Annotated in this window: 99 protein-coding genes (1 of these 99 running past the window's edge); 28 read left to right on the forward strand and 71 right to left on the reverse strand. The window is 65.9% G+C overall.

What is annotated here, in order from left to right:
- Positions 1-17: 17 nt before the first annotated feature.
- Positions 18-1118, reverse strand: a complete 1101-nt coding sequence (locus AB3347_RS04940) for a glycosyltransferase family 4 protein (RefSeq protein WP_369090670.1) — start codon at positions 1116-1118, stop codon at positions 18-20.
- 311 nt (positions 1119-1429) lie between these two features.
- Here AB3347_RS04940 and AB3347_RS04945 point away from each other — a divergent pair, with 311 nt between their 5' ends.
- Positions 1430-2287, forward strand: a complete 858-nt coding sequence (locus AB3347_RS04945) for a symmetrical bis(5'-nucleosyl)-tetraphosphatase (RefSeq protein ID WP_369090671.1) — start codon at positions 1430-1432, stop codon at positions 2285-2287.
- A gap of 149 nt (positions 2288-2436) precedes the next feature.
- On the opposite strand, the gene ilvD is transcribed toward AB3347_RS04945, so the two are convergent.
- The 7 genes from ilvD to AB3347_RS04980 form a co-directional block, all read right to left on the reverse strand.
- Positions 2437-4299, reverse strand: coding sequence for a dihydroxy-acid dehydratase (ilvD, locus tag AB3347_RS04950; RefSeq protein WP_369090672.1), 1863 nt, complete (start codon positions 4297-4299; stop codon positions 2437-2439).
- 94 nt (positions 4300-4393) lie between these two features.
- Positions 4394-5122 (reverse strand): lysophospholipid acyltransferase family protein, encoded by a 729-nt coding sequence (locus AB3347_RS04955; protein WP_369090673.1) that lies wholly within the window; start codon positions 5120-5122, stop codon positions 4394-4396.
- 64 nt (positions 5123-5186) lie between these two features.
- On the reverse strand, positions 5187-6467 hold the full coding sequence (locus AB3347_RS04960) for a dihydroorotase (RefSeq protein ID WP_369090674.1): 1281 nt from the start codon (positions 6465-6467) through the stop codon (positions 5187-5189).
- 11 nt (positions 6468-6478) lie between these two features.
- A complete protein-coding gene (locus AB3347_RS04965) occupies positions 6479-7456 on the reverse strand; it encodes an aspartate carbamoyltransferase catalytic subunit (protein WP_369090675.1) in 978 nt (325 codons plus the stop codon).
- Positions 7457-7458: 2 nt separating this feature from the next.
- Complete coding sequence (gene pyrR, locus AB3347_RS04970) at positions 7459-7995, reverse strand: bifunctional pyr operon transcriptional regulator/uracil phosphoribosyltransferase PyrR (protein WP_369090676.1); 537 nt, start codon at positions 7993-7995, stop codon at positions 7459-7461.
- A 5-nt stretch (positions 7996-8000) separates the two neighbouring features.
- Positions 8001-8384 carry a Holliday junction resolvase RuvX gene (ruvX, locus tag AB3347_RS04975; protein WP_369090677.1) on the reverse strand — a complete coding sequence of 128 codons (384 nt, stop codon included), beginning with the start codon at positions 8382-8384 and terminating at the stop codon, positions 8001-8003.
- Positions 8385-8402: 18 nt separating this feature from the next.
- Positions 8403-9017, reverse strand: a complete 615-nt coding sequence (locus AB3347_RS04980) for a YqgE/AlgH family protein (protein WP_369090678.1) — start codon at positions 9015-9017, stop codon at positions 8403-8405.
- A 286-nt stretch (positions 9018-9303) separates the two neighbouring features.
- Here AB3347_RS04980 and AB3347_RS04985 point away from each other — a divergent pair, with 286 nt between their 5' ends.
- A complete protein-coding gene (locus AB3347_RS04985; RefSeq protein WP_369090679.1) occupies positions 9304-10755 on the forward strand; it encodes a deoxyribodipyrimidine photo-lyase in 1452 nt (483 codons plus the stop codon).
- A 52-nt stretch (positions 10756-10807) separates the two neighbouring features.
- Here the strand turns inward: AB3347_RS04985 and AB3347_RS04990 are convergent, their stop codons facing one another.
- The 6 genes from AB3347_RS04990 to AB3347_RS05015 form a co-directional block, all read right to left on the reverse strand.
- On the reverse strand, positions 10808-16144 hold the full coding sequence (locus AB3347_RS04990; RefSeq protein ID WP_369090680.1) for an Hpt domain-containing protein: 5337 nt from the start codon (positions 16142-16144) through the stop codon (positions 10808-10810).
- A 19-nt stretch (positions 16145-16163) separates the two neighbouring features.
- Positions 16164-18401: a methyl-accepting chemotaxis protein gene (locus tag AB3347_RS04995; protein ID WP_369090681.1), complete on the reverse strand. Its 2238-nt coding sequence runs from the start codon at positions 18399-18401 to the stop codon at positions 16164-16166.
- A gap of 46 nt (positions 18402-18447) precedes the next feature.
- The gene (locus tag AB3347_RS05000) at positions 18448-18990 is read right to left on the reverse strand and encodes a chemotaxis protein CheW (protein WP_369090682.1); all 543 of its coding nucleotides are present in this window, start codon (positions 18988-18990) and stop codon (positions 18448-18450) included.
- Entirely contained in the window at positions 18987-19376 is a 390-nt protein-coding gene (locus AB3347_RS05005) for a PleD family two-component system response regulator (RefSeq protein WP_369090683.1), read from the reverse strand. Before AB3347_RS05005 ends, AB3347_RS05000 begins: the two co-directional genes overlap by 4 nt.
- A 28-nt stretch (positions 19377-19404) precedes the next feature.
- Positions 19405-19806: a PleD family two-component system response regulator gene (locus tag AB3347_RS05010; protein WP_369090684.1), complete on the reverse strand. Its 402-nt coding sequence runs from the start codon at positions 19804-19806 to the stop codon at positions 19405-19407.
- Positions 19807-19941: 135 nt separating this feature from the next.
- The gene (locus tag AB3347_RS05015; RefSeq protein ID WP_343026424.1) at positions 19942-20094 is read right to left on the reverse strand and encodes a rubredoxin; all 153 of its coding nucleotides are present in this window, start codon (positions 20092-20094) and stop codon (positions 19942-19944) included.
- Between the two features lie 164 nt (positions 20095-20258).
- On the opposite strand from AB3347_RS05015, the gene AB3347_RS05020 reads away from it, so the two are divergent.
- Both AB3347_RS05020 and hemL read left to right on the forward strand, forming a co-directional pair.
- Positions 20259-21077 (forward strand): hydroxymethylpyrimidine/phosphomethylpyrimidine kinase, encoded by an 819-nt coding sequence (locus tag AB3347_RS05020; RefSeq protein ID WP_369090685.1) that lies wholly within the window; start codon positions 20259-20261, stop codon positions 21075-21077.
- 12 nt (positions 21078-21089) lie between these two features.
- A complete protein-coding gene (hemL, locus tag AB3347_RS05025; protein ID WP_369090686.1) occupies positions 21090-22382 on the forward strand; it encodes a glutamate-1-semialdehyde 2,1-aminomutase in 1293 nt (430 codons plus the stop codon).
- Positions 22383-22455: 73 nt separating this feature from the next.
- Here the strand turns inward: hemL and corA are convergent, their stop codons facing one another.
- The 8 genes from corA to mpl form a co-directional block, all read right to left on the reverse strand.
- Positions 22456-23421 (reverse strand): magnesium/cobalt transporter CorA, encoded by a 966-nt coding sequence (gene corA / locus AB3347_RS05030; protein WP_369090687.1) that lies wholly within the window; start codon positions 23419-23421, stop codon positions 22456-22458.
- A gap of 107 nt (positions 23422-23528) precedes the next feature.
- The gene (gene mtgA / locus AB3347_RS05035; RefSeq protein ID WP_369091069.1) at positions 23529-24248 is read right to left on the reverse strand and encodes a monofunctional biosynthetic peptidoglycan transglycosylase; all 720 of its coding nucleotides are present in this window, start codon (positions 24246-24248) and stop codon (positions 23529-23531) included.
- A gap of 17 nt (positions 24249-24265) precedes the next feature.
- Positions 24266-25075: a shikimate dehydrogenase gene (aroE, locus tag AB3347_RS05040; protein WP_369090688.1), complete on the reverse strand. Its 810-nt coding sequence runs from the start codon at positions 25073-25075 to the stop codon at positions 24266-24268.
- 3 nt (positions 25076-25078) lie between these two features.
- Entirely contained in the window at positions 25079-25933 is an 855-nt protein-coding gene (locus AB3347_RS05045) for a TonB family protein (protein ID WP_369091070.1), read from the reverse strand.
- Positions 25934-26073: 140 nt separating this feature from the next.
- Positions 26074-28125: an RNB domain-containing ribonuclease gene (locus AB3347_RS05050; RefSeq protein WP_369090689.1), complete on the reverse strand. Its 2052-nt coding sequence runs from the start codon at positions 28123-28125 to the stop codon at positions 26074-26076.
- A gap of 1 nt (position 28126) precedes the next feature.
- Positions 28127-28702, reverse strand: a complete 576-nt coding sequence (locus tag AB3347_RS05055) for a chorismate lyase (RefSeq protein WP_369091071.1) — start codon at positions 28700-28702, stop codon at positions 28127-28129.
- A gap of 35 nt (positions 28703-28737) precedes the next feature.
- The gene (locus AB3347_RS05060) at positions 28738-29322 is read right to left on the reverse strand and encodes a YqiA/YcfP family alpha/beta fold hydrolase (RefSeq protein WP_369090690.1); all 585 of its coding nucleotides are present in this window, start codon (positions 29320-29322) and stop codon (positions 28738-28740) included.
- The gene (mpl, locus tag AB3347_RS05065; RefSeq protein ID WP_369090691.1) at positions 29319-30689 is read right to left on the reverse strand and encodes a UDP-N-acetylmuramate:L-alanyl-gamma-D-glutamyl-meso-diaminopimelate ligase; all 1371 of its coding nucleotides are present in this window, start codon (positions 30687-30689) and stop codon (positions 29319-29321) included. Before mpl ends, AB3347_RS05060 begins: the two co-directional genes overlap by 4 nt.
- A 92-nt stretch (positions 30690-30781) precedes the next feature.
- Between mpl and AB3347_RS05070 the strand changes: the two genes are divergently transcribed.
- From AB3347_RS05070 to AB3347_RS05105, 8 genes are all read left to right on the forward strand, one after another.
- The gene (locus AB3347_RS05070) at positions 30782-31411 is read left to right on the forward strand and encodes a hypothetical protein (RefSeq protein WP_369090692.1); all 630 of its coding nucleotides are present in this window, start codon (positions 30782-30784) and stop codon (positions 31409-31411) included.
- Between the two features lie 118 nt (positions 31412-31529).
- Positions 31530-32084, forward strand: a complete 555-nt coding sequence (locus AB3347_RS05075) for a TlpA family protein disulfide reductase (RefSeq protein WP_369090693.1) — start codon at positions 31530-31532, stop codon at positions 32082-32084.
- Between the two features lie 184 nt (positions 32085-32268).
- Positions 32269-32706 carry a type II 3-dehydroquinate dehydratase gene (aroQ, locus tag AB3347_RS05080; RefSeq protein WP_369091072.1) on the forward strand — a complete coding sequence of 146 codons (438 nt, stop codon included), beginning with the start codon at positions 32269-32271 and terminating at the stop codon, positions 32704-32706.
- A gap of 95 nt (positions 32707-32801) precedes the next feature.
- Complete coding sequence (gene accB / locus AB3347_RS05085; protein ID WP_369090694.1) at positions 32802-33269, forward strand: acetyl-CoA carboxylase biotin carboxyl carrier protein; 468 nt, start codon at positions 32802-32804, stop codon at positions 33267-33269.
- 165 nt (positions 33270-33434) lie between these two features.
- Positions 33435-34850: an acetyl-CoA carboxylase biotin carboxylase subunit gene (gene accC / locus AB3347_RS05090; RefSeq protein WP_369090695.1), complete on the forward strand. Its 1416-nt coding sequence runs from the start codon at positions 33435-33437 to the stop codon at positions 34848-34850.
- Complete coding sequence (gene prmA / locus AB3347_RS05095) at positions 34847-35803, forward strand: 50S ribosomal protein L11 methyltransferase (RefSeq protein WP_369090696.1); 957 nt, start codon at positions 34847-34849, stop codon at positions 35801-35803. Before accC ends, prmA begins: the two co-directional genes overlap by 4 nt.
- A gap of 13 nt (positions 35804-35816) precedes the next feature.
- Positions 35817-37241 carry a zinc-ribbon and DUF3426 domain-containing protein gene (locus AB3347_RS05100; RefSeq protein WP_369090697.1) on the forward strand — a complete coding sequence of 475 codons (1425 nt, stop codon included), beginning with the start codon at positions 35817-35819 and terminating at the stop codon, positions 37239-37241.
- A gap of 18 nt (positions 37242-37259) precedes the next feature.
- Positions 37260-38201: a carbohydrate kinase family protein gene (locus tag AB3347_RS05105; RefSeq protein ID WP_369090698.1), complete on the forward strand. Its 942-nt coding sequence runs from the start codon at positions 37260-37262 to the stop codon at positions 38199-38201.
- Positions 38202-38283: 82 nt separating this feature from the next.
- Here AB3347_RS05105 and AB3347_RS05110 read toward each other — a convergent pair whose 3' ends face one another.
- From AB3347_RS05110 to AB3347_RS05125, 4 genes are all read right to left on the reverse strand, one after another.
- A complete protein-coding gene (locus AB3347_RS05110) occupies positions 38284-38811 on the reverse strand; it encodes a YggT family protein (RefSeq protein WP_369090699.1) in 528 nt (175 codons plus the stop codon).
- A gap of 87 nt (positions 38812-38898) precedes the next feature.
- Positions 38899-40380 (reverse strand): hypothetical protein, encoded by a 1482-nt coding sequence (locus AB3347_RS05115; RefSeq protein ID WP_369090700.1) that lies wholly within the window; start codon positions 40378-40380, stop codon positions 38899-38901.
- 699 nt (positions 40381-41079) lie between these two features.
- A complete protein-coding gene (locus AB3347_RS05120) occupies positions 41080-41292 on the reverse strand; it encodes a hypothetical protein (RefSeq protein WP_369090701.1) in 213 nt (70 codons plus the stop codon).
- A gap of 3 nt (positions 41293-41295) precedes the next feature.
- Positions 41296-42942 (reverse strand): glycosyltransferase family 4 protein, encoded by a 1647-nt coding sequence (locus tag AB3347_RS05125; protein WP_369090702.1) that lies wholly within the window; start codon positions 42940-42942, stop codon positions 41296-41298.
- A gap of 216 nt (positions 42943-43158) precedes the next feature.
- Here AB3347_RS05125 and AB3347_RS05130 point away from each other — a divergent pair, with 216 nt between their 5' ends.
- Positions 43159-43560, forward strand: a complete 402-nt coding sequence (locus AB3347_RS05130; protein WP_369090703.1) for a response regulator — start codon at positions 43159-43161, stop codon at positions 43558-43560.
- On the opposite strand, the gene AB3347_RS05135 is transcribed toward AB3347_RS05130, so the two are convergent.
- The 12 genes from AB3347_RS05135 to AB3347_RS05190 form a co-directional block, all read right to left on the reverse strand.
- Positions 43557-44363 (reverse strand): hypothetical protein, encoded by an 807-nt coding sequence (locus tag AB3347_RS05135; RefSeq protein WP_369090704.1) that lies wholly within the window; start codon positions 44361-44363, stop codon positions 43557-43559. The genes AB3347_RS05130 and AB3347_RS05135 overlap by 4 nt on opposite strands.
- 109 nt (positions 44364-44472) lie before the next feature.
- Entirely contained in the window at positions 44473-46164 is a 1692-nt protein-coding gene (locus AB3347_RS05140; protein ID WP_369090705.1) for a PQQ-dependent sugar dehydrogenase, read from the reverse strand.
- Positions 46165-46457: 293 nt separating this feature from the next.
- The gene (locus tag AB3347_RS05145) at positions 46458-49529 is read right to left on the reverse strand and encodes a DEAD/DEAH box helicase (protein ID WP_369090706.1); all 3072 of its coding nucleotides are present in this window, start codon (positions 49527-49529) and stop codon (positions 46458-46460) included.
- Between the two features lie 206 nt (positions 49530-49735).
- Positions 49736-50845, reverse strand: coding sequence for a ribonucleotide-diphosphate reductase subunit beta (locus tag AB3347_RS05150; RefSeq protein WP_369090707.1), 1110 nt, complete (start codon positions 50843-50845; stop codon positions 49736-49738).
- Positions 50846-51033: 188 nt separating this feature from the next.
- Positions 51034-53958 carry a ribonucleoside-diphosphate reductase subunit alpha gene (locus AB3347_RS05155; RefSeq protein WP_369090708.1) on the reverse strand — a complete coding sequence of 975 codons (2925 nt, stop codon included), beginning with the start codon at positions 53956-53958 and terminating at the stop codon, positions 51034-51036.
- Positions 53959-54472: 514 nt separating this feature from the next.
- Positions 54473-55939, reverse strand: a complete 1467-nt coding sequence (locus tag AB3347_RS05160) for a sigma-54-dependent transcriptional regulator (protein ID WP_369090709.1) — start codon at positions 55937-55939, stop codon at positions 54473-54475.
- A gap of 15 nt (positions 55940-55954) precedes the next feature.
- Positions 55955-57634: a PAS domain-containing sensor histidine kinase gene (locus AB3347_RS05165; protein WP_369090710.1), complete on the reverse strand. Its 1680-nt coding sequence runs from the start codon at positions 57632-57634 to the stop codon at positions 55955-55957.
- 8 nt (positions 57635-57642) lie between these two features.
- Positions 57643-57906, reverse strand: a complete 264-nt coding sequence (locus AB3347_RS05170) for a PP0621 family protein (RefSeq protein WP_369090711.1) — start codon at positions 57904-57906, stop codon at positions 57643-57645.
- Positions 57903-58706, reverse strand: coding sequence for an inner membrane protein YpjD (locus AB3347_RS05175; RefSeq protein ID WP_369090712.1), 804 nt, complete (start codon positions 58704-58706; stop codon positions 57903-57905). The genes AB3347_RS05170 and AB3347_RS05175 overlap by 4 nt, the downstream gene beginning before the upstream one ends.
- Before the next feature lie 79 nt (positions 58707-58785).
- A complete protein-coding gene (locus AB3347_RS05180; protein ID WP_369090713.1) occupies positions 58786-59613 on the reverse strand; it encodes an ABC transporter ATP-binding protein in 828 nt (275 codons plus the stop codon).
- 1 nt (position 59614) lies between these two features.
- A complete protein-coding gene (locus tag AB3347_RS05185) occupies positions 59615-60415 on the reverse strand; it encodes an ABC transporter permease (protein ID WP_369091073.1) in 801 nt (266 codons plus the stop codon).
- A gap of 71 nt (positions 60416-60486) precedes the next feature.
- Positions 60487-61458, reverse strand: a complete 972-nt coding sequence (locus AB3347_RS05190) for an ABC transporter substrate-binding protein (protein WP_369090714.1) — start codon at positions 61456-61458, stop codon at positions 60487-60489.
- A gap of 276 nt (positions 61459-61734) precedes the next feature.
- Between AB3347_RS05190 and ffh the strand changes: the two genes are divergently transcribed.
- Positions 61735-63102: a signal recognition particle protein gene (gene ffh / locus AB3347_RS05195; RefSeq protein WP_369090715.1), complete on the forward strand. Its 1368-nt coding sequence runs from the start codon at positions 61735-61737 to the stop codon at positions 63100-63102.
- A 231-nt stretch (positions 63103-63333) separates the two neighbouring features.
- On the forward strand, positions 63334-63711 hold the full coding sequence (locus tag AB3347_RS05200) for an SWIB/MDM2 domain-containing protein (RefSeq protein WP_369090716.1): 378 nt from the start codon (positions 63334-63336) through the stop codon (positions 63709-63711).
- Positions 63712-63838: 127 nt separating this feature from the next.
- Here the strand turns inward: AB3347_RS05200 and AB3347_RS05205 are convergent, their stop codons facing one another.
- From AB3347_RS05205 to AB3347_RS05220, 4 genes are all read right to left on the reverse strand, one after another.
- Complete coding sequence (locus tag AB3347_RS05205) at positions 63839-65218, reverse strand: alkaline phosphatase (protein ID WP_369090717.1); 1380 nt, start codon at positions 65216-65218, stop codon at positions 63839-63841.
- Positions 65219-65228: 10 nt separating this feature from the next.
- The gene (locus tag AB3347_RS05210; RefSeq protein WP_369090718.1) at positions 65229-66704 is read right to left on the reverse strand and encodes an alkaline phosphatase; all 1476 of its coding nucleotides are present in this window, start codon (positions 66702-66704) and stop codon (positions 65229-65231) included.
- 88 nt (positions 66705-66792) lie between these two features.
- On the reverse strand, positions 66793-67416 hold the full coding sequence (locus AB3347_RS05215) for a lytic transglycosylase domain-containing protein (RefSeq protein ID WP_369091074.1): 624 nt from the start codon (positions 67414-67416) through the stop codon (positions 66793-66795).
- An 11-nt stretch (positions 67417-67427) separates the two neighbouring features.
- Positions 67428-69146, reverse strand: a complete 1719-nt coding sequence (locus tag AB3347_RS05220) for a proline--tRNA ligase (RefSeq protein ID WP_369090719.1) — start codon at positions 69144-69146, stop codon at positions 67428-67430.
- A 309-nt stretch (positions 69147-69455) separates the two neighbouring features.
- Here AB3347_RS05220 and AB3347_RS05225 point away from each other — a divergent pair, with 309 nt between their 5' ends.
- From AB3347_RS05225 to AB3347_RS05235, 3 genes are all read left to right on the forward strand, one after another.
- On the forward strand, positions 69456-70106 hold the full coding sequence (locus AB3347_RS05225) for an RNA pyrophosphohydrolase (protein ID WP_369090720.1): 651 nt from the start codon (positions 69456-69458) through the stop codon (positions 70104-70106).
- A 154-nt stretch (positions 70107-70260) separates the two neighbouring features.
- Complete coding sequence (locus AB3347_RS05230; RefSeq protein ID WP_369090721.1) at positions 70261-70689, forward strand: DUF1841 family protein; 429 nt, start codon at positions 70261-70263, stop codon at positions 70687-70689.
- Positions 70690-70825: 136 nt separating this feature from the next.
- The gene (locus AB3347_RS05235; RefSeq protein WP_369090722.1) at positions 70826-72364 is read left to right on the forward strand and encodes an aspartyl protease family protein; all 1539 of its coding nucleotides are present in this window, start codon (positions 70826-70828) and stop codon (positions 72362-72364) included.
- 240 nt (positions 72365-72604) lie between these two features.
- Here AB3347_RS05235 and AB3347_RS05240 read toward each other — a convergent pair whose 3' ends face one another.
- The 3 genes from AB3347_RS05240 to AB3347_RS05250 form a co-directional block, all read right to left on the reverse strand.
- Positions 72605-74125, reverse strand: coding sequence for a SulP family inorganic anion transporter (locus AB3347_RS05240; protein ID WP_369090723.1), 1521 nt, complete (start codon positions 74123-74125; stop codon positions 72605-72607).
- Between the two features lie 101 nt (positions 74126-74226).
- A complete protein-coding gene (locus tag AB3347_RS05245) occupies positions 74227-74565 on the reverse strand; it encodes a cytochrome c (RefSeq protein WP_369090724.1) in 339 nt (112 codons plus the stop codon).
- Between the two features lie 10 nt (positions 74566-74575).
- Positions 74576-74932, reverse strand: a complete 357-nt coding sequence (locus AB3347_RS05250; RefSeq protein ID WP_369090725.1) for a cytochrome c — start codon at positions 74930-74932, stop codon at positions 74576-74578.
- A 179-nt stretch (positions 74933-75111) separates the two neighbouring features.
- Between AB3347_RS05250 and AB3347_RS05255 the strand changes: the two genes are divergently transcribed.
- From AB3347_RS05255 to AB3347_RS05275, 5 genes are all read left to right on the forward strand, one after another.
- Positions 75112-75966, forward strand: a complete 855-nt coding sequence (locus AB3347_RS05255; protein ID WP_369090726.1) for an AAA family ATPase — start codon at positions 75112-75114, stop codon at positions 75964-75966.
- Positions 75963-76562: a GNAT family N-acetyltransferase gene (locus AB3347_RS05260; RefSeq protein WP_369090727.1), complete on the forward strand. Its 600-nt coding sequence runs from the start codon at positions 75963-75965 to the stop codon at positions 76560-76562. Before AB3347_RS05255 ends, AB3347_RS05260 begins: the two co-directional genes overlap by 4 nt.
- Position 76563: 1 nt before the next feature.
- A complete protein-coding gene (locus AB3347_RS05265) occupies positions 76564-77733 on the forward strand; it encodes a VWA domain-containing protein (RefSeq protein ID WP_369090728.1) in 1170 nt (389 codons plus the stop codon).
- 181 nt (positions 77734-77914) lie between these two features.
- On the forward strand, positions 77915-79117 hold the full coding sequence (locus tag AB3347_RS05270; protein ID WP_369090729.1) for a cation:proton antiporter: 1203 nt from the start codon (positions 77915-77917) through the stop codon (positions 79115-79117).
- Positions 79107-80246 (forward strand): YbdK family carboxylate-amine ligase, encoded by a 1140-nt coding sequence (locus AB3347_RS05275; RefSeq protein ID WP_369090730.1) that lies wholly within the window; start codon positions 79107-79109, stop codon positions 80244-80246. The genes AB3347_RS05270 and AB3347_RS05275 overlap by 11 nt, the downstream gene beginning before the upstream one ends.
- A 64-nt stretch (positions 80247-80310) precedes the next feature.
- On the opposite strand, the gene AB3347_RS05280 is transcribed toward AB3347_RS05275, so the two are convergent.
- Positions 80311-81312, reverse strand: coding sequence for a gamma-glutamyl-gamma-aminobutyrate hydrolase family protein (locus tag AB3347_RS05280; protein WP_369090731.1), 1002 nt, complete (start codon positions 81310-81312; stop codon positions 80311-80313).
- Between the two features lie 156 nt (positions 81313-81468).
- Positions 81469-82377, reverse strand: a complete 909-nt coding sequence (locus AB3347_RS05285) for a two-component system response regulator (RefSeq protein ID WP_369090732.1) — start codon at positions 82375-82377, stop codon at positions 81469-81471.
- 221 nt (positions 82378-82598) lie between these two features.
- On the opposite strand from AB3347_RS05285, the gene AB3347_RS05290 reads away from it, so the two are divergent.
- Positions 82599-84596 carry a DNA topoisomerase IV subunit B gene (locus AB3347_RS05290; RefSeq protein ID WP_369090733.1) on the forward strand — a complete coding sequence of 666 codons (1998 nt, stop codon included), beginning with the start codon at positions 82599-82601 and terminating at the stop codon, positions 84594-84596.
- Between the two features lie 31 nt (positions 84597-84627).
- On the forward strand, positions 84628-86952 hold the full coding sequence (gene parC / locus AB3347_RS05295; protein ID WP_369090734.1) for a DNA topoisomerase IV subunit A: 2325 nt from the start codon (positions 84628-84630) through the stop codon (positions 86950-86952).
- A 201-nt stretch (positions 86953-87153) separates the two neighbouring features.
- On the opposite strand, the gene AB3347_RS05300 is transcribed toward parC, so the two are convergent.
- The 11 genes from AB3347_RS05300 to AB3347_RS05350 form a co-directional block, all read right to left on the reverse strand.
- Positions 87154-87642, reverse strand: coding sequence for a hypothetical protein (locus AB3347_RS05300; RefSeq protein ID WP_369090735.1), 489 nt, complete (start codon positions 87640-87642; stop codon positions 87154-87156).
- Positions 87643-87786: 144 nt separating this feature from the next.
- The gene (locus AB3347_RS05305) at positions 87787-89208 is read right to left on the reverse strand and encodes a M64 family metallopeptidase (RefSeq protein WP_369090736.1); all 1422 of its coding nucleotides are present in this window, start codon (positions 89206-89208) and stop codon (positions 87787-87789) included.
- 106 nt (positions 89209-89314) lie between these two features.
- Positions 89315-89932 (reverse strand): hypothetical protein, encoded by a 618-nt coding sequence (locus AB3347_RS05310; protein WP_369090737.1) that lies wholly within the window; start codon positions 89930-89932, stop codon positions 89315-89317.
- 37 nt (positions 89933-89969) lie between these two features.
- On the reverse strand, positions 89970-90698 hold the full coding sequence (locus AB3347_RS05315) for a hypothetical protein (RefSeq protein ID WP_369090738.1): 729 nt from the start codon (positions 90696-90698) through the stop codon (positions 89970-89972).
- Positions 90699-90777: 79 nt separating this feature from the next.
- Positions 90778-93765 carry a tubulin-like doman-containing protein gene (locus AB3347_RS05320; RefSeq protein WP_369090739.1) on the reverse strand — a complete coding sequence of 996 codons (2988 nt, stop codon included), beginning with the start codon at positions 93763-93765 and terminating at the stop codon, positions 90778-90780.
- 45 nt (positions 93766-93810) lie between these two features.
- The gene (locus AB3347_RS05325) at positions 93811-94650 is read right to left on the reverse strand and encodes a DUF4384 domain-containing protein (RefSeq protein WP_369090740.1); all 840 of its coding nucleotides are present in this window, start codon (positions 94648-94650) and stop codon (positions 93811-93813) included.
- Between the two features lie 28 nt (positions 94651-94678).
- Positions 94679-95953 (reverse strand): caspase family protein, encoded by a 1275-nt coding sequence (locus tag AB3347_RS05330; RefSeq protein ID WP_369090741.1) that lies wholly within the window; start codon positions 95951-95953, stop codon positions 94679-94681.
- 89 nt (positions 95954-96042) lie between these two features.
- The gene (locus AB3347_RS05335) at positions 96043-96780 is read right to left on the reverse strand and encodes a hypothetical protein (protein ID WP_369090742.1); all 738 of its coding nucleotides are present in this window, start codon (positions 96778-96780) and stop codon (positions 96043-96045) included.
- A gap of 249 nt (positions 96781-97029) precedes the next feature.
- Positions 97030-98265 carry a cyanophycinase gene (locus tag AB3347_RS05340; protein ID WP_369090743.1) on the reverse strand — a complete coding sequence of 412 codons (1236 nt, stop codon included), beginning with the start codon at positions 98263-98265 and terminating at the stop codon, positions 97030-97032.
- 67 nt (positions 98266-98332) lie between these two features.
- The gene (locus tag AB3347_RS05345) at positions 98333-98770 is read right to left on the reverse strand and encodes a GNAT family N-acetyltransferase (protein WP_369090744.1); all 438 of its coding nucleotides are present in this window, start codon (positions 98768-98770) and stop codon (positions 98333-98335) included.
- 85 nt (positions 98771-98855) lie between these two features.
- Complete coding sequence (locus AB3347_RS05350) at positions 98856-99443, reverse strand: hypothetical protein (protein WP_369090745.1); 588 nt, start codon at positions 99441-99443, stop codon at positions 98856-98858.
- A 132-nt stretch (positions 99444-99575) separates the two neighbouring features.
- Between AB3347_RS05350 and argH the strand changes: the two genes are divergently transcribed.
- Positions 99576-100973 carry an argininosuccinate lyase gene (gene argH, locus AB3347_RS05355; RefSeq protein ID WP_369090746.1) on the forward strand — a complete coding sequence of 466 codons (1398 nt, stop codon included), beginning with the start codon at positions 99576-99578 and terminating at the stop codon, positions 100971-100973.
- A 119-nt stretch (positions 100974-101092) separates the two neighbouring features.
- On the opposite strand, the gene rsgA is transcribed toward argH, so the two are convergent.
- On the reverse strand, positions 101093-102127 hold the full coding sequence (rsgA, locus tag AB3347_RS05360; RefSeq protein ID WP_369090747.1) for a ribosome small subunit-dependent GTPase A: 1035 nt from the start codon (positions 102125-102127) through the stop codon (positions 101093-101095).
- A gap of 299 nt (positions 102128-102426) precedes the next feature.
- Between rsgA and AB3347_RS05365 the strand changes: the two genes are divergently transcribed.
- Both AB3347_RS05365 and AB3347_RS05370 read left to right on the forward strand, forming a co-directional pair.
- Complete coding sequence (locus AB3347_RS05365) at positions 102427-103110, forward strand: HAD-IA family hydrolase (protein ID WP_369090748.1); 684 nt, start codon at positions 102427-102429, stop codon at positions 103108-103110.
- 70 nt (positions 103111-103180) lie between these two features.
- A complete protein-coding gene (locus AB3347_RS05370; protein WP_369090749.1) occupies positions 103181-103435 on the forward strand; it encodes a hypothetical protein in 255 nt (84 codons plus the stop codon).
- A 1-nt stretch (position 103436) separates the two neighbouring features.
- Here the strand turns inward: AB3347_RS05370 and AB3347_RS05375 are convergent, their stop codons facing one another.
- The 12 genes from AB3347_RS05375 to paaB all read right to left on the reverse strand — a co-directional run.
- Positions 103437-103901 carry a cupin domain-containing protein gene (locus AB3347_RS05375; protein WP_369090750.1) on the reverse strand — a complete coding sequence of 155 codons (465 nt, stop codon included), beginning with the start codon at positions 103899-103901 and terminating at the stop codon, positions 103437-103439.
- A gap of 54 nt (positions 103902-103955) precedes the next feature.
- A complete protein-coding gene (gene paaZ / locus AB3347_RS05380) occupies positions 103956-106007 on the reverse strand; it encodes a phenylacetic acid degradation bifunctional protein PaaZ (RefSeq protein ID WP_369090751.1) in 2052 nt (683 codons plus the stop codon).
- A gap of 24 nt (positions 106008-106031) precedes the next feature.
- A complete protein-coding gene (gene paaY, locus AB3347_RS05385) occupies positions 106032-106631 on the reverse strand; it encodes a phenylacetic acid degradation protein PaaY (RefSeq protein WP_369091075.1) in 600 nt (199 codons plus the stop codon).
- Positions 106632-106633: 2 nt separating this feature from the next.
- Positions 106634-107836, reverse strand: a complete 1203-nt coding sequence (pcaF, locus tag AB3347_RS05390; RefSeq protein WP_369090752.1) for a 3-oxoadipyl-CoA thiolase — start codon at positions 107834-107836, stop codon at positions 106634-106636.
- Positions 107837-107865: 29 nt separating this feature from the next.
- Positions 107866-109191, reverse strand: a complete 1326-nt coding sequence (gene paaK / locus AB3347_RS05395; protein ID WP_369090753.1) for a phenylacetate--CoA ligase PaaK — start codon at positions 109189-109191, stop codon at positions 107866-107868.
- Positions 109192-109221: 30 nt separating this feature from the next.
- The gene (gene paaI / locus AB3347_RS05400) at positions 109222-109671 is read right to left on the reverse strand and encodes a hydroxyphenylacetyl-CoA thioesterase PaaI (RefSeq protein WP_369090754.1); all 450 of its coding nucleotides are present in this window, start codon (positions 109669-109671) and stop codon (positions 109222-109224) included.
- Positions 109664-111202, reverse strand: coding sequence for a 3-hydroxyacyl-CoA dehydrogenase PaaH (paaH, locus tag AB3347_RS05405; RefSeq protein WP_369090755.1), 1539 nt, complete (start codon positions 111200-111202; stop codon positions 109664-109666). The genes paaI and paaH overlap by 8 nt, the downstream gene beginning before the upstream one ends.
- A gap of 3 nt (positions 111203-111205) precedes the next feature.
- Positions 111206-111997, reverse strand: coding sequence for a 2-(1,2-epoxy-1,2-dihydrophenyl)acetyl-CoA isomerase PaaG (paaG, locus tag AB3347_RS05410; RefSeq protein WP_369090756.1), 792 nt, complete (start codon positions 111995-111997; stop codon positions 111206-111208).
- Between the two features lie 157 nt (positions 111998-112154).
- Entirely contained in the window at positions 112155-113231 is a 1077-nt protein-coding gene (gene paaE / locus AB3347_RS05415; protein WP_369090757.1) for a 1,2-phenylacetyl-CoA epoxidase subunit PaaE, read from the reverse strand.
- A gap of 16 nt (positions 113232-113247) precedes the next feature.
- Entirely contained in the window at positions 113248-113760 is a 513-nt protein-coding gene (paaD, locus tag AB3347_RS05420; protein ID WP_369090758.1) for a 1,2-phenylacetyl-CoA epoxidase subunit PaaD, read from the reverse strand.
- The gene (gene paaC, locus AB3347_RS05425; RefSeq protein WP_369090759.1) at positions 113760-114512 is read right to left on the reverse strand and encodes a 1,2-phenylacetyl-CoA epoxidase subunit PaaC; all 753 of its coding nucleotides are present in this window, start codon (positions 114510-114512) and stop codon (positions 113760-113762) included. The genes paaD and paaC overlap by 1 nt, the downstream gene beginning before the upstream one ends.
- Before the next feature lie 23 nt (positions 114513-114535).
- On the reverse strand, positions 114536-114786 hold the 3' portion of the coding sequence (gene paaB, locus AB3347_RS05430; RefSeq protein ID WP_369090760.1) for a 1,2-phenylacetyl-CoA epoxidase subunit PaaB. It continues 34 nt past the right edge of the window; 251 of the gene's 285 nt are visible here — the last part of the coding sequence; its start codon lies beyond the right edge, outside the window; it ends in the stop codon at positions 114536-114538.

Raw genomic sequence — 114786 nt, forward strand, 5'->3', positions numbered from 1 at the left:
ATACTAACATTAATATCTTAATTTCGCTTTTTCTTCTGAAGAAAAAGCCAGCGTGGCGACTTAAATCGAACAATACGCGCATATAACCAGAGGTAACTGATTATAAACAACAAACTGAAGAAGATGAGCACACCCGTGTTTTTCCAGAACACGGTCGCGGGAATGACGGCCATCAGGGAAAACAGCCATAAATAAGGCGAGGTGCGCGCGTTCCGTTTCATCAGCGCGCGCGCTTCGCGTGGCCCCACCGTCCATTGCACGATACGCCGGAATATCAAACTGTGCAGATGAATTCCGTCGGGCAGTGCCGGTGATTTACCGCGCACGAACATGCGGCGGTAAGCGGAGAATATGGTTTCGAATGCGGGGTATATCAGCAGCAGCGCGGCATACCAGGTGGACACGCCGGGATTGCGCATCACCAGCAGCAGCGCGAGCTCGCCCAGCATGAAGCCGATGAAGTAGGCGCCGCCGTCGCCGAGGAAGATCAGGCCCACCGGATAATTCCAGATCAGGAAACCGGCGGCGGCCCCGGCCACCATCAGCGCGGTCACCAGCACGAACATGTCGTTCACCTGCAGCGCCACGTAGGACAGCGACAGCAGCATGCAAATGCTGACCATGCTGGCCAGGCCATTGAAGCCGTCGATGATATTCACCGCATTCGCGATGCCCGCCACCGCCAGCACGGTGAGCGGCAGCACGATCCAGTTCAATTGCAGCGGCAGCACGCCCCAGGGCATGTCGAGGCGCACCAGTTTCGCGCCGAGCAGGTAATACGCGAATAAGGCGGCGAGCATCGTGAGCAGCAGCCGGCGCGCCGGTGAAACGCGGCCGGTATAGTCTTCGACGATACCGCCCGCCATGGCAATGCATGCGCATCCGAGCAAATGCGCGAGCCACGGCCCGAGCGATGGTTCGCGCATTGTCGAAATGGCGGCGGTGATGACGACCGCGAGATAGATCGGCACACCGCCGATGCGCGCGACAAGATGGGTATGGAACTTTTGCACCCCGCCATAATCGGCGTCGAGCGCAGTGCCATTGCGCTTCGCATACTTAATCACGAGCAGGGTCAGCAGCGCGCAGCATACGAAACTGACGAAAAAGGAGAACATTAATTATTCTTTCGGTGCACAGTGTGAGTCGTTTCCGCAGGCGACTCCGCGGAAAAACCACGGCACTCTTATCGTTGGAATGGTGGCCCATTGTACCGGAATAGATGAGGCGTCCCGGCCCCAAAATGCGATTCTGCAGGGCGTCGTTCGACTGGATCAAATGGGTGCAAGTTCCATTGTTCGGTCTCCCGCTTTGCTGCGATCCCGGGTGCTCTTAATGCGAGCCCTGCGTCGCTGCGCAAAATCATTTAGTATCCGCAAATGCACGCGGTCCTCCAGCCGTCCACCCGCACCACTTCGATAAGAACAACATGAGAACCTACGCCATCGGCGACCTGCAGGGCTGCGCCCACGAAGCCCGACTCCTCATCGAGCGCATCAACGACGATGCGCGACAACACGGACCGGCGCAGCCGCGCATCCTGTTCGTCGGCGACCTGATCAACCGCGGTCCGGATTCGCTCACCGCGCTGCGCCGCATGAAGGCGCTCACCGAGGTGAATCCCGGCCGCGTCGAAGCGCTGCTCGGCAACCACGACCTGCACCTGATCGCGGTGGCCGTGGGCGCGCAGCGCGCCAGCCGCTCCGACACGCTCGACGAGATCCTGGCCGCGTCCGACCGCGACGACTTGATCCAGTGGCTGCGCCGGCGCCCGCTGGCGATGTTCGTCGACGCGCACCTGCTGGTGCACGCCGGCGTCGCCCCCCAGTGGGACGCGGCGCAGACGATGGCGCTGGCGCACGAGGTCGAAAGCGTCCTGCGCGGCGAGGGCTGGATCGATTTCCTCGGCCAGATGTACGGGAACGAGCCGAACCAGTGGGACGACAGCCTGACGGGCATCGCGCGCCTGCGCTGCATCGTCAACGCGCTTACCCGCATGCGCCTGTGCGCGCCGGACGGCAGCATGGATTTCCAGCACAAGGAAAGCGAAAGCGGACCGGAAGGGTCCGGCCTGGTGCCGTGGTTCGACCTGCCGCAGCGGCGTACCTGCGACGTGACCGTGGTGTTCGGACACTGGTCGGCGCTGGGCCTGGTGCTGCGCCCCAACCTGGTGGGGCTCGACAGCGGCTGCGTGTGGGGCGGAAAGCTGACCGCGGTGTGCCTGGACGACCGCTCGCTGCTGCAGGTGGATTGTCCCGAGTACCGGGAGCACAGCGGTAAAAAGTAATCCGGCCGCGTTTCGGTTTTCGTAGGGTGGGCAGGTTCCCTGCCCACGCGTTCAACCAAGGGTTGAGCAGCCGTCTCGTTTTCTCAACATCCGGTTGAACGCGTGGGCGGGAGACCCGCCCACCCTACCGGTTCGTAGCCAAATGAACCTCAGCGTTTCAGCTGACTGAGATCGCGCACCGCGCCCCGGTCCGCCGAGGTCGTCAGCGCCGCGTAGGCCTGCAGCGCCTGCGACACATAGCGCTCGCGCGCCACCGGCTTCCACGCGTCAACGCCGCGCTCCTCCATCTTCCCGCGCCGGTGCGCCAGCTCTTCGAAGCTCACCCGCAGGTTGATGGTGCGCGCCGGGATGTCGATGTCGATCATGTCGCCCTCTTCCACCAGGCCGATCGCCCCGCCTTCGGCCGCTTCCGGCGAGGCATGGCCGATCACCAGGCCCGATGAGCCGCCCGAGAAGCGCCCGTCGGTGAACAGCGCGCAGGCTTTTCCCAAGCCCTTGGACTTGATGTACGAGGTCGGGTACAGCATTTCCTGCATGCCCGGCCCGCCCTTCGGGCCTTCGTAGCGGATGATGACGACGTCGCCGGCGTGGACCGTGTCGCCGAGGATGCCTTCCACCGCCGCGTCCTGGCTCTCGAACACGCGCGCCTTGCCCGAGAACTTCAGGATGCTCTCGTCCACGCCCGCGGTTTTCACGATGCAGCCCTTCTCGGCGATGTTCCCGTACAGGACCGCCAGGCCGCCGTCCTGCGAATAGGCGTGTTCGCGGTCGCGGATGCAGCCATTGCTGCGGTCCAGGTCGTTCGCATCGAAGCGCTCGGCCTGCGAGAACGCCACCTGGGTCGGCACGCCGCCCGGCGCCGCGCGGAACAGCTGGTGCACTGCCGGGTCGTCGCTGCGCTTGATGTCGTACTTCTCGATCGCTGCTCCCATGCTCGGGCTATGCACGGTGGCTTGCTCCGTATCGAGCAGGCCGGCGCGCGCCAGTTCGCCCAGGATCGACACGATGCCGCCGGCGCGGTGCACGTCCTCGATGTGGTACTTGTCGGTCATCGGCGCCACCTTGCACAGGCAGGGCACCTTGCGCGAGATGCGGTCGATGTCGGCCATGGTGAAGTCCACGCCGGCCTCGTGCGCCGCCGCCAACAGGTGCAGCACGGTGTTGGTCGAGCCGCCCATCGAGACGTCCAGCGCCATCGCGTTTTCGAATGCCGCCTTGGTGGCGATCGAGCGCGGCAGCACCGAGTAGTCGTCCTGCTCGTAGTGGCGCTTGGCGACTTCCACGATCAGGCGGCCGGCGCGCAGGAACAGTTCCTTGCGGTCGGCATGGGTGGCGACGATGGTGCCGTTGCCCGGCAGGGACAGGCCCAGCGCCTCGGTCAGGCAGTTCATCGAGTTCGCCGTGAACATGCCCGAGCACGAGCCGCAGGTCGGGCAGGCCGAGCGCTCGATCTCGGCCACGTCGGCGTCCGACACCGTGCTGTCGCCGGCCTTGATCATGGCGTCGACCAGGTCCAGCTTGATGACCTTGCGATCATTATTGACGACCTTGACCACCTTGCCCGCCTCCATCGGGCCGCCCGAGACGAACACCACCGGAATGTTCAGGCGCATCGCGGCCATCAGCATGCCCGGGGTGATCTTGTCGCAGTTCGAGATGCACACCATGGCGTCGGCGCAGTGGGCGTTGACCATGTACTCGACCGAGTCGGCGATCAGGTCGCGCGAAGGCAGCGAGTACAGCATGCCGCCGTGGCCCATGGCGATGCCGTCGTCCACCGCGATGGTGTTGAATTCCTTGGCGACGCCGCCGGCCGCTTCGATCGCGCGCGCGACCAGCTGGCCCAAATCCTTCAGGTGCACGTGGCCGGGCACGAACTGGGTGAAGGAGTTGACCACCGCGATGATCGGCTTCTCGAAGTCGCCGTCCTTCATGCCGGTGGCGCGCCACAGGGCACGGGCGCCGGCCATATTGCGGCCCTGGGTGGTGGTGCGGGAACGGTAAGTCGGCATGGTGGTCTCCTCGAGCGGCCAAACAGGCAAAGCACCAGCCTGCCCTGCCGGCTGTGAGTTGTCCAATATATGATTCATTACCCTGTGATACTTTTTAGGTATCACGGCGGAGCGCGGCGCCGACCGCGTCCTGCGCGGCTTGCGCCAGCTCGCGGCGGTGCGCGCCCAGCGCCTCGATCGGCGCCAGGGGCAGCAAGCGCGCAATCACCGGCTCGCCCTCGAGGATGGCGAACAGGCTGTCCACGAAGGTGGTGTCGCCGGTGTAGTCCACCGAGCGATGGAAGTTGCCGCGCGCGTCGACGTAGGACAGCGCATAGGGCTGCACCGCCACTTTGGCGTCGATGGCGGCCTCGAACAGGTTGGCGTGGAAGGGCAGCACCTCCCCCTGCATGGAGGTGGTGCCTTCCGGGAAGAAGGCGACGCGCTGGCCCTCCTGCAAGACCGTGACCAGGCCCTTGAAGATGTGGCGCAGCTCGCGCCGGTTGCCGCGCGCGATGAATACCGTGCCGGCGGCGGCCGCCAGCCAGCCGAGCACCGGCCAGGCGCGGATCTCGGCCTTGGCCACGAAGCGGCAAGGGTGGAGCGCATTGATGACGAAGATGTCGAGCCAGGACACGTGGTTGGCGACGATTAGCGCGTGCGCGAGCGCCGGGGCGCCGTCGACCTGCTCGACGCTCACGCGGCACAGGCCGAGCAGCTTGCGCGACCAGCGCCGCGTCAGGCGCTCGCGGGTGGCGCCGGAGGCCAGCGGAAACACCAGCGCGCAGGTCGCCAGGCCCGCCAGCAGGTGGACCATGACGCGCGCCAGGCGCAGGGATCGCATCAAACGCGGCCGGATCTTCACAGGGCGAAGAAATCGATGCGGGCGCGCGGCGCGCCCGCCCCCATTACCGCTGGAACGCCACGCGGCCGCGCACGACGGTCGCGCGCACCTGCCCGGCCAGCTCGTAGCCGAGGAAAGGCGTGTGCTTGCCCTGGCTGGCCAGGGCCTTGCGCTCGACCTTCCAGCGCGCGTCCGGATCGAACACCACCACGTCGGCCGCGGCGCCGACCGACAGGGTGCCGGCCGGCAGGCCGGCGATGCGCGCCGGGTCGGCCGTCACCTTGGCCAGCGCCAGCGCCAGCGCGTCCTTGCTGCGCTGCTCTTCGGCCCACTTCAGGCTCAGGGACAGCAGCAGTTCCAGGCCGGTCGCGCCCGGGGTGGCTTCGGCGAAAGGCAGTAGCTTCTCGTCCTCGTCCACCGGGGTGTGGTCCGAGCAAATCGCATCCACCGTGCCGTCCAGCAGCGCGTTGCGGATCGCATCGCGGTCGCGCTGGCCGCGCAGCGGCGGGTTGAAGCGCGCGTTGGGGTCGAAGAAGCCGATGTCGGCGTCGATCATGTGCAGGTGGTGGGCGCCGACGTCGCAGCTGACCGGCAGGCCTCCCTTCTTGGCCTCGGCCACCAGCGCCAGGCCGGCTGCCGAGGACATGCGGCACAGGTGCACGCGCGCGCCGGTGGCGCGCACCAGTTCGAAGATGGTGTGCAGGGCGATGGTCTCGGACATGACCGGCACGCCGGACAGGCCCAGGCGCGATGCCAGCGGGCCGCTGTGGGCCACGCCGCCGCGGCCGATGTGGGCGTCCTGCGGACGCAGCCACACGGTGTAGCCGAAAGTCTTGGCGTACTGCATGGCGCGCAGCAGCACGGTGGTGTCCAGCACGGGCACCTCGGCCTGCGAGAAGCCGATGCAGCCGGCTTCGGTCAGCTCGGCCATTTCGGTCAGCGCCTGGCCCTTCAGGCCCATGGTCAGCGCGCCCAGCGGATGCACGTTGGCCTGGTTCAGGATGCGCGCGCGGTGCTTGAGCATTTCCACCAGGCCCGGCTCGTCCAGCACCGGGTCGGTGTCCGGCGGGCACACCAGGGTGGTCACCCCGCCCTGCATCGCCGCCTGCATTTCCGATTCCAGCGTCGCCTTGTATTCGTAGCCCGGCTCGCGCAGGCGCGCGGACAGGTCGACCAGGCCCGGCGCGACCACCAGGCCGGCGGCGTCGATGGTCTGGTCGGCGCTGAAGCCGTCCGGGGCGCTGCCGAGGGCGGCGATGACGCCGTCGGCGATGTACAGGTCCGCTACCTGGTCGATGCCGTTTGCCGGGTCGATCACTCGCCCGTTCTTGATATGTAAGTTCATCCGTGCGAAGTTCACGCCCTGCCTCCCGCCAAAATACTCATCACTGCCATGCGTACCGCAATGCCGAAGGTCACCTGCGGCAGGATCACCGCCTGGCTGCCGTCGGCCACCGCCGAATCGATCTCGACGCCGCGGTTCATCGGACCCGGGTGCATCACGATCGCGTCCGGCTTGGCCAGCGCGAGACGCTCCGGGGTCAGTCCGTAGCTCTTGAAGTATTCCTGCGCCGACGGCAGCAGCGCGCCGCTCATGCGTTCGTTCTGCAGGCGCAGCATGATGATGACGTCGACGTCCTTCAGGCCCTCGTCCATGTTGGTGAAGGTGCGCACGCCCATCTCGGCCAGGCCGCCCGGCAGCAGGGTGTGCGGGCCGATGGCGCGCACTTCCGGCACGCCCAGCGTGGTCAGCGCGTGGATGTCCGAACGCGCCACGCGGCTGTGCAGGATGTCGCCGACGATCGCCACCCGCAGGTTGGTGAAGTCTTTCTTGTAGTGGCGGATCGTGTACATGTCGAGCAGGCCCTGGGTCGGGTGCGCGTGGCGGCCGTCGCCGGCGTTCACCACGTGGACGTGCGACTGCCCGGTCTCGATCAGGTGCTTGGCGATCAGGTAGGGCGCGCCCGACTGCGCGTGGCGCACCACGAACATGTCGGCGTGCATGGCCGACAGGTTGTCGATGGTGTCCAGCAGCGACTCGCCCTTGCTGGCCGAGGATGCCTGGATGTTCAGGTTGATCACGTCGGCCGACAGGCGCTTGGCCGCGATCTCGAAGGTGGTGCGGGTGCGGGTGCTGTTTTCGAAGAACAGGTTGAACACGCTCTTGCCGCGCATTAGCGGCACCTTCTTGACCTCGCGGTCGGAGATGCCCACGAAGCTCGACGCGGTGTCGAGGATGTGGTTGATGATCGACTTGGGCAGGCCTTCGATGGTGAGCAGGTGCTGCAGCTCGCCGTTCTTGTTCAGTTGCGGGTTGGTAAACAGTTTCGGCATAATCAATGGGACGCGGCAGGGTCGGCGGAGTCTTCTTCAATGGTCAGCGACAGCTGGCCGGCGTCGTCGCGCTGCAGGCACAGCGACTGGTTCGGCGCCAGCTCGGCGCGGGTGCCGACATAGTCGGGCGCCACCGGCAGTTCGCGTCCGCCGCGGTCGGCCAGGGCCGCTAGGCGGATGCAGCTCGGACGGCCGTAGTCGAACAGCACGTTGATCGCCGCGCGCACGGTGCGGCCGGTCTGCAGCACGTCGTCCACCAGCACGACCGTGGCGCCGTCCACCGGGAAGCGGATGTGAGTCGGCTTCACGTCCGGGTGCAGGCCCTTCCTGGCATAGTCGTCGCGGTAGAACGAGACGTCGATGGTGCCGAAGCGGCCAGTCAGGTCGAGGTCGCGCGCGAGGCGCTCGGCCAGCCAGGCGCCGCCCGAATGGATGCCGACGATGGCGGCGTCGCGCACCCCGTCGAGGCCGGCACGGACCTGGCCCAGCAGTTCGCGGTACAGCGCCTCCGCGTCATACGCTTGATTAGATGTTGGCATGTGAGTCAATGAGCGTCAAAGTATTGTTGCAAAATGATGGCGGCCGCCTTGGCGTCGATGATCTCGCCGCGCTTTTGCGGAATGACGGCGGAGGAATAGCGCTCGTCGACGAGTTCGACGGGCAGATTGAAGCGGCCGTGGAGCTGGTTGGCGAAGCGCCGGCTGCGCAGGGTCATGTCGTGCTCGGCGCCGTCGGGATGGCGCGGCTCGCCCACGACGAGGCGGGCCGGCTTCCATTCATTGATGAGGTCGCTGATGACCTGGAAACGGGTGGCGTTGTCGACGGCCTTGATGACCGTCAACGGTTGGGCTTGCCCGGTGAGGGTGTTGCCCATGGCAATGCCGATGCGTTTGACACCGAAGTCAAAACCAAAAACGATGTCGACCATCAGGGTTCGAAGCCCCCCTTATGCATGGCCGGCTTCAGTCGCTAACATCAAAGGATCGATCCCCAGCAGTTTGATGGCGGCGGTATGGCGTTCTTCGATCGGCAGGTCGAACAGCACGCGCGGGTCGGCGGCCACGGTGAGCCAGCCGTTGCGCGACAGTTCTTCCTCGAGCTGTCCCGGGCTCCAGCCGGCATAGCCGATCGACACCAGCATGCGGGCCGGACCGGCGCCGCTGGCGACGGCTTCGAGCACGTCGATCGAGGTGGTGAAGGCGACGTCGTCGGTGACGGTAAGCGAGGACGAGTAGCGTCCGCCCGGCGAGTGCAGCACGAAGCCGCGGTCGTCCTGCACCGGGCCGCCGAACATGATCGGCTGCTCCACCACCGAGGAGCGCAGCCCCGGCGCCAGTTTCAGGTCGACGCGGTCGAACAGCACTTCCATCGTCATGTCGGTCGGCTTGTTGATGACCACGCCGAGCACGCCCTTTTCGTTGTGCTCGCAGACGTAGACGACGGTGCCGCCGAAGATCGGGTCCTGGATCGAGGGCATCGCGATCAGGAAATGGTTGGCAAGGTTGAGCCCGGAGGCTACGGGGCCGATCTTACCGAGCGTTTCGTCGTGTTCCGGTGGCATGCCGGGCATCGGTAGAGTGCTGCCAACTTTGCTTTTTTTCATACGCTTACTCTCACTTGGGCTCACTCTGGTGAAGGACCGTAACCGGCCGCGAAGTGTCCACAAAACAACATTACGCTTTTCGATAGTTTACACCGAATCGGCGTGGAACCCACGAAAGCGCCCCGGTTCAGACTTTCCGACTCCCTGTTCCGACCCGGCTCTGTCCCGCCCGAAGCGACACGGGAACCGTTAGGAAGAATCCTACCCAGTAAAATCGGCCGCCATCTTGACCCTGCACACAATGATGAATATGAGCAATTCTTTGGTCTGGTTCCGGCGCGACTTGCGGGCATTCGACCATGCGGCCCTGCACCAGGCTTTGACGTCGTCCAATTGTGTGTACTGCGTTTTCGTGTATGACAGCGAGATTCTCGACCCGCTGCCGCGCGACGACCGCCGTGTGCGGTTCATCCACGCCTGCCTGGCCAGCCTCGACGCCGAGCTACGCCGGCTCGGCGGGTATCTGATCGTGCGGCAGGGCCGCCCTCTTGAAGTGGTCCCGGCACTCGCCACCGAATTGGGTGTCGACGCGGTGCTCGTATGTGCCGATTATGAACCCGACGCGACGGAACGCGACGCACGGATGAAAGCCCGGCTTGCCGCACAGGGTCAGAAATTTCTGAGCTTCAAGGATCAGGTCATCTTCGAGCAGGACGAGGTGCGGACGCTGGCCGGCGGCGCGTTCTCGGTGTTCACGCCCTACAAGAATGCCTGGCTCAAGCGCCTGGCCAGCATGCCGGAAACGCTGGCGGCCTGGCCGGTCGATCCGTATGCGCAGGCCTTCGCACCGCCGCCGGGGCCGCCGGCCCTTCCCTCGCTCGCGGAGATCGGCTTCGACGCGGGCGAGCCGCCGCTGCCGGCCGGGATGGAGGGCGCGCAGGCGCTGTTCGAGGACTTCATCGAGCGCATGGCGGATTACGGCCGGGCGCGCGATTTCCCGGCCGAAGACGGCAGCTCGCGCCTGTCGGCCCACCTGCGCTTCGGCACCACCTCGATCCGCCACCTGGTGCGCACGGCGCGCCAGATGATGGAAACCGGCGCCGGCGGCGCGGGCGCCGCCGTGTGGCTGTCGGAACTCATCTGGCGCGATTTCTATTCGATGATCCTGGCGTGCAATCCGCAGGTCGTCACGCAATCGTTCAAGCCGGCCTTCGATGCCCTGGCCTGGGAGAGCGGCGCGCAGGCCGACGCGCTGTTCGACGCCTGGTGCGAGGGCCGCACCGGCTACCCGCTGGTGGACGCGGCCATGGCCCAGCTGAACCGCACCGGCTTCATGCACAACCGGCTGCGCATGGTGAGCGCGAGCTTCCTCACCAAGGACCTCGGCATCGACTGGCGCCGCGGGGAACGCTATTTCGCGCTCAAGCTCAACGACTACGACCTGGCCTCGAACAACGGCGGCTGGCAGTGGGCGGCTTCGACCGGCTGCGATGCCCAGCCGTGGTTCAGGATCTTCAATCCGGTGGCGCAGTCGCGGCGTTTCGATGCGCAGGGCGAGTTCATCCGGGAGTGGCTGCCGGTGCTGGGGCGCTTGAGTGCCAGGGAGATCCATGCGCCCTGGCTGGTGGATGCCCGGGTGCTGGCGGAGAAAGGCGTGGTGCTGGGGCGGGATTATCCGCTGCCGGTGGTCGAGCACGACGTGGCGCGCAAACGGACGCTCGAGCGGTTTGCGGTGGTGAAGAAGGCCAGCGGCTAAGTATGCAAGTGGGTTCCGGCCTGCGCCGGGACCCAGCTTGATTCCGCCGCCCTCAGCACGCCCCCTTCTCCAGCAGGCTCCCGATCGCCGCCAGCAACACCGGCTCCTGGTAGGGCTTGCCGAAATAGGCATTCACCCCCAGTCCCAGCGCGACGTTGCGGTGCTTGTCCGCCGTGCGCGAGGTGATCATGATGATCGGAATCGCCCTGGTCGCTTCGCTGCTGCGCAGTTCGCGCGTCAGGTCGAAGCCGTCCATGCGCGGCATCTCGATATCGACCAGCATCAGGTCCGGCTTGACGGCCTCGATCTGCTCGAGCGCGTCGACGCCGTCCTTGGCCAGCATCACCTGGTAGCCCTCGCGCTCCAGCAGGCGCTGGGTCACGCGGCGCACGGTGATCGAATCGTCGACCACCATGATGGTCGGGCGCGGCGCCTGCTCCGACGGCGGCTCCGAAGCCTGGGCCGCGCCGGCAGCCGCGGGACGCTGCGCCAGCACCACCGGATCGAGGATCAGCACGATCTCGCCCGTGCCCAGCACCGTCGCCCCGGCAATGCCCGGCACGCGGGCAAGCTGCGGGCCGATGTTCTTGACCACCACTTCGCGGTTGCCCAGCACCTCGTCCACGCGCAGCGCGATGCGTCCGCTGGCGCCGTGCACGACCAATACCGGATTCAGGCGCTGCATGGCGGCGCCGCCGGCGCCGGTCCTGGCTTCGCCCAGCAGCACATCCAGCGCGTGCAGCGCATGCGGCTGCCCGGCCACGTCCAGGGAGCCGGCGGCCTGCGCCGCGGCCAGCTCGGCATCGCGCACCTGCAGCACCTGCTCGACCAGGGTCGAGGGCAGCGCATAGGTACGGCCGCCGCTGGCGACCAGCACCACCTGCGCCACCGCCAGCGTCAGCGGCAGGTGGATCGCGAAGCGGGTGCCCTTGCCCGGCTCGGTCGAGACCAGCACGCGTCCGCCCAGCGCCTGCGCTTCGGAGCGCACCACGTCCATGCCCACGCCGCGGCCGGCCAGTTCGGTCAAGGTGTCGGCGGTCGAGAAACCGGGCTCGAAAATCAGCTCGGCCGCCTCGCGGTCGGACACCACGGCGTCCGGCCCGATGAGGCCGAGCGCGCGCGCCTTGGCCCGGATGCGGTCGAGATCGAGCCCGGCGCCGTCGTCGCCGAACACGATCGCCACCTCGTTGCCGTGCTGGCTCACCTGCACCAGCACTTCGCCGGTCTCGGGCTTGCCGGCATCGACCCGCGCGGCGCGCGCCTCGATGCCGTGCACGATCGCATTGCGCAGCAGGTGCTCGAAGGGCGCGGCCATCTGTTCCAGCACGCTGCGGTCGATCTCCACCGTGCCGCCGCGGATGTCGAGGTTGACCCGTTTGTCGGTTTCTTTCGCGGTCTGGCGCGCCACCCGGAACAGGCGCTCGGACAGGCTCGCAAAGGGCACCATGCGCACCCGCATCAGGTCGCGCTGCAGGTCGCGCGTCATGCGCGACTGCGCCGCCAGGTCTTCCTGCGCGCTGTCCACCGTGCGCGACAGGCTTTCGTGGAAGGCTTCGACGTCGTTCACGCTCTCGGCCATCATGCGCGTCAGTTCCTGCAGGCGCGTGAAGCGGTCGAATTCGAGCGGGTCGAATTCGCGTTCGCCGGCGATCGACAAACGCGAGGCGATCTGCGACTCGGCCTGCATCTCGATCTCGCGCATCTGGCGGCGCAGGCGGTCGAGGTTTTCCGAGAAGTCCGACAGCGCGCCCTTGAGCGAACCCACCTGGTTCTCCAGGCGCGAGCGGCTGATCGACACCTCGCCGGCCTGGTTGACGACGCGGTCGAGGATGTCGGCGCGCACCCGCACCAGCGGCGCGCGGCCGCCTGCCGGCTCGGCCGGCGGCGCAAGCGCCGGAGCTGCCGCCGCGGCGCCTCCCTGCGGGGCGGCCGGTTGCTGCAGCTGCTCGAACAGCAGCAGGGCCTGGTCGTAGTTGGCCAGCAGCTCGTCGAAGGCCGAAGGCGTGGTCGTCCCCGCGTGCACCATGTTCTCGACCTGGGTTTCCAGCTCGTGGGTGTGCTGGCCGAGGCGCATCGCGCCGGCCATGCGGGCACTGCCCTTGACGGTGTGCAGCGCGCGCTGCAGGCCCTGGGCGATCGCCTGGTCTTGCGGGTTCTGCTGCCACTGGCGCAGGCCGTTGCCGATCTGCGGGAACAGGTCGGCGCCCTCTTCCAGGAATACCGGCAGCAGGTCCGGGTCGAGTTCGTCGGTGAAGACCGGCGCGCCGGCCAGCACGCGGTCGGCCGGCGCCGGCGCGGCGTCGAGCTCGGCCTGGAGTGCGGGCCCCGCCGCGGGGCTCGCCTGCGGCAGTTGTGCGGCCGCGGGCGCTTCTTCCAGCACCGCTTCGTCCGGCGTCACCGGCACAAAGGCCGGCTCCGGCTCCGGCTGCGCTTGCGCCGGTGCCGCCTGGTCGAGCGCCGGGGCGGCGAAGGAGTCGTCGAGGAAGCTGTCGAACAGGGCATCGGTCTCGTCGACCGCGCCGCGTTGCTCCTGCTGCTCCTGCTCCTGCTCCTGCTCCTGCTCCGGCTCGTGCTGCTCCTCGCGTGCGGCCGGCGGCGCGGCCAGCAGCTCACCGTAGGCGTGGGCGAACAGGGTGTCGAGCTGCTGGGCCAGGGCCGGGTCGACTTCGCCGTACACGGCGGCCGCCTGCTGGCTGGCCAGGCGTTCCAGCAGGCCGCCCAGCTGGGCGATCAGGTCCGGCTGGGCCGGCGCCAGTTCGCCCAGGGCGAACACCTGCAGCATCGTGCGCACCCGCGACAGCGTGGCGTCCAGCAGCTCGCGGCCGTTGTCGTCGAGCGTCGGGCCCGGCGTCGCCAGCTTCTCCAGCACCAGTTCGAGCACATGGGCGACGTCGCGCAGCGCCAGGTAGCCGACCGTGGACGAGGTGCCGGCCAGCGTGTGCGCGGCCTTCAGCGCCTCCGGCGAGGCACGGCGCTGCCCGTCGAGGCGCCAGTCCTCGAAATCGGCGGCCAGCGTCTGAACCAGGGCCTCGGTTTCGTCGAGGTAGATCGTGTACAGGGCGAGCGGAATGTCCAGGCCGCCGACGCGCCTGGTGTCGGGCTGCGGCGCCGGCGCTGCGGATGCCGGCGCTTCCGCGGGTGCGCCGGCTTGCTCGGGCGCCGGCTGGATGACTTCCTCGAGCGTCGGCACCGGGATTTCTTCGGCCTCGGGCGCAGCGCCCTCCTGCACGCGCGCGGCCAGCGCCACGATGGCCGCGCTGTCGCGGCCGGAAGCGCCGCCGGCGGCCAGCTCGGCCACCCAGCCGGACAGCTCGGCATGCGCCTGGCGCAGCAGCGCCAGCAGCGCCGGCGTGGCGCTGCGCGCCTCGGCCAGCCACAGGTTCATCACGCGCTCGACCGCGGCCGCGGCCTCGGCGAAACGCTCCAGGTTCACCATGCGGCTGCTGCCCTTGAGCGTATGGAAGCTGCGGCGCAGCAGCGTCAGGGTTTCCTGGCTGGCCGGATTGTTCTCGGCCTGCGACAAGGCCTCCGCCACGAAGCCCAGCACTTCCTGCGCTTCCATGATGAAGATATCGAGCAGTTCGGTTTCGATCGTCGCATCCTGCGCCGGCGCCGTTTCGTGCACGACGGCCGGCCCGGGCGGGGCCTCGACGAATTCGAAGGGAAGCTCCAGCAGCAGGCGTTTCTGCTGGTCGAAGCTGAAGCGGCTGCCGGCCGCCTCGCTGTCCTGGGCCAGCAGGTCGGCGAAGAAGCCGAGCGCGCCGATGTTCTGGGCGATGTTGTGCAGCGCGCCCGACTGCGCCGTCAGGTCGCCGCCGCTGGCTGCCAGCGCCTGCACTTCGGCGGCGACGTGGCGCACCGCCTGCACCGCCTGCTCCTGGTCCAGGATCGCCAGAGCACCCTGCAGCTGGTGCAGCACCGGCTCGGCCTGTGCCAGCACCTCGCCCCTGGCCGGGTTGTCGTAGTAATCGTCGAGCAGCTTCTCGACCTGGCGCAGGCCGGCCTTGATCTCGCCGGCCAGCACCGCCACGGTCTGGCCCTGCTGGATCTGGCGCGCCAGCTCGCCCTGCCACTGCGGCGCATCCGGCGGGGTTTCGCCGGCGGCCAGGGCAAGCAGGCGCGCGCCCACCGCTTCCGCGTTCTCGGCAAAGTCCTCGGGCAGCTGGCGCAGCTGGTCCAGGCCGTTCTCGACGAACAGCATGGCGGTCGCCATCTCCAGCCCGAACTCCTGGCTGCGACCGGCCTGCATGGCGTCCGTCGCGGCACGCCCGAGTTCGCGCATCAGCTGGGCCAGGGCCGGCGCACCCAGCTTCTCGCTGGCGCCGGCCAGGCGCGACAGCTGCTGGTTGAAATCTTCCCTGACCCCGAGCTCGCCCTCGGTGGCGATGCGGTCCCAGTCCGACTTGGTGCGCGCCAGCGCCTCGCGCGCTTCCTGCAGCGTGGCCTGGTCGATGCGGCCGTAGCGGCGCGCGGCGTAGTCGTGCGGCACCAGGCCGTCGAGGCCGCAAGCCTGGCGCAGGCGCTGCGCATCGGCGTTCGGCGCGCTTGTCGCCCCTTCCGCGGCGGCGACGAAGAACAGCGCGTCGCGCAGCATCGCATCCGGCGTGCCGCCCTGCCCCTGCGACAGGCGGCGCAGCTGCAGGTTGACCTGGCCAAGCAGCTGTTTCACATACAGGTCGCTGTCGACCTGGCCATCCGCGACCACGCCGGCAAAGGCGTGCAGCGCCTGCCAGAACAGGCGCGCGCGCGGCTCCTGCTGGCTGGCCGCGACCGGCGCCAGGGCGTCGCGCATGCCGGCGGCGTACTGCGCATCCCCGCTCTTGAGGTAAGGCAGCAGCGCCTTTTCGAAGCGCGCGCGGCAGGCGGCGATGTCCGGCGCCGTGCCCTCTTCGCGGGCAGGCAGCTCCACGCCCTTGCCCAGATCGGGCGGCAGCAGGTCGGACGGGTGGATGCGTTCCACGCCCAGCCGTTCCTGCAGGTCGCGGTAATAGGGGAACAGGCGCGCCGGCTGCTGCGGGCTGCCGGCCAGCAGTTCGTCGAGGTACTCGACCAGGGCCTGGTAGGCGTCCTGCACCGGCTTGACCGCATCGAGGGTGCAGGCAAGCTGCCCATCCTTGAAGCGGTCGATCATGCGTTCGGCCGCGCCGGCCAGCACGCCGACGCCGTCGATGTCCACCATCTGCAGGGCGCCGCCGGCCTGGTGCAGGTGGGTCTTGGCATGCAGCAGCAGGGTCGGCTGCGCCTCCGGGCTGCGGTTGGCGGCGTCGCGCAGGGCCGTGCCCGAGCGTCCCAGCGCATCGCGGATCTCGCCGATCACCCAGGACAAGGGACCGGTATCGAAGGCCGGTACCCGGATCGAAGAAGCGCGCGCGGAGGATGGGTTGGTCATGGGCTCGATATGGTTTTACTCAGGCTGCCACGCGGAAGCGCGACACGGAATCCTTCAGCTCCTGCGCCAGCAGCGCCAGCTCGCGGATCGACTGCGCCGTCTGGCGCGTGCCGCCCTGGGTATGCTCGGTAACCGAGAGGATGTGCTGCATATTATGGGCCACGCCGTTGGCGGAGGTCGCCTGCTGCTCGGCCGCGCCGGAAATGTCCTGGATCAGCTCCGCCAGGCGGTTCGACACGCGTGAAATGTCGATGAGCGCCGCGCCGGCCGCATCGGACAGGCGCGCGCCCTCGACCACGCCCTGGGTCGATTTTTCCATCGCGGCGACGGCGTCGTGGGTGTCGGCCTGGATGGTGCGCACCAGCGCGCCGATCCCCTTGGCCGCTTCGGCCGAGCGTTCCGCCAGGCGCTGCACCTCTTCCGCCACCACCGAGAAGCCGCGCCCCGCCTCGCCGGCCGAGGCGGCCTGGATCGCGGCGTTCAGCGCCAACACGTTGGTCTGCTCGGTGATGTCCGAGATCAGGTCGGTGATCTCGCCGATCTCCTGCGAGGATTCGCCCAGGCGCTTGATGCGCTTCGAGGTTTCCTGGATCTGCTCGCGGATCTCGTTCATGCCCAGGATCGCGTTCTGCACCGCCAGCGCGCCCTGCTCGGCCGCCGCCACCGACTGGCGCGCCACGTCGGCCGATTCGGTCGCCGAGCGCGACACGTCGGCGATCTGGGTCGCCATCTGCAGCACCGTGGACGAGGCTTCCTGGATCTCGCGCGACTGCGCTTCGGCGGCGCCCAGCAGTTCGGTCGACACCGCCTGTGCGCTGCTCGACGCGCGCGTGACCTGCTCGGTGGTCTTGATCACGCGCAGCACCAGGCCGCGCAATTCCTCGACCGTGTAGTTGACCGAGTCGGCGATCGCCCCGGTGATGTCTTCCGACACGGTGGCGTGCACGGTCAGGTCGCCGTCCGCCACTTCCTGCAGTTCGTTCATCAGGCGCAGGATCGCCGCCTGGTTCTGGTCGTTGGTGGCCTTGGCTTCTTCTTCCTTGGCCTGGGCCAGCTGGCGCATCGCCTCGGCCTCGCGGCGGCGCGCGTCGGCGCCGCGGGTGCGGTTGCGCGAGTCGAGCAGCATCACGCGGCTGATGCTGCCGCCCATGGCGAGCGTGAACACCGAGGCGCCCACCAGCAGCCAGAACCAGCCGCTCCTGTTGCCCAGTTCGGCGCGGTAGTCGAGCTGCACCCGCGCCAGCGTCGAGCGCAGGCCTTCGTTGTCGCGTGCGATGACGCTCTCGGCGCCGTGCGCGGCGCTGAAGTTGTGCTGGTTGGTCGACAGCGGCGCCAGGCCCTCCTGCCAGGTCTTGAAGGCGGTGCGCGCGTCCAGCAGGCGCTCGCGCAGGCCGGGATCGAGCGGGCCGCCATCGGCCAGGCTGTCCAGCAGCGCGCCCAGCTCTGCGCTGTCGCGCGCGACCGCGCGCGCGGCGTCGCGGAAGGCCGCGCCCGGGCTCATGAAGGCATGGATCGACACCGCCAGGCGTTCGGTCAGCGCCGCCAGGCGGCCCAGTGCGGCGTTGCCGGGCTGCTTCTCGGCGATCGACTGCAGCTCGCCGGCGAGCGGTTCGAACCTGGCCGCGCTGGCGCCGAAGCCGACCAGGTGGCGCTTGTTGCTGACGATGGTGGCGGCGGCGGCGTTCGAGGCCGACCAGGCCGAGCGCGCCTTGGCCAGCAGCGCCGCGACGTCGCCCGACGAGGCCGGGATCGCCTGGCCGCTGGCCTGGCCGCCGCGCGCCAGCAGCTGCAGCAGGCGGCCGACTTCGGCGCGGCTGTCGTCGAGTTCGTTGAACGCGCCCATGTCGCCGCGCAGGGCGTTCGGCGCCGCCTTGGCCACGCGCTGCGAATGCATCAGGGCATCCGCCGCGATCTGGCCCTGGGTCGACACCGCATCAAGGCGCGCGGCGTTCTGCCACATCGACAGCACGGTCAGGAGGATGCCGGCGACGAAGGCGGCCATCACCAGGCGCAGCTGGCGCGACAGCGACAGGTGGCCGATCAGCGGCAGGCGCAGGTCCTCGCCTTCGTCGGGGGCGTGCAGGGGCTTCCTGGGGCGGGTGTTGCCGAGCCGGCGGGCGGCGGCGTCGGCCGAGCCATGCAGCGGCGGTGCGCTGTCGTCGAATGCCTGCTGCGGCAGCACGCCCACGCCGAACTGGGTGTCGGGCGAGGCCAGCACGGTATCGTCGTCCGCGTTGTCCTTCGAGAATACGTTCATGCTGAGTTTCGAGGCGAATCCCATACCGGCTCCTGGTCCTGCGATGTTATTGGCTGCGTTTGTCTGCTGGTTGCGCGACCTGCAGGAAGCGCTCTTCCCGCACCAGCGCCGCGAGCGAGAGCGGCGTCCACGCATTGTCGTCGGCGTCGCGCAGGACCTCGCCCTCGCGCCGCATGCCGGCCGCCTGGCGCAGCCCGTACACGCGGTCGGCCAGCAGCGCGCAATTGAAACCGAGCGCGGGCGCGAACGTAACCAGGCGGACGGCCGGCCCCGAAGGCGGCGCGCCATCCTCGCCGAGGTAGCGCGCCAGGTCGATCACGCCGACCAGGCTGCCGCGCACGTTGGCCAGGCCCAGGTACCAGGGCACGGTCAGGGGCACGCGCGCCAGCGGCACCGGGGACACGATCTCGCCGGCTTCCAGCAGGTCGAGCAGGTAGCGCGTGCCGCCCACCTGCATGCCGAGCTGCTGGATCGGCGCGCCGCCGCCGCCCTTGGCCGCCTGCATGCGCTCGAGGAGCTGCTCCTGGTATTCGCGCAGGCGGGTGCGGCGGCTGGCCGGGTCCGGCCGCGCCTCGTCCGCGCCGGTCATGCCGCCGCGGCCGCGGGTCCGGCGTCGAGCGAAGCGATGCTGGCCAGCAGCAGCCCCGGGTCGACCGGCTTGACCAGGTAATCCCTGGCGCCCTGGCGCATGCCCCAGATGCGGTCGGTTTCCTGGTTCTTGCTGCTGCAGATGATGATGGGGATCGCCGCCAGTTCCGGGTCGCGCGCGATCGAGCGCGTCACCTGGAAGCCGTTCGCGCCCGGCATGACCACGTCCATGAGGATCAGTTGCGGGCGCTCGGCGCGGATCTTGTCGATCGCCTCTTCGCCGTTGACGGCGGTGCTCACGGCATAGCCGGCGCGCGTCAGGATGTCGGTCAGGTAAAAGCGTTCGGTCGGGGAATCGTCGACGATCAGGATGCGTTGAATGGCCACCTTGGGCTCCGGGGTCGGTTAAGCAGGTTCAGGTTCCAGCCTTGCCGGCCGTGTGTTCGCGCACGGCGGCCAGCAGGCTGTCCTTGGAAAAGGGTTTGGTGAGGTAGGCGCTGGCGCCGACCATCGCGCCGCGCGCGCGGTCGAACAGCCCGTCCTTGGACGACAGCATCAGCACCGGGGTCGCGTGGAAGCGCGCGCTCTTCTTGATCAGGGCGCAGGTCTGGTAGCCATCGAGGCGCGGCATCAGGATGTCGCAGAACACCAGTGCGGGATGGTGGTCGTTGATCTTGGCCAGCGCGTCGAAGCCGTCGTCGGCCAGTACCACCCGGTAGCCGGCCTGGGTCAGGAAGATTTCGGCGGAGCGGCGGATCGTGCTGCTGTCGTCGATCACCATGATGGTCAGGCCGGTTGCTTGCGGCGATGTCGTCATTTTCGTTTCACTTCGGCATGAAGCGCCACGATAGCACAGGGATTTCGCCTTGTGCGTGGAAGTGTTGCAGTACGTCAACTACCGCGTTCACATTCCCATGACATCCTTGAAACAACCGGTGTTGGATGGACAATATTAGATGGTGGTCATCTCGAAATCGTCCTTGCGGGCGCCGCATTCCGGGCAGGTCCAGTTCATCGGCACGTCGGCCCAACGGGTGCCCGGCGCGATGCCGTCGTCCGGCGCGCCTGCGGCCTCGTCATACACCCAGCCGCAGATCAGGCACATCCAGGTCTGGAAAGGGGCCGTCGAATCGTTACTCACAATATGCTTCCTTAAGTGTCAATGTTTCGGAACCTCGAACCAGCGTAGCGAGCGGCAGTGCAATGCGCAGTAGGTTGTTCGAGATTCGTCTAGTAAAATGGAGAGTCAGGTATCTTAATCTAGGCGTCGTGCAAAACCAACCGTTACCCCTCATCCTGACATTTGGCGTGTCCGATCCGGTCGGCGCCCTCGGCGTCCAGGCCGACCTGGCCGCCTTCGCCGCGCACGGATGCCACGGTCTGTCGGTCGTGGCCGGGCTGCTGGTCGCCGACAGCGCCAAGGTCGAAAACCTGCATGAAGTCGACAGCGACTGGATGGCCGACCAGGCCCGGGTCCTGCTCGAGGACATGCCGGTGGCGGCCTTCAAGGTCGGCGCCGTCGCCACCGTGCTGCAGCTGGCGGCAATCGCCGAAATCGTGTCCGACTACCCGGACGCGCCCCTGATCCTCGATCCCTTCCTTTCGGCCCTGCCCGATTCCGGCCTGGCCGACGAAGAGATGCTGTCGGCGATCCGCTCGATCCTGGCGCCCCAGACCACCGTGCTGATGCTGTCGCAGTCGGAGCTGGGCCGCATGGCCGAGACCTGGCGCGACGTGCCGGACGAGGGCGACGAAAGCCAGGACGCCCTGCTCGCCGACGTTGCCGAACTGACCAATGCCGGCTGCCAGTACGTGCTCGTCACCGGCACCCGCGACGAGAACGGCACCTGCTCGAATACCCTGTTCGATGCCGACGGCGTGGTCGCCAAGGTGGAGTACCAGCACCTGCCCGGGCCTTTTGTGGGCGCCGGCAATACCTATTCGGCCGCCTTCACCGCCCTGATGGCCGGCGGCATGGAAGCGCCGCAGGCGCTGTTCGCCGCCCAGGAGTACACCACCGGCACGCTCGAACACGCCCAGCGCTTCGGCATGGGCAAATTCATTCCCAATAAATTCTACCGAGGCTGACCCGGACACATCATGACCGACACCACTTCCAAGAACGACCAACTGTTCGCCCGCGCCCAGCAAACCACGCCGGGCGGCGTGAATTCGCCGGTGCGCGCCTTCCGCTCGGTGGGCGGCACGCCGCGCTTCATCACCCGCGCCGAAGGCCCGTATTTCTGGGACGCCGACGGCAAGCGCTACATCGACTACATCGGCTCCTGGGGCCCGGCGATCGTCGGCCACGCCCATCCGCAGGTGATCAAGGCGGTGCAGGAAGCGGCAAGCCGCGGCCTCTCGTTCGGCGCCCCGACCGAGGGCGAGATCGAGATCGCCGAAGAGATCTGCCGCCTGGTGCCCTCGATCGAGCAGGTGCGCCTGGTCTCGTCGGGCACCGAGGCGACCATGAGCGCGCTGCGCCTGGCGCGCGGCGCCACCGGCCGCGACAAGATCGTCAAGTTCGAAGGCTGCTACCACGGCCACGCCGACTCGCTGCTGGTGAAGGCCGGCTCCGGCCTGCTCACCTTCGGCAACCCGACCAGCGCCGGCGTGCCGGAAGACTTCGTCAAGCACACCCTGGTCCTCGACTACAACAACGTCCCGCAGCTGGAAGACGCCTTCGCCTCGATGGGCGACACCATCGCCTGCGTGATCGTGGAGCCGGTGGCCGGCAACATGAACCTGATCCGCGCCACGCCGGAATTCCTGCAGCGCATGCGCGAGCTGTGCACCGAGCACGGCGCCGTGCTGATCTTCGACGAAGTGATGTGCGGCTTCCGCGTGGGCCTGGGCGGCGCCCAGGAAATGTACGGCATCGTGCCGGACCTGACCGCGCTCGGCAAGGTGATCGGCGGCGGCCTGCCGGTGGCGGCCTTCGGCGGCCGTGCGGAGCTGATGCAGAAGATGGCGCCGCTCGGCCCGGTGTACCAGGCCGGCACCCTGTCGGGCAACCCGGTCGCGGTGGCGGCCGGCATGACCACCCTGAAGCTGGTGCAGGAACCGGGCTTCTACGAGAAGCTGGGCGCAGCCAGCGCACGCCTGGTGCAAGGCCTGACCGAGGCGGCGCAGGAATACGACATCCCGTTCTGCGGCGACGCGGTGGGCGGCATGTTCGGCTTCTATTTCAGTAACAACGTCCCGTCCACCTATGGCCAGATGATGGCAGGCGACAAGGAGCGCTTCAACCGCTTCTTCCACGGCATGCTGGACGAAGGCGTGTACTTCGCCCCGGCCATGTTCGAGGCGGGCTTCGTCTCCGCCCAGCACACCGACGCCGTGATCGACGAGACGGTCGAGGCGGCGCGCCGGGTGTTCAAGCGCATCGGCTGATCCGGCGCCGGATGAAAAAACGCCCGGTGAAACATTCTTTCACCGGGCGTTTCTTTTTGAAATTTTATTTCACTCAGCGCAGCCAGCCGCGGCGGTGGAAATACACGAGCGGCGCCGCCATGGCCGCGACCATGAGCCCGATCGCGAGCGGATAGCCGAAACTCCAGTTCAGCTCCGGGAAGACCTTGAAGTTCATGCCGTAGATACTGGCGATCAGGGTCGGCGGCAGGAAGGCCACCGAAGCCACCGAGAAGATCTTGATAATCTTGTTCTGGTTGATGTTGATGAAACCGACGGTGGCGTCCATCAGGAAGTTCACCTTGTCGAACAGGAAAGAGGTATGGCCGTCCAGCGATTCGATGTCGCGCAGGATCTGGCGCGCTTCCTCGAACTGGTCGGCATTCAGCAGGCGGCCGCGCATCAGGAAGCTGACCGCGCGCCGCGTATCCATCATGTTGCGGCGGATCCGGCCGTTCAAGTCTTCCTCGTGGGCGATCGCGTTCAGCGCGGCGGCCGCGTCCTGGTCGGTGAATTCCTTCTGCAGCACGCGCGTGGAGACTTCTTCCAGCGCCTCGTAGATGCCCTCGAGGGCGTCCGCCGAGTACTCGGCGTCGGTCGCGTACAGGTCGAGCAGCACGTCCATGTAGTCTTCGATCGAGCCGGGGCGCGAGCGCGCGCGCAGGCGCACCAGGCGGAACACCGGCAGGTCGTCGTTGTGCACCGAGAACAGGATTTTGCCGGACAGAATGAACGCAACGGTGATCACGCGCGACGGGCCGTCTTCTTCCTCGAGCAGGAAGTCGGTACGCAGGTGCAGGTCGCCGTTCTCCGCTTCGTAGTAGCGGGCCGAGGCCTCGATGTCCGACACTTCGTCCTCGCCCGGCAAGGTCACGCCATAGGTCGTCTTGACCAGGATGCGTTCCTCGTCGGTGGGTTCGTTCAGGTCGACCCAGACCGGCGTCACGTTTTCCAGGTCTTCGCGCGAGTCGACGCTGACCTGGTTCAGGCGGCCATTTTGTAGGACAAATACGTTGATCATGCGCTTTTTCTCGGCCGGATACGAAAACTGCCGCAAGTGTAACCGAGAGGCCCCGAGTGCGGCCACCCCGTCACGACAATTTCCTCATCCGGGGCCGGATGGCCGCGCTACGGCAGGTCGGCGAAGCGCATGCGGCGCTGGATCAGGGCGGTGCGGCGCACCAGGTAATTGGTGGAGCGGTGCTTGTCGTAGTAACGCGGATTGGGCAGCATTACCGCCAGGCGCGCGGCCTGCTGGGCATTCAGGTTGGCGGCCGAGGTGCGGTAGTAGTAGCGGGCCGCCGCCTCGGCGCCGAACACGCCGCGGCCGTATTCCACCACGTTCAGGTAGACCTCGAGGATGCGCTTTTTACTCATGACGGTTTCGAGCATGAAGGCGATGATCATCTCCTGCCCCTTGCGCAGGTAGCTGCGCGAGCCGGACAGGAACAGGTTCTTGGCCAGCTGCTGGGTGATGGTCGAACCGCCGCCCACCACCTTGCTGCGCTTGTTGTTGCGCTCATACGCTTTTTCCAGCGCCTCCCAGTCCACCCCGCCGTGCTCGGCGAAGCGCGAATCCTCCGAGGCGATCACCGCCCTCTTCAGGTTCACCGAGATGCGCTCGTAGGGCACCCACTCGTGCTTGAGCTGCGCGTTCGGGTTCTTCTCGCGCAGCTCGGACAGCTGCTGGCGCATGAAGCTGGTCGAGCCGGGATTGAACACCGCGTACCAGCAGACCATCACGAAAAAGTAGAGCTGCACCAGCAACACCAGCAGCACCGGGCCGAGGACCAGCCACTTGAGCCAGCGGCGCGAACCCTTCGCGGCCGCCTTTTTCGTCTTCCCCATCGCCATGGTGCTTGTGTTCATGGCCGCAGCATCCCGAACACCTCGGCCGTGTCGGGCCGCTCGCCGCGCCAGATGGCGAAGGCTTCGGCCGCCTGCTCCACCAGCATGCCCAGGCCGTCGCGCACGACGGCGCCGTGACGCGCGGCGAATTCCATGAACACGGTAGGCTGGCTGCCGTACATCATGTCCAGCGCCAGGCTGCCCGGGCCGAACACGGCCGCCGGCACCGGCGGCAGCTCGCCGGCCAGGCTGCCGGAAGTCGCGTTGATCACGATGTCGAAGCCGCCATCGACCTCGGCGAAGCCGCTGGCGCGGATCGGGACGCCATGGCGGCCGAAGTCGCGCGCCAGTGCGTCGGCGGTAGCCACGGTGCGGTTGGCGATGACGATCTCGCACGGTTCCTGCTGGATGATCGGCAGCAGCGCACCGCGCGCCGCGCCGCCGGCGCCCAGCAGCAGGACGCGCTTGCCGCGGATCTCCCTGCCCGCGTTGCGGGTGATGTCGGCCACCAGGCCGGGACCGTCGGTGTTGTCGCCGACGATCTCGCCCCGGTCGAAGCTGAGCGTATTCACGGCGCCGGCGGCACGGGCGCGCTCCTCCAGCCGGGTGCACACGCCTGCCGCCTCGATCTTGAACGGCAGCGTGACGTTGGCGCCGCGGTAGCCCTCGGCCACCAGGCGCTGCACGGTGGCGGCGAAGCCGTCGAGCGGCGCGAGGCAGCGTTCGTAGACCAGGTCCTGGCCGGTCTGGCGGGCGTAGACGGGATGGATGTCGGGAGATTTGCTGTGGGCGATCGGGTTGCCGATCACGCAGTATTTATCTGTCATGCATCATCCTTCGTTGCCGCGCAGTTCGGTCTGCATTTTTTCTTCCCGGGTGAAGCGGAAGCGCGTGATCACTTCCCACAAGTCGTCCTTGCCCTGCGTGCGCATGTTCGCCGGGAAGTTCCCGAAGGGCGCGGCGCGGCGCACGATCTGCAGGGCGGCCGCGTCCAGCGCGCGGTTGCCCGAGCTTTGCTCGACGCGCGGGCCGCCGTCTTTCGTATAAATGGTCCCGTCCTGGAACACCGGGATATAGACCACCAGCTCGCCGTACAGCTTCTTGCCGTTCTGCTCAGGGAAGTTGAGCGTGCCGACTTCCTCGATCCGCTTCTGCATCTCCTTGTAATAGAGCGCATAGCCGACCTGGCGCGTGCTGGGCGTGATCTGGGTGCGCTTGGGGCGCTTGTTCTGGTCTTCGATGCGTTCGATGACCTCGGCCGCGGTACGCGAGATGGCGCGGCTGGTGTCGAACGCGTCGCTGCCGGTCCGGGTGGGATCGGGCTTGTCCTGCTCGGTCTTGGGCGGGGCCGCGAAGTTCGAGGCGCGCACGCGGGTCAGGACGTTCTGCTGTTGCTGTTCCAGTTCGGCGATGCGGCGCTGCAGGGCCTTGATGCTCTCGCCGTTCTCGGTCTTGCGCAGGTCGGGCAGCGGGGAACGCGCACGCCCCGCGTCGGCGGTGCCGCCGCCTTCCAGGTTGGCCTGGGCCAGCGCATCGGCCTTGCCTGGGGCATTGGCGTGCTTGGCGTTGACCAGGATGACTTCCAGCCCGGGGTCGGCCGGCCGCTGCCGGAACGCATCCGGCGCGGCGAAACGCACCGCCAGCAGCGCCGCGTGCGCCAGCACGGAGACGCCGAGGGCGATCATCAGGGGACGGTTATTCTGCAAATACTTCACTGCGCGTGCCCGGGCGGGCTGTTGGATCAGGGATGGGGCATTCTAACCTGCAACTGCAGCGTGTGGTGGGCTTCGTACGGTGGTCGGCAAAGCCGACCACCGTACGATATTCAGGCCGTGCCGGCGTTGGCGGGAACGTCCACGCCTTCTTCGGTCGTGACCGCAGCCACCAGGCCCTCGGCTTCCACCACCTCGGCCAGCGCCGCCTCGCCGGTATCGCCCTCTTCCTCTTCCTCGAGTTCGAGCGACGCATCCGGCGCCGCCGCCGCCACCTCGAGCAGGCGCGCCTCGAGCGACAGGTCGACCTCGTCCCAGCGCACGATGTCGAGCCTGACCTGGGCGCCGCGCGCCAGTTGCGGCAGGCCGCCCAGGCGTGCCACCAGTGGGATCTCGACCAGGCGCACCACGTCGTCCTTCAGCACCACGGCGTCGACCTGCTTGGCGTTCTCCTGGCCCAGCCAGCGCAGGCACCAGTAGCGTTCCATGTTCTGCTGGAAGTCGTTGTAGGCCGCGTAGGCGGCGTCGAAGGCCGAGACGATCGAGAACAGGGTCGCGTCGCGGTGCTTGAACGGCGCCACCAGGGGCGCGGTCACGCCATGCGAGGCGCAGGCCAGGATCTGCCACTGGTTCACCAGGTCGGTGTAGCGGCGCAGCGGCGAGGTGCTCCACGCGTACTGGTCCACGCCCAGGCCCTGGTGCGGAGCCGCGTGCGTCACCATGCGCACCTGGATCTTGGCGTTCCAGCCGCCCGCGCCCGGCCCTTGCGAGCGGTAGATGCCGGGCACGCCCGAGTCGTGCAGCAGCTTGCCCCAGGTGCTGTTGGCGAAGATCATCAGCTCGGCCACGATCTTGTCGAGCGGCGCGCCGCGCTTGCGGCGCACGATGCTGACCACGTCGTCGTCGACGTAGAAGTTGAAGTCCACGCGGTTGGCCTGCTCCGGCTTGAGGCCGAAGGCTTCGCGCTTCTTCATGCGGCCCGCTTCCAGCTGCAGTGCCCATTGCCACAGCAGACCCAGCTCTTTCTTGTGCTCGTAATCACCGCTGCCCTCGTTCAGCGCGGCTTCGGTCACGACGGCGTCGAGTTCGTTGAGGCGCAGGTTGCGCTTGATCGGCACGCGCTCGGCGCGGGTGGTGGTCGAGAGCACGGTCCAGTCGGCGGGATTCAGCACCGCGTACAGCGACAGCGCCGGGCAGTCCTTGCCTTCGGCGAGGGTGAAGGCGTCCACGATCTCGTCCGGCAGCATGGTGATCTTATCGCCCGGCATATAGACGGTGGACATGCGCGCGCGCGCGATCTTGTCGAGCGCATCGTCGGGGCGGATGCCCAGGCCCGGGGCCGCGATGTGGATACCCACGCGCACCGTGCCGTCTTCCAGCCAGGCCACCGACAGGGCGTCGTCGATCTCGGTGGTGGTGACGTCGTCGATCGAGAAGGCCGCGACGTCGGCCAGCGGCAGGTCGGCGGGCGCCTGCGGCACTTCGACCTGGGGGAAGCCGGCGCCGCGCGGGAAGTGCTCGAACAGGAAGCGCGACATGTGCAGCTCCTTGGGCGAGGCCAGGCCGCCGGTCGCCAGCATCAGGCGCGGCGCGGTGGTCTGCAGCTCGTTGGCGGCGGCTTCGAGCGCCTTGTATTCGATGGTGTTCTTGTCCGGCTTGAACAGCAGCTGGTGGACGATCGGCTGCATGGTCTGCGGCAGCTTGCCGGCCTTGAGCTCTTCCACGTAGCCGGCCTGCACGATGGCCTGCTGCTTCTTCTTCTCGATGCCGGCCAGCGCCGCCTTCAGGGTCTGCTCCGGCGCGGCCTTGTAGCGCCCGCGCCCCTTTTTATGGAAGTAGATCGGCGCGGCATGCAGCGCCAGCACCAGGCCGGCGGCCTCGCCCGGCAGCGGCGCATGGCCGAAGTATTCGGCACCGAGTTCGGCGAAGCCGAATTCTTCCTGGCCCGCGACTTCCCACAGGAAGTCGAGGTCGACGTCGGCGGCGATGCCCTTGGCGGCCGCGAGCAGCGCTTCCGGCTCCGGCTGCTCGAACTGGATCAGCACGTCCTTGGCCTTGACCTTGGTGCGCTTGCCGCTGGCCAGCTCGACCTGGTAAGCCTCGCCGGCCTGCGACAGTACGGTGCCGACCTTGAAGTCGCCCGACTCTTCAAAAAAAAGATTCATGTTATTTCGTGTTCTGCTTGTTGCGTTGCGTTCCGGCCGGCGTCAAGGTGAGTACCGAGGGCAAGAATACCTCGGTGACCAGGAGCAGGCCTTGATGGCGGCGGTAGACGCAGCGCCGCGCATAATAAAGTGTGTCGTCGCTTCCGCCGATGGCCGCGCGCACGCGCCCCATCAGCGGATGGCCCGCGCGGATGCGCGCGTATTCCAGCTGGCCCCGGCGCACCAGCGGATCGTAGAACAGCGTGGTGCCGAGCGAACGCTCGCCCAGCGCCGAGAACAGCGGCCAGTCGCTTGCCGTGCAGACGGCCGGGACCACCGTGTGGCCGAATACCCGCGGGATGCCGTCGCATTCCAGCAGCACTTCGCGTTCCCACACCCGACCCGGGCGCGGCAGGCCGATCGCCCGCGCCTCGTCCGCCAGGCAGGTGGCGGCGTGCTGGTGCAGCCGGCGCACCCGGAAACGCTCGCTGTGCGCCATCAGGCGCGCCGTCAGCGAGCCTTCGGTCGTCAGCCAGTCGCGCATCGGCGCGCAGGCGCCCACGGCCCGGGCATGCGGCTGCCATGCCGCCTGGCGCAGCGAAGCGCTTCGGGCGCCGAGCTTCACCCCGGCCTTCACTGCGCCATGCCTGCCGGCCGGGTGCAGAAGGCCAGCACCTCGTCCACGTACTGCGGGAATTCCGAGATCGCATGGTCGCTGCCTTCGATCACGTGCTGCCGGGCCCCGGCGTAGTGCGCCACCATGTCGCGGTAGTCGAGCACTTCGTCGCCGGTCGCGGCGATCAGGAAATAGCGTTCTGGCCGGGTGATCTTCTCGACCTTCAGCGCGGCCAGCTCGTCGATGTACTCGCGGCGGAACTCGAAGGGTTCGTCCGAATGCCAGGCGGTGGTGACGCCGACGTGGTGTTCCAGGTTCTTCAGGGGATTCACGGACGGGTTGAGCAGCACCGCGGGCACGCCCAGGCGCTCGGCCAGCCAGGTGGCGTAGAAGCCGCCCAGCGAGGAGCCGATGATGCTCAGCTTGTCCGGGGCGAAGCGCTCGGCCAGCAGCAGGCAAAGCGCCATCGCCTCTTTCGGCGAAGCCGGCAGCTGCGGGCAAATCAGTTCGTTTGCGCGCCCGGCGTCGGTCAGCGCCTGCTGCACCACGCGCGCCTTGAAGGACTTCGGCGAGGAGCGGAATCCGTGGAGGTACAGAATCATGGCGCCAGCGCGTCCAGCAGTTTCTGGTGCACGCCGCCGAAGCCGCCGTTGCTCATCACGAGGATATGGTCGCCCGGCTGGGCCGCCTGGACGATGGCCTGCACCATGTAGTCGAGCTGGTCGAAGCTGTGCGCGATGCCGCCCAGCGGTTTCAGGGCGTCGGCCAGCGACCAGCCCAGCGCCTGCTGGCTGCCGAAGCCGAACACCAGGTCGGCATCCTTCAGGCTGCCCGGCAGCGCATCCTTCATGGCGCCCAGCCTCATGGTGTTGGAGCGCGGCTCGAGCACGGCCAGAATTCTTCCAGTCGTACCGATCTTCTGGCGCAGGCCGCCCACGGTGGTGGCGACCGCCGTCGGGTGGTGGGCGAAATCGTCGTACACGGTGATGCCGTTCACGGTGCCGCGCACTTCCATGCGCCGCTTGACGCTCTGGAAACGCGACAGCGAGGCGATCGCCTGCGAGGTCGGCACGCCGACGTGGCGCGCGGCGGCGATCGCGGCCAGCGCGTTCGAGCGGTTGTGGTGGCCGGTCAGCTCCCAGTGCACGGTGCCCTGGACGTCGCCGTTGAACAGCACGTCGAAGCTGGCGCCGCCCGGATGCTCGACCAGGGTCCAGTTCACGCCTTCGGCCGCGCCGAAGGTCTCTTTCTCGCTCCAGCAGCCGCGCTTGAGCACGCGGGCGAGCGAGGCTTCGTCGCCGTTGACGACCAGCCGGCCCACGCCCGGCACGGTGCGCACCAGGTGGTGGAACTGGGTCTCGATGGCGCCGATGTCCGGGAAGATGTCGGCGTGGTCGTATTCCAGGTTGTTCAGCACCGCGGTCTTGGCGTGGTAGTGCACGAACTTGCTGCGCTTGTCGAAGAAGGCGGTGTCGTATTCGTCCGCCTCGATCACGAAGAAGTCGCTCGGCTTGTCGCCATGCAGGCGCGCCGAGATGCCGAAGTTCATCGGCACGCCGCCGATCAGGAAGCCCGGCGCATAGCCCGCATCTTCTAGGATCCAGGCCAGCATCGAGGTGGTCGTAGTCTTGCCGTGCGTGCCGGCCACCGCCAGCACCCACTTGTCGCGCAGGATGTGCTCGCCGATCCACTGGGGGCCGGAGACGTAGGGCAGGCCGCGGTTCAGGATCTCTTCGATCAGCGGATTACCGCGCGTCATGACGTTACCGATCACATACAGGTCGGGCTTGAGCGACACCTGTTCCGGGCCGTAGCCCTGGATCAGCTCGATGCCCTGGGCTTCCAGCTGGGTGCTCATCGGCGGATAGACGTTGGCGTCGCAACCGGTGACGCGGTGGCCGGCTTCCTTGGCCAGGACCGCCAGGCCGCCCATGAAGGTGCCGCAAATACCGAGAATGTGAATGTGCATGGTCGTGGAAAAAAGCTGCGGTGAATTAACTCGAAAGCGCGATTCTACCCGACCCGCTGCCATTTTCCGCTTAAGAGTATGATTCGGACATCATGCCGACACCGAACTACGATGTACTCCAGCTGCGCGCCGAAATCGCTGCCATTGCGGCGCGCATGATCGCCCAGGATGGCGCCGATTACGACACCGCACGCCGCAAGGCGGCCCGCCAGGTGCTCGGGGGGGACCGCCCCAGCCCCAACCTGATGCCCGACAATCTGCAGATCGAGGAACAGGTGCGTCAATACCAGGCCCTGTTCGGCGGCCCCGGCCAGGCCGAGCGCCTCAATGCCATGCGCGCGACCGCCCTGCAGGTGATGGACCAGCTGGCCGACTTCCGGCCCTACCTCACCGGCGCCGTGCTCAACGGCACGGCGGGCGAGCACGACGACATTCACCTGCAGCTGTTCGCCGACAGCGCCAAGGAAGTCGAGATCTACCTGCTCAACCGCAACGTCAATATAGAGATCTCCGAGACGCCCCACTTCAAGGGCGGGCGGCACGATCCGGTTGAAACGGTCAGCTTTATGTGGCATAAGGAAACAATTCATGCCGAGTTATACGACTTTCATGATTTGCGCGGCGCCTTGAAGCCGCGCGCCGATGGCCGGCTGCAGCGGGTCGACGCGGCTGGACTGCGGGCGCTGATGGCCAATGACGAAGAGTGCCTCGATAAACCGTAGCGAGCGGCCGCAGTTCGGCCCGAGAAGCGCAGCCGTACTTGAGTACGGCGAGCATCGCAGGGCCGAAATGCAACGCGCAGTAGGTTTTCGAGGTGCTCGAAACTGTGGAACAGGACTAATGAACAAGAAACACGTGGCCGCGTATGCGGCCGTTGCCGCCATGTTCGGCATCATGGGGGCCCTGGTAGCCGTCAACAAGAAGGAAGTCCCACCCTATACCACGGCGATCGCGCCGACCGGCGGCAAGCCGCATACGGTCGTCGAGAAGCTGTTCGACCAGTCGCTCAACGACCTGCAGGGCACGCCGCAGCCGCTGTCCAAGTGGCGCGGCAAGCCGCTGCTGGTGAATTTCTGGGCAACCTGGTGCGCTCCCTGCGTGCAGGAGATGCCGGAGCTGTCACACCTGGCCAGTGAAAACGGCGGCAAGACCTTCAATGTGATCGGCATCGGCATCGATTCGCCCTCGAACATGAACGAATTCGCAGCCAAGCTGAAGATCGCCTACCCGCTGTACGTGGCCGGGATGGGCGGCACCGAGCTGTCGCGCGAGTTCGGCAACAGTGCGGGCGGCCTGCCGTATACAGTATTGATCGGCGCCGATGGGCAGGTGCGCAAGACCTACCTGGGCAAGCTGAAATTCGACGAGTTGCGCGCCGATCTCGCGAAGTTGTAATGCGCACCGGCCGATTCGCAGGGTGGCCGGCGCAGCCGGCCACCCCAATAAAAGCCGTTCAGCGAACGATCGTTCTTTTCCGAATTCCGGCGAACATGCCTGCATCAACTGGCAATTTTACTGCTTGCCAATAGTCGAGCTTGGCGGCACAATGCCTTCCTTTCGGGCGTTCAGACTCTTCAACATGGCGAAAAAGCTACTGCTGCTTAACGGCCCCAACCTCAATTTACTGGGGACCCGGGAGCCTGCGGTGTACGGCGCGACGACGCTGGCCGACATCGAACAGGCAGCACAGGCACAGGCTCAGGCAGCGGGCGCAAGCCTCGATTGCTTCCAGAGCAACCATGAAGGAGCCCTGATCGACCGCATCCACGCCGCGCGCGGCGAAGGCGTGGACGCGATCGTCATCAATCCGGGTGGCCTGACCCATACCAGCGTGGCCCTGCGCGATGCGCTTGCTGCGGTGGCAATCCCGTTCGTGGAGGTGCATATCTCGAATGTCCATGCCCGCGAATCCTTCCGGCACCACTCGTACCTGTCCGCCATCGCACAAGGTGTGATCTGCGGCTTGGGTCCGGACGGATACCGGTTTGCCATCGACTTTGCGCTTAAATCGCGTTAATCTACGTCAACTTCATGTATCAGCGGTCACGCGGCCACCCACCCTCGCGTTGCCTGCTCTCTTAAAAACGAATAAAACATTCCAAGGGGTTTCACATGGATCTCAGAAAACTCAAGACTTTGATCGACCTGGTCGCCGAATCGGACATCGCTGAACTCGAAGTGACCGAAGGCGAAAGCAAGGTCCGCATCGTCAAGTCGTCCGCAATCCCGCAGAATCAGATGATGGTCATGCCGCAGCAGGCCGTGCAGCACTACGCCGCCCCTGCCCAGCAGGCCGTCGCAGCCCCGGCCGCAGCCCCGGCCGCCCCGGCCGCCGCCGAGCAGACCGGCCACGTGGTCAAGTCGCCGATGGTCGGCACCTTCTACCGCTCCTCGGCCCCGGGCGCCCCGGCCTTCGTCGAAGTCGGCCAGAGCATCAAGCAGGGCGATACCCTGTGCATCATCGAAGCGATGAAGCTCCTGAACGAAATCGATGCCGATGTCGCCGGCACGATCACCAAGATCCTCGTGGAAAATGGCCAGCCGGTCGAATTCGGCCAGCCGCTGTTCGTGATCGGCTAAGATCGTCCCACAACTCCCCAGGGCGGCCTCGATCGCCTTGCCCGGGGCTTGTTGGACGATCTGATTCCTCCGGCCCGGCGGCGTCCTGCCGCCAGCCCATTCATGTCGTGTCCGGCGCGTGCTTTACCAGGCTGCGCCGGTTTTCACTGAAACACCGAACCTACCATGTTTGAAAAAATCCTCATCGCCAACCGTGGTGAAATCGCGCTGCGTATCCAGCGCGCCTGCCGCGAACTGGGCATCAAGACGGTCGTCGTTCACTCCGAGGCCGACAAGGACGCCAAGTACGTGAAGCTGGCGGACGAATCCGTCTGCATCGGCCCGGCGCAGTCGGCGCTCAGCTACCTGAACATGCCGGCGATCATCAGCGCCGCCGAAGTGACGGACGCCGAAGCGATCCACCCGGGCTACGGCTTCCTGTCGGAGAACGCCGACTTCGCCGAACGCGTCGAGAAATCGGGCTTCGTCTTCATCGGCCCGCGCTCGGATTCGATCCGCCTGATGGGCGACAAGGTCTCGGCCAAGCAGGCGATGATCAAGGCCGGCGTGCCCTGCGTGCCGGGTTCGGACGGCGCCCTGCCGGACGATCCGAAGGAAATCGTGCAGACCGCGCGCCGCGTCGGCTACCCGGTCATCATCAAGGCCGCCGGCGGCGGCGGCGGTCGCGGCATGCGCGTGGTGCATACCGAAGCCGCCCTGCTGAACGCCGTGCAGATGACCAAGACCGAAGCCGGCACCGCCTTCGGCAATCCGGAAGTCTATATGGAGAAGTTCCTGGAAAATCCACGCCACGTGGAGATCCAGGTGCTGGCCGACGAACACAAGCAGGCCGTCTGGCTGGGCGAGCGCGACTGCTCGATGCAGCGCCGCCACCAGAAGGTGATCGAAGAAGCACCGGCGCCGGGCATCCCGCGCAAGCTGATCGAGAAGATCGGCGACCGCTGCGCCGAAGCCTGCCGCAAGATCGGCTACCGCGGCGCCGGCACCTTCGAATTCCTGTACGAGAACGGCGAGTTCTACTTCATCGAGATGAACACCCGCGTGCAGGTGGAGCACCCGGTCACCGAGATGATCACCGGGATCGACATCGTGCAGGAACAGATCCGCATCGCCTGCGGCGAGAAGCTGCGCTTCAAGCAGCGCGACATCATGCTGTCGGGCCACGCGATCGAGTGCCGCATCAATGCCGAAGACCCGTTCAAGTTCACGCCGTCGCCAGGCCGCATCACCGGCTGGCACCCGCCGGGCGGCCCCGGCATCCGTGTCGATTCGCACTCGTATGCAGGATATTATGTTCCACCTCATTACGACTCGATGATTGGCAAGGTAATTTCCTACGGTGCGACACGCGAGCAGGCAATTCGCCGCATGCAAATCGCGCTCTCGGAAATGGTGGTTGAAGGTATTCTCACCAATATCCCGCTGCACCGTGAGCTGATGGTCGACGCCCGCTTCATCGAGGGCGGCACCAACATCCACTACCTGGAGCACAAGCTGGCTTCCAAGCCGGACCTGCCGAAGGAAACGGGCATCGGCGCCAAATCGGAAACCAAGGTAGCGGACCTTAAGGCTGATCTATGAGCTGGACCGAAGTCGTCATCGAAGTAGCCCGCGATCACGCGGAGGCCCTGTCGGACGCCCTGATGGAAGCGGGCGCGCTGTCGGTCTCCGTGGAAGACGCGGACGAAGGCACCGACGCGGAAAAGCCGCTGTTCGGCGAGCCGGGCATGGAACCCACCGAGACCGCGTGGGATCACTCGCGCGTGGTCGCGCTCACCGACACCGGCGCCGACCAGTTCGCGATCGTGCAGGAAGCCGCCAACGCCATCAAGCTGCCGGTGGTACCTTCGTTCACCACCCGCGCGGTGGCGGACGCCGACTGGGTGCGCCTGACCCAGTCGCAGTTCGAGCCCATCCACATCGGCAAGAACATCTGGGTCGTGCCGAGCTGGCACGAAGCGCCGGACCCGAACGGTCTCATCCTGGAACTCGATCCGGGCCTGGCCTTCGGCACCGGCAGCCACCCGACCACCCGCCTGTGCATGGAGTGGCTGGAAGCGCATCCGGCGCCCGGCAAATCGGTGCTGGACTACGGCTGCGGCTCGGGCATCCTGGCGATGGTCGCCAAGAAGCTCGGCGCGGACGACGTGGCCGGCGTCGACATCGACCCGCAGGCGATCGAATCGGCACGCAGCAACGCCGAACGCAACAAGGTCAGCATCGACTTCTACCTGCCGGACGACTTCGCGCAAGCGCCGAACGCGCGCCACGCGCAGGGCCAGTTCGACATCGTCGTGGCCAACATCCTGTCGAGCCCATTGAAGCTGATGGCGCCGATGCTGTCCGGCCGCGTGGCGCCGGGCGGTTCGCTGATCCTGTCGGGCGTGCTGGCGCGCCAGGCCGAGGAAGTGGCCGCCGCCTACGCACCTTTCATCAAGCTGGGCGTCTGGGCCGAGCAGGACGGCTGGGTCGCCCTTCACGGGACGCTCGGCCAGGACACCGCACCCGCGCCGCGTTCCGCCACTGCCGCTTAAGGGACAGCCAGGCATGGCGCTCGCCACCCAATGCCCCCACTGCGGCACGATGTTCCGTGTCGCCGCAGACCAGCTCAAGCTGCGCGGGGGCATTGTGCGTTGCGGCGCCTGCACCCAGATTTTCGACGGTAACGCCGCGCTGGTCGACCTGGCCGCTTCTTCCGCTTCAGCACCGCGGCGGCGCCGTTCGACCGATGCCGCGGCGGCCCCGGCTGCGGCGCCTGCCGCCCCGCCCGCAGTTGCCGCAGTTGCTCCTGCAGTGCCCGCACCGGAAGCACCCGCCGCCGATGCCGCTGCCGAGGAATCGGCCGACGCCCCCATCTACACCCTCGAGTTCGACCGCACCTTCGCGCCCTTCGGCATCCTGCCGCAGGTCAGCAGCGAGGATGCCAGGGATACCGCCGCGCCCCAGGAGCCCGGACGGGACGCCGTGATGGTGGCCGAGCTTCCCCAGGACCTGGCCGCGGCGGAAGCGGCGCAGCCGCAGCCCGAACCGGCGCCGGAAGCTGAGCCGGAACCTGAGCCGGAACCTGCACCTGAGCCGGAACCCGAACCGGCGCCCGCTCCCGGCAGCGCGCCCGCGCCCGAACCCGAGCAGCCGGCCGCGCCTGCAGCCGAACTGCAGGTGGACGAGGAGCTGGTCGCTGCGCCGGCGCCCCGGCATTACTACGAACCCGAGGAACCGGCTACCGCCCCGGCCGCCGCATCCGCGCCGTCCGCCAGGGCTGCGGCCTCGGCCCCGCCGCTGCTGCTACGTGAATCCGGACCGGCCACGGTCACCATCCCGGTGGCGCCGAGCGCGCCGCCGGTCGCGCCTAGGCCGCCGCGCACCAAGGCTGCCGAAGCGCGCGCCGCACGCCGCTCCAAGCTCACCCCGACCAAAATCGAACCGCCCAAGCTGCGCGTGCCGGAACCGGACGAGCCGGAATTCGTGCGGCGCGGCCGCCAGCGCGAACGCTCGGGCAAGGCGATGCGCATCGCGATGATTGCCGGCAGCCTGCTGCTGCTGCTCGTTCTGGCGGCGCAGCTCGTCCGGACCTTCGGCAGCGCGCTGGCGGCGCGCTACCCGGACATGCGGCCCTCCCTGGTCACCGTCTGCGCGACGCTGGGCTGCCGCATCGAGCTGCCGGCCCAGATCGACAAGCTGGTGATCGACACCGGCGAACTGACCACGCTCGGCGGCAATGCTTACACCTTCAGCACCCAGCTGCGCAACCAGGGCGACGCCGTCCAGTCCTGGCCGAGCATCGAACTGACCCTGCTCGATGCCGACGACAAGCCGCTGGTGCGGCGTGTGTTCGGTCCGCGCGACTATCTGCCGGCCGGCACCCTGCTGGCATCCGGCTTCCCCGCGCATGCCGAGCAAGCCGTCAAGCTGCACTTCCGCGTCGAGGAACCGGCGCCGTCCGGCTACCATGTCGCGGTGTTCTATCCATAATCTCCTGAAAGCATCCCCATGACCAAAACCGCCCTGATCTGCGGATCGATCGCCTTCGACAAGATCATGCAGTACCACGGCCGCTTCGCCGAGACCCTGCTGGCCGACCAGCTGCATCGCGTTAACGTCTCGTTCCTGGTGCCCACCATGCGCCTCGAGTACGGCGGCTGCGCGGTGAACATCGCCTACAACCTCAGGATGCTGGGCGGCGAGCCGCTGGTGATGGGCACCATTGGCCAGGATGGCGGCGACTACCTCGAACGCATGAAGAAACAGGGCATCGAGACCCGCGCGATCCGTACCATTCCCGACGCCTACACCGCGCAGTGCTTCGTCACCGCGGACCAGGACAACAACCAGATCAACGCCTTCCACCCGGGCGCGATGCAGTACTCGCACGAAAACAACGTGGCCGACCAGGGCGCGCTGCGCGTGGCGATCATTTCGCCGGACGGCCGCGACGGCATGATCAAGCACGCCGCCGACTGCGCCGCGTCGGGCATCCCGTTCATGTTCGATCCGGGCCAGCAACTGCCGATGTTCTCGGGCGAAGAACTGATCCGTTTCGTGAACCAGGCCAGCTACCTGGCCTGCAACGACTATGAATTCGAAGTGGTGATGGACCGCACCGGCCTGAGCCTGGCGGATATCGCGGCGCGCCTGGACGCCCTGGTCGTCACGCGCGGCGGCGAAGGGTCCGACATCTACGCCGGCGGCGAGCACTATCGCATCCCGGCGGTAAAGGCCGAGAACATCGTCGACCCGACCGGCTGCGGCGACGCCTACCGCGCCGGCCTGCTGTTCGGGATCACCAATGGTCTCGACTGGCCGACCACCGGACGCATTGCCAGCCTGCTGGGCGCCATCAAGATCGGCAGCACCGGTGGCCAGAACCACACGTTCACGCCGGAACAGATCGAGCAGCAGTTTGAGGCGGCATTCGGGTACAAGTTCCGCTGAACGGCGACACCAGGCGCTGCTGCGCCGCATGAAAAATGGGTCCCGCGGGACCCATTTTTATCAGGACATCGGGCTTGCGCCATTAGCCGTAAAACACCTGCCTCAACACAAACTGAATAATCTGGATCAGCACCAGGGCGACCAGCACCGACAAATCGATGCCGCCGATCGGCGGCACCACGCGCCGGATCGGCCGCAGGATGGGGGTATTCAGCGCGTGCACGAAAGGCGCCAGCGGCGCATGCGGATTCACCCAGCTGAAGATCGCCTCGATGATCAGGAGCGCCATGAAGCCGTACAGGATCCAGTTCAGGAAGCGGTGCAGCGCATGCAGCAGCACCATCTCTCCCGTGGCCCCGGCCAGCAGCAGCAGCGAGCTGGCCAGCAGCACCACCAGGAAGGCGCCGATCAGGCTCGCCCAGTCATAGCCGCCCATGCCGGGCACCAGGCGCCGTAGCGGCAGCACCAGCCAGTCGGTCAGGGTGAAGGTGAACTGGCCGATCTGCTGCGGAGGACGCACGCGGATCGCCTGCATCCAGAAGCGCAGCAGGAGCAGGCCGCCCAGCAGGCTGGCAGCGGTATCGACGATAAACTGGAGAATGGACAGCACGTAGGCTCCTCAAAAAAAAACCGCTGTGTGAACGATCACACAGCGGTATTTTGCCTGAACCAGGCAAGACTCGCTATCGAGCCGGAATTACGGGCGGCTGCTGGTCGGGAACGGCCAGGCGGCTGCCGGCGACAGCGTGGTTTTTGCGGCGGCGGCAGGTGCTGCTGCCTTGCTGTCGGCCTTGCTGTCCGATTTCGAATCGGATTTGGCTTCCGGCTTGGCTTCGGCCTTCGATTCCGATTTGGTATCGGTTTTCGATTCCGGTTTGGCTTCGGCTTTCACTTCCGGTTTGGCTTCGGCTTTGGCTTCCGGTTTTGCTTCGGCCTTCATTTCCGGCTTGGCTTCGGCTTTTGCGGCCGGCTTTGCAGCAGGCTTGGCGGCCGATTTGGCAGCGGTCGATTTGGTCGCGGCAGTTTTGGCCGGAGCAGCCGATTTAGCCGGGGTTGCCGATTTAGCCGGGGTTGCCGATTTAGCCGGGGTTGCCGATTTAGCCGGGGTTGCCGATTTAGCCGGAGCAGCGGCCTTGGCCGGTGCGGCAGCTTTCTTTGCAGCCGGCTTGGCAGCGGCTTTAGCCGGTGCAGCAGCTTTCTTTGCAGCCGGTTTAGCGGCGGCCTTGGCTGGAGCAGCAGCTTTCTTTGCAGCAGGTTTAGCCGCGGCTTTAGCCGGAGCGGCAGCTTTCTTTGCAGCAGGTTTAGCAGCGGCTTTAGCCGGTGCTGCGGCTTTCTTTGCAGCCGGTTTAGCGGCGGCTTTAGCCGGTGCAACAGCTTTCTTTGCAGCCGGTTTAGCGGCGGCCTTGGCCGGAGCAGCGGCTTTCTTTGCTGCCGGTTTAGCTGCTGCTTTCTTTGCTGCAGGTTTAGCTGCGGCTTTTTTCGCTGCCGGCTTGGCGGCCGATTTGCTTGCAGCGGCTTTGGCTGCTGGTTTAGCTGCGGCTTTCTTTGCTGCCGGTTTAGCTGCTGCCTTCTTTGCTGCCGGTTTAGCTGCGGCTTTCTTTGCTGCCGGTTTAGCTGCAGCTTTCTTTGCTGCCGGCTTGGCTGCCGATTTCGCGGCCGACTTGGTAGCAGCGGCCTTGGCTGCCGGTTTAGCTGCGGTTTTCTTTGCTGCCGGCTTGGCTGCCGATTTGCTTGCAGCGGCTTTTGCTGCTGGCTTGGCTGCCGCTTTCTTTGCTGCCGGCTTCGCGGCCGACTTGGTGGCGGCGGCCTTGGCTGCGGGTTTTGCTGCAGCTTTCTTCGCTGCCGGCTTCGCTGCTGCCTTGGTAGCGGTGGTCTTGGTGGCGGCGGTCTTGGTGGCTGCAGTTTTCTTTGCTGCCGGCTTCGCTGCTGCTTTGGTAGCGGTGGTCTTGGTCGCAGCGGTCTTGCTTGCTGCAGCTTTCTTTGCAGCAGGTTTTGCTGCAGTTTTCGCTGCCGGCTTGGCGGCTGCCTTGGTCGCGGTGGCCTTGGCGGCCGGTTTTGCCGCGGCTTTTGCTGCCGGTTTCTCGGCTGCGGCCTTGGCTGCCGGTTTGGTGGCCTTCGTCACGGACGAAGGCGCGCTTTTTGCTGCTGCCTTTGCTGCTGGTTTCTTAGCGGTTGCCATTTTTGATTCTCCTTCATCTACGATGAGAAATACGCTCAAGGTTTAAAACCCGCCCACCCTGACGTGGCGGGCGAATTATTCATCGGACCAAACCGCCGTGCGATTTGGGCCAATGAATCCGGCACCGGCTGAACTGCTGCAACTCCTCACAATTGCAGCGCTTCAGCCAACGTCGTCAGGCAACCGACTCAATGCGTTTTCACATCGCTACCCTTGCGGGCGCGAAAAGAAAAAGCCGCCTTGCCTGAACACGGTCAGGCAGTGCGGCTTGTTCTTTTCGCTTCGCTTACGTGCATACTGATTGAATCAGTGTCCTATTATTCGATCGATTACTGCCCGGATGGACGCGACAATATCACATGTTCACGTTTTGACAAATTCAAACACGTAAAGTACACGAAAACTTTGTGAGCGCGCAACCCAAGCACCGCAAAACAAATCGTCTTTTCACACCAAACATGCGATTGCGCATTCGTTCGCGCATCGGTCCCGCTTTGTTCTGTTATCTGTCACACGGAATCGCATTTCAAACGGTCGGCAAACCATCTTCCGATCGGCCTTGGCGGCTGGTGTTTCAAGCAGATCGCGTGCATCGAAAATGCCGTACCCAGCAATCGATGCGCAGGAACGCGTGCTTGGCGCCGAGATCGGCGAGGCGCTACACCTGCGACGCCATCAGGCCGCACTTTCGGCCCGCGGTCAGCGACGCACGGTCGGAGAGCGCCGCTGCACATGCTTGGACAGCGGCGCACGCGAAACGGTGCCCTTGATTTTTGCGAGCGCACGGTCAGGCGCGGCGACGAGCGCCGAGGAGATCGCGGTCAGGTGGTCGGATGCGCAGCCCGGCGGGATAGCGGGCAAGGCTCCCATCACGGCATTCGGCGCGATGACCGGTGGTCCGGATCGCCGCATGCCTCATTCGACGACCCGCAACAGGTCCATCTTGCACAGCCAGGCGAGCCCACGCAGCAAGGTCGGGCGGTCGCAGGGGCCGAGCGTGTCGACCAGCTCCTCCACTTCCACCGGCTGCGGTCCGATGGCCCCGAACAGGCGGCCGAAGTCCTCGAGCGTCGGCAGCGAGGCCGACGCGAAACGGTTGATCGCCAGGTCGCGGTACTGGTTCACCAGCGCCAGCGAGGCCTCCGGCGCCAGCTCCACCAGCGAGGCCGCCGTCAGCGGACGCGTCGCATAGCTCGCGAACAACCGGAACGGATCGGGGCGGTCCGGGGCGCGCGCGGGCAGCGGCGGCGCCAGGCGGGAATCGGCGCGGCGCCGTTCGGCCAGCTCTTCCCACAGCGCGCGGTAACGCCCCAGGATCACGCGCCAGTCGAACACCGTCTCCGCCCTGTTGCGCGCCTGCTCGCCCAGCCTGCGCCGCAAGTCGGCGTCGCACACCAGCCGCTCGTAGGCCTGCGCCAGCAAGGCGCCGTCCAGCGCCACCGCCTGGCTGGCGTGGCCGCAGTACATGTCGAAGCTGTCGACGCCGTCGTCGTAGCGCAAGGCCAGGTCGAGCCCCGCGCCCGGACCGGGCATCACCGTCGGGATCCGGTAGCCGTCGACGCCGTCGCGCACCGTGTCGCGGTAGCCGTTCCAGTCCGAGATCACGCAGGGCAGCCCGGCCGCCATCGCCTCCAGCGGGGCCAGGCCGAAGGTCTCCTGCACGTTGTCGGCCAGCGAGGTGAAGACGTCGGCCGCGGCCCAGGCGTCGAGCTGCTTGTCCGGCTCGCGCCCATCGAGTCCGACCAGGCGCACCGAAGGACAGAGCAGCGCGGCCGCCTCGTGGAACGCGGCCTCGGTGGCTTCGCCCGCGTACCAGCCCGCGATAATCAGGTGCACCCGCCGTCCGCCCTTGTCCGCGCGCTCCAGCGCGCTGAACATCTGCTGCGGATGCGACTTGGCATGCAGCGACAGCCGGCCCAGGTACAGGAAGGCGACGTCGTCGGCCCCGATGCCGAGCCGCGCCCGCGCCTCGTGGCGGCGCGGCGCATCCGGCCGCAGGCCGGCGCAATGCACCCCGAGCGGAATCAGGGGCAGCTGCGGCAGCTCGAAGCGCTGCGCGCCCAGCCGCGTGCGCAGGTAGTCGGCCTGCTCTTCGACCAGCACGCGCAGGCTGTCGCGCACCACGCGCGAGGTGCAGATGATGGCGTCCCAGCTGCGCACCGGCGCAGTCAGCAGGCCGGTGACCAGGCTCATCATCTCGTGCGAGGCGATGCCGTGCGTGATGCCGCACAGGCTGTAGCGCTGCTCGCCCGCCGCCAGCCTGCGCCAGGCGAGCCGTTCGATGCCGGGGCCGGGATGCAGCAGGCAGCCGAAGCGTTCCAGGCGCTGCGGCGCCGCCGGCGGCACCCAGTCCACCGCGCCGCCGAAACCCGCTTCGCGCAGGGCGGCTTCGCACGCGTCGGCGTGGCTGCGCTCGGCGGCGAAGCAGCCGACTTCGCGCACCACCTCATCGCGCGCGATCGCGCCCAGCAGGCCGACACCGGCCGACTGCCGGCCCATCAGCTTTTGGCCGGCAATGGAATAGGACTCGGGGAGGTAGTGCAGGGCAAAGCTCTCGAGCATGCGGTCTCCTGTGGCCACGCCACCCGCGCCGGCGCGGGTCGGGCTGACCGGTCGGGCCATCATAGCCGCGCTACCGGCGGCACGGCGCAAGCATGGCGTTGGCGAACCGACGGCACACACCGTCGACGCGGCCGAGCCGGAGCGCGCCCGGCAGCTTGGCCCCGCCTCATCAATTGTGCGCGGCCCTTTTGCCGGTACGGCTAGTATTTTCGGCTTATGTCCGAAAATATCCTGCTCATCGAAGACCGTCCCCTGGACGCGGAGCTGACTGTCCACGCGCTGCGGCGCTGCGGCATTCACAACCCCGTGGTCCATGTGCATGACGGCGAGGAGGCGCTGGTGCTGCTGCGCCGCGCCGAGGCGACCGGCACGGCGGGCCAGATCGGACTGATCCTGCTGGATGTGCGCATGCCGACGGTCGACGGCTTCGGCGTCCTCAAGCACATCCGCAGCTCTCCCGGCCTGCAGGCCATCCCGGCGGTGGTGCTCACCGCGCTGCCGGTCGAGTCGGACCGGATCCGCGCCTCGCTGCTGGGCGCGTCGAACTACCTCGCCAAGGCGATGGACCTCGACGAGTTCGCGATCCTGCTGAAGATTTCGCTGCGGCCCTTCATCTAGCTGTCGCCGCCGCAGCAGCAGCCGCTGCCGCAGGAACTGCCGCCGCTGTCGCCATCGCCGCACACGCTGTCGCCCTCCTCGCGCCCGCCCTCGCCCTCCAGCAAGCCCATGAAGCCGATCATGCCGCCGGCGCCGTCCGCGCGCGCGGAGGGGCTTTCCATGGTGGCCTGCTCGTACTCGGCCTTGCTGACCAGGCCCGCCAGGTACAGGGCGTAGGGCGTCAACGCGTCCGGGAAGTGCGGCTTGCCGTCCGGATTGCCGAACTCGTCCAGGACCGAACAGGCGACCAGGCCGCCGATCCTGCGGTAGCCGAAGCCGCCCGGCATGCCCACGTGCAGGTCGAGCGCGAACAGCCGTGGAAGGTGGCTGCCGGCGGCCGGCTGCGAGGCGCGCCGGCGCGCCTGCACCAGGCACACCGCCAGCGCCCGCCCCATCTCCCCTTGCTTCATGCGGGTCCGCTCCACATGCGGGATGGCGCGGCCGAAGTGGCGCAGGCAAAAAGCGTCGAGGCCGGCCGCATCCAGGCGCGCCCAGGCATGCCAGACCGAGTCGGCCGCGCGCGAAGGCAGCGCGCAGGGGCTGGCGGCGGCGGCCGCGCAATCGAAGAACATCATCAGGCCTTCGGCCGCCTGGGCATAGAACGCGGCGTCGCGCGGGATGCCGGGGAACTCCCGGTGCGCAGTCTGCGCCCAGCAGGGGAACAGCGCGGCGGGCACGTCGGCCAGCACCGGCGCATAGGTCGACTGGGTGAATTCCCATTCCACCGTGCGTGCCACCGCACGCGGGGTTTCCCTGACATTCATCGCATCCTCCATGATGGGCATCCGCTCACCTTAGTGCAGCGAAACCCGACGGGTGATGACCAAGCTCAACAATGAAAAAACCCGTCTTGCGACGGGTTTGGAGGGTGCTTCAGCGCTGCGGTGCGATGCGCCAGACGGTGCCGCCGGCATCGTCGACCACCAGCAGGGCGCCATCGGCCGCCACCGCCACGCCGGCAGGACGCCCCCAGACCTCGCGGTCGCTCAGCACCATGCCGCTCATGAAGTCCTGGTACTGCCCGGTCGGCACGCCGTTCTTCATGAACACACGCACCACCTTGTAGCCGGTACGCACGCCGCGGTTCCAGGAACCGTGCAGGGCCACGAACACGTCGCCCTCGTATTCCTTCGGGAAGGCGTGCTTCGCGCCCTTCGGCGCCTGGTAGACCGCCATGCCGAGCGGCGCCGAGTGCGACTGGATCAGCACGTCCGGCACGATCGCCTTGCCCTTCAGGTCGGGACGCTGGCCCTTCAGGCGCGGGTCCTCGTTGTCGCCGATGTAGTACCACGGCCAGCCATAGAAGCCGCCCTGCTTCACGCGCGTCAGGTAGTCCGGCGGCAGGTTGTCGCCGAGCGCGTCGCGCTCGTTCACGGTGCACATCACGTCGCCGGTGCCCGGATGGACCAGCATGCCGACGCAGTTGCGCAGGCCGGTGGCATAGGTGCGGCGGTTCTTGCCGTCCGGGTCGAAGGCCATGACGGTGGCGCGGTCGGTCTCCACGCCCCAGGCGCCGCCCACCCCGTGCTTCGCTTCCCACTGCGCGATCGGTTCCGGCGGCGTGGCGCCGATCTCGGTGGCGACGTTGGTGGCCGAACCGATCGACAGCAGCAGGGTCTTGTCGTCTTTTGAAAACGCCAGCGTGCGGGTGGTGTGGCCGCCGCTGGTCTCCGACAGCTGCGCCACCACGGTCTCGGGCGCGCCGCGCGCCTTCAGGTCGCCGTTGCGGTAGGGGATGCGCACGATCGCATTGACGTTGGCGACGTACAGGTATTGCGGATTGGCGCCGGATGGCCAGAAGGCCATGCCGTAGGGGCGGCTCAAGCCGGTGGCAAAGACTTCAGGCGTGGCGCTGGCCTGCCCGTCCTTCGCGCGCAGCACCTTGATCTCGCCCTTGGCGGTGGCGGCCAGGAAGATGTCGCCATTCGGCGCGCGCAGCGGCAGGCGCGGCTTGTCGCCATCGACGGCATACACGCTGACCGCGAAGCCCTGCGGCACGGTCGGCATGCTGCCGTTCGGGCGCGCCTCGACGCGCGGGCCGTTGCCGGCGCTGCTGGTGGCAAACGGCGGCGGCAGGTCGGTCACTTTGATGTGGTGGATGCGGCCGGGCTGGTTGTCGTCCCAGGAACCGCTGCGTTCTGCCGAAACTTGCGCCTTGGCCGGCGCCGCGGCGGTGACCGGGCCTTGCAGGCCGGCCAGGTAGTCGACCAGCGCGGCGCGGGTCTGCTTGTCCGGCACGCCGACCGGCATCGTGGTGCCGGGCACGTTCCTGGCCGGGTCGGCCAGGAACAGGTCCAGGTCTTCGCGGGTCCAGGTCTTGCCGGCGGCGCCGGCTTTTATCAGGGCTTGCGAGTAGTGATAGCCGGGGACGCCTGCCGCCTTGCGGCCGAGGACGCCGAACAGGCCCGGGCCGGCGCGCGAGGACAGGTTCGAATCGACGCTGTGGCAGTTGGCGCAGTTGTTCTGGAAGGTGGTCTGGCCGGCGATGGACGCAGCATCGGCGTCGAACGACGCTGCCAGACTTGCGAGCAGCGCGGCATGCAGCGTCATGGTCTTAACTTGCAAAGAAGTTCTCCTTTTGGGGCGGAATAATCCTTGATCATAAGCTAACTCGTCCTCGTATGTTGACCAGCTACACATCTCGTCAGCTAACCTACTCAGCCCCAGAAACCCAAACTACCACGCGACCGCACCATACTAAATCACCAAGACACAAATCAACTTAAACCCAACTAAAAATAGAATACGGTTGGAGTCGTCCAAAAGGTACGCTGCACTCTTGCCTTCATCTTTGGGAAAAAACTTGAAAGAAGAACTGGCTTTCATTTTAAGATGTGCAAAAGAACCAAGCCGAAAACTTACGGAGAACCAAATATCTTCAATTCAGCGTCTAGATCAGCCGCTGCAGAAATCCACCCTTGAAGCAACTGATACGCTTGAAGTGATTCTGGCCTTGCCTTAGCGCCTAACGCCATTTGATTTTCGAAGTCAGAAACTGAAAAACTGTTCGCCGCAACGATCCATATTTCCTTACGGACGCCAATATTTCTTCGCCGCATAGCCAAAATGCTCCACAATCGCTCTAGGGCCGGTTCAACTGGAGTTATTGAACTGTCGAATCTCGCTTTATCAAAAAGTCTTATTCGGTTAGGCAACTTGTTGGGTGAGTTCGCCGTAGGCCACTCAGATAAAAGCTGAGACCAATTTCCCGCTTTCAGATTCATATCTCTAGTAATCAACATCTCAAGATTTTTGGTGGCTTGAGAACCGACCTCTGCAAGCGCGCCGGCCGATGATTGAGGTCTCTGCGATGATTCACCGCATTTAACGTGTACGTAAATTACCTTCTCCGGCGACATTAATATGAAGTCAGCCGGCTCCGTCCCCATGTCGGCGCAAAGAATGTAATCCACTGCGCCAGCATACGGGTAAAATGGACCAAGATCCGTTACTGTCGAACTTGGATTTGAGCAGTTTTTAAGTTTGTCGATCAGATAGAACACAGAGTCAGAAGAAAATTCATCGTTAGATGTTTTAATGACCCCATCTCGATCACCTTTTTCCGTCAAGCCCGGCTTAAGCAATTCTGAGAAAGGAATGACTACCCCAGCAAGTTCAGAATTTGCTATGGAGAAGCCGTTCTGAGTTGGAAGAGTTGTCTCAAAAAACCTTCCACCTGAGTAAGCCACACCATTTTGGAATAAAATTTTATGTAAACGGCTAGTTAGAAATTTACAGAAATCGGCCTCATGATCGGACGAAGGAAAATCAATCGAATATGCAGAATGAAGTTCCACGTATGGTGCTTCAACCTTGAGACTGATCGTAATTTTTGATTCTGGAATTTTTGAGCTCAACAAAAATCCGGATTTATAGTTATAAAATATAAAGTCATTGTCTATTGTGAAGGCGTGGCCATTCACACTTACCTCTATGGGAGATTGCTCACTGGTCAAATCCAGAATGAGTGAATCTGCTACCATAGACGTATCGACAGCAATAGGCTTAGCAAACGCCCGCATTACCCTGCTATCAACTTCCGCATTTGAGTTAAGACATTCCTGGATTATTTCGAACCACTCATCCAAGTCAGCCAAGCTAAAATTCCTATCTTTTTGATCTGAAATTCGCCCCGCATCGACACCAACATAATAACTTCCGGATTTCTCCCCTAAGCTGTCGAGCGTATCGCATTTAATCGTAGACATGCGGTAAGAGGAAAATTGCTGCTGCCCACCTAAGTTATCTAGATTTTTACCCTTTATATGCATTGACTCTGGTCGTTTGTAAGCAGAGCTTATCGAGCGAGTGCTAGCCTCTTTAGGCCTAACAGCTGCACCTAACGTCATCACCTTGAGCAACTGCTCTTGCTTTAATGGTGAATCGATATGGAGCTCAGAATCAAATGCAAACGAGCGGCCTCGACTATCGAAGACAGCGACAACAGAATTCTCTAATTGTCGAACAAGCGTAAGCTCAAGCGATGGCTCGAAGAACAACTCATTCACCAAAAATCGTGATTTACGGAACGATATCGATAAAACCAAAATTATTTTGGTTGAATTAGATTTATAAACTTTACTAAGCTCACCCTGATTTGCCGCGCGCCAATACAGCGTATCAGCAGCCTTTTCAATTACAAATTCAGACTTGAAATTAAAAAAGCATACTGACGCAGTTGGAATGCTAAGTACAGCGTCTGGATCAAAATCGTTCAGATCAAATTTCTCAACAAATCGATTTTCATGGTAACTATGTGACGGGAATGCATCCAAGTAGAGCTCGATGAGTCTTGCCGTGTTCAAGGATGCCAAGAATTTCTCGACTCCCTGCTGGGATCTTAACGACAAATCAAACGCTCGATAGCTCGACCACATCGAGAAATTTGAACTGGTAGCTACTTCTAAAACCAGAGGCGTGAACTCCTGATACCTTCTTACAACTCTCCCAACAGTTTGCACAAGTTCGCGACCGCTTCCGACTGGATACGTCAATAATAACAATTTAGCGTCAGGAATATCTATACCTTCATCAAGCTTATGTTGATGAACCAATACTTTATAATTCTCTTTCGAAATATTTTTTGGTACAGATGTTTTCACATCGTGGCGCGGATCATTTACAAATCTTTCATGTATAGCAAGCGTAGGCACATAAGCAGAAAACTTGGTGAAGTATCGATCCACATCTTCAAAAGTCTTACACTTTACGATGCACTTTAAATCTGGGTTTGATTGAAGGAAATCGAGGGTTTTTTGCACACAATCCTGCTCGCTGCCGGACTCCCAACTGGGCTCCGACAATATGTGATCCTCCAGTGCCTGAGCAAATGTGTATACATAGCTAGACGTTGGAGACACATCAAATTGAAATAGATCGTTTCGATAGGGCGTCGCTGTTATGACAATTTTATGAGCTAACGAACCTCTAACGAGAGTACGCCAAACAGGAGATGGCTCGGAATGCCCCTCATCAACGATAATTAAATCGAAGCTAGTTTTCAGCAATATGAGCGATGCCGCATCAAGAGACATTAGCATTTGGAAAGTTGTCACATATATTCCGTCCGCAGCTATCGAATTAACATCTGAATAAACATTCTTTCGAGGAATAGATGTTCCTGATCGATCTAAGAATTTTCCTGCAATGTCACTCTTCAGTTGGTTGCATACCGCTCTTCTATGACAGAGGACCAAAACCTTTTTTTGCTTGACAAGGTGAGAAAGGACAGTAATAACACCCGATTTTCCGGCCCCGGTTGGCAGACTTATCAAGCAGGATTGAACAGGTGACGCAGAACTTGGAGTTTGAGAGTACAGGATTGCCGACTTAACGCTCTCTCGCTGACAGGTGCGCAGAAAATTCCATAGTTTCTCATCGAATCCAAGCGCTGCGCCGTCTGTGCTGATTGCAACTCCGTCGTTACTCATTCTCGTTCCTTTTAATCAGTGAGCAATATACTGCAGTCTTTAGTTAGGGCCTAAATTCTCGCACTCTTCATATTGCCTTACAGCCAATTCTGTGGATTTAAGTCTGTACCTATAGCTGCGATGCTCTATGCGAACAGCATAAAAAAAGCCTGATGATGAACATCAGGCTTCAGTATTGCACTAACGGTTTAAGAATATTTTTTATATTAATCCCAGCTCAGCGCACCACCGGTCTGGTACTCGGTCACGCGCGTCTCGAAGAAGTTACGCTCCTTCTTCAGGTCGATCATCTCGCTCATCCACGGGAACGGGTTCTCTTCGTTCGGGAACAGCGGCTCCAGGCCGATCTGCACGGCGCGGCGGTTGGCGATGAAGCGCAGGTAGCCCTTGAACATCGGGGCGTTCAGGCCCAGCACGCCGCGCGGCATGGTGTCTTCGGCGTAGCGGTACTCGAGTTCGACGGCCTGCAGGAACAGGGCCTTCAGCTCTTCGCGGAAGGCCGGGGTCCACAGCTGCGGGTTTTCCATCTTGATCGTGTTGATCAGGTCGATGCCGAAGTTCACGTGCATCGACTCGTCGCGCAGGATGTACTGGTACTGCTCGGCGGCGCCGGTCATCTTGTTCTGGCGGCCCAGCGCCAGGATCTGGGTGAAGCCGACGTAGAAGAACAGGCCTTCCATCAGGCAGGCGAACACGATGATCGACTTCAGCAGCTGCTGGTCGGCTTCCAGGGTGCCGGTCTTGAATTCCGGGTCGGTCAGCACGTTGATGAACGGGATCAGGAACTGGTCCTTGTCGTGGATCGATTCGATCTCGTTGTAGGCGTTGAAGATTTCCTTCTCGTCCAGGCCCAGCGACTCGACGATGTACTGGTAGGCGTGGGTGTGGATCGCTTCTTCGAAAGCCTGGCGCAGCAGGTACTGGCGGCATTCCGGTGCGGTGATGTGGCGGTAGGTGCCCAGCACGATGTTGTTGGCGGCCAGCGAGTCGGCGGTGGTGAAGAAGCCGAGGTTGCGCTTGACCAGGCGGCGCTCGTCTTCCGACAGGCCGTTCGGGCTCTTCCACAGCTCGATGTCGCGCTGCATGTTGACTTCCTGCGGCATCCAGTGGTTCGCGCAGCCGGCCAGGTACTTGTCCCACGCCCACTTGTACTTGAACGGCACCAGCTGGTTGACGTCGGTCTGGCCGTTGATGATGCGCTTGTCGTCGGCGTTGACGCGCTTGGCGACTTCGGCGGCCGGAGCTGCTGCTTCGCCGGTGGCTTGTGGTGCGCGCGGGGCGGATGCGGTGTTTGGTTCGTCGTCCCAGGAGAGCATGGTGTGTTCCTTCTTTCGTGACTGCGTCCGCGCGAGGCGGACAGTCGGATTTGTTCGGTTGTTCGTCGTCATCTTGCAGGACCCAGGCGCCGGCGGTGTGCCGCGGACCTGGGTTCCGGCCTTCGCCGGAACGACGGTTGCGCTTGACGGTGAAAGCCGGCGATCGGGCCGGCTTTCACCTCATTGGATTACTGGCAAGCCTCGCACTCGTCGAAGCCGGCGTCGCCCGGACGCAGGTAGCAGGCGGCGCCGTCCACCACTTCCGGTGCTGAGGCAGGCGCCGCAGCTGCTGGAGCCGCTGCCGCCGGCGCCGCGTGGCCGGCCGACAGGCCGCCCGAGACCGGGACCGCGTTCAGGGCGCCGGTGCGGGTGGTCGACTTCTCCATGTGCGTCGCCGCGATGGTGCGCAGGTAGTAGGTGGTCTTCAGGCCGCGCAGCCAGGCCAGCTTGTAGGTCTCGTCCAGCTTCTTGCCCGAGGCGCCGGCCATGTAGATGTTCAGCGACTGGGCCTGGTCGATCCACTTCTGGCGGCGCGAAGCCTGTTCCACCAGCCACTTCGGCTCGACTTCGAACGCGGTGGCGTAGATGTCGCGCAGGTCTTGCGGCACACGGTCGATCTTGGACAGCGAACCGTCGAAGTACTTCAGGTCGGCGATCATCACTTCGTCCCACAGGTCGCGCGCCTTCAGGTCGCGCACCAGGTAGGCGTTGATCTCGGTGAATTCGCCCGACAGGTTCGACTTCACGTACAGGTTCTGGAAGGTCGGTTCGATGCAGGCCGACACGCCGATGATGTTCGAGATGGTCGCGGTCGGGGCGATCGCCACGCAGTTCGAGTTACGCATGCCGAACTGCTTGATGCGCTCGCGCACCACGCTCCAGTCCATCGATTCGCTGGTGTCCTGCTCCAGGTAGCCGCCGCGTTCCTCGGCCAGCAGCTTGATCGAGTCCTGCGGCAGGATGCCGCGGTCCCACAGCGAACCTTCGTAGGTCTCGTAGCGGCCGCGCTCTTCGGCCAGTTCGGTCGAGGCCAGGTAGGCGTAGTAGCAGACCGCTTCCATCGACTTGTCGGCGAATTCGACTGCCTTGCTTGATGCGAACGGCACGCGCATCATGTGCAGGCAGTCCTGGTGACCCATGATGCCCATGCCCACCGGACGGTGGCGCAGGTTCGAATTGCGCGCCTTGTCCACGGCGTAGTAGTTGATGTCGATGACGTTGTCGAGCATGCGCATCGCGGTGCGGATGGTCTTTTGCAGCTTGGCGTGGTCCAGCCCTTCGCCCTTCATGTGCTGCGGCAGGTTCACCGAGCCCAGGTTGCAGACGGCGATCTCGTCGGCGCTGGTGTTCAGGGTGATCTCGGTGCACAGGTTCGACGAGTGCACCACGCCGACGTGCTGCTGCGGCGAACGGATGTTGCACGGGTCCTTGAAGGTGATCCACGGGTGGCCGGTCTCGAACAGCATCGACAGCATCTTGCGCCACAGGTCGAGTGCTTCGACCTTCTTGTACACGGTCATTTCGCCGCGCGCGGCCTTGGCTTCATAGGCGACGTAGGCTTCTTCGAAGGCCTTGCCGACCTTGTCGTGCAGGTCCGGGGTCTCGCTCGGCGAGAACAGGCTCCAGTAGCCCTTTTCCATCACGCGCTTCATGAACAGGTCCGGAATCCAGTTCGCGGTGTTCATGTCGTGGGTGCGGCGGCGGTCGTCGCCGGTGTTCTTGCGCAGGTCGAGGAATTCCTCGATGTCCATGTGCCAGGTTTCCAGGTAGGCGCAGACCGCGCCCTTGCGCTTGCCGCCCTGGTTTACCGCCACGGCGGTGTCGTTGACCACTTTCAGGAACGGCACCACGCCCTGCGACTTGCCGTTGGTGCCCTTGATGCGCGAGCCCAGTGCACGGACCGGGGTCCAGTCGTTGCCCAGGCCGCCGGCAAACTTCGACAGCAGCGCGTTTTCCTTGATGGCGTCGTAGATGCCTTCCAGGTCGTCGCCGACGGTGGTCAGGTAGCACGAGGACAGCTGCGAGCGGCGGGTGCCCGAGTTGAACAGGGTCGGGGTCGAGCTCATGAAGTCGAACGACGACAGCAGGTTGTAGAACTCGATGGCGCGCGCTTCGCGGTCGGCTTCGCGCAGGGCCAGGCCCATCGCGACGCGCATGTAGAAGGCCTGCGGCATCTCGATGCGGGTTTCGCGCACGTGCAGGAAGTAGCGGTCGTACAGGGTCTGCAGGCCGATGTAGCCGAACTGCAGGTCGCGGTCGGCGACGATGGCCTTGGCCAGGCGCTCGAGGTCGTAGGTGCCCAGCGCTTCGTCCAGCAGCTCGTTCTGGATGCCCTTGGCGACGTACTGCGGGAAGTAGGTGATGTATTCGGCGGCGGCGCCGGCTTGCGGCACCTCTTTGCCGAACACTTCCTTGCGGATGGTGTGCAGCAGGATGCGCGCGGTGACCTGGCTGTAGGCCGGGTCTTTTTCCATCAGGGCGCGGGCGGCCAGGATGGCCGACTTGTGCAGCTCCTCGACCGGCACGCCGTCGTACAGGTTCTTCAGGGTCTCGGCGACGATGGCGTCGGCGTCGACGTGCTTTTCCAGGCCCGAGCAGGCGGCGTTGACCAGGGCGTAGACGTCGTTCACGTCGAGCGCGCGGCGCTGGCCGCCGTCGACCACATTGATCTGCGGTGCGGCCACGGCGGCGCCACCAAGCGCTTCCTTGGCGGCCTTGCGCTCTTCCATGCGCTTGGCGCGGTACAGCACGTATTCGCGCGCGACGTCATGCTCGCCCGAGCGCATCAGCGACAGTTCGACCTGGTCCTGCACGTCCTCGATGTGGAAGGTGCCGCCGTTCGGCTGGCGGCGCACCAGCGCGGCCACCACGTTGTTGGTCAGCTGTTCCACCAGCTCGCGGATGCGGGCCGAGGCGGCGCCCTGCCCGCCGGCGACGGCGAGGAAGGCCTTGGTCATCGCGACCGAGATCTTGTGCGGCTCGAAAGCGACCACGGCGCCGTTGCGGCGGATGACACGGTAGTCACCGCGCGCAGCGATCTCCGCCGGAGTGGCAGTGGCCGACGCGCCGGGTGCGACGTGCGGATTGATCGAAATGTCTTGTGCTGTTTGCATTGAGCCTCCAGTGGGCAGCCGAACCTGCCGTGGTTTGTCTTAGCCGGACTTGTCAAGCCGACAAAATTTTAAGCAAAGCGATACCCCGCCAGATGGAACTTCTTACTGGCAACCAAGCAAGAGCGCAATGCGGCAGGGTAGAAATCGCTGTTGAATCAGTGGCTTGCGGAGCAAGCTTCAAGTCGAACCTGAACGGCGGTCAAACTCTAGTTGCTTCCGGTTCAGTACCACTACATCTAGTGTTCGATCTTGAGATGAGACTAATTGTAGTACCTGACCTAGGTCAGGGCAAGTGAATACCTTCTCAATTTTTTTTGTTTTTTTTGGTGCATGGGCTTGACAACCCAGCTTCAGCCAAACGACGGGCAGTATGCGGTGAGTGAGCGCTAACCTTGTTCGGGAAGCCTGCACAAGACTTCATCAGCGCCATGCGCGCCGCATTGAAGCGCTGCATTTTGCACTGGCGAAAAGACAACATGATGACATGGCCGGTCTTGCTTTTGCAGGGCAAACCTCAGGCGTTGTCGTCCGGCGCGCAGATGTCCAGCTTCTGCATCTGGTAGCGCAGCTGGCGCACGCTGATGCCGAGCAGGCTCGCCGCCTGGGTGCGGTTGAACTGGGTCTGCTGCAGGGCGCGCCCGATGATGTCGCGCTCGACCTGTATCAGGTATTCGGGCAGGTTGCCGGGCAGGCCGTTCGGGCCGAGCAGCGACAGGGCCTGCGGCGCCGGCGCCGCGGCCGCCTGCGCGGCGGGCGCCGGTTCCCGCCCGGACTCGGGCGTCGCGGCTTGCGCCGGCGCCGATGGCGCCGCGGTGCGCGCCTGGCCCTCGCCCGGCCGCGCCGCCTTCAGCGACAGGTCGCCCACCTGGATCACGCCGTCGTTGGCGAAGGCCAGCGCCCGCTCCAGCACGTTTTCCAGCTCGCGGATATTGCCCGGGAAGGAATATGCGCGCAGCGCCTCGAGCACGCCCGGCCCCAGCGCCGCCTGTCCCGGCCCGGCCAGGCGCGCCAGGATCGCGTCGGCCAGCGGGGCCAGGTCGTCGATGCGTTCGCGCAGCGGCGGCAGCGACAGCTCGATCACGTTCAGGCGATAGAACAAATCCTGCCTGAACCTGCCCTGCTCCACGCACCTGGCCAGGTCCTGGTGGGTGGCGCTGATGATGCGCACGTCCACCGGCTCCTCGCTGGTGGCGCCGATCTTGCGCACGCGCCGCTCCTGGATGACGCGCAGCAGCTTGACCTGCATCGGCAGCGGCAGGTCGGCCACTTCGTCCAGCATCAGGGTGCCGCCGTCGGCCGCCTGGAAGAAACCGTCGCGCTCCTCGGCGGCGCCGGTGAAGGCGCCCTTGCGGTAGCCGAAGAACTCGGCCTCCATCAGGGTCTCGGGAATGGCGCCGCAGTTCACCGCCACGAAGGGCTTGCCGGCGCGCGAACTCTGGGCGTGGATCTCGCGCGCGGCGAGTTCCTTGCCGCTGCCCGATTCGCCGGTGATCGAGATCGGCGCGTTCGAGCGCGCCAGCCGGCCGATCTGGGCGCGCAGCGCCGCCATCGCCGGCGAGTCGCCGATCATGCGCGAGCCGGGCGCGGCGCCGTCCGGCCGGGCCGCCGGAGCATCGAGCAGCTTCAGGGCCGAGCGCACCATCAGGCGCAGCGCGTCCAGCGCCACCGGCTTGGAGATGTAGTCGAAGGCGCCCGCCTTGAGCGCCACCACGGCGTTCTCGGCGCTGCCGTAGGCCGTGATGACGGCGATCGGCGTGCCCTTGTGCGAGGCGCTCACTTCGCGCACCAGCTCCAGCCCGAGGCCGTCGGGCAGGCGCATGTCGGTCAGGATCAGGGCGTAGTCGTGTTCCTCGACCAGGCCGCGCGCCTGGCGCAGCGTGGCGGCGCTGTCGACGTCCAGCCCCATCTTGAGCAGGGTGATCTCGAGCAGTTCGCGCAGGTCGGCTTCGTCGTCGACCACCAGGATGCGGGGTGCGGTCATGGTTCTCTCTGTCTGTCAGGCAGCCTGGCCTTCGCGGGCCGGCTGCGAAAAGCTGATCACGAAGCGTCCGCTGGCGCGGCGCGGCCCCATGGCGGCGTCGAAGCGGTATTCGTAGTCGAGCTTCGCGTCGTTGTTCAGGCACAGCTCGCGCGCCAGGTACAGGCCCAGCCCGGTGCCCTTGCTCGAGGTCGTATAAAACGGCTCGAACAGGTGGGCGCGCACTTCGGGTGTGATGCCGGGGCCGTCGTCCTGCACGTGCAGCTCGATGCGGCCGGCGGCGTCGCGCGCCGGAAAGATGCGGATGCTGGCGGGCGCCCGGCTGGCATAGCGGATCGCGTTGCCCAGCAGGTTGAGCAGCACTTCGTGCAGGTGCAGCGGATCGAAGCGCACCGTGTTGTCGCCGGCGTCGCCGACATGGACTATATCATCGGCCAGGTCATGGGTTTCGCAGAATTCGGCCTTCAGCTCGGCGAGGAAAGCCGCCAGCCGCAGCGGCTCGCCGTTCGGCTGCACCTTGCGCGACAGCTGCAGGATGTCCTCGACCATGCGGTTCACGCGCGCCACGTTGTCGCCCATGATCTTCAGCAGGCGCACCTCGGCCGGGCCGTGCAGGTCTTCGGCCAGCAGCGCGGTGGCGTGGCCGATCGCCGACAGCGGATTGCGCACCTCGTGCGCGATGCTGGCGGTGAGGCGCCCCATCGAGGCCAGCTTGAGCTGCTGCGCCTGGTTTTCGATGGCGCTGACGTCCTGCATGAACACCACGCTGCGCCCCAGCGCCACGTCGAGCGTATCGACGCGCGCGAAGCGCAGCTTCAGGTGCACCGGCTGGTCGCGCCGGCCGCGCAGCGGGCCGGCCTCTTCGTGATAGGGCTTGACGGTGACGAAGGCGGCGCCTTCGGCAGGCGCGCCTAGCCAGTCGGCGAAGGCCTGGTCAAGCGGCTCCAGTCCCGGCGCCTCGCCGAGCCGGAAGGCCGCCACCTCGCCCTCCAGGCCAAGCATGCGGCGCGCCGCCGGGTTGCCGGTAAAGACCGTGCTGTCGTCGCCCACCACCAGGATGCCGTCGCCGACGTCGGCGATCACGATGCCGTTGATCGCCTGCTGGACCCGCAGGTCGGCGCCGCGCTGCGCCGCCAGCTCTTCCTGCTTGATCAGGCGCGCCGCCAGGCGGTTCACCAGCAGCGTGCCGGCGAAGAAGGCGGCGCCGTACAGGCCGGCCTGCATCAGCGGCGGCTGGCGCTCCTGCATGAACACCTGCCAGGTGCTTTCCGCCAGCAGGAACAGCGTGGCGACGGCGCTCGCGAACAGCGCCAGCGTCAGCGGCGCCAGGATGGCGGCGCCGGCCAGCGGGAACAGGTACAGGATCGCCAGGCCGCTGCGCATGCCGCCGGTTTCCAGGTAGAGCAGCGAGATCACGGCCAGGTCGACCGCGATCTGGCAGCCCAGCTGCAGGGCGAAGCGGCGCCGCCACCAGGTGCCGAGCGCGCCGAACACCAGCGCCGCCGCCAGGTAGGCCAGGCAGGTGCGGGTATTGACGCCATCCAGGCGCAGGCCGCCGCCGCTGAAGCTCACGCCCAGGTAGAGCAGCAGCACCAGCGCGATGACGACGCGGGTGATGGTGAAGGTCTGGAGCGAGCGCCACAGGGTCGTGCGCGCTTCGCGCGACAGCGCCGCCTTGGGCGGAACCGGGGACGTCATCGGCCGCCTTACTGCGGCGGCAGGCGCACGTGGCCCGGCGAGCAGTAGTCGTGGCCGTCGGCGTGGATCGCTTCGGATGCCGGGAAGTGGATGCCGCAGTGCGCGCACTGGGTCATGGTTTCGATCGCGGGCACGGAGGTCTCGCGCCGCTGCTGCTGTGGCGGCTGCCGGTCGAGCGGCGGCTGCCGGCGCGCCCCCAGGCCCTTGAGCTTGGCGCGCACGGCCATGACGACCAGCCCGATCAGCAGGAGCCAGAACAGGATGCGGCTCATGCGATCCCCCGGTGCAGGACGACTTCGAGCACGAAGCGGCTGCCGACGTAGGCCAGCGCCAGCGTGGCGAAGCCTGCCAGGGTGAAGCGCAGCGCGGTCTTGCCGCGCCAGCCCTGCCAGCGGCGCCCCGCCAGCAGCGCCGCGAACAGCAGCCAGGACAGCAGCGCGAACACGCTCTTGTGGTCGAGGCGCAGGGCGCTGCCGAACAGCTGTTCGGAGAACACCACACCCGACAGCACGGTCAGGCTGAGCAGGATGAAACCGATCCAGATGACGCGGAACAGCAGCTTTTCCATGGTCAGGAGGGCCGGCAACTGGTCCAGCGCGCTGCCGAGCCAGCCGCCGCCGGCGCCGCGGGTGTGCAGCCGCGCCTCCTGCAGCGCCATCAGCACGGCGTGGAAGGCGGCAATGGTGAGCGTGCTGTAGGCCAGCACCGCGACCGCGACGTGCCAGCCGAAGGCGGGCGACTGGCCGTGCAGCGCCAGCAGGCTGCCCGGGAACAGCACCGGCAGCAGCGCGGCGACGCAGGCGAAGGGCATCACCAGGCGGCGCATGCCGTCCAGGGCGAAGTTGCGGTTTTCCAGCCAGTAGGCGGCCACCGACACCCACAGTGCGCTGGACAGCATGATGGCGAAGCCGACGCGCAGCCGGCCGGGTTCGGACACGTCGAGCCCGAGCGCGGCGCCATGCACCGCCCAGGCCGCGGCGGTGACGCCAGAGATGAGGGCGCCCCGGCGCGACGGCAGCAGGGCGCACACCGCGTACAGCAGGGCCGCGGCGAGGAAGAGGGAGTTCTGCATAATAAGAGTCTACACCATCGGGAAATGGTGGGGGCGGGCTCCTCCCCTGCCCCTAAGCCTTATTCAAGAGCGCGCGAGGCTAGTCCACCGCCGCCAGCCGCAACTCGTCGGTATGGTGGCGCTGCTGCTCTTCCATCACCATCACCCCCAGTTCCCGCTTGAGCGCATTGAATACCGGCGCGGCCGGGTCGCGCATGCGCGGGATCTCGACCAGCAGGTCGCGCTTGATGGTGCCCGGCCGGTAGGTCATCACGACGATGCGGTCGGCCAGGAAGATCGCTTCCTCGATGCTGTGGGTAACGAAGATGATGGTCTTGTTCAGCCCGGACCAGATGCGCAGCAGCTCTTCCTGCAGGTTGCGGCGGGTGAGCGCGTCCAGGGCGCCGAAGGGCTCGTCCATCAGCATGATGGGCGAATCCAGCGCCAGCACGCGCGCGATCGCCACCCGCTGGCGCATGCCGCCCGACAGGTCCTTGGGAAAGCGCTGGCGGAAGTCGCCCAGCGACAGCATGGACAGCAGCTCGCCCACCCGGTCGCGGATCGCGCTCTTGCTCATGCCCTTGATGTGCAGGCCGAAGGCGATGTTGTCCTCCACCGTCATCCAGGGGAACAGCGCGTATTCCTGGAACACCATGCCGCGCTCCGGCCCCGGCGCGGTGACCGGCTTGCCGTCGACCGCGATGGTGCCGCTGCTGGGCAGCGAAAAGCCCGCCACGGCGTTGAGCAGGGTCGACTTGCCGCAGCCCGAGGGGCCCAGCAGGCAGGTGAACTGGCCGCGCGGGATGTCCAGGTGGATGTCCTGCAGCGCGGTCACCGTCCTGTCTCCGGTGGCGAAGACCTTGTTGACGCCCTCGACCCGGATATGCGGCTCCGGGACCTGCGCTTGGAATGCATGCGGTGCGTTCATGTCATTGCTCCAGGCCGCGGTGCCAGCGCAGCAGGTGGTTGTTGAGGCGGTTCATGGCGATGTCGATGGCCAGGCCGAGCATGCCGATGGTGATCATCCCGGCGATGATCTTGTCCGACCAGAAGTACTCGCGCGCTTCCAGGATGCGGAAACCCAGTCCGTTGTTCACGGCGATCATCTCGGAGACGATCACCAAGATGAAGGCGGTGCCGATCCCGATCCGCACGCCCGACAGGATGTAGGGCACGGCGGCCGGCAGGATCACGCGCAGGAACATGGTGGCCCCGCCGGCGCCCAGGTTGCGCGCCGCGCGCAGGTAGATGCCGTCCACGTGGCGCACCCCGGCGATGGTATTCATCAGCACCGGGAAGAAGGCGCCCAGCGCGATCAGGAACACCGCCGGCGGGTTGCCGAGCCCGAACCACAGGATGGCCAGCGGGATGTAGGCGATCGGCGGGATCGGGCGCAGGATCTGCACCAGCGGGTTCATCCAGGCATACACGAGGCGGCTCGCGCCCATCGCCAGCCCGAGCGGCAGCGCCAGCCCGGCCCCGATGGCGAAGCCCACCACCACCCGCACCATGCTGGTGTAGATGTCGATCGGCAGCTCGCCCGACAGCGCCCACTTCCACCAGCCGCCCTCGGTATAGGCCTCGAAGGGCACCAGCGGCAGCAGGTAGGCCACCCACTTGCGCCCGACGTCGAGCGGCGCCGGCAGCACCTGCGGATTGACCCAGCCGTTCATCGCGACCCACTGCCACAGCAGGAGGGCCGCCACCGGCACCACCGCGCCCAGGGCCATCTCGCTCCAGCGTTCACGGGAAAGGGCGCGCCGGTTCCTGGTCGTCGTCGTCGTCATCGTCGTCTCCTCGCTCATTTCACGTCCAGGCTCTTCTTGGCGGCCGCCAGCAGGTCGGTGCGCACCCAGTCCCGCGCCAGCGGCGGCCGCGCCATGCGCCCGACCCCGGTGCTGGCCATGATGTCGGTGGTGACCTGGATGTGCTCGGGCGTGATGTCGAAGGAATACGGCGAATTGCGGATCGCGTCCTGGAAGTCCTCGCTCGTGATCTGGTTCTTGAACACCACCTCGCGCACGTACTTCTCGGCCACGGCCGGCTGGTCGATGAAGGTCCTGGTGGCCTCGACGAAGCAGCGCATGAACTTTTCCGCCACCGGACGTCGCTCGCGATAGAACTTCTCGGTCATGACCATGGTGCGCACCGGCTCGCCGACCGGCGTGTCGTAGGGCTTCAGGACCTCGGCGCCGAAACCCTTGTTGATGGCCTGCGAAGACTGCGGCTCGGACTGCATCATGGCGTCGATCTGCTTGCCGAGCAGCGCCCCGTTCAGGTCGGCATACGGCAGGAACACCAGCTGCACGTCCTTGCCGGGCGCAGCGTCGGCCTTCAGGCCGTGCTTGGCCAGCTGCGCCATCAGCAGCACTTCCTGGATCGCGCCGCGGGTCACTCCCACGCGCCGGCCCTTGAGCCCCGCCACGCTGCGGATCTGCAGTTCGGGCCGCGCCACCAGCCGGGCGCCTCCCTTGGCGAAGCCGGCCACCACGACGATCGGCGCCCCGCCGGCGCGGCCGGAGATCGCAGCTTCCGAGGCGGTGGCGCCCACGTCCAGCTCGCCGGCGATGATGGCCTGCATCACGTCCAGGCCCTTCGGAAACACCTTTTCCTCGACCCGGATGCCGCACTTGGGCGCGATCTCCTTGATGTACGATACCGCGCCGAAGTGCGCGAACTTCAAATTGCCGAGCCGGACCACGTCCTGGGCCCCGGCGCCGCCTGCTGCCAGCAGGGCGGTCGCGGCGAGGATGCTGCCGAATACCTTGATCATGCGTCGTTCTCCCTTATGCAAGACAGATAGTGTCATCCGTGTCTGCCACGATGAAACATACGCGGCACAGTGGTCGATGCTGAGGGGAAACGGCCTAGAGGTACGTGAGTTATGTCAAAAACGGCAAGGTTTCCAACTGATCGGGAACATCGCCCTTGAGGAAAAACTGCGCTAGATCGCTGCCCTGGTCGAACTCGGCGGCCTGTGCAAGGTAAAATGGCGGATGATCGAATGCGCCCGTATTCGAATGCCGTCGTATATATAGTCAGGTAAAACATGTTAGATAACCTTACCCAACGCCTAGCCAAGGTCGTCAAGACGATGCGCGGCGAGGCGCGCCTTACCGAGGCGAACACCGCCGAGATGCTGCGCGAAGTGCGCATGGCCCTGCTCGAGGCCGACGTGGCGCTGCCGGCGGTGCGCGAATTCATCGCCAAAGTGAAGGAAAAAGCGCTGGGCGAAGAAGTCATCGGCTCGCTCAGCCCGGGCCAGGCCCTGGTCGGCGTGGTGCAGCGCGAGCTGGCCGCCCTGATGGGCGCCGACCTCGGCCCCGAAGCCACCCAGCTGTCCTTCGCCCAGCAGCCGCCGGCGATCATCCTGATGGCCGGCCTGCAGGGCGTGGGCAAGACCACCACCACCGGCAAGCTGGCCAAGTATTTAAAAGAGCAGAAGAAAAAGAAGGTCCTGACCGTCTCCGCCGACGTCTACCGCCCCGCCGCGATCGCGCAGCTGGAATCCGTCACCAAGCAGGTCGGCGCCGACTTCTTCCCGAGCAGCGCCACCGACAAGCCGGTCGACATCGCGAAGAATGCGCTGGACTGGGCCAGGAAGCACTACCACGACGTCCTGATCATCGACACCGCCGGCCGCCTGGGCATCGACGAAGCGATGATGCAGGAGATCGCCGCGGTGCACGCCGCCGTCAATCCGGTCGAGACCCTGTTCGTGGTCGACGCCATGCTGGGCCAGGACGCGATCAACACCGCCAAGGCCTTCAACGACGCCCTGCCGCTCACCGGCGTGGTGCTGACCAAGCTCGATGGCGATTCGCGCGGCGGCGCGGCCCTGTCGGTGCGCCACGTGACCGGCAAGCCGATCAAGTTTGCCGGCGTGTCCGAGAAGCTGGACGGCCTGGAAGCCTTCGATCCGAGCCGCATGGCCAACCGCGTGCTGGGCATGGGCGACATCCTGGCGCTGGTCGAAGAAGCGCGCAAGGGCGTGGACGCCGAAGCGGCGACCGAGCTGGCGAACAAGATCAAAAGCGGCGGCAAGTTCGACATGAACGACTTCAAGGCGCAGCTGACCCAGATGAAGAAGATGGGCGGCATGTCGGGCCTGCTGGATAAACTGCCGGCGCAGTTCCAGCAGGCGGCAAGCGGCGCCAACATGGACCAGGCCGAGAAGCAGGTGCGCCGCATGGTCGGCATCATCGACTCGATGACGCCGCTCGAACGCGCCAAGCCGGACCTGATCAAGGCCAACCGCAAGCGCCGCATCGCGGCCGGCGCCGGCGTGCAGGTGCAGGAAGTGAACCGCATGCTGAACCAGTACGACCAGATGCAGACCATGATGAAGAAGCTCAAAGGCGGCGGCCTGATGAAAATGATGCGCGGGATGAAGGGCATGATGCCCGGCCTGCGCTGATCTTCCTGCACTCCCCGAAAACCGCGCGGGCACTGGCCTGGCGCGGTTTTTTACATTCGGAAGCGCGGTTTTTTCAATTGGAGCGCTCCCAGTGTGCGATAGCGCGCATTTCGGGGCTTATCAGAGTGAAAAAATTTCGAAAAAGACTTGCATGAACAGTAAAAGGCCACCAATATAAGCCGGTGCGTCGATAACGCAACTTTCCCTGTGATCGTTTTAGGAGGCTCGAAGATGGCAACAGCCAAAAAATCCACCGCAGCGCCGGCCAAGAAAGCAGCTGCCAAGCCAGCCGCAGCGGCCAAGCCTGCAGCAAAAAAAGCAGCTCCAGCAAAAGCAGCAGCGAAGCCGGCAGCGGCACGCAAGCCGAACGCCGCTTTCATGAAAGAGATGACGCCGTCGGGCGAACTGGCAGCAGTGGTCGGCAACAAGCCGCTGCCACGCACCGAAGTCACCAAGAAGGTCTGGGACTACATCAAGAAAGAAAACCTGCAAGACGCAGCGAACCGCCGCATGATCAACGCCGACGACAAGCTGAAGGCTGTCTTCGGCGGCAAGGCCCAGGTGTCGATGTTCGAAATGACCAAGCTCATTTCGGACCACCTGAAGTAAGCACTGGCCGGCTGTCCAGTAGCCTTGCAAACGAAAAGCCCCGGGAGACCGGGGCTTTTTGTTTTTGCTTCAGCTTTGTAGGGTGGCCGGCTTCGCCGACCACCCTACGGTCAACGCGCATCCTGCTCTACAATCCCGCCGCCGCCTTCATCAGGTGGAAGACCTGGGTATTCTCCATCGTCCCCTTGAACGGCGCCGAGCCCGCGCCGGTCGCATACAGCTTCACGTCGCCGCCGCCGTGCGACTCGTACACGGTGCGCACGCCTGCTTCCTGCTGGTAGCCGTCGGCCTGCGCCTGCGCGCTGTCGACGTCGGCGCGCAGGTCGGGGCGCAGCTTGCCGTTGCCGAAGACCAGGGCGGTGAAGGTCTTGCCGTCGGCGTCCTTCTTCGGCTCGCCGGTGGCGTAGTCGTGCACGATGTCGAGCACCTTGCTGCCGCGCTTCGGGTAGCCGTTCAGGACCATCGTGTGGTCATGGTCGGCCGTCACCACGATCAGGGTGTTTTCCAGCCCCGGGTCGATTTGCCGCATGCGCTCGATCGCGGCCTGGATCGCCTCGTCGAAGGCCACGGTGTCGGCCAGCGCGTTTTTCGCGTTGTTGTCGTGCAGGGCGTGGTCGATCTTGCCGCCCTCGACCATCAGGAAGAAGCCGTCCGGATCGTTGGAGAGCAGTTCGATCGCCTTGAGCGCCATCTCGCTCAGGGTCGGCTGCTCCGGGCGGCGTGCCAGGGAATAGTCCATGTGGGTGTCGGCGCTGTAGAGGCCGACGAACTTGCGGCCCGGGCGCGCCGACATCATGTCGGCGCGGCTGCGGCCGACGGCGTAGCCCTGGGCCGCGAATTCGGCCACCAGGTCGCGCCCGTCCGCACGGCCCTTCGGATTGCTCGCCTTGTCGTAGGGGGTGAAGTGGTGGCGGCCGCCGCCCATCAGCACGTCCACGCCGTCTTTCAATGCGGTGTTGTAGCCCTGCCCGCCCGGCACGATCTGGCGCGCGATGCTGTAGGCCGCGTCACGGTGGCACACGTGCGAGAAGGTCGAGGCCGGGGTGGCGTGGGTCAGCTCGGTGGTGGTGACGGCGCCGACGGCACGGCCGGCAGCCTTGGCCAGTTCCAGGATGGTCGGCACGATCACGCCGTCGTTCGGCGCGCACTTGTCGATCGTGCGGTTGCCGTTGGCGTCGCGCTCGGGGTCGATGGCGCGCGCATCCTTGATCGAGATGCCGTCCTGGTTGATCTTCACGCCGGTCATGTAGGCGCCCATCGAGGGCGCGCTGTCGGTGGTCTGGAAGTCGTTCGAATAGGTCTTGATGCGCGCGGTGCGCTCCAGCCGTTCGAAGTTCAACAGGCCCGCTTCGCCGTGCCCGAAGATGCGGGCGGCGGTGATCGCGGTCGGACCCATGCCGTCGCCGAGGAAGAAGATGATGTTCTTGGCCTGCGGGGCGGCGGCCACGTTGGCCGCGCCCACGCTGAAGACGCCGGCGGCCAGCAGGAGGGAAAGTCGTTTGTGCATGGTGGTCTCCTTACAGGCCGGCTGCGGTCTTGATCAGGCCGAAGACGCGGGTGTTGTCGATGGTGCCGCGGAACAGTTCCGCGCCGGCGCCGGCGGCGCCCAGGTAGACGTCGGTGCCGCCGTGCGTCTCGGCGCCGGTGCGGGTGCGCACCACCGCTTCCTGGTGGTAGTCGTCGCGCGTCACGATCTCGTCGGTGAGGGCCGGCTTGGTCGCGCGGCTGCCATTGGTGCGGTTCTCGCCGTTGCCGAAGCCGATGATGGTGAAGGGACGGCCCTCGCGGTCCAGCTTCGGGCTGCCGTCGCCGTTGCGCACCAGGCCCAGCACGCCCGGATTGGTCGGGGTGGTCTTGCCGGTGCGGACCGTGTAGCCGTTCAGGAGCAGCGTGTGGTCGTGGTCGGCGGTGGCGACCACCAGGGTGTTCTTCAGGCCCGGATCCAGCGCTTCCATCTTGTCCAGCGCGGCCTGCATGGCGTCGTTGTAGGACACGGTTTCCTGCAGCGCGCGCTTCGCCAACGTGGCGTGCAGCGCGTGGTCGATCAGGCCGCCCTCCACCACCAGGAAGAAGCCTTTGCCCTGGGCGCCGGCATGCGGCGCCAGCAGGTCGATGGCTTTGCGCGTCATCTCGCTCAGGCTGGGCTGCTTCGCCTGGTCGCGCACGGCGTCGTAATCCATGTGGTTCTGGGCGAACAGGCCGATGGCCGGCTGCTGCGGGTTGGCGCCGAGCGCATTGAACTGCGCCGTATCCGACACCACGCGGAAACCCTGCTGTCCCAGTTCGGCCAGCAGGTCGCGGTTGTCGGCACGCTTGCCGCCGCGGGCGAAGGGCGTGAAGAACTGGGCGCCGCCGCCGAACAGGACGTCCAGGCCGCGGCTTCCCAATGCATTGTTGTAGCCGGCGCCGCCCGGCACCAGCATGGCCGCGAAGTCGGTCTCGAGCTTGCGGTGGCAGCCATGGCCGTAGGCGGATGCGGGGGTCGCGTCGGTGACGCTGGTATTGGTCACCACGCCCAGCGCCATGCCGCGGCGGCGCGCCAGTTCCAGCAAGGTGGTCGCGGGCGAACCGTTCTCGCACTTGCTGACCAGGGCATTGCCGTTGGCGTCCTTGCCCGGCGCGATCGAGCGGGTGCCGGCGGACATCGAGATCACGCCGTTGTTCTGCTTCACGCCGGTCATGTAGGCAGCCATGCCGGCGGCGCTGTCGGTGACCATGGCGTCGTTCGAGAAGGTCTTCACGAAGGCCGATTCGGGCAGGCGGTCGATGGTGAGCTCGCCCTCTTCGCCGGCGTGGAAGATGCGCGCGGCGGTCAGCGTGTTCAGGCCCATGCCGTCGCCCAGGAAGAAGATCACGTTCTTCGCACGCTGCTCCTGGTAGGCCTGGGTGGGCGCCTGGGACGGCGCCTGTGAAGCGGGCGGCACGGCGGCGCAGCCGGCCAGGGCGGCGGCCAGGACAGTCAGGGCCGCTGCGGCGAGGGGGGACAATCGCATGGGAACCTCTACGTCGGGAAATCGCAGAGTTTACACCTTGCCAAGTGCATATGGCGGGGGGAATTGTTGCGGGATTGTTGGCGCCGCGTCAGGCCTTCGGCCCGAACTCCCACTTCTTCCAGGCCGCCAGCACCGCGTTCGGATACTGCGGCTTGCCGCGGCTGCCGTTGTAGCGGCCGAGGGCCAGGTAGAGGTTGCCGCGCTCCATGTCGATGTACATGCGCAGGATCGAGCAGCCATAGCGCAGGTTGGTCTGCATGTGGAACAGCATGCGGCGGTCGCTGTCGCCGATCACCTTGGTCCAGAAGGGCATCACCTGCATGTAGCCGCGCGCGCCGGCGATCGAGATCGCGTACTTGCGGTAGGCCGACTCCACCTGGATCAGGCCCAGCACCAGCCCCGGATCGAGGCCGGCGCGGGTGGCTTCGTACCAGACCGCTTCGAGGAACTCGGTGCGCGACAAGGCGTCGGGGATGCGCTTGACGAGCCGGCGCGACATCTCGTCGAACCAGGCCTGGTAGCGCGCCCGCGCCTGCGCGTCGCGCAGCACCGGTTTCGGCGGCCGGCTGTCGTGGATGGCGTTGGCCAGGGCCAGGCGCACCGCGTCGGCCAGCTGCTCCTCTTTCTGGTTGCCGGCCTGCGCGGGATTACCCAACAGTGCGCCGAGCAGCAAGGCGCCGGCGAGCAGCGCGCTCGCCGCCGAAGGGAACAGCGTCACTGCGCTCACTTGCCCAGCTTGGCCTTGATGAAGGCGAGCATGCCGTCGACCGGCACGCTGGTGGCGGCTTCGTCGCGGCGGCCCTGGTATTCCAGGTTGCCTTCCTTGAGGCCGCGCTCGCCGATCACGATGCGGTGCGGCACGCCGATCAGTTCCCAGTCGGCGAACATGGCGCCCGGACGCAGGCCGCGGTCATCCAGGATGACGTCGATGCCGGCGGCGCTGAGTTCCGCGTACAGCTGCTCGGTTCTCTCCTTGACCATCTCGCTGCGGTCCAGGCCCATCGGGCACAGCACCAGCTCGAAGGGGGCGATGGCGTCCGGCCAGATGATGCCCTTGTCGTCGTAATTCTGCTCGATGGCGGCGCCCAGGATGCGGGTCACGCCGATGCCGTAGCAGCCCATCTGCAGCGGGGCCGGCTTGCCGGCTTCGTCCAGGAAGGTGGCGCCCATCGCTTCCGAGTAGGCGGTGCCGAGCTGGAACACGTGGCCCACCTCGATGCCGCGCTCGATCGCCAGCACGCCCTTGCCGTCCGGCGAAGCGTCGCCCTCGACCACGTTACGCAGGTCGGCCACGATCGGCTCGGCCACGTCGCGGCCCCAGTTGGCGCCGGTGTAGTGGTAATCGAGCTCGTTGGCGCCGCAGACGAAGTCGGCCATGTTGGCGACGGTGCGGTCGGCAACCACGGTGACCGGCAGCTTGGTACCGATCGGGCCGAGGTAGCCCGGCACGGTGCCGTAGGCTTCCTGGATTTCGGCTTCGGTCGAGAAGCGGAAGTCCTTCAGGCCCGCGACCTTGCTGACCTTGATCTCGTTCAATTCGTGGTCGGCGCGCAGCAGCAGCAGGAAGTAGTTCTTCTTGCCTTCGTTCTCGACGGTCAGGGCGATGCTCTTGACGTGCTGCTGCAGCGGGATGTTCAGCAGCTCGGCCACGGCTTCGCACTTGGTCTTGCCGGGGGTCGAGGTCTTGGTGAGCGGCTGGGTGGCCGCGCCACGCTCGCCGCCGGCCAGCGCTTCGGCGGCTTCGATGTTGGCGGCGTAGTCCGAGCTCGGGCAGTACACCAGCGCGTCTTCGCCGGTGCTGGCGATGACGTGGAATTCATGCGAGCCGGTGCCGCCGATGGCGCCGTTGTCGGCCGCCACCGCGCGGAACTTCAGGCCGAAACGGTTGAAAATGCGCGTGTACGCCTCGAACATATTCTCGTAGGACTTCTGCATGCCCTCGACGTCGCGGTCGAACGAGTATGCATCCTTCATCGTGAATTCGCGGCCGCGCATCAGGCCGAAGCGCGGGCGGCGCTCGTCGCGGAACTTGGTCTGGATGTGGTAGAAGTTGATCGGCAGCTGGCGGTAGGACTTGATCTCGCTGCGCACGACGTCGGTCACGACTTCTTCCGAGGTCGGCTGGATGGCGAATTCGCGGCCGTGGCGGTCCTTGACGCGCATGAGCTCGGGGCCCATCTTGTCCCAGCGGCCGGTCTCCTGCCACAGTTCGGCCGGCTGCACGAGCGGCATCAGGAGCTCGATGGCGCCTGCCTTGTTCATTTCTTCGCGGATGATGTTTTCGACCTTACGGATGATGCGCAGGCCGGTCGGCATGTAGGTGTAGATGCCCGAACCGAGCCGCTTGATCATCCCGGCACGCATCATCAGCTGGTGGCTGACGATTTCGGCGTCGGAAGGCGCTTCTTTGAGAGTTGAAATAAAAAATCGTGAGGCACGCATATCCGTGAATTCTTTTTAAAAAGAGAGGGTTATAATCGACCTAATTTTAAAGGATTAGCTGGCTGATGCGTCCAATCTTTCTACAAATGGGTCCGGAACAAGCATCACTCCTCCCGTCGGCAAGCAGCCGACCGGGTCGGCAAGGCACTTTGTGGGTAAAAATATAAGAGAGTCGGACAATACCCCAGGAGCAAGGCGCAGCGTCGAAGACAGTACTTTGGTACGGCGAGACGATGCAACGCAGCTATTGGGGGAATTGTCAGGCGCTCGAAGGATCGTACGGCCGGCAGAAAGTTTCGAGGTGCACTTATGCTCGATCGTGAAGGGTTCCGCCCCAACGTCGGCATCATCCTGCTGAACGCCAACAACGAGGTGTGGTGGGGCAAGCGGGTGCGCGAGCACTCGTGGCAATTTCCGCAAGGGGGTATCAAATACGGCGAGACGCCGGAACAGGCGATGTACCGCGAGCTCGAGGAAGAAATCGGCTTGCGCCAGGAGCACGTCAAGATCGTGGGCCGCACCCGCGACTGGCTGCGCTATGAGGTGCCCGACCACTTCATCAAGCGCGAGATCCGCGGCCACTACCGTGGCCAGAAGCAGATCTGGTTCCTGTTGCGCATGATGGCGCGCGACAACGACGTCAACCTGCGCCTGACGGATCACCCCGAGTTCGACGCCTGGCGCTGGCACGACTATTGGGTGCCGCTGGACGTGGTCATCGAGTTCAAGCGCGATGTCTACCAGCGTGCGCTGCAGGAATTGTCGCGTTTCATCACCTGGCCGGCCAGGGGCCCGCATGGCGAGCGCCGCCATAGCGCACGCTACCTGCGCCAGCCGCACGGCCGCGGGCAGGGCGCCGGCAAGGGGCCGCAGCAGCCGGCAATGGCTGCGGCAGCCGCCACGGCCTCGGCCGCGGCGCCAAGCCTGCCGGACGCGCTGGTCCTGACGCAGGAAAAATAGGCAAGCCGCGTGGACGGGTGAAGCGGGCAACATGCTTCACCCGGCTCCCCCGGTTCGCGCGAAGCGCCGGGCGCCCGCGCCCATCGGGGCCGGCCGGCAAGGCAGGCGGCATCGCGCTACAATGCCGCCTCCGTTTCTTTTTCTTCCCTTCCCCATGTTTACTCCGTCCTCGCACGACGTACGCCGCTTTTTCTGCGAAGCCCTGCGCAAGCAGCGCAACGGCGAGATCCTGAGCCCGATGGACGCCATCGCGGCCGACTGGATCGTCCAGCATCCCGAATACCACGCCGAACTCGAAGACGTGGAAGCGGCCATTGCGCGCGACTATTCGGTCGAAGGCGGCAAGCCGAACCCTTTCCTGCACCTGTCGATGCACCTATCGATCGCCGAGCAGGTGTCGATCGACCAACCGCGCGGCATCAAGGCGGCGCACGACCTCCTGGTCAGCCGCATCGGCGAGCACGAGGCGCACCACCAGATCATGGAATGCCTGGGCGAGATGATCTGGACCTCGCAGCGCAATGGCTTGCCGCCGGATACCGAAGCGTATATCGAATGCGTGCGCCAGCGCGCCACCCGCTAGCGGCTGCATTGCGGTAAAACGATTCAAAAATGCGGCAGATGCCGCATTTTTTGTATCATGTTCCGAGTTGCAACGTTTTCAGCGCTTTATGCATACGTCATTGCTTGAAGGGAAATATTCCCCGTAGTATTGACGCATGAACCCACTCTTCCGCCGCGCCTCCGTGCGCCTGGGCCTTGGCCTCGCCTGCGCCCTCGTCCCCCTCGCCCACGCCAGCGCCGAAGCGGCCAAGTGCGCCTATACCCCGATCGGCAAGCTGCCGCTGCGCTATACCGGTCCGGGCCTGGAGATCACCACCGAGGGCAGCATCAACGGCACCCCGGCCGAGCTGCTGGTCGACACCGGCGCCTATGCGACCGTCCTGACCCGCACCGGCACCGAGCGGCGCGGCATCCGGCTGTATCCCACCGGCCGCCGCGCCAGCGGCTTCGGCGGCACCTCGCCCGTGTACGCCTCGATCGCCAACGAATTCATCGTCGGGCCGGTGCGCGCGGGCCGCAGCAACATGCCGGTGCTGGGCAGCTTCGGCGATACGCCCTCCTACGACGGCATCCTCGGCGCGCCCTTCCTGTTCCAGACCGACGTGGAAATCTCGCTGGCGGGCAAGCAGCTGACCTTCTTCGTCCCCGAAAAGTGCGGTGGCGCCTGGCTCGGCTATTGGGCCCAGGACGTGCAGGAGGTCCCGCTGCGGCGCCACGACCAGAACCACATGAACCCCAAGTTCTTTGTGCGCATCAACGGCAAGGAACTGGAGGCGATGATCGACACCGGGGCCGCCTTCAGCGTGATGACCGCCGACGCGGCCAAACGCGCCGGCATCTCGCTCGACGGACCCGGCGTCACGCGCGGCACCGACATCGGCGGCGTCGGCGACTACGCGGCCTCGCGCTGGCATGTGGCGACCACTTTCCAGATCGGCGAGGAAATCGTCAAGAACGCCGACATCGGCATCGAGGACTCCGGCCTGAACATGGCCGACGTGGTGCTGGGCGCCGACTTCCTGCGCGCCCACCGGGTGCTGTTCGCCCTCAGCCAGAACAAGCTGTACTTCTCCTACGTGGGCGGCGAACCCTTCGGCCAGCGGCGCAAGCTCGAGCCCTGGGTGATGGCCGAAGCGCAAGCCGGCAATGCCGACGCCCAGTACGTGGTGGCGGCGGCCTACCGCAACGGCAAGCTGGCGCCGCAGGACAACACCCTTGCCGCCGAATGGCTGGACAAGGCCGCCAAGGGCGGCAGCCCCTACGCCAACCTGTACAGCGGCCGCAAGCTGCTGGCCGGGCGCGACTATGCCGGCGCCGCCGCCCGCCTGCGCAGCGCGCTCGACAAGCTGCCGGCCGAACGCCACGGCGCCCTGTGGCTATACGTCGCCCGCATGCGCGCCGGCCAGCCCGAACTGGCGAAGTCGGAACTGGCCACCATCTTCACGCGCACCCAGAACGACGAATGGCCGAAACCGATCGGCGAGTTCTACCTCGGCAATCTCTCCGCCGACAAGCTGCTGGCGCAGGCGGGCGACGCCAACAGCGAAGGCAAGGAACGCCGCTGCGAAGCGCTGGCGGCGATGGGCGACTGGTACCGGGCACACGCCCAGCCGGAACAGGTAAAAGGCATCGACGCCCAGATCGCGGCCAGCTGCACCACGCCCGAGCTGACCTATACCAGGCTGGGCGACTGAGCCGGGGGAGCGCTCGTAGAGCGCCTGACAAAACCCCAAGAGCAAGGCGCAGCGCCGCAGTGGCGGACCACGAAGACAGTACGCTAGTACGGCGAGACGATGCAACGCAGCTGTTGGGGGAATTGTTAGGCGCTCGTAGAGCGCCTAACAAAACCCCAAGAGCAAGGCGCAGCGTCGACGACAGTACGCTAGTACGGCGAGACGATGCAACGCAGCTGTTGGGGGAATTGTTAGGCGCTCTTAGCCGAGCTTGTCGTCGGCGACGTGATAGCGCGGATCTTCCAGCACATTCACTTCGATCATGTCGCGGGCCTTGCCGAGCAGTTCGCGGCAGTCCGGGCTCAGGTGGCGCAGGTGCAGGCGCTTGCCCAGCGCGCGGTAGCGCTCGGCCAGGGCGTCGATGGCCTGGATCGCCGAATGGTCGACCACCCGCGCGCGCCGGAATTCGATCACCACGTCCTGCGGGTCGTCCTTGGGCGCGAACAGCTCGTTGAAATTGGCGACCGCGGCGAAGAACAGCGTGCCTTCGAGCTCGTAGACCTTCCATCCCTGCGCGTCCACGCCCGTTTGCACGCCGATCTGCCTGGCGTGCTGCCAGGCGAACACCAGCGCCGAGACGATCACGCCGGCCAGCACCGCCACCGCCAGGTCGAAGGCCAGCGTGATGCCCGCAACCAGCACGATCACCAGCGCGTCGGCGCGCGGCACCTTGCCGAACAGGCGGAAGGTGCCCCACTCGAAGGTCTTCTCGCACACGAAGAACATCACGCCGATCAATGCCGCCAGCGGGATCTGTTCGATCCAGTGCGAACCGACCAGGATGAACGCGAGCAGGAACAGCGCGGCCACGATGCCCGACAGGCGCCCGGTGCCGCCGCTGTTCACGTTGATCATGCTCTGGCCGATCAGGGCGCAGCCGCCCATGCCGCCGAACAGGCCGGTGATGACGTTGGAGGCGCCCAGCGCCAGGCACTCGCGGTTCGGCTGGCCGCGGGTGTCGGTGATCTCGTCGACCAGGGTCAGGGTCAGCAGCGACTCGATCAGGCCGACCCCGGCCAGCACCAGCGCATAGGGGAAGACGATGCGCAGGGTCTCCAGGTTCCAGGGCACCGCGGGCAGCGCGAAGCTGGGCAGGCCGCCGGCGATCGATCCGAGGTCGCCCACGGTCTTGGTGTCGACGCCCAGCAGCGCGCAGCCCGCGGTGGCCGCCAGGATCCCGACCAGCGTGCTTGGCACCGCCCTGGTCAAGCGCGGGGTGAGGTAGATGACCGCCATGGTCGCGGCGACGATGCCCAGCATGGTGGCCAGCGCGGCGCCGCCCATCCACTGCGGCGTGCCGTCCGGGCCGGGCGTCTTGAAGTGGCCGAACTGGGCCACGAAGATCACCAGCGCCAGCCCGTTGACGAAGCCGAGCATGACCGGGTGCGGCACCATGCGGATGAATTTACCCAGGCGCGCGGCCGCGAACAGCAGCTGCAGCACACCCATCAGCACCACCGCGGCGAACAGGTATTGCGGCCCGTGCTGCACCACCAGCGCGGTCATCACCACCGCCAGCGAGCCGGCCGCGGCCGAGATCATGCCGGGACGCCCGCCGAAGCTCGAGGTGATGAAGCACACCAGCACCGCGGCATACAGGCCGGTGAGGGGCGAAACCTGGGCGACCAGGGCGAAGGCGATCGCTTCGGGGACGAGCGCGAGGGCGACGGTCAGGCCGCTGAGCAGGTTGGTCTTGATGTGGGAGGGAGATAGAGGCGGCATGGTGAGGAGAGCGTCGGCCAAAAACAAAATCCCCCCGCCGGCTGCCCGGTCGGGGGGATCGACAGTTTACCAGCTCGACGCCGGCAACGCTGCAGGAATGCTTATTTGCTGACCACCAGCTGCGACGGCAGGCTGGCCAGGTAGGCGCCGATGTCCGCCATGTCCTGGTTCGACAGCGGCTGCACCTGCCCCGCCATGATCGGATTGGTGCGGCCGTTGGCGCCGGCGCCGCGCTTGTAGGCGCGCAGGGCGTGGGTGATGTAGTCCGGATGCTGGCCGGCCAGCTTCGGGTAGCTCGGGTCGATCGGCTTGTTGAAGTCGGCGCCGTGGCAGGAGGCGCAGTTGTACTTCTTGGCCAGCGCCTCGCCCTTCTGGACGTCGGCGGCTGCGGCATTCAGGCAAAAAGCGCCGACGACCAGCGCGGAGAACAGTTTTTTCATTGGCTGGTCCTTAGCGTTTGGCGTTGGCGGGGGTCTGCAGCGCATAGTAGGCGGCGACGTCGGCGATGTCCTGGTCGCTCAGCGACTTGGCGATGCCGACCATCGACGGATGCTTGCGCTCGCCCTTGCGGTAGGCTTTCAGCGCGCTCTCGATGTACTTGGCCGACTGGCCGCCGATCATGGGAACCTGGTAGACCTCGGGGAAGCCGGTCTTGTAATGCGGGATGCCGTGGCAGCCGATACACATCTCGATCTTGGCCGGTGCTGCTTTCGGATTGCCGACGACTTCCGCCGCGGCGGCCGCGCCGGTCGTGATGGCGGTGGCGGCAAATCCTGCCAATGCCAGTACTGCTAAAGATTTTTTCATGGGTGTGGCTCGTTAGTTGTAATTCGAATACCGCAAACGCACAAAAAGTTAGCAAATGGACTACCAACCTGTCGATTCTATCTGAAGAGTTGTCCCCAGTCTACAAACGCACACAGCCCTGTCCCCGTGCATGTTCTGGAATATACTCGCCTTCATTTCACTCCCATCCGACCACGCCCATGCACGCTTCCCCACGCTTCGAAGGCAGCGACAACTACGTCGCCACCGCCGACCTCAAACTGGCCGTCAACGCCGCGCTGACCCTGGGCCGCCCGCTGCTGATCAAGGGCGAGCCGGGCACCGGCAAGACCATGCTGGCCGAGGAAGTGGCGGCCGCACTCGACATGCCGCTGCTGCAGTGGCACGTGAAGTCCACCACCAAGGCCCAGCAGGGCCTGTACGAATACGACGCGGTGTCGCGCCTGCGCGACTCGCAGCTGGGCGACGAGCGGGTGCGCGACATCCACAACTACATCGTCAAGGGCGTGCTGTGGCAGGCTTTTACCGCGCCGGAGCCGGTGGTGCTGCTGATCGACGAGATCGACAAGGCCGACATCGAGTTCCCGAACGACCTGCTGCGCGAACTGGACCGCATGGAGTTCTACGTCTACGAGACCCGCGAAATGGTGGTGGCCAGGCACCGCCCGCTGGTGATCATCACCTCGAACAACGAAAAGGAACTGCCGGACGCCTTCCTGCGCCGCTGCTTCTTCCACTACATTAAATTCCCGGACCGCGAGACGATGGCCGACATCGTCAAGGTCCACTTCCCGACCCTGAAACAGGACCTGCTCGCCGCCGCCCTGCAGAGCTTCTACGAGCTGCGCGAGGTCGCCGGCATCAAGAAGAAGCCCTCGACCTCGGAATTCCTCGACTGGCTCAAGCTCCTGCTGGCCGAGGACATCCCGGCCGAGGCCTTGCGCAGCCAAGATAGCAAGGCCATCGTGCCGCCGCTGCACGGCGCCCTGCTGAAGAACGAGCAGGACGTGCACCTGTTCGAGCGCCTGATCAGCATGTCGAGGATGAACCGATGAGCAGGCCGATCCGGGTGGAGCCGGTCACGCTCGAATTCAACGGCCTGCGCCTGGAACCGCTCGCGCCCCACCACGAGGACGGCCTGCGCGCGGCGGCCGGCGACGGCGAGCTGTGGAAGCTGCGCGTCACCAGCGTGCCCGAGCCGCACGACGCCGCGCAGTACATCGGCAGCGCGCTCGACACCCGCGACCGGGTCGCCTTCGCCGTCATCGATACGCGCAGCGGCGCCCTGCTCGGCACGACCAGCTACCACGACATCGTCGCCGCCGCCGCCCGCGTCGAGATCGGCTACACCTGGTACGCGAAAAGCGCGCAGCGCACCCACGTGAACACCAGCTGCAAGCTGCTGCTGCTGTCGCACGCCTTCGATACCCTGGGCTGTGGCGTGGTCGGCCTGCGGACGGACTGCGAGAACCTGGCCTCGCAGGCCGCCATCGAGCGCCTGGGCGCGCACAAGGACGGGACCATCCGCCACCACGCCCTGCGCCGCGACGGCACCGTGCGCGACACGGTCATGTACAGCATCCTGCGCAGCGAATGGCCGGCGGTGAAAAGCGCGCTGCACGCGCGGCTGGAGCGGCACGCAAGGAACTAGCATGCTGATCGATTTCTTCTACACGCTGCGCGACGCCAAGGTGCCGGTCACGATCAAGGAATTCCTGACCCTGCTGGAAGCCCTGCAGCAGGGCGTGACCGCGCCCTCGCTCGACGAGTTCTATTACCTGGCGCGCCTGACCCTGGTGAAGGACGAGGCCCATTTCGACAAGTTCGACCGCGCCTTCGGCGCCTACTTCAGGGGCGTGGAAGCGGTGTTCGACGAGAAGGCCGACATTCCGCTCGACTGGCTGCTCAAGCGCTTCGAGCGCGAGCTCACGCCCGAGCAGCGCGCCGCGCTGGAAAAGCTCGGCTACGACAAGCTGCAGCAGCGCCTGGAAGAACTGCTGAAGGAGCAGAAAGGGCGCCACGAAGGCGGCAACAAGTGGATCGGCACCGGCGGCACCTCGCCCTTCGGCAACGGCGGCACCAACCCGGAAGGCATCCGCATCGGCGGCCAAAGCCGCAACCGGACGGCGGCCAAGGTGTGGGAGCAGCGCAGCTACCGCGACTACGACGACGAGCGCGAACTGGGCACCCGCAACATCAAGGTGGCGCTGCGCCGCCTGCGCCGCTTCGCCCGCCTGGGTGCAGCCGAGGAACTGGCGCTGGACGACACCATCCGCGCCACCGCCAGCAATGCCGGCTACCTCGACATCCGCATGCAGCCCGAGCGCAAGAACCGGATCAAGGTGGTGATGCTGCTGGACGTGGGCGGCTCGATGGACGACCACATCGAGCGGGTCGAGGAACTGTTCTCGGCCGCCAGGAGCGAATTCAAGAACATGGAGTTCTATTACTTCCACAACTGCGTCTACGACTACCTCTGGAAGAACAACCGGCGCCGCCACAGCGAGCGCTTCCCGACCTGGGACGTGCTGCGCACCTACCCGAACGACACCCGCGTGCTGTTCGTCGGCGACGCCACCATGAGCCCCTACGAGGTGCTGGCGCCGGGCGGCTCGGTCGAGTACAACAACGAGGAAGCCGGCGCCGCCTGGCTGGCGCGCTTCACCAGCGCCTTCCCCAAGTTCGCCTGGCTCAATCCCGAGCCGGAACACCTGTGGGAATACCGGCAATCGATCGCCGTCATCAAGCAGATCATGAACCACCGCATGTTCCCGATCACGCTCGAGGGGCTGGAACGGGCGATGCGGCTGCTGTCGAAGTAGACACCCGGCGCCTCAATCGTGCGCGCAGGTCCCTCTTGTAGAATTAACAAAAAGATCACATGTAGGGTGGGCAGGTATCCTGCCCACGCGTTCAGCCAGAGCATGCGACGCGACAAGGCATCCGTAAGTTGAACGCGTGGGCGGCAAAGCCGCCCACCCTACGACAACCAAGAGGAGCGCTATGCCCGACCTGCTGCCCATCCTGACCAGCCTCGCGTGGCCGATCGCGCTCGCCGTCGCCTGGCTGGCCGGCGAATTCGGGCAGCGCTACACCAAGCTGCCGCGCATCAGCTTCTACGGCCTGGTCGGCTTCGCGCTGGGCAGCTCGCAGATCGGCGTGCTGCCGGCGCCCGACGCGGGGCCGGTGGCGCTGCTGGCCGACGTCGCCTTCGGCCTGATCCTGTTCGAGCTGGGCTACCGCATCAACCTGCGCTGGCTGCGCCACAATCCCTGGATCGGCGTGGCCGGGCTGGCGGAAAGCCTGCTCACCTTCGCGCTGGTCTACCTGGTCGCCCTGGCCTTCGGCACCTCGCAGCTGATCGCGCTGATGATGGCCGCGCTGTCGATGGGCACCTCGCCCGCCACCATCGTCCGCGTCATCAACGAGCAGCGCAGTTCGGGCCAGGTCACCGAGCGCGTGCTGCACCTGACCGCGCAGAACTGCGTGCTCGCGGTGTTCGCCTTCAACGCCATCGTCGGCTTCTGGATCTTCCGCACCTTCGACGCGATGGGCGAAGCCCTGTGGCACAGCCTGCTGGGCCTGGCCGGCTCGGCCCTGGTCGGCGCCGTGTTCGGGGTCGCGGTGCCGGCCCTGCTGCGCGCCATCCACAATCCCCGCCAGGACGCCACCGTCGCCTTTGCGCTGGCCGTCGTGCTGCTGGTGGCGATCTGCGACGCCGGCACGCTGTCGCCGTATATCGCCACGCTGGCCTTCGGCCTGACCGCGCGCTACCGGCGCATCGCCTTCAGCCAGGCGCAGCGCAACTTCGGCACGCTGGGCGAAGTGCTGACCGTGTTGTTGTTCCTATACGCCGCCTCGACGCTCGACTGGCGCCAGGTCGCCGGCGGCAGCGCGCTGGCGCTCGTCGTGGTGCTGGTGCGCCAGCTGGCCAAGACCGCCGGCGTGACCGCCTTCGCCCACCTGTCCGGCGTGTCCTGGCGCAAGGGCGCGCTCACCGGCCTGGGCCTGGCGCCGCTGTCGGTGTTCGTGATCCTCCTGATCGAACATGCGCGCCACGCCGGCGTGCACGTGGTCGAGGAATTGCGTGCGATGGCGGCGGTGACCATGCTGCTCGAGGTGTTCGGCCCCGTCATCATCCAGCGCGCGCTGGTCTGGGCGCGCGAATCGTCCACCGAGGCCCCGGAGCAAAGCCATGCCGCTTGAAGCCTTCTCCCCCTCGCAGCCGCTCACCTTCGGGGTCGAGCTGGAACTGCAGCTGGTCAGCCTGTCGGATTTCGACCTGACCGCGGCCGCGCCCGACCTGCTGCACCTGCTGAAGCGCAAGCCCTTCCCCGGCAACGTGACGCCCGAGATCACCGAGAGCATGATCGAGATTAACTCGAGCGTGCACTCGAGCTACGGCCCGCTGCTGGACGAGCTGCGCGAGATCCGCGACACCCTGGTGGCGGCCGGCGACATGCTCAACATCGGCATCGCCGGCGGCGGCACCCATCCCTTCCAGCACTGGTCGGAACAGAAAATCTCGAGCAAGCCGCGCTACGAATACCTGTCGCAACTGTACGGCTACCTGGCCAAGCAGTTCACGGTGTTCGGCCAGCACGTGCACATCGGCTGCGCCAGCGGCGACGACGCCCTGTACCTGCTGCACGCACTGAACCGCTACCTGCCGCACTTCATCGCCTTGTCCAGCTCCTCGCCCTTCGTGCAGGGCGTCGATTCCGGCTTCGATTCGGCGCGCCTGAATTCCGTGTTCGCCTTCCCGATGAGCGGACGCGCGCCCTTCGTGCTCGGCTGGCAGGAGTTCACCGAGGTGTACTTCGCCAAGATGGAGCGCACCAACATCATCAAGAGCATGAAGGATTTTTACTGGGACCTGCGCCCCAAGCCGGAATACGGCACCATCGAACTGCGCGTGTGCGACACGCCGCTCACGGTGGAGCGCGCGGCGGCGCTGGCGGCCTACCTGCAGGCGCTGTGCCGCCACCTGCTCCAGCGCAGCGAAGAGCCGCCGGTCGAGGACGACTACCTGGTCTACACCTACAACCGCTTCCAGGCCTGCCGCTTCGGGCTGGAGGGCGCGATCACGCATCCCAAGACCTACGCCAACCTGCCGCTGCGCGAGGACATCCTGGCCACGCTCGAGAAGATGATGCCGCATGCCGAGGCGCTGGGCAGCGTGGAGGCCCTGCAGCACCTGGCCGAGGCGGCCCGCGACGGCAGCGATGCGGCGCGCCTGCGCCGCCACTACGAGCGCGACGGCAGCGTCGCGGGCATGGTCAACGCCGCCATCCAGCAGTTCCGCGGCGAGCGGCGCATGCGTCCGGTGCGCTAACCGGGCGTCGAGCATGACGCAGGCCCGGCGGATCGCCTGAAGCACAAGCAGGCGACGGCAGGATCTACAACCTGGTTTCGCGCGCCGCCCGCAGGAATTCGTCGAGCACCGGCGTGCAGTCGAGCAGTTCGGTGCCGCCGGCACGGTGGAATTCGGGGTGCCATTGCAGGCCCATGACGAAATCGGCGCGCTCGTAGCGGATCGCCTCGACGATGCCGTCCGGATCCGAATACGCCTCGACCCGGATGTCGCGCCCCAGTTCCTTGACCGCCTGGTGGTGGATCGAGTTCACGATCGGGCGCTCCAGGTGCCCGAACATCTTGCCCAGCGACGAGCCGGCCGGGAAGCGGATCGCATGGCGGTGGGCGTCGTAGATGTCGTGCACGTGGGCCAGCGCGTCGGGCACGTTGGTGAGCACGTCCTGGTGGAGCGTGCCGCCGAAGGCGACGTTGATCAGCTGGCAGCCGCGGCACACGCCCAGCACCGGCTTGCCGGCATCGACGAATTCGTGCAGCAGCTCGAGTTCGTAGACGTCGCGCGCGCGGTCGCCGCTCCATTCGGGGCGGGTGGGCACCTCGGAATAGGTCTGGGGCGCGACGTCCGCCCCACCCTGCAGCACCAGTCCGTCCAGGTGGCGCGCATAGTGGCGCAGCGTGATGTTGCTGGGATGGAGCAGGCCGTTCGTGTTCACGGTCGGGATCATGAACACCAGCACGTCGCGCGACATCACCCACTGGGCGATCGATTCTTCGAGGTACTGCAGGTTCTTGCTGAGCAGGCCCCTGGCGCCCGGCTCCGGATGGAAGATGCGCGCCGACACCCCGATGTGCAGGGTGCGGTGCATGAAGTCGCGGTTGAAGCGCTCACGCAGGGCGCGCCAGCGCGAGCTGATCACCCGGCCGGCCAGCGCCAGCGGGGTATCGCCGTCGCGCTGGTACTTGGCATGCCCGCGCATGGTCTGGCCCTGGGTCGCGCGCCGGTCGGGCACCCGTACCGGAGCTTCGGGATGCTTCTCGATCGGCGGGCCGGGCACTTCCTGGGGTGGTGTTGGTTGGTCTTGCGCCATGACTAGCAATATAGCCGGGCTATGGCCGCGCACGATTTGAAGTTGTTACAAAAACCCCGTCGCAGCGCTGCACGACCTTGTAAAACCGGCAGCTTGCGGGAATTCCCGTTTCGGTTGATACTGTATGCAATTACAGTAGTTTTTTGGTAAGAGGGCCTAGGACGGCAGTGCCAGCAACTTCTGGAAGGTGGCCAGCAGGTGACGGTCGGCGATCGGTTTGTCGAGCAATCCACGCACACCCGCATCGCGGGCGCGCAGGCTGTCGTACTTAAACGACCGGCCGATCAGGAAGACCACGGCGGTACGCCCTGCCCCTTCCTGCGACTTGATGGCGCTGCTCAGGCTGTACGGCTCGATGCCGGGCGCGCAGGTGTTGATCATCACCAGCGACACCGGCGTCTCGTCGCACAGGCGCACGGCGGCGCGGCTGCTGTCGGTCCACTCGACCGACAGCACGGTCGAACCGGGCGCGCTGGCGGCGGATGCCGCGGCGGCGGCATCGCCGAGGGTGCTGACGGTATTGGCAAACGTGTTGGCAAAGCTGCTGGCCACGACGCGCGCCACATGGTCGCGGAAGGCGCCGCCCTTGTCGATGATGAGCACGGCGCCGTCGGGCGGTCCCTGGCGCAGGCGGGCATAGTAGGCTGGAGGCTCGGTATCCGGCTCCAGCCGCGGCCTTCGTCGGCGCTCGGGCAGGCAGCGTTCGCCGCGCGCGGCCAGGGCTGCCAGCGCCTGCACGCGGGTGTCGAGCAGCTCGGCCAGGGTCTCGTACAGGCTGGCGGGGTCGACGGGACGCGGCAGGGTGCGGCGGCTGCTCGCCCCCTCGCCGCCGATCAGGAGAATCGGCTGCAGGGCTCCGGGATGCAGGCATGACAGCCGCGCCAGCGCGGCCGGGTTGCCGCCGTCGGCAAGATACAGGTCGGGTTCTTGCAAACTGTCGTCGTGCAGGCAAAAATACGACGGCCCCGTACGCGGGGCTTGCGCCAGCAGGCTCTCCAGCTGGGCGCATTCAGCAGGCGTGAAACCGACCAGGCGGACGGTAAATGGATATCTGGTTGCGGGCATCGCTTTTCCAGCCTTTCCTTGGGGACTGCTCGAAAAACCCCGCGGCGTCCCGCACTGGCGGTCTCATCGGTTTTCGAGTTGCCGTGAGCATCTCATGGGCCACATGATTTTAATCTAGCACAATGGTGCAGACTAACAAGCACGTTTGGCATCGTAAAAAGGCCAAAGTTTTCCGCGCGACAAGATAGAATGCGCAAGCATTGAATACCACAAACATCAGTATGGCTTCCAAGAAACCCGCATCCGACTACAGCGAATCATCCATCCGCGTCCTCAAGGGACTCGAGCCCGTGAAACAGCGTCCGGGCATGTATACCCGGACCGAAAACCCGCTGCACATCATCCAGGAAGTGATCGACAACGCCTCCGACGAGGCGCTGGGCGGACACTGCAAGAACATCGCCGTGACCCTCAACACGGACGGCTCGGTCACGGTCGAAGACGACGGCCGCGGCATCCCGGTTGGACTGCATCCGGAAGAAAACGTGCCGACCGTCGAAATCGTGTTCACCCGCCTGCACGCGGGCGGCAAGTTCGACAAGGGCTCGGGCGGCGCCTATGCCTTCTCGGGCGGCCTGCACGGCGTCGGCGTGTCGGTGACCAATGCGCTGTCGACGCGCCTGGAGATCACCGTCTGGCGCAAGGACGAGAACGGCAACGGCGTGCATGACCTGGCCTTCGAGAACGGCGACCTGGTCGAGCCCCTGAGCTCGCGTCCGGCGGAGCGCGGCGGCAAGAAGAACGGCACCCGCGTCACCGCCCGTCCCGATCCCAAGTACTTCGACTCCCCGGTCATTCCGCTGGCCGACATGCAGCGCCTGCTGCGCTCGAAGGCCGTGCTGCTGCCGGGCGTGACCGTCACGCTCACCAACGCCAAGACCGGCGACGTCCAGACCTGGCGCTACGACGAAGGCCTGCGGGGCTACCTGACCGAGGCGCTGGCGCAGGCCTCCAACGGCCAGACCGTGATCCCGCTGTTCGAAGGCGCGCAGTACGCGGCCGCCGGCGACGAAGGCTTCGCCGAGGGCGAAGGCGCGGCCTGGGTGGTGGCCTGGACCGAGGAAGGCAGCGTGGTGCGCGAATCCTACGTCAACCTGATCCCGACCGTCAGCGGCGGCACCCACGAATCCGGCCTGCGCGACGGCCTGTTCGGCGCGGTGAAGAACTTCGTCGAGATGCACTCGCTGCTGCCGAAGGGCGTCAAGCTGCTGGCCGAAGACGTATTCGCACGCGTCTCCTTCGTGCTGTCCGCAAAAGTGCTGGACCCGCAGTTCCAGGGCCAGACCAAGGAACGCCTGAACTCGCGCGATGCGGTCAAGCTGGTGTCCACCTTCACCAAGCCGCCGCTCGAGCTGTGGCTGAACCAGCACGTCGAATACGGCAAGAAGCTGGCCGAACTGGTCATCAAGCAGGCCCAGTCGCGCCTGCGTTCGCTGCAGAAGGTCGAGAAGAAGAAATCCTCGGGCGTGGCCGTATTGCCGGGCAAGCTGACCGACTGCGAATCGACCGACATCACCCGCAACGAGCTGTTCCTGGTCGAGGGCGACTCGGCGGGCGGCTCGGCCAAGATGGGCCGCGACAAGGAATTCCAGGCCATCCTGCCGCTGCGCGGCAAGGTGCTCAACTCCTGGGAGACCGAGCGCGACCGCCTGTTCGCGAACAACGAGATCCACGACATCGCGGTGGCGATCGGCGTCGACCCGCACGGCGCGGACGACAATCCGGACCTGACCGGCCTGCGCTACGGGAAGATCTGCATCCTGTCCGATGCCGACGTGGACGGCTCGCACATCCAGGTCCTGCTGCTCACCTTGTTCTTCAAGCACTTCCCTGCCCTGTTCCGCAATGGCCACATCTGCGTTGCCCGTCCGCCGCTGTACCGCGTCGACGTGCCGGCGCGCGGCAAGAAGCCGCTGCAGAAGCTGTACGCGCTGGACGACGGCGAACTGCTGGCCATCGAGGACAAGCTCAAGAAGGAAGGCCTGAAGGAAGGCGTGTGGAGCATCTCGCGCTTCAAGGGCCTGGGCGAGATGAATGCGGAACAGCTGTGGGAAACCACCATGAACCCGGACACCCGCCGCCTGCTGCCGGTCGCTTTTGGCCAGTACAGCCTGGCCGAATCGGGATCGCGCTTCAACATGCTGATGGGGAAAGGCGAAGCCGCCGCCCGTCGTGCATGGCTGGAAGAACACGGCAACGAAACGGAAGCCGACATCTGACGTCGCGCCCGCCGAACAGAACGAATAGATCATGACGCAAGCAAGCCTCTTCGAACAACAACAAGCGCCTTCGGACGATTCCGAAACGCTCACCCTTTCCACCTTCGCCGAACGCGCCTACCTCGACTACGCCGTCTCGGTGGTCAAGGGCCGCGCGCTGCCGGACGTCTCGGACGGCCAGAAGCCGGTCCAGCGCCGCATCCTGTACTCGATGCACGAACTGGGCCTGGGCCATACCGCCAAGCCGCGCAAGTCGGCCACCGTGGTCGGCGACGTGCTGGGTAAACTGCACCCGCACGGCGACCAGTCGGTGTACGACGCGCTGGTGCGCATGGCCCAGGACTTCTCGCTGCGCTACCCGCTGATCGACGGCCAGGGCAACTTCGGCTCGCGCGACGGCGACGGCGCCGCGGCGATGCGTTACACCGAAGCGCGCCTGACGCCGGTGTCGCGCCTGCTGCTCGACGAACTCGACATGGGCACGGTGGACTTCCAGCCGAACTACGACGGTTCCACCACCGAACCGCGCCAGCTGCCGGCGCGCCTGCCGATGGTGCTGCTCAACGGCGCTTCGGGTATCGCGGTCGGCATGGCCACCGAGATCCCTTCGCACAACCTGCGCGAAGTGGCGTCCGCCGCCGTGGCCCTGATCCGCAACCCGAAGATCACCCACGCCGAGCTGATGACCCTGATCACCGGTCCGGACTTCCCGGGCGGCGGCCAGATCATCACCCCGGCCTCGAACCTGGCCGACATGTACGCCACCGGCCGCGGCTCGATGAAGGTGCGCGCGCGCTGGAAGATCGAGGAACTGGCGCGCGGCCAGTGGCAGGCGGTGGTCACCGAACTGCCGCCGGGCTGCTCGGCCCAGCGCGTGCTGGAAGAAATCGAGGAACTCACCAACCCGAAGATCAAGGCCGGCAAGAAGACCCTGCTGCCGGAACAGCTGGCGCTGAAGCAGACCATCCTCGGCGCGCTGGACACCGTGCGCGACGAATCGGGCCGCGAAGCGGCGGTGCGCATCGTGTTCGAGCCGAAGTCGAAGAACCAGGACCAGAACGAGTTCATGCTGATGCTGCTCGCGCACACCTCGCTCGAGACCTCCAGCCCGATGAACCTGGTGATGATCGGCGGCGACGGCCGTCCGCGCCAGAAAGGCCTGACGGACATCCTGCAGGAGTGGGTCGATTTCCGCTTCGTCACGGTGCGCCGCCGCACCGAGTTCAGGCTGGGCAAGGTCAACGACCGCATCCACATCCTGGAAGGCCGCGAGACGGTCCTGCTGAACATCGACGAAGTCATCGCCATCATCCGTAATTCGGACGAGCCGAAGGCGGCGCTGATCGAGCGCTTCCGCCTGTCGGAGCGCCAGGCCGAGGACATCCTCGAGATCCGCCTGCGCCAGCTGGCGCGCCTGGAAGCGATCAAGATCCAGCAGGAGCTGGCCGAACTGCGCGGCGAGAAGGAAAAGCTCGAGGACATCCTCAATAATCCATCCAGCATGAAGCGCCTGATCATCCGCGAGATCGAGCAGGACGCCAAGCAGTACGGCGACGAGCGCCGCACCCTGATCGAGGAAGCCGAGCGCGCCGTGGCCGAGCAGAAGGTCATCGACGAGCCGGTGACCGTGATCGTGTCGGAGAAAGGCTGGGTGCGCGCGCGCACCGGCATCGGCCACGACCCGGCGCAGTTCACCTTCAAGGCCGGCGACTCGCTGTACCAGGCCTTCGAATGCCGCACCGTCGATTCCCTGATCGGCATCGGCAGCAACGGCAAGACCTTCTCGGTGCCGGTAGTGGCGCTGCCGGGTGCGCGCGGCGACGGCATGCCGATCACCACCCTGGTCGACCTGTCCGGCGGCGTGCGCATCCTGCACTACTTCGCCGGCAACCCGGACACGCGCCTGCTGCTGGCCTCGTCGAACGGCTTCGGTTTCATCGCCAAGGCGGGCGACATGATCAGCCGCCTGAAGGGCGGCAAGTCCTTCATCACCCTGGACGACGGCGCCGTGCCGCTGCCGCCGCGGATCGTGAGCGACACCGCCGGCGCGATCGCCTGCCTGTCCGAAAAAGGCCGCGTGCTGGTGTTCGGCATCGACGAAATGAAGGTGCTGACCAACGGCGGCCGCGGCGTGACGCTGATGGAACTGGAACCGAAGGAAACCCTGCTGGCGGCGCAGCCGATCAACCAGAAGGGCGTGAACGTGATCGGCACCTGGGCCGGCTCCAAGCCGCGCACGGTGGAGCTCTTCGCTTCCGGCCTGGAGCCGCACTTCGGCAAGCGCGCGCGCAAGGGCAAGCCGCTGTCGGCCAAGCTCAAGGCGCAAGACCTGGCGATGCGTTCGACCGACGCCTGATGACCGTGATCGCCTGATCGACAACGCCGGCTTTCATGCCGGCGTTTTTATTCGTAGGATGGCCGGCTTGCCGACCGCGCGTTCGATTGGACGATGCGCCGCCACAATGCATCCGCAGCTTGAGCGCGCGGTCGACGGAGCCGACCACCCTACAAGAAACGCCGGTTGAAGCCGGCGTTTTTTGTGGTCAGGGCAAGCTGCTTAGTGCTTCGCAGCCGCCTTGTGCACATCGGCAGTCGCTTCCGCACGCGCCTGCTCGGTCTTGGCCGCCGCGGTCGCCTTGTCGGCGGCCGCATCGACCTGGGTCTTGAGCAGCTTTTCGTCCGCCTTGATCATCTTCTTGTCCGCCTTCAGGTTGGCATCGGCGACCTTCTCTTCCGCCTTGGCGATGGCCTTGGCGCGGTCTTCCGGATCGGCCTTGGCGACCTTCTCGGCGGCCTTGGCGTGGGCCTGGACCGCATCGGCATGGGCCTCGGCGCGCTGCTCGTTGGCCTTGGACACGGCCTTGCTGACTTTCTCGTCGGCCTTGGCCGCGGTCTTCACTTCCTTCGCCTCGGCCTTGGCGATCTCCTTCTCGGCCTTGGCTTCGGCTTTCACGACTTCCTTGCTGGCGGCCGGGGTAGCGGTGGTCTGGGCGTTGGCGGCGGTAGCCAGCAGGCCGGCGATGAGGGTGGCGATCAGTTTGTTCATGATGTTTCCTTTCCGGTGAGTGGTCGTGCGCTCGACTGCCTGCGCAAATAGTTTTTGTCTTGCTACGAGTCCAGAATACGGACTCCCCACTCGCCGGGTCTGTTAGCCACCCCACTTAGACCCCCGGCACTTTGTAAGCAAACTTTACTGTCGAGCTTTCCCCGCATACAGGTCGATGATGTCGCCGATCCCATCCTGGCAGACCGGGCAGAAGGCTTCGCTGCGGTCGAACATCAGGCACTGCATCATCGGCCGGTAATAGCCGCTGGCTTCATAGTTGGCGCCTTCGAAGGCGCCGACCTCGTGCTGGTGCGGTTTGCCTGCGAACAGCGCCCGGGTGGCCTTCAGGTCTTCGCGGAACAAGGCGTTCATTTCCGCTTCCGGCCGCTTGGCGGCGCGCAGCGCCGCCCGCTTCTTCTGGTAGGCGCGCGAGGCTTCCTCGTACTCCGCCTTGGGCCATGGCGTCGGCAGCGGCGTGCCGGCCTTCACGTGGCGCTTCCACTTGATGCTGGCCGGGTCGCGCAGCGCGGTGACGTTGGGCTCCCACGGTTCCATGCGGGCGCCGGATGCCGCATAGGCGACCGGCGAGGTGTAGTACTCGTCGGCCAGTCCGGCGAAGTGGTGGCCGAATTCGTGCACGAACAGGTAGTTGGCCCACTCGTTGCCGGCCGCCGCGGTGCTGAACTGGCCGAAGATGCCGCCGCCGCCATAGGTCTCGTTGTTCACCAGGATCTCGATGAACTCGTAGGGCGCGTGCTGGGCGATGTCGCGCAGGGCGCGGTTGTCGAGCGTGAGCACGTAGCGCTCGCTGCCGAAGATGTCGTAGCGGGTGCCCAGCTGCGAGGCGTGGTGCACGCCGGTGGACGGGCGGCTGATGCCGGATTCGCCGGTCGGCACCGCCAGCGCCCACACGTTGAAGTCCCTGGCGCGCTCGCGGAAGGGCGAGACCGTGAACAGGTGCCGGGTCAGGCGGCGCGCGTCAGCCTCGAATTTCTTGCGTTCGGCGGCGGTGTAGCCGTCGCCCAGGATCAGCAGGTCGACCTTGTCGGGCGAGGGGCCGCTCACGTGGATCGGGATCGGCGTGGCCGGCGCCGGCGGCTGCCTCTTCACCACGTCTTGCGCGTCGGTGTCGACCTCGACGCTCCAGGCCACCGAGAACTGGTTGCGCTCGTCGCGCTTGAGGATGCGCACGCGCACCGGGCGGTCCGGCTTGGGAAAGCGCACCGATTCCTGGAAGCTGCGGCTGATCTTGCCCGCCTCCTCCGTCGTGCGCCATTCGCCGAAGATGGTCGAGAAGTCGCGCGAATACAGCAGGTCGCCGGTCTTGGAGTCCGCCACCTCGACCCGGTTCTGGCCGCGGTTGGTGTCGTCGAAATTGCGCGCCGTGTTGCCGGGCCAGGGCAGCGGTTCGATGACGACGCGCTCGAGGGCGTACTGGTCCTGCAGCGCATTGCCGCTGTGGGCGTAGTCGACGCGGACGGTGGCCGGCTGGGCCGCGCTGGTACTGGCACTGGCCGCGCCAAGCATGAGCAAAGGAAGGAACAGCTGAAGAAAGGAAGCTCGCATCGCAACTCCTGGGTGGATAGGATGGCGATATTGTATGTCCAGGGCAGGCCCCGGCCGTTGCGACACCAGGTGGTGCATCCGCAAACGCCAGGGCTACATCAGGTTCTTACTGCCCGGAATAACGCGCCAGCAGCGCGTGGAAGCGGACATCGTCGCGTAATCCATCGAACTCGGCACGCGAGTGCACCTCAGAAATGCGGGCGCTGCCGTCCTGAAAAGCACGGTGCAACATGCGCACGGCCGTGTCATCGTCGCCGCGCCGCGCGGCATCGAGCGCGACCGCATAGCTGTCTGCCTGTGTTACCGCCGGAACTGCGCTGGCTGCTGGCGCTTGCCGCGCCGGGTGGGCCTGCGCTGCTGGCCCAGGAACAGACGGATGGACGGGGAGTGCCGCCGCTTGCGCTGCAGGACCGTCGACGCGCCGATAGTAGATGCGGTCGACCAAGGGCAGATCGACATACATGCGGTTGTCGTCCACGAACTGGAAGGACAAGCCGACATGCATCGGCAGGTTGAGCGTGATCGCGTCACCGTCCTGCTCGATGGCGTCGATCGGCACTGCCAGTTCGCTTCCAGCTACCAGTTTATCGCGCGAGATGGTGAGCTCGGGGCCGATCGGCAACCTGAGGCTCATCACCTCGAACCGCTCGGCGCGCCAACGACCGATGATCTTGCCGCCGTCCTCGCGTGCGCAACCCGCAGTGACCAGCACCAGGCCAGCCACCCACAGCCTCATCCATGGTGATGGCGCGGAACGCATCTCATGCGCCCGCAGGACGGTATTGCTTGACCAGCTTGTCGAAGCGCGGATCCTTGCGCAACTGATCCAGGTCGGTGTCGGCATCCATCTCGCGGAAATGGCTGAAGCCTGCCAGGAAAGCGCCTTCAAACTCTTTCAGGGCGTCATCGGTACGTGCCTGCTTCAGGCGCAGCACCGCCATGTTGTAGTACACGAGCGGTTGCTTCGGTGCGCGCAAACGCGCGGCAAGCAACTCTTTTTCCGCTTCGTCCAACTTACCTTGTGCCATCTTCGCGATTGCGACCTTCAGCATTTCGTTGGCGGCGGCCTGGCTGCCGGCGGATTCCGCTTCGCTCGCCTTTCCGGCCACCAGGGCCTGCTCGCTCTGGCGGCGTTGCGCGGCGGTTTCGGCATCGGACGGTGCAATTCCGGTACGCGCCTCCTGCGGCGCCACTGCCTCGGTTTGCACAGGGGCGGCGGCGGGTGCCTCGGCCTGCGCGACCGCTTCCGCCGCCATTTCCGGCTGCGGCTTCAGGAACAGATAGGCGCCGGCGCCGATGACGACCACCGCGGCAGCGACCAGCGGCACCAGTAGTTTCGGCTTGCCGCCGGTTGGGTTCGGGCCCGCCTGCGCTTCCAGCAGGGTCGAGCATCCCGGGCACTTCAGGTCTTCGCCCGGTGCGCGTTCAAACACTTCGCCCGCGTTTGCGCGGTCACAGTCGCCCAGGGTGGGGCATTTGTATTTCGCCATGGTCTTACCTTCTTTTCAGTTCTGCTCAGTTGTGGGATCCGGGCCGGCACGCCTGCCGGGCCCGTGTGGAATCAATGCGTCAAGCGGCGATGCCGATGATGCCGCGTACAGGCGCCATCATGCTCTGCAGTTGCTGGTAGCCGGGATCCTGGTCGTCCTGACCGGCTTCTTCAAAGCACGAGCGGGCCAGTGCACGGTAAGCCTGGAACAGCTCATCCTTCTTCTCGACATGCTTGAACTCACGGTCGATGCGCTGTGTTACCTCGCGCTCGATCAACTTGCGCACATCGTCCGCATGCTCGGCATCGAACACTGCTTCCCAGTTACGGCCTTCCAGCACCTTCGAAGCCGGCAGCCCGTCGACATCGTGGATGAAAACCCATTCCTGCAGGCCCGTAGTGCGGTTCTGGCGCTCCTTGATCATGCCCATCAGGCGAGCGACCAGCAGCATCGGCTTGCGGCGCGCCTGGAGCTGCAGCTCGGCCGACGATTTCGCATACAAGGGCGGCAGGCGGCGCCCATCCTCCACGCTGTGCAACAGGATCGCTTCGTTGCGGTCCTGCTGCAAGCCGTCGTAGTGGCGCTTGAGTTCCGCGAGCGACTCGATGAAGCGCACCGGCATCATCGAGGCGATCTTCATGATCACGATCTGGTTCGGCAGGTTGCCGACTGCGACCTTCGTGTCCGGCGCGGTCGGATCCTTCTGGTCGTCGAACAGCTTGGCCAGGGCGGTCCGGAAACCGTTCTGGTGGGGGCATTCGGGAACGAATACGCCGACCGTCTGCGTGCGGCCCTGGCTGCCGCCCGCGTTGTTGGCCACGGTTCGGTCGACCTCCGTCTTGTTAAAGGTCAGCAGCGAGCCGGCTTCGTCATACAGGTCGCGGACAAAGTCGCGCAGGCCGTCCGGGTTCGCATCGTATTTCTTCTGGAGGCGCTCGACGATATTGACGCGCAGTACCGGTGGCAGCGTGGTGGCGATCTCGGCATGCGCCAGCTCGACGATCTGGGCCGACTCCTGCGACAGGCAACTGATGATGCCCCCCAGGCTCAGGCTCTGGAGCAGCTGGTCGAAGGAATTTACCTCCGTCCCCCCCAGATCGATGATCGCCTGGCGCACGCGCTGGGTGCGCGCCGCCTGCGCCGCTTCGTCGACCGTGATGGCGCGCATGACCGCGCCGATCGCGTCCTGGTCGAAGACACGTTTCTGGTAGGCGGCATCAGCGGCGCCGAGACGGTTCGCGCGTTCGTTACCGAAGCGTTTGGTGGCTTCAGCAAGGCTCTGGTGCAACTCGTCGACACGGGCGCGCAGCTGGGTCAGCTGCTCCTTGATGAAGGGCAGCAGCGCGGCACCGAACTTCAGGCCTTCCAGATGGGTACGCAGCACATAGAGTTCCTGATACTGGGTGGCGATGTCCGAGAACAGGGCGCTGCGCTTGTCGGTCAGGTGCTTGCCGAAGAAGCCGACCTTGTTGAACTGCTCGTTCAGTTCCTGGCTGCGCTGCTGCACCGCCTGCAAGGCGGCAGGCATTTTCGCGATGCGGTCGGCGTAGACGCCCATGCGTTCGTCGACCAGCGCGATCAGGGCATCGGTCAGCTGGCGCAACTGGATCAGGGACGCGTTGCCCGCCCTCCAGCGTCCGAAGAATTCCTTCTCGACGTGGCGGCCAATGTGGCGCGCCATCTCGGCGCGGGCATTGCCCTTGACTTCATAGAACTTGCGCACGCCGCCCAGGGTGCGGTAGGTATCGTCGAATACCTTGGCCAGGCGCGTGTTCAGTGCTGCCACCCAGGTGGTCTGCTCGAGCGTGGTGTCGGCCTTGATCTCGGGCGCCAGGCGGTTGACGATCTGCTTCCAGTATTCGGCGGCAGGCTTCCAGTTGGCGTTGCGTGCGTCGTCCTCGAGAATGCCGGTTTCCAGCATCAGGTGCGCATCGGTCAGGAGCAGCGCCTGGGCCGTTTCGGGCTTGCGCGCTTCGGCGCCCCAGTCCTTCTCCACCGGCTCGTCGGCATAGCCTTCGCCCTGGCGGAAATTATTGAACATCAGCTGGCGCGCCGCCTGCTCAGCAAAACCATAGGCCAGGTATTCCTTGATTTCCTGTTCGGGCACGACCACCCGCTTGATGCCGAACGACAAGAACAGCTTGGCGCGCGCCTTGCCGATGTCCTCGTCGCTCTCGAAGTTCTTGATGTCGTTCTCGCCCTTTTCGGCGCGTCCCAGGCCTTCCCACTCCTTGTTCAGGGTCTTCTGGTAGATAAACTCGGCCACGATCTTCGGCACTTCCGATTCGATCTCGAACTGGATATTGTGCTCGTTGATGTTGTTGACCAGGTAGCAGCCGTTGAAATAGGTGTCGTGCTGCATCGGCTGGCCGTCGAGCAGGTTGACAGGATGGTATTTACCGACCGCCATCGCGTTGAGTTCGGCCAGGGCCGCATAACCGTTCGCGTAGTAGTTGGAAAAGCCTGCCACGTCCTTGACGCGCTTGGAGTTCTTTTCCGGCAGCAGCGCGTACACGAGGATGCGGTACTGGTCGTAGTTCGGGTACTTATGCCTGATCTGCGCAACCGCGTCCACCACCGAGCCGCTGCCAGTGCCGCCGGCCAGGCCGCAGACGACGTGAATTGTCGCGCCGACCTTGCCCGGGCTGGACTCGAGCTCGCTGATGCGCCCCTCCAGCGCCTTGACGAAGCTGGACGCATTCTGCGCGAACACCAGGCGACCGAGCTTGCGACGCTGCGCAGCGCCAGCAATACCCGGCTTGACGAAATCGAACACGGCGCGTGGCTCGACCCACGACCGCAGGCCCGGGAAGGAATCCGGATCGTCCAGCACCGGCCGCACATTGCTGGCCGTATTGATCAGGTACTCGCTGCGGTTCAGGCCAACGTCCTTGCCGAGCACCTTCCACTCTTCCTTCTTGTCCAGCTCGTCGGTCGACGTGTCGATGTACAGATAGGCGAAGCGCGCGGGCGAGCGGGTTGGCTCATGCGCGTCCTTGTTACGTTCAATCGTCTTGCGGATCTGGCGAATGATCTTTCCGCCGCTGCCACCTAAGCCAATGATCAAATGATTATGAGACATGATGTTGTTTCGCTGTTCTGGTGGGGTTGCTTATTGGTGCGCGAGCTTGATCTTGAGGAACAACTTGCTGTCGGTCTTGTTACTAGCCTTCTTGACCACGTAAGAAGCGACCTGGCCACCCTCGCCCGGCATCGGATCGTCGGTAAAGGTGATCGCCTTGGAGGCGAATGCGGGCGCCGTGCAGGCTTCCTCGTCCTTGAACGTGATCGCCTTCGCGGCATAGGCGGGCGCACCTGCATCGGCCACCCGCGGGGCGCCGGCCAGGTCCAGGCGGGATGCACAGCTGCCGCCACCGGCCGCCCCGGCATCGGCGACAAGGTCGGGCTGGGCCTTCCCCAACAGTTCGTCCACGCCGCCGCGCAGCGGGGTCGGCGACAGGAACACCAGCAGATGCTCGGCGCCCGGCTTGGCATCGAACTCGAAGGCGCCGCGCGACGGCAGGAACACTGTGCCCATGGCGTTGACGTAGTTGTCCTGGCCGGCCACCGGGAAAATCTGCGACAGCTGGCCATCCGGATCCTGATTCAGGACGTAGACGTACGACGGACGGTTGACCTTCACGCCGAGCTGAAAACGGTCGCCGCTCTTGAACGTACGGCTGGCGAGCACGTCCCGCGTGGTCCCGTCGGCCTGCTTCAGCCTGATGAAATAGCTGGCGCCAATCTGGTGTGTGGCAAGGGTCTTCTTGACCTTGGTAGCTTGCTTGGATGCCAACGCCGGCTTGGTCTCGGCGGTAGGCTTTTGCGTGGTCGAGGCTGCGACGACCTTGCCGTCCTCACCGAAGAACAGCGACTTGGCGGAATAGGCCTCCTGGGCGCTCGATGCGCCGGACAGGAGCAGGATAACGGTAGCGGCGATGGCATGTTTCATATCGGTTCCTATGGTTGGGAAGGCTGCGTCAGAACGCGTTGCGGTCTGCGGTCTGTGTGGCGAAATGGAGCGGGACCTGGGTCAGAGTATTGCGGCTGACTTCGCGCGCCTTGGCGCTCGTGAACTCACGCGCGGCGGCGAACGCGGGTTCGACGTGGCCCTGGTGTTGCTCAAGGAAGGCGAAGAATGCCTGCGTGAAGAACGAGCCTTTCAGGACACGCTCGTTGAGGCTGAACACGTTGTCGCCGCCCGGTGCCAGCGATTTCTCATCGGCGCTGGTGGCGGTGATGATCGTGTACGCGCGATCGGTCGGCGGGGCTTCCACGCTTGCCTGTGCCTGCCGCGCGCCGTTACGCGGCGCCGGCTTGTCGTTCACGAAGCGGATGCCCTTGGTCGTGTATTCGGGCCCAGTCCAGGCTGCCATTGAGATACCGGCGCGCTCGGCCGCCCCACCGTTGGCCCGGCGGATATAGCCGCCGCTCGGATCCGGGAAGCCGCGCAGCATGTCGCCGCTGTAGCAGGTATCGATGAGAATACGGGTGTTGCGCGTTGGACGCATGGCAAGGCGTTGCACCAGCGCGTCCGACACCGACGTCTTCTGCAACTGCACCTGACCGTCCGTGCCATCCACGCCGTGCGAGGCGCTGGTGTCCCAGGCGACGATCGACATCCGGCGCTGGTCGCCGCCGCGGCTTGTCGGGAGCGGCGCCGCACCATGGCTAGAAATGTAGACAAACAGACTATCTTGGGGACGCAAGTCCTCTTCGATGCGGTGCAGGGTGGACTCGATCGCCACCTTGGTGGCCGCCTTGCCCAGCAGCGAGGTCACGACATACCCGGCGCCCTTGGCGGCGCGGGCCGCGACGATCGCATCGTCTTCGCCCGGTACCGGTGAAATCTTCGGATCGCGGAATTCGTTGATGCCGATGACCAGCGCGATGCGGCGGGGCGGCGCATTGTTCACGGCGCTGCTCAAGGCTGCACTCAGGCCGGCGCGGGCCTCGCGCTCGGCGCGCCGTTCACGAATCTCGGTCGGGTAGAAAGGCGAGGTCGACTTCAGGCCGACAATCGATTGCACGATGACGAAGGCAGTATCGACCTCGTCCTCGTTACGATAGGTGCCGGCCAGCTGGACACGGCCCACCAGGTCGCGCGTGATGCGCGCTCCGGCCAGACCATGCTGGCGGAACTTGGCCTCGATCGACTGCAGCAGCGGCTGTGGAATCGCATAGCCCTGGTAAGTGTTCTGGTAACCGTGCAGCTGGTTTGCCGCGCATCCGGACAGCAACACGACAAGCGCCATGGCGGCGCTGCGCAGGAAAGTAGAAATAATCATGGAAGTGGGTCACCCTGCCGGCCGGCCTGGAGCGCCGTCGGCACGATGCGCAGTGATCAGATGACGGTGATGGACTTCGAGACGGTGACAGGGGCTTTTCCACCCGCGGCCGCGCTCATCGTGACGCGGTAGATCGTGCCCGGCTTGGCATCGGCCAGGGTCGGCAGCACCAGGGGTTCGCGCGAACGGCCTGCCTCGACCTTGCGTTCGAAATGACCAGTCTGCGGGAACGGCACCTCGGCCTCCTGCCCGTCCACGGTCACGAACAGCTTTCGCTCGAATGCCACCAGCGCTTCGGCATCGTCGGGCGTCATCACGTCGTAGTAGGTGTTGATCGACAGCGGCTCGCCCGCCTTGATCGTGGCGGTCGATTCGATCTCCTTCAACGCGACCATGACGCCATCGCGGCGCGGCTGATAACCGTGCTCGGACTTGACCTGCTTGAGGGACCTCGACGGATCACGCACGAGGCTGGCTTCGGTGATCCATTGCGGATTCTGCTTTTTGCACGTGTCGATCGCGGTGTAGTAAGCGGTCGCGAACCCGGCTGCCGCGCCACCGGCCATGCCCAGCAGGGCCGCCTTCTTCGTGTTTTCCTTTTTCCCGGAAAGGATAGCGCCCGCAAAACCGGCCACCATACCGGCCACTGCGCCTTTTGCCGTCAACTTCATTTGCTCACCGCGCGTGCAGGCATCCAGATCGGCATAAGCGGATTCCTGGGCGAGCGCCGGCAGCGCAAGGGCTTGGGCGGCAACGGCGAATACGATACAAGCTGTGATTTTGGTCGATTTCATGATTTCCCCGAGGTTATTAGGGCTCGGTACACGCCGTCGCACGGGCAGCACCAGCCGCATGTTATGTACGGAGTATTACAGAAGCTTCCCCCCAGGAAACTATTCAATAATCACAGAATCATCAATTCGATCTAGTTTTTAAAGCGGTCCAGGACACAATTCCTGCCGGATGAGCGCAGCCACCAGCGCGCGGCGTGCTGGCGACAGGGTGCAGCAGAGCAAATCGGGAACAATTGGATGGGAGATCGGCTACTTGTATAGATACAAGGGCCGCTGCACCACGATCGGCCGGATGTCGAGCCGCAGGTTGTACACCGAGTACTGCTCGGTAAGCGGGGACAGGTAGCCGACGCTGTCGGCCGTGCGGGTGAGCTTGAACTCGAAGCCGAGGTCGGGCTGCACGCCGTTCGGGCTGTCGAGCGAGAGTCCGATGGCGTCGAGCTGGTCGCTGTCGATCAGCTTGGCCATCAGGTCGACCACGGTGCTGTTGCCGAGGATGTCGGCCGAGAACAGCGGCTCGCGGTAGTAGGGCCGGGCCGGGTCGACCAGGTTGTCGCGCTTGTCGGGCGAGGGCGTGAAGGTCTGGGTGGCCAGGTTGAAGCGGTCGCCGTTGTCCAGGTAGCTCAGGCGCACGTTGCCGACGCTGAGCGGGCCGCCCTGCGGGCCGTCGTGCGGTTCGGCGCGCGACAGGTCGACCAGCAGCGCGCCGCGGTAGCCGACCACCTCGACGTCGCGGCTCGGTCCCACGATCAGGGCCGTGTTCTCGTCGATGCCCAGGCCGAGCCGGTAACCCTTCTTGAGCATGGCGGGCACCATGCGCGCGAAGCGGCCGCGCACCAGGAGGTGCTGGTCGATGAAGACATCGTCGCCGATGAAGCCGAGGCCGGGCGCGATCTCCTTGCCGTCGTCGAGGCCGTGCTTGAGGGTGGCCAGCACGGTCTTGGGATGGCCGAACATGGTGCTGCTCATGATGGCGGCGCCGGCGCTGGAGCCGGCCAGCATGCCGCCGCGCCGGTACATGTCCCACAGGGCGTCGAGCATGCGGGTATTGCTGCCGTCCTGGCGCCGCAGGGCGCGCGTGATGCGGCCCTGGTCGCCGCCGGCAAAGAAGGCGCCGCCGGCGGCGCGCACCTGGGCGGCCAGCGCCGGATCGTCGGCGGCGGCCTGGTAGTCGATGCCGGACAGGCGCACCGCGACCGGCACGAAGAAGGCCCGGGCGCCGTACTGGTTGAAGCGCTCGACCAGGAACTTGCCGGCCTTTTCGGGACTGGCCGAGGCCGAGGCGAACACGGCGATGCGCGCGCCCTTGCCGCCTGCGAGCTGGACCATGCGCTCCCACACCGCCGCGTTATCGGCGCGCAAGGCACCGCCGATGATGACCAGCGAGCCCTTGGGCCGGGCCGGCTCGGCGGCCGTCAGCGACTGACTGGCCAGCAAGGCCAGCGCAAACAGGGCGTGCTTGAAAAGGTGGACGACGCGCAGCATACGACTCCCTCTCGATTGGGACTATCGTAAGCCTGATTCCAGAAGCCCGTCGCCGTGTTGCGTCTGCTCAGGACAAATAAATGTTCGGGAAGTAACGCTCCATCACCGTGCCCGGCTGCTGCGGCGCCGTGAAACCGAAGCGTTCGTACAGGCCGTGGGCGTCGCTCGTGTAGAGCGTGAAGCGGCGCAGTTTTTGCAGGCTGGGGTGGCGCAGCACCACCCCGATCAGCTGCTTGCCGTAGCCGCGTCTGCGGAATTCAGGCACCACGAACACGTCCACCAGGTTGGCGAAGGTGGCGAAGTCGGTGATCACGCGTGCGAAGGCGATCTGGCGCCCGTCGAGGTAGCCGCCGAAACACAGCGAGTTCTCGATGGCGCGCTCGACCGTGGGCCGCGCAATGCCGACCGCCCAGGTGGACTGCTCGCTCAGGAAGCGGTAGATCATCGGGATGTCCAGCCGCGACTGGTCGGTGCTGACCTGGAAGCTTGAATCGTTGGTAATCATGGAAGGGGTGAATCTGGCTTAAAAATCAATTCTAGCGCCGTTTCCGCGATGCTTAGGTTTCAATTGGACGGCATTCCCGTGCGGCTCAACCGTTGCGCAGGTAGCGTTCCGGCAGCGCCAGCTTGGCATCCTCGGCGCGCCAGATCAGGCTCAGCACGTACCAGCGCTTGCCGTCGTGGATGAGCTGGATGCTGTTGATGCCGCGCATGAAAGGCGTGGCATCTTCCTTGGCGTGGCGCGCCTCGTAGGTGCTGAACACGTGGGCAATCTGGCCGAAGGCCTCGGTGGTGCGCGCCTTCTCGGTTTCGAAGAAACCCATGGTGGCGAAGGCCTTGGTATTGCGCGAAATATAGTCGTCCGGCGTCATCGCGCGGAACACGAAGCTGCCGTCCGGGCGCGCGCCGACCGCACCCATGCGGCCTTCGGGGGCGAACAGCGAGCGCATGCGGTCCCAGTCGCGCGGTGCGCCGGCCGGACCCGAGATCACCTCGTACAGCGCGGCGACGATGGCGTCGATCGAGGCGACGTCGGCGGCGCGGGCCGCCGGCATGCCGGCCGCGGCCGGTGCGGCCGGTGCGGCGATTGCGGTGGGTGTGGCAGGCGCTGCCTGCTGCGCCTGCGCCGCCGGTGCGGCAAGGGCCAGTACCAGGCCGAGTTGGGCCAAACGCTTCATGTGTCCCCCATCTTGTTGTCATTTGATGAATAGTGCTCACATCATCGAGCATTTCGAAGTGCTTGTCATCCACCACGGATGGGGTGGCGGCGGAGGCTTTATAATCGTACGATCCCCAATCTGGATTTCACCATGACCGATCAATTCTCCAAGAAAGCCGAAGCCTGGTCTGCGCGCTTCACCGAACCCGTCTCCGACCTCGTCAAGCGCTACACCGCCTCGGTGTTCTTCGACAAGCGCCTGGCGCCCTTCGACATCCAGGGCTCGCTGGCCCACGCCGAGATGCTGGCGGCCCAGGGCATCATCAGCGAACAGGACCGCGCCGAGATCGAGCGCGGCATGGCCCAGATCAAGGGCGAGATCGAGGCCGGCAGCTTCGAATGGCTGCTCGACCTGGAAGACGTACACCTGAACATCGAGAAGCGCCTGACCGAACTGGTGGGCGACGCCGGCAAGCGTTTGCATACCGGACGCTCCAGGAACGACCAGGTGGCGACCGACATCCGCCTGTATGTGCGCGCGGCGATCGACGACATCCTCGCCCTGCTCGCCAGCCTGCGCGGCGCCCTGCTCGACCTGGCCGAGCGCCATGCGGACACCATCATGCCGGGCTTTACCCACCTGCAGGTGGCGCAGCCGATCACCTTCGGACACCACATGCTGGCCTACGTCGAGATGTTCGGCCGCGACGCCGAACGCATGCAGGATGCGCGCCGCCGCGTGAACCGCCTGCCGCTGGGCGCGGCCGCGCTGGCCGGCACCACCTTCCCGATCGACCGCCTGCGCGTGGCCAAGACCCTGGGCTTCGAGGACGTGTGCCACAACTCGCTGGACGCCGTGTCGGACCGCGATTTCGCGATCGAATTCACGGCCGCCGCCGCCCTGATCATGATGCACGTCTCGCGTTTCTCTGAAGAACTGGTCATGTGGATGAGCCCGCGCATCGGCTTCATCGACATCGCCGACCGCTTCTGCACCGGCTCGTCGATCATGCCGCAAAAGAAGAACCCGGACGTGCCGGAACTGGCGCGCGGCAAGACCGGCCGCGTGTACGGCCACCTGAACGGCCTGCTGACCCTGATGAAAGGCCAGCCGCTGGCCTACAACAAGGACAACCAGGAAGACAAGGAACCGCTGTTCGACACCATCGACACCGTGACCGACACCCTGCGCATCTTCGCCGACATGGCGGGCGGCATCACGGTCAAGGCCGAGAACATGCGCGCCGCGGCCCTGCAGGGCTACGCCACCGCCACCGACCTGGCCGACTACCTGGTCAAGAAGGGCCTGCCTTTCCGCGACGCGCACGAAGCCGTGGCGCATGCGGTGCGCGCCTGCGACGTCGCCCGGTGCGACCTGTCGGAGATGTCGCTCGAGCAGCTGCGCGAGTTCTCGCCGCTGATCGAGCAGGACGTGTTTGCCGTGCTGACGCTGGAAGGCTCGGTGGCGGCGCGCGACCACGTGGGCGGCACCGCGCCGGATCAGGTGCGCAAGGCGATCGAGCGGGTGCGCAAGCAGCTCGCAGCGTGATGTTGTAGGGTGGGCAGGTTTCCTGCCCACGCGTTCAACCAGCACAAAAACAGACGCAACATCTGTTCATGCGGAATCTGGACGCGTGGGCGGCAAAGCCGCCCACCCTACGGAAAGCGCTATCCTCCCCGCTTGTTCTGGCCGCGCTGTTTCGCGGCCTTCATCAAGACCTTCCACTTCCCGCGCTCGGCAATCCGCTCCAGCGCCGTCTGCTCGGCCCTGCGCACCTCGCGCAGCAGCTTGCGGTAATTCTGCAGGCGATCGGCATCCACCACATCCCGCACCGCACATCCCGGCTCGCTCGCATGGCGGCAGTCGCGGAACTGGCATTGCTGCGCCAGCGCCGCGATGTCCTCGAAGGACAGCGCCAGCCCGTCCTCGTCGGTATCCGGCTGCCAGGCGCGCAGGCCAGGCGTGTCGATGATGCAGGCGCCGCCAGGACAACGGTGCAGCGAGCGCGCCGTGGTCGTGTGACGGCCGCGGTCGTCGCCGTGGCGCGTGCCGCCGGTGGCCTGGGCGCTGCCGCTCAGGGCATTGGTCAGCGTGGATTTGCCCACGCCGGATGAGCCGAGCAGCACCAGGGTCTGCCCTGCCCCCAGCCACGGCGCCAGCACGCCGGTGTCGCCCTGCTGCGCGGGAATCAGGTGCAGCAGGGGCAGCTCATCCGGAATGCGTCGGCGCAACTGTGCGATCCTGCTCTCCACCTCGGTACCGGTATCCGGCTTGGTGAGGACCATCACCGGTTCCACGCCACAGGCGCGCACCAGCGCGATGTAGCGCTCCATCCGGCGCGGATTGAAGTCCTGGTCCAGGCCCATCAGGAGCAGCGCGGTGTCGACGTTGCTGGCAAGCACCTGGCTGCCCGACGGGGTGCGCCGCGACAGGCGGCTGAAGGCATCGAGCGTGTCGCCGATCCACCAGTCGCCCAGGCTGTGCGTGGCCACCACCCAGTCGCCGACGACGGGCTGGCCGCGCGCGTCGAAACGCGGGCTGCGGGCCGGGAACGCCGCGCGGCCGTCGTCGAGCGTGAGCGCGTCACGCTGGACGGAAGTGACGCGCGCCAGGCGCCCATGCGGCGCCGCAGCCGCGAGTTGTGAGACGAAATGCTGCTTGAAGCCGATCCCTTGCAGGGTCGGGAAATCGATGTCGATCATGACGATGTGTTGTTCCGATTCAGAGGCGCACAGGCGTGCGCAGGCCGCCGCACCAGCGGCGCGGCAGGGTCAGGGAATGGAAGGTCGGGCGCGCTGGCGCGCTCAGGACATCGTCGGGATGGACGAGCGGATCAGGCGGCCGACCGGAGGGCGGTATCAGGCTGGTTCATGCGATGTCTCCTCGGATCGGTGAATGGAAGGGCCAGTCTGGCAGCACGGGCGCCCAGCGTCAAGGGGGGCGAAGCGCCCGCGCCTTTTGCGCTATGCTGGACGCCCTTTCCGACAACGACAACGCATCCGTGACACCGACCAATCCTTCCGTCCTGCCCTCGCGCGAATACGCCGCCTTCCTGTTCGACATGGACGGCACCATCCTCACCTCGATCAAGTCCGCCGAGCGGGTCTGGACGGCCTGGGCGATCCGGCACGGGCTCGATCCGGTCAGCTTCGTGCCGACCATCCACGGCAAGCGCACCGAAGACACCATCCGCAATCTCGGCCTGCCCGGCGTCGACCCGGTGGCCGAGGCGATGGGCATTGCGCTGGCCGAGATCGAGGACGTGGCCGACATCGAAGAGATCGCCGGCGTGGGGCGTTTCCTGGCCAGCCTGCCGAGCGAGCGCTGGGCCATCGTCACCTCGGCCTCGCGCGCACTGGCGACGGCGCGCATCGCCGCCGCCGGCCTGCCGCTGCCGCCGCTGCTGGTATCGGCCGACGACGTCAAGCGCGGCAAGCCGCACCCCGACCCTTTCCTGCTGGGCGCGCAGAAGCTGGGCGTGGCGCCCCAGGATTGCCTGGTGTTCGAGGACACGACGATCGGCCTGGCGGCGGCGGAAAGCGCGGGCATGGACAGCATCGTCGTCACCGCCACCCACGCGCACCCGGTCGAGACGCGCTCGGCGCCGGTGCCGGACTATGCCGACTTGATTGCCGTACGGACGGAAAGTGGACTGCTGAAAGTGCAGCGCAAGATCGGCCACTGAGCACGGCCGCCTTGTGTTGCGGCGATCGGCACCCACATGCGGGATATCGACGTAGCCACTGGAGATGCACATGCACCGCTATCGCAATACGAGCGGCGAATCCGGCGTGGTCGCCTACGAGATAGGCAAAGGCAGCGACGGCAAGGGCAGCGACACCGACTCGATCACGATCCAGTTTACGGGCGGCGAGCGCTACCTGTACACCGCGCGCAGCGCCGGGGCGGAAAACATTGCCAAGATGCAGGAGCTGGCCCGCGAAGGCCGGGGATTATCGACCTTCGTCAGCCAGCACATCCGCTCGCGCTATGCAAAAAAGCTGAACTGATTCAGCCGCGCGGCGGATAGGGTGTGCCGTCCTTGTGCGAATAGGAATCGGTGGCGCCGTCATAGTGCAGGTCGATGTCGGGATAGCTTGCCGTATCTTCCTTGATGCGCGAACCGACGCACAGGAACACGCCCGGACCCCAGCTGCGGTTGAGCAGGTGGTGCCCGTTTGGCTTTCCGCCCGGAAAAGCCGCGCAGTCGCCTGCGCGCATGATGGTCTCGCCTTCGTCGGTGACCAGCACCAGTTCGCCCGACACCACCATCACGAACTCGTCTTCGTGCGAGTGCCAGTGGCGCTGCGAGGAGGCGGCGCCCGGCTGCAGCTCGACCAGGTTGACGCCGAACTGGCTCAGGCCGCCGGCGTCGCCGAGGGCCTGCTTGCTGCGTCCGTCCACCAGCTCGGCGAAAGGTTCGGGATAGCCCGTGCCTTTCAGTACGGGAATACTGCTCAGGTCCAGTCTCGACATGCGGTAGGTCTCCTCGGTTAGCTGCAAAGGCGCTGGACGGCGCCCTTGCCCGTCCTAGCCGCGTTTTTGTACCAGCGTCAGGATATCGTAACTCGCCACCAGTTCGTCGTGTTGATTCGTTACCTGGACATCCCACGCCACCACGCCCTGGCCGCGGCCCTGCTCGTCGGTACGGTTGCGGTCGACCTTGCGCTTGCAGGTGAGCCGTGCGCGGATGGTGTCGCCGATCGCCACCGGGGCCACGAAGCGCAGGTTGTCCAGGCCGTAGTTGGCCAGCACCGGACCCGGCGCCGGCGACACGAACAGGCCCGCCGCCGCCGACAGCACGAAGTAGCCGTGGGCGATGCGCTTGCCGAACTGGGTGTCCTTGGCCGCGATCTCGTCGAAGTGCATGTAGAAGTAGTCGCCCGAGACGCCGCCGAAGTTGACGATGTCGGCTTCGCTCACGGTGCGGCGGTGGGTCAGCAGCGAGTGGCCGACTTCCAGGTCTTCGAACCAGCGGCGGAACGGGTGGACTTCCGTTTCCTTGACGGCGCCGCCGCGCACGTATTCGCCGGTGACGGCCGTGAGCATGGTCGGCGAGCCCTGCACCGCGGCGCGCTGCAGGAAGTGTTTCACCGCGCGGATGCCGCCCAGTTCTTCGCCGCCGCCGGCGCGGCCCGGGCCGCCGTGCTTGAGCTGCGGGAGCGGCGAGCCGTGGCCGGTGGAATCCACCGCCGATTCGCGTTCGAGGATGTGCACGCGGCCGTGCGAAGCGGCGGCCACCGGCACCGCATGGGCGGCGATCAGAGGGTCCCGGGTCACCAGGGTGGTCACCAGGCTGCCCTTGCCGCGTGCGGCCAGCGCCAGGGCTTCGTCGATGTCGCGGTAGGTCATCAGCGTGCTGACCGGGCCGAAGGCTTCGATGTCGTGCACGGCGTCGTTGACCATCGCATTGCGGCACAGCAGCAGGGTCGGCGCGAAGAAGGCGCCGTTGGCGCAACCGTCTCCCACCGGATTGAAACCGTCGCGCGCGCTGAACAGGACTTCGTTGCCGCGCGCCAGCATCTCGACGCGCTCGGACACGTCGCGGTGCTGGTCCATCGAGGCCAGCGCGCCCATGCGCACGCCCTCGACCTTCGGGTTGCCGACCGTGATCTTGGCCAGGCGCTCGCGCAGGCGCTGGCCGACGGCCTCGGCATGCTGCTCGGGCACGATCACGCGCCGGATCGCGGTGCATTTCTGGCCGGCCTTGCCGGTCATCTCGCGCGCCACTTCCTTCACGAACAGGTCGAATTCCGGATCGTCCGGGTTGACGTCCGGCGCCAGGATGGCGCCGTTCAGCGAGTCGGCTTCGGCGGTGAACGGGACCGATTCGCGGATCAGGTTCTGGTTGGCCTTCAGCTTGGCCGCGGTGTCGGCCGAGCCGGTGAAGGTGACGGCGTCGAAGCCGCCCAGGCGGTCCAGCAGGTCGCCGGTCGAGCCGATGACCAGCTGCAGCGCGCCTTCCGGCAGCAGGCTTGACTCCATCATCATCTTGACGGTGGCGTGGGTCAGGTAGCTGGTGGCGGTGGCCGGCTTGACGATGCAGGGCATCGCGGCCAGGAAGCTCGGCGCGAATTTTTCCAGCATGCCCCAGATCGGGAAGTTGAAGGCGTTGATGTGCACCGCCAGGCCGCCGCGCGGCACCAGGATGTGGGTGCCGGCGAAGCCGCCGCGCTTGCCCAGGGCCATCGCCGGGCCTTCGTGCAGCACGTTCGACGAGGGCAGTTCGCGCGAACCCATGCTGGCATAGGCGAACAGGGTGCCGATGCCGCCTTCGACGTCGACCCAGCTGTCCGGGCGGGTGGCGCCGGTCAGGTGCGAGATCTCGTACAGCTCTTCCTTGCGCTCCATCATGTACAGCGCCAGGGCCTTCAGGCGCTGGGCACGCTGCTGGAAGTCGAGCGACATCAAGGAAGGGATGCCGGTCTTGCGGCCGTAGTTCACGGCCTCGTCGAAGTCGATTTTCTCGGCGTGGGTGTGGTAGATCAGTTCGTTGTTCAGCGCGCTGTGCAGCGGGGTAGCCGCTTCAGTGCCGTGCCAGCGGCCGGCGATCAGGCTTTGCAGGGTTGCGATGTTGCCCATTTGTTTGGCTCCGTTCTTGTCTCTTCAGGTTTTCGGTTTGTGCATGCCGTCTGGCGCGAATTCGATGGCCTTGCGATCCGGCTCGACCTCGGTGAACGCCTCGACCTCGCGCATCGTCTGCAGCGCGCGCACATTCAGTTCGTGGTACTGGCGCGTCCCGAAGCTCTTCCACCTCACGTCCTCATCGGTCAGCGCGCGCATGACCTTGGCGGGCGTACCCATCACCATGCTGCGCGGCGGGATGATCATCCCGGCTTTCACGAAGCTCATCGCGGCCACGATCGACTCTTCGCCCACCACCGCCTTGTCCATCACCACCGCGTTCATGCCGACCATGGCGTTGCGCTTGATGCGGCAGCCGTGCAGCACCGCGCCATGCCCGATGTGGCCGTCGACCTCGACCACCGTGTCCTCGCCCGGGAAGCCGTGCATCACGCAGGTGTCCTGCAGGTTGGCGCCCTCTTCCAGGATCAGGCGGCCGAAGTCGCCGCGCATCGAGGCCAGCGGGCCGATGTAGCAGCGCGGGCCGACGATCACGTCGCCGATCAGCACGGCGCTCGGGTGCACGTAGGCGGTGGGATGCACCACCGGCCGCACGCCGTCGATTTCGTACACCTTGACCATGCTCATACCCGCTCGACGATGAGCGCGATGCCCTGGCCGACGCCGATGCACATGGTGCACAGGGCGTAGCGGCCCTTGGTGCGGTGCAGCTGGTTCACGGCGGTGGTCACCAGGCGCGCGCCGGAGGCGCCCAGCGGGTGGCCGAGCGCGATCGCGCCGCCGTTCGGGTTGACGTGGGCCGCGTCGTCGGCCAGGCCGAGGTCGCGCATCACGGCCAGGCCCTGGGCGGCGAAGGCTTCGTTCAGTTCGATGACGTCCATCTGGTCGAGGCGCAGGCCGGTTTGCGCCAGCAGCTTCTTGACGGCCGGCGACGGGCCGAAGCCCATGATGCGCGGCGCCAGGCCGGCGGTGGCCATGCCGACCACGCGGGCGCGCGGCGTCAGGCCATGGCGTGCGGCGGTGGTTTCCGCGGCCAGCAGCAGCGCGCAGGCGCCGTCATTCAGGCTCGAGGCGTTGCCGGCGCTGACCGTCCCGTCGGGCATGACCACGCCCTTCAGCTTGGCCAGCGCTTCCATGCTGGTCTCGCGCGGCTGCTCGTCGGTGTCGAACACGCGCGACTCGCCTTTCTTTCCATGGATCGTGACCGGCACGATCTCGTCCCTGAAGACGCCCTCGGCATGGGCGCGCGCCCAGCGCTGCTGGCTGCGCAGCGCAAACGCATCCTGGTCCACACGGTTGATGTTGAATTCGAGCGCCACGTTCTCGGCGGTCTCGGGCATCGAGTCGATGCCGTACTTCGCTTTCATGAGCGGATTGACGAAGCGCCAGCCGAGGGTGGTGTCTTCGATCCTGGCCGCGCGCGAGAAAGCGCTGTCGGCCTTGCCCATCACGAAAGGCGCACGGGTCATGCTCTCGACGCCGCCGGCGATGATCAGCTTCGCTTCGCCGGCGCGGATCGCGCGGGCGGCGGTGCCGACCGCGTCCATGCCGGAACCGCACAGGCGGTTGATGGTGTTGGCCGACACCACCGGGGGCAGCCCGGCCAGCAGCGCGGCCATGCGGCCCACGTTGCGGTTGTCTTCGCCGGCCTGGTTGGCGCAGCCATAGAACAGGTCATCCACCGCCTCCCAGTCGACGTCCTTGTTGCGTGCGATGAGGGCGGCGATGGGCAGCGCGCCCAGGTCGTCGGCGCGCACGCTCGACAGCGAGCCGCCGTAGCGGCCGAAGGGGGTGCGGATGGCGTCGCAGATGAATGCGTGGGTCATGGTGTCTCCTCGGTGTTCTTGGATTTTCTTCAGTTCTTCGGGCGCTTGTCGACCACGCGCCGGGCCTTGCCGGTCAGCGTGCGCTCGATTCCGCCCGGCGGATTGAGGGTCACGCGCGTGGTCACGCCCACATGGGTCTTGATGCGGTGCTGGAGTTCGCGGCAGAGCAGCTCGACGTCGCCGGACGACAGCGCGCCGTCGCGCAGTTCGCCCAGCACCTCCAGGGTGTCGAGATGGCCGTCGCGCGCCACCACCAGCTGGTATTGCGGCGCCAGCGCCGGCATCTTGAGGATGATCTCTTCGATCTGGCTCGGGAACACGTTCACGCCGCGGATGATCAGCATGTCGTCCGAGCGGCCGGTGATGCGGCCCATGCGGCGCATCGAGCGCGCGGTCGGCGGCAGCAGGCGCGTCAGGTCGCGCGTGCGGTAGCGGATGATCGGCAGCGCTTCCTTGGAAAGTGACGTGAACACCAGCTCGCCCTCCGCGCCGTCCGGCAGCACCTCGCCGGTGTCTGGGTCGATGATCTCGGGGTAGAAATGGTCTTCCCAGATCACCGGGCCGTCCTTGCTCTCGATGCACTCGCTGGCCACGCCCGGGCCCATCACTTCCGACAGGCCGTAGATGTCGACCGCGTCGATGCCGGCGCGCGCTTCGATCTCGCGGCGCATGGCGTCGGTCCAGGGTTCGGCCCCGAAAATGCCGACCTTCAGCGAGGAGGTGGCCGGATCGATGCCCTGGCGCGCGAATTCCTCGACGATGTTCAGCATGTACGAGGGCGTGACCATGATGATCGAGGGCTTGAAGTCCTGGATCAGCTGCACCTGCTTCTCGGTCTGGCCGCCCGACATCGGGATCACGGTGCAGCCGAGCCGTTCGGCGCCGTAGTGCGCGCCCAGGCCGCCCGTGAACAGGCCGTAGCCGTAGGAGATGTGCACCATGTCGCCGGCACGGCCGCCGGCGGCGCGGATCGAGCGCGCCACCACGCCGGCCCAGGTGTCGATGTCCTTCTGGGTGTAGCCGACCACGGTGGCCTTGCCGGTGGTGCCGCTCGAGGCGTGGATGCGCACCACCTGCTCGCGCGGCACGGCGAACAGGCCGAAGGGGTAGTTGTCGCGCAGGGTCTTCTTGTCGGTGAAGGGGAACTTCGCCAGGTCGGCCAGCGACTTCAGGTCTGCGGGATGCACGCCGGCGGCGTCGAACGCGGCGCGGTAGTGCGGCACGTTCTCGTAGGCGTGGTGGAGCGACCACTTCAGGCGCTCGAGCTGCAGGGCCTGCAGCTCGTCGCGGCTGGCGCGTTCGATCGGTTCCAGTTCGCCGGGGGCCGGGGTGGAAGAAAATGCGCGTTGTACCATCTCGACCTCCTAGTCGTCTTGCAAGAAAGCTTAAACCTGAACCTCTGCGACCATGCCGCTGACCCGGTGCGACTTGCCCCGGAACAGCGCTATCGTGCGCCCTTCCTGGTTGCTCACCTTGATGTCGTACACGCCGGTCTTGCCCTGCAGGGCCTGTTCCACGGCTTCGGCCACCAGCACGTCGCCCTCGCGGCCGGGCGCCAGGTAGTCGATCGTGCAGCCGGCGCCCACGGTATTGACATTGTGCGAGTTGCAGGCGAAGGCGAAGGCGCTGTCGGCCAGCATGAAGATGTAGCCGCCGTGGCAGGTGGCGTGCCCGTTGAGCATGTCGGGGCGCACGCGCATCGACATGCGCGCGTAACCCGGGCGGATCGCGTCGAGCGTCATGCCCAGCGCCTGGCTGGCCGGATCGCGCTCGTACATGGTCTTGCCGGCCAGTTCGGCCAGGGCCTGCAGTTCGCCGTGCCGTTCGCTATGCATGGAAGCTTGCTCCGTGCTGGTTGGCCGCCAGCTTGCGGCGCAGCAGCGGCGAGACGCGATAGCGGTCTTCGCCGTAGGTGGTGGCAAGGTTGGCCAGCACGGCGCCGATGTGCTGCAGGCCGATGCTGTCGGCCCAGGCCAGCGGCCCGCGCGGATAGTTCACGCCTTTTTGCATCGCGATGTCGACGGCAGCGGCGCTGCACACGCCCTGGTTGACGGCGTCGGCCGCTTCGTTGGCCAGCATGGCGACGGTACGCATCACGGCCATGCCGGGCACGTCGTCCAGGCGCGTGACGGCAAAGCCGGCGGCCTGGAACATGCCGACCACGGCGTTATAGGCTTCGACGCTGCACTGGTCGGCCCGGGCCAGCGCGATACGGGTGGCGCCGGCCGGGTCCAGCAGCAGGTCGTAGACGACGGTGTCGTCGTGCCAGCTCTCGGCGGCGCGCTCGGTGGCGCTGCGGCCGTCGGTAAGGTACACGGCGGCGCCCTGGCACACGAAGCCGGGCGTGCTGTCGAGGGTCTCTTCGTGCGGCAGTCCGTAGCCGGCGGCGGCGAGGCGCGCGGCCAGCGGCGCGATCGCGCTCGCATCGCCGCCGACGATCGACACCGCTGCGGGCCGCGCCTGCGGCGCCTCGGTCTGCACGGCGGGCTTGTCGGCGCCGTCGCCATAGCGGTAGAAACCGCGCCCGGTCTTGCGGCCCAGGAAGCCGGCGTTGACCAGTTCCTGCTGCAGGATCGAGGGCGTGAAGCGCGGGTCGCCGAAGTAGGCGTTGTAGACCGAATTCGTCACCGAGAAGTTGACGTCGTGGCCGATCAGGTCCATCAGCTCGAAGGGGCCCATGCGGAAACCGCCGCAGTCGCGCAGCACGGCGTCGATGGTCGCGGGTTCGCCGGCCTGTTCCAGCAGCAGGCGCAGCGCCTCGGCGTAGTACGGGCGGGCCACGCGGTTGACGATGAAGCCGGGCGTCGACTTCGCCTGCACCGGGCTCTTGCCCCAGGCTTCGGCGGTGGCGTAGACCGTGTCGGCCACGCCCGGGTCGGTGGCGATGCCGCTGATGACCTCCACCAGCGCCATCAGGGGCACCGGATTGAAGAAGTGCATGCCGACCAGGCGCTCCGGACGGCGCAGCGGCGCGGCGATCGCGGTGACCGAGATCGACGAGGTGTTGGTGGCCAGGATGCAGTCGTCCGCCACGATGCCTTCCAGCTCGCGGAACAGGGCGCGCTTGGCGTCCAGGTTCTCGACGATGGCCTCGACCACCAGCGCGGCGCCGGCGGCCTCCTGCAGGGTGCCGATGCGCTGGAGGCGGGCCTGCGCCTGCTCGGCTGCCACGCTGTCCATGCGGCCCTTCTCGACCAGCCTGGCGTAGGTCTTGCCGATGTCGGCGATGGCCTTGTCGGCGGCGCCGTCGCGGGTGTCGAACAGCAGCACCTGGTGGCCCGCGCCGGCGGCCACCTGCGCAATGCCGGAACCCATGGCGCCGCTGCCGACCACGGCGACGATGCTGTTGTTGGGGAGTGCCTGCATGTCTTATTCTCCCTTGAAGTGCGCCGGGCGCTTGGCGATGAAGGCGGCGACGCCTTCGCGGTAGTCGTGGCTGTAGCCCAGCTCGCGCATCATCTCGCCCTCCAGCTTCAGCTGCTCCGGCAGGGTGTTGGCCCAGCTGGCTTGCAAGGCTTGCTTGGTGAAGGCCAGGCCCTTGGTCGGCGCGCTGGCGAAGTGCTCGGCCATGGCCATGGCCTGGTCCATCAGGGCTTCGTCGGGCACGCAGGCCCAGATCAGGCCCCACTGCTCGGCCTTTTCGGCGCTGAGCTTCTCGCCCAGCATGGCCAGGCCCGTGGCGCGCGCCGGGCCGATCAGGCGCGGCAGGTGCCAGGTGCCGCCGGTGTCGGGGATCAGGCCCAGCTTGCAGAAGGCTTCGATGAAGCTGGCCGATTTCGCGGCCAGCACGATGTCGCAGGCCAGGGCCAGGTTGGCGCCGGCGCCGGCCGCCACGCCGTTGACGGCGCAGATGACCGGCATCGGCAGCGACTTCAGCGTGAGCACCAGGGGGGCGTAGAACTTCTCGACCGATTCGCCGAGGTCGACGCCGGGCGCGCCCGGCGCGACGGCGCGGTCCTGCAGGTCCTGGCCGGCGCAGAAGCCGCGGCCGGCGCCGGTCAGCACCAGCACCCGTGCCGATTTGTCGGCCTGGAGTTGTTCGAGGGCGTCGCGCACTTCGAGGTGCATGGCCTGGGTGAAGCTGTTCAGGCGATCGGGGCGGTTCAGGGTGAGGACGGCGATGCCGTTGTCGATCTTGAACTGGATGGATTCGTAGCTCATGGATGTCTCCAAGTCTTATTGTTGTCCGTTGAGTCGTCGTCCCGGCGCAGGCCGGGACCCAGGTTCGCTGCTATGCCACGAATGTCAATTGGACCCCGGCCTGCGCCGGGAGCCGGGCTCGCCAATGGCGAGAACGACGGTGTCTCTGCTGGCAGGCCTATTCGGCGATGTCGAAGTCGACCACGACCTTGTCGGTGATCGGAAAACTCTGGCAGCTCAGCACGAAGCCGCGCGCGACTTCGTAGTCTTCCAGCGCGTAGTTCACGTCCATCTCCACCTGCCCGTCAAGCACCTTGCAGCGGCAGGTCGAGCACACGCCGCCCTTGCAGGAGTAGCGCATGTCGATGCCCGCGCGCAGGCCGGCGTCCAGCAAGGACTCCTTGTCCTTGTCCATCGTGAAGCTGGCCGCGTTGCCGTCCATGATGACGGTGACTTCGGTCTGGTGCTGCTGCCCTGCTTCGACCTTGCGCGGCTTGTGCTCGTGCTTGGGAATGCTGGCGGCGAACAGCTCGATGCGTATCTTTTCCTTGGCCAGCCCGGCCGCCTGCAGCGAACGCGACACGCCGTGCATCATGTCTTCGGGGCCGCAGATGAAGGCCACGTCGATGTCCCGGATGTCGATCCAGTGGCGCAGGAACAGGCCGCACTTTTCTTCGGTGATGCGGCCGTTGAACAATTCGATGTCCTGCTGCTCGCGGCTCATCACATACACCAGCTTGAGCCGGTCCATGTAGGTGTCCTTGAGGTCGGTCAGCTCGTCGCGGAAGATCACGCTCGACGAGGCGCGGTTGCCGTACACGATGGTGAAGCGGCTCTTCGGCTCGGCCTGCAGGGTGGTCTTCACGATCGACAGGATCGGCGTGATGCCGCTGCCGGCCGCGAAGGCCAGGTAGTGGCGCTCGCTCTGCGGATCGAGCGGCACGTTGAAGTGGCCCATCGGCGGCATCACTTCCAGGGTGGCGCCCGGCTGCAGGTGCTCGTTGGCCCAGCTCGAGAACTGGCCGCCGGCGACCCGCTTGATGGCCACGCGCAGGGTGTCGTCCTGCACCGCCGAGCAGATCGAATAGGAACGGCGCACGTCCTCGCCGTCGATCATCGCGCGCAGGGTCAGGTGCTGGCCCTGCTGGTAGGCGAACTGGTTTTTCAGCTCGGCCGGGACGTCGAAGGTGACGGCGATGGCGTCGCGGGTCTCGTGCTTCACCTTGGCCACGGTCAATGGATAGAATTTGCTCATCGGTCTCGTTGTGCTCTCAGTGGCACTTGAAGTAATCGAATGGCTCGCGGCAGTCGAGGCACTTGTACAGGGCCTTGCACGGCGTCGAGCCGAACTCGCTGGTCAGCTGGGTGTGCGGCGAGCCGCAGTGCGGGCAGGCCACCTCGGGCGCGGCGCGGCGGCGGATGCCGGCATGCAGGCCGCTGATGTCGATCGCCTGCTGCACCGGGGGCGCGATGCCGTAGCCCTTGAGGGCGGCCTTGCCGGCTTCGCTCATCCAGTCGGTGGTCCAGGCCGGCGCCAGGCGGCTGACGATGCGCACCTGCTCCAGGCCGTGCGCCTGCAGGGCCTCTTTCACGGCGTCGGCGATCACCTGCATCGCCGGGCAGCCGGAGTAGGTGGGCGTAATCGTCACCACGCAAGCGTCGCCGTCGAAGGCGACCTCGCGCACGATGCCGAGGTCCACCACCGAGATGACCGGGATCTCCGGATCGGCGACGTCGCCGAGCCAGCGCCAGACCTGCTCGGGGGTGATGCCGACTGCGTTCATTACCACTGCGCTCCCGGATAGGCGCGCTGCAGGAACTGCATCTCGGCCAGGATGTAGCCCAGGCGCTCGGTGTGCCGGCCCTGCTTGCCGCCGCGCTGCATGTATGCGTCGGGAGAAGGCATGGCCAGCGTGGCTTCCGCGAACACCTCGGCCATGTGGTCGAGGCAGTGCCGGCGCAGCGAATCGACCGCCGGGGCCACGCCCTGCTCCACCATCGCATCGTCCACGGCGTCGTAGAGGAACATCTCGCCGCTGTACATCCACAGCTCGTCCAGCGCGGCCTGCATCTTGGCGTGGCTGAGCTCGGTGCCGTCGCCCAGGCGCACCACCAGGTCGCCGGAGCGGCGCAGGTGGTAGGTGACTTCCTTGATCGACTTCTGCGCGATCTCGGCGATGCGCGCATCGCTGGAGCGGGTCAGCCCGTCCACCAGGAAGTAGTGCCAGGTATCGAACAGGAACTGGCGCATCATGACCTCGGCGTAGCTGCCGTTCGGTTGCTCCACCAGCAGGCAGTTGCGGTAGTCGTGCGCGTCGCGCAGGAAGGCCAGGCGGTCTTCGTCGCGGCCCTTGCCTTCGAGTTCGCCGGCATAGCTCAGCCACATGCGGGTCTGGCCCAGCAGGTCGAGCGCCACGTTCGACAGCGCCATGTCTTCTTCCAGCGCCGGGCCCTTGCCGCACAGCTGGCACAGCTGCTGCGACAGGATCAGCGCGTTGTCGCCCTGGCGCAGCAGGTACTCGATCTTTGCATCCACAGTGTTCGCCTCCAACTGCGCACTCACAGGTTCTTGACTTCTTCCGGCATCAGGAAGAAGGTCGGGTGGCGGTAGACCTTGCTGTTGGCCGGCTCGAACAGGGCTTCCTTGTCGTTCGGGCTGCTGGCCACGATGTCCTGGGCGCGCACGACCCAGATGCTGACGCCTTCGTTGCGGCGGGTGTAGACGTCGCGCGCGTTGTTGATCGCCATCTCGGCGTCAGGTGCGTGCAGGCTGCCCACGTGCTTGTGGGCCAGGCCGTGCTGGCTGCGGA

Origin of the sequence: Massilia sp. X63, from assembly GCF_041023745.1 — a bacterium.
Classification (GTDB): Bacteria; Pseudomonadota; Gammaproteobacteria; order Burkholderiales; family Burkholderiaceae_D; genus Telluria.

Excerpts from the sequence above, each read along its gene's own strand:
- AB3347_RS04940 (WP_369090670.1), bottom strand. The coding sequence starts at position 1,118 with ATGTTCTCCTTTTTCGTCAGTTTCGTATGCTGCGCGCTGCTGACCCTG.
- AB3347_RS04945 (WP_369090671.1), top strand. The coding sequence starts at position 1,430 with ATGAGAACCTACGCCATCGGCGACCTGCAGGGCTGCGCCCACGAAGCC.
- ilvD (WP_369090672.1), bottom strand. The coding sequence starts at position 4,299 with ATGCCGACTTACCGTTCCCGCACCACCACCCAGGGCCGCAATATGGCC.
- AB3347_RS04955 (WP_369090673.1), bottom strand. The coding sequence starts at position 5,122 with ATGCGATCCCTGCGCCTGGCGCGCGTCATGGTCCACCTGCTGGCGGGC.
- AB3347_RS04960 (WP_369090674.1), bottom strand. The coding sequence starts at position 6,467 with ATGAACTTACATATCAAGAACGGGCGAGTGATCGACCCGGCAAACGGC.
- AB3347_RS04965 (WP_369090675.1), bottom strand. The coding sequence starts at position 7,456 with ATGCCGAAACTGTTTACCAACCCGCAACTGAACAAGAACGGCGAGCTG.
- pyrR (WP_369090676.1), bottom strand. The coding sequence starts at position 7,995 with ATGCCAACATCTAATCAAGCGTATGACGCGGAGGCGCTGTACCGCGAA.
- ruvX (WP_369090677.1), bottom strand. The coding sequence starts at position 8,384 with ATGGTCGACATCGTTTTTGGTTTTGACTTCGGTGTCAAACGCATCGGC.
- AB3347_RS04980 (WP_369090678.1), bottom strand. The coding sequence starts at position 9,017 with ATGCCACCGGAACACGACGAAACGCTCGGTAAGATCGGCCCCGTAGCC.
- AB3347_RS04985 (WP_369090679.1), top strand. The coding sequence starts at position 9,304 with ATGAATATGAGCAATTCTTTGGTCTGGTTCCGGCGCGACTTGCGGGCA.
- AB3347_RS04990 (WP_369090680.1), bottom strand. The coding sequence starts at position 16,144 with ATGACCAACCCATCCTCCGCGCGCGCTTCTTCGATCCGGGTACCGGCC.
- AB3347_RS04995 (WP_369090681.1), bottom strand. The coding sequence starts at position 18,401 with ATGAACGTATTCTCGAAGGACAACGCGGACGACGATACCGTGCTGGCC.
- AB3347_RS05000 (WP_369090682.1), bottom strand. The coding sequence starts at position 18,990 with ATGACCGGCGCGGACGAGGCGCGGCCGGACCCGGCCAGCCGCCGCACC.
- AB3347_RS05010 (WP_369090684.1), bottom strand. The coding sequence starts at position 19,806 with ATGACGACATCGCCGCAAGCAACCGGCCTGACCATCATGGTGATCGAC.
- AB3347_RS05015 (WP_343026424.1), bottom strand. The coding sequence starts at position 20,094 with ATGTGCCTGATCTGCGGCTGGGTGTATGACGAGGCCGCAGGCGCGCCG.
- hemL (WP_369090686.1), top strand. The coding sequence starts at position 21,090 with ATGACCGACACCACTTCCAAGAACGACCAACTGTTCGCCCGCGCCCAG.
- corA (WP_369090687.1), bottom strand. The coding sequence starts at position 23,421 with ATGATCAACGTATTTGTCCTACAAAATGGCCGCCTGAACCAGGTCAGC.
- mtgA (WP_369091069.1), bottom strand. The coding sequence starts at position 24,248 with ATGGGGAAGACGAAAAAGGCGGCCGCGAAGGGTTCGCGCCGCTGGCTC.
- aroE (WP_369090688.1), bottom strand. The coding sequence starts at position 25,075 with ATGACAGATAAATACTGCGTGATCGGCAACCCGATCGCCCACAGCAAA.
- AB3347_RS05045 (WP_369091070.1), bottom strand. The coding sequence starts at position 25,933 with ATGATCGCCCTCGGCGTCTCCGTGCTGGCGCACGCGGCGCTGCTGGCG.
- AB3347_RS05050 (WP_369090689.1), bottom strand. The coding sequence starts at position 28,125 with ATGAATCTTTTTTTTGAAGAGTCGGGCGACTTCAAGGTCGGCACCGTA.
- AB3347_RS05060 (WP_369090690.1), bottom strand. The coding sequence starts at position 29,322 with ATGATTCTGTACCTCCACGGATTCCGCTCCTCGCCGAAGTCCTTCAAG.
- mpl (WP_369090691.1), bottom strand. The coding sequence starts at position 30,689 with ATGCACATTCACATTCTCGGTATTTGCGGCACCTTCATGGGCGGCCTG.
- AB3347_RS05070 (WP_369090692.1), top strand. The coding sequence starts at position 30,782 with ATGCCGACACCGAACTACGATGTACTCCAGCTGCGCGCCGAAATCGCT.
- AB3347_RS05075 (WP_369090693.1), top strand. The coding sequence starts at position 31,530 with ATGAACAAGAAACACGTGGCCGCGTATGCGGCCGTTGCCGCCATGTTC.
- aroQ (WP_369091072.1), top strand. The coding sequence starts at position 32,269 with ATGGCGAAAAAGCTACTGCTGCTTAACGGCCCCAACCTCAATTTACTG.
- accB (WP_369090694.1), top strand. The coding sequence starts at position 32,802 with ATGGATCTCAGAAAACTCAAGACTTTGATCGACCTGGTCGCCGAATCG.
- accC (WP_369090695.1), top strand. The coding sequence starts at position 33,435 with ATGTTTGAAAAAATCCTCATCGCCAACCGTGGTGAAATCGCGCTGCGT.
- prmA (WP_369090696.1), top strand. The coding sequence starts at position 34,847 with ATGAGCTGGACCGAAGTCGTCATCGAAGTAGCCCGCGATCACGCGGAG.
- AB3347_RS05100 (WP_369090697.1), top strand. The coding sequence starts at position 35,817 with ATGGCGCTCGCCACCCAATGCCCCCACTGCGGCACGATGTTCCGTGTC.
- AB3347_RS05105 (WP_369090698.1), top strand. The coding sequence starts at position 37,260 with ATGACCAAAACCGCCCTGATCTGCGGATCGATCGCCTTCGACAAGATC.
- AB3347_RS05115 (WP_369090700.1), bottom strand. The coding sequence starts at position 40,380 with ATGGCAACCGCTAAGAAACCAGCAGCAAAGGCAGCAGCAAAAAGCGCG.
- AB3347_RS05120 (WP_369090701.1), bottom strand. The coding sequence starts at position 41,292 with ATGCGGCGATCCGGACCACCGGTCATCGCGCCGAATGCCGTGATGGGA.
- AB3347_RS05125 (WP_369090702.1), bottom strand. The coding sequence starts at position 42,942 with ATGCTCGAGAGCTTTGCCCTGCACTACCTCCCCGAGTCCTATTCCATT.
- AB3347_RS05130 (WP_369090703.1), top strand. The coding sequence starts at position 43,159 with ATGTCCGAAAATATCCTGCTCATCGAAGACCGTCCCCTGGACGCGGAG.
- AB3347_RS05135 (WP_369090704.1), bottom strand. The coding sequence starts at position 44,363 with ATGAATGTCAGGGAAACCCCGCGTGCGGTGGCACGCACGGTGGAATGG.
- AB3347_RS05145 (WP_369090706.1), bottom strand. The coding sequence starts at position 49,529 with ATGAGTAACGACGGAGTTGCAATCAGCACAGACGGCGCAGCGCTTGGA.
- AB3347_RS05150 (WP_369090707.1), bottom strand. The coding sequence starts at position 50,845 with ATGCTCTCCTGGGACGACGAACCAAACACCGCATCCGCCCCGCGCGCA.
- AB3347_RS05155 (WP_369090708.1), bottom strand. The coding sequence starts at position 53,958 with ATGCAAACAGCACAAGACATTTCGATCAATCCGCACGTCGCACCCGGC.
- AB3347_RS05160 (WP_369090709.1), bottom strand. The coding sequence starts at position 55,939 with ATGACCGCACCCCGCATCCTGGTGGTCGACGACGAAGCCGACCTGCGC.
- AB3347_RS05165 (WP_369090710.1), bottom strand. The coding sequence starts at position 57,634 with ATGACGTCCCCGGTTCCGCCCAAGGCGGCGCTGTCGCGCGAAGCGCGC.
- AB3347_RS05170 (WP_369090711.1), bottom strand. The coding sequence starts at position 57,906 with ATGAGCCGCATCCTGTTCTGGCTCCTGCTGATCGGGCTGGTCGTCATG.
- AB3347_RS05175 (WP_369090712.1), bottom strand. The coding sequence starts at position 58,706 with ATGCAGAACTCCCTCTTCCTCGCCGCGGCCCTGCTGTACGCGGTGTGC.
- AB3347_RS05180 (WP_369090713.1), bottom strand. The coding sequence starts at position 59,613 with ATGAACGCACCGCATGCATTCCAAGCGCAGGTCCCGGAGCCGCATATC.
- AB3347_RS05185 (WP_369091073.1), bottom strand. The coding sequence starts at position 60,415 with ATGGCCCTGGGCGCGGTGGTGCCGGTGGCGGCCCTCCTGCTGTGGCAG.
- AB3347_RS05190 (WP_369090714.1), bottom strand. The coding sequence starts at position 61,458 with ATGATCAAGGTATTCGGCAGCATCCTCGCCGCGACCGCCCTGCTGGCA.
- ffh (WP_369090715.1), top strand. The coding sequence starts at position 61,735 with ATGTTAGATAACCTTACCCAACGCCTAGCCAAGGTCGTCAAGACGATG.
- AB3347_RS05200 (WP_369090716.1), top strand. The coding sequence starts at position 63,334 with ATGGCAACAGCCAAAAAATCCACCGCAGCGCCGGCCAAGAAAGCAGCT.
- AB3347_RS05205 (WP_369090717.1), bottom strand. The coding sequence starts at position 65,218 with ATGCACAAACGACTTTCCCTCCTGCTGGCCGCCGGCGTCTTCAGCGTG.
- AB3347_RS05210 (WP_369090718.1), bottom strand. The coding sequence starts at position 66,704 with ATGCGATTGTCCCCCCTCGCCGCAGCGGCCCTGACTGTCCTGGCCGCC.
- AB3347_RS05220 (WP_369090719.1), bottom strand. The coding sequence starts at position 69,146 with ATGCGTGCCTCACGATTTTTTATTTCAACTCTCAAAGAAGCGCCTTCC.
- AB3347_RS05225 (WP_369090720.1), top strand. The coding sequence starts at position 69,456 with ATGCTCGATCGTGAAGGGTTCCGCCCCAACGTCGGCATCATCCTGCTG.
- AB3347_RS05230 (WP_369090721.1), top strand. The coding sequence starts at position 70,261 with ATGTTTACTCCGTCCTCGCACGACGTACGCCGCTTTTTCTGCGAAGCC.
- AB3347_RS05235 (WP_369090722.1), top strand. The coding sequence starts at position 70,826 with ATGAACCCACTCTTCCGCCGCGCCTCCGTGCGCCTGGGCCTTGGCCTC.
- AB3347_RS05240 (WP_369090723.1), bottom strand. The coding sequence starts at position 74,125 with ATGCCGCCTCTATCTCCCTCCCACATCAAGACCAACCTGCTCAGCGGC.
- AB3347_RS05245 (WP_369090724.1), bottom strand. The coding sequence starts at position 74,565 with ATGAAAAAACTGTTCTCCGCGCTGGTCGTCGGCGCTTTTTGCCTGAAT.
- AB3347_RS05250 (WP_369090725.1), bottom strand. The coding sequence starts at position 74,932 with ATGAAAAAATCTTTAGCAGTACTGGCATTGGCAGGATTTGCCGCCACC.
- AB3347_RS05255 (WP_369090726.1), top strand. The coding sequence starts at position 75,112 with ATGCACGCTTCCCCACGCTTCGAAGGCAGCGACAACTACGTCGCCACC.
- AB3347_RS05260 (WP_369090727.1), top strand. The coding sequence starts at position 75,963 with ATGAGCAGGCCGATCCGGGTGGAGCCGGTCACGCTCGAATTCAACGGC.
- AB3347_RS05265 (WP_369090728.1), top strand. The coding sequence starts at position 76,564 with ATGCTGATCGATTTCTTCTACACGCTGCGCGACGCCAAGGTGCCGGTC.
- AB3347_RS05270 (WP_369090729.1), top strand. The coding sequence starts at position 77,915 with ATGCCCGACCTGCTGCCCATCCTGACCAGCCTCGCGTGGCCGATCGCG.
- AB3347_RS05275 (WP_369090730.1), top strand. The coding sequence starts at position 79,107 with ATGCCGCTTGAAGCCTTCTCCCCCTCGCAGCCGCTCACCTTCGGGGTC.
- AB3347_RS05280 (WP_369090731.1), bottom strand. The coding sequence starts at position 81,312 with ATGGCGCAAGACCAACCAACACCACCCCAGGAAGTGCCCGGCCCGCCG.
- AB3347_RS05285 (WP_369090732.1), bottom strand. The coding sequence starts at position 82,377 with ATGCCCGCAACCAGATATCCATTTACCGTCCGCCTGGTCGGTTTCACG.
- AB3347_RS05290 (WP_369090733.1), top strand. The coding sequence starts at position 82,599 with ATGGCTTCCAAGAAACCCGCATCCGACTACAGCGAATCATCCATCCGC.
- parC (WP_369090734.1), top strand. The coding sequence starts at position 84,628 with ATGACGCAAGCAAGCCTCTTCGAACAACAACAAGCGCCTTCGGACGAT.
- AB3347_RS05300 (WP_369090735.1), bottom strand. The coding sequence starts at position 87,642 with ATGAACAAACTGATCGCCACCCTCATCGCCGGCCTGCTGGCTACCGCC.
- AB3347_RS05305 (WP_369090736.1), bottom strand. The coding sequence starts at position 89,208 with ATGCGAGCTTCCTTTCTTCAGCTGTTCCTTCCTTTGCTCATGCTTGGC.
- AB3347_RS05315 (WP_369090738.1), bottom strand. The coding sequence starts at position 90,698 with ATGGCGAAATACAAATGCCCCACCCTGGGCGACTGTGACCGCGCAAAC.
- AB3347_RS05325 (WP_369090740.1), bottom strand. The coding sequence starts at position 94,650 with ATGAAACATGCCATCGCCGCTACCGTTATCCTGCTCCTGTCCGGCGCA.
- AB3347_RS05330 (WP_369090741.1), bottom strand. The coding sequence starts at position 95,953 with ATGGCGCTTGTCGTGTTGCTGTCCGGATGCGCGGCAAACCAGCTGCAC.
- AB3347_RS05335 (WP_369090742.1), bottom strand. The coding sequence starts at position 96,780 with ATGAAATCGACCAAAATCACAGCTTGTATCGTATTCGCCGTTGCCGCC.
- AB3347_RS05340 (WP_369090743.1), bottom strand. The coding sequence starts at position 98,265 with ATGCTGCGCGTCGTCCACCTTTTCAAGCACGCCCTGTTTGCGCTGGCC.
- AB3347_RS05345 (WP_369090744.1), bottom strand. The coding sequence starts at position 98,770 with ATGATTACCAACGATTCAAGCTTCCAGGTCAGCACCGACCAGTCGCGG.
- AB3347_RS05350 (WP_369090745.1), bottom strand. The coding sequence starts at position 99,443 with ATGAAGCGTTTGGCCCAACTCGGCCTGGTACTGGCCCTTGCCGCACCG.
- argH (WP_369090746.1), top strand. The coding sequence starts at position 99,576 with ATGACCGATCAATTCTCCAAGAAAGCCGAAGCCTGGTCTGCGCGCTTC.
- rsgA (WP_369090747.1), bottom strand. The coding sequence starts at position 102,127 with ATGATCGACATCGATTTCCCGACCCTGCAAGGGATCGGCTTCAAGCAG.
- AB3347_RS05370 (WP_369090749.1), top strand. The coding sequence starts at position 103,181 with ATGCACCGCTATCGCAATACGAGCGGCGAATCCGGCGTGGTCGCCTAC.
- AB3347_RS05375 (WP_369090750.1), bottom strand. The coding sequence starts at position 103,901 with ATGTCGAGACTGGACCTGAGCAGTATTCCCGTACTGAAAGGCACGGGC.
- paaZ (WP_369090751.1), bottom strand. The coding sequence starts at position 106,007 with ATGGGCAACATCGCAACCCTGCAAAGCCTGATCGCCGGCCGCTGGCAC.
- paaY (WP_369091075.1), bottom strand. The coding sequence starts at position 106,631 with ATGGTCAAGGTGTACGAAATCGACGGCGTGCGGCCGGTGGTGCATCCC.
- pcaF (WP_369090752.1), bottom strand. The coding sequence starts at position 107,836 with ATGACCCACGCATTCATCTGCGACGCCATCCGCACCCCCTTCGGCCGC.
- paaK (WP_369090753.1), bottom strand. The coding sequence starts at position 109,191 with ATGGTACAACGCGCATTTTCTTCCACCCCGGCCCCCGGCGAACTGGAA.
- paaI (WP_369090754.1), bottom strand. The coding sequence starts at position 109,671 with ATGCATAGCGAACGGCACGGCGAACTGCAGGCCCTGGCCGAACTGGCC.
- paaH (WP_369090755.1), bottom strand. The coding sequence starts at position 111,202 with ATGCAGGCACTCCCCAACAACAGCATCGTCGCCGTGGTCGGCAGCGGC.
- paaG (WP_369090756.1), bottom strand. The coding sequence starts at position 111,997 with ATGAGCTACGAATCCATCCAGTTCAAGATCGACAACGGCATCGCCGTC.
- paaE (WP_369090757.1), bottom strand. The coding sequence starts at position 113,231 with ATGAGCAAATTCTATCCATTGACCGTGGCCAAGGTGAAGCACGAGACC.
- paaD (WP_369090758.1), bottom strand. The coding sequence starts at position 113,760 with ATGAACGCAGTCGGCATCACCCCCGAGCAGGTCTGGCGCTGGCTCGGC.